Consider the following 89,978-nt stretch of genomic DNA (forward strand, 5'->3'; position numbering starts at 1 on the left):
TTAGATGGGCCGTTAGCTCAGTCGGTAGAGCAGTTGACTTTTAATCAATTGGTCGCTGGTTCGAATCCAGCACGGCCCACCATCATTTCCCATCGCTGAGATGGACAGTTTCCCAGGTCGTTTAGCTCAGCTGGGAGAGCACCTCCCTTACAAGGAGGGGGTCACTGGTTCGAGCCCAGTAACGACCACCATATTCCAGGCCATCGAGATGGTCACACAAAAAGGCCCGCACAAATGTGCGGGCCTTTTTGTTGTGGGCGCGCTTGAGCCCTCTGACGGTGATTGTGATTTGTTGATGGGTTTGTGGCCGGCTTCTGGTTATAATTTTGGCCTTTCCAAGCCCTGATGGAACAGTCGCAATGAGCAATGCACTGAGCAGTATCCCTCCCGCGGTTGAGATGGATTACCCCTTCCCGGCCAAACCCGTCCCCTTGAGCCAGGCCGAGAAGAGCCGCTTCATCGAGGAGATCAAGGCGCTGTTGATTGAGCGCAAGGCCGTGCTGATCGCCCACTACTACACGGATCCCGAGATCCAGGCCCTGGCCGAAGCCACCGGCGGTTTCGTCGGTGACTCCCTGGAGATGGCCCGTTTTGGCCGGGATCACGCAGCCCAGACCCTGATCGTGGCGGGGGTGCGTTTCATGGGGGAAACGTCCAAGATCCTGAGTCCCCACAAACAGGTGTTGATGCCGACCCTGAAGGCCGAGTGTTCCCTCGATCTGGGTTGCCCGATTGAGCAGTTCTCCGCCTTCTGCGATGCCCACCCGGATCATATCGTCGTCGTTTATGCCAACACCTCGGCTGCGGTCAAGGCACGGGCAGACTGGGTGGTGACTTCCAGCATTGCGCTCGAAATCGTCGAACATCTCGATAGCCAGGGCCACAAGATCATCTGGGGCCCGGACAGGCACCTGGGCGCCTATATCGAGAAGAAGACCGGTGCCCAGATGCTGCGCTGGCAAGGGCACTGCATCGTCCATGATGAGTTCAAGGCGAGCGCCCTGCGTGCCCTCAAGGCCCAGAACCCGGACGCGGCCGTGCTGGTGCACCCGGAGTCCCCGGCTTCGGTCATCGAGCTGGCCGATGCGGTGGGTTCCACCAGTCAGCTGATCAAGGCCGCTCGCGACTTGCCTCAGAAGAAACTGATCGTGGCGACCGATCGCGGCATCTTCTACAAGATGCAGCAGGCTTGTCCGGACAAGGAGATGGTCGAGGCACCGACCGGTGGCGATGGCGCGACCTGCCGCAGCTGTGCTCATTGCCCCTGGATGGCAATGAACGGCCTGGCGGCTATCAAGGATGCGCTCACCGATGGTGCCGAGCAGCATGAGATATTGGTCGATGAGGCCCTGCGCATCAAGGCATTGATCCCCCTCGATCGCATGTTGGACTTTGCCGCAGAGCTCAAGCTGAAGGTACAGGGTAACGCCTGACAGGCTGTCCATGAGGCTAACCAGCCGCCATGAAAGAGGGCACCCCAGGGTGCCCTCTTGCTATTGGCTGATCGTTAGCAAATCACGGTCGAGAAGCTGTGCTCTTCATCCGGTGCGACGGTCACGCCAGCATCGGCGGTGATGGCGGCTTAGACGCCGAGGTTGGAGTGATAGCCCCCATCGTCCGCTCTGGGTCAGATGATCACGGTGGAGAAGCTGTGCTCTTCATCCGGCCCGACGGTCACGCCAGCATCGGCCGTTATGGCGGCTTCGACGCAGAGCATGGTGCGGTAGCCGTCGTTGCTCATGTCGGCCATGGCGGTGGCCCCTTCCAGCCAAGGGGTCCAGACCACAACGCTGTCGTGGTTGCCGCTGACCACCTGAGTGGTGCGATCGCCATCCTGAACCCGGATCATGGCCTCGGGTTGGTGGTAGACCCGATCAATGGCCGCTGTGAGCGTCAGAGCGCCCTGTTGCTGCGCATCCTGGCCGGTCAGTTTGTCGGTGTAGGGTTCGCCGAGGCCTTGCACCTCGATGGCCTCAGGGGCGCTCACCTGCAAGTAGGTGTGCAGGGCGGCGTTATAGACGATGGGCGCCGACCCTGTGTTGCGGGTTGTCAGGACCAGGGAGAGCTCGCGGCCGACCAGTATATCCAGTTCCAGCTCGAAGGGGTGGGGCCAGAGTGCCTGTGTGGCATCGCTATCGGTCAGGGAGAGATGGACCAGGGTGCCATCTTCGTGATCGCTCACCCCATCCAGTGTCCAGAGGCTGGTACGGGCGAAGCCATGGGCTGGTTTGCCGTTGCCTACCCGGGCGGGGGAGGGGCCAAACCAGGGCCAGCAGACAGGTATGCCGCCACGGATAGGCTTGCTGCCATCCAGCACGGCCTTGTCGCTTAGCCAGAGGGATGCTGGCTCACCATGGCGTTGATAGCGCAACACATGGCCACCAAACAGGCTGATCTCGGCCTTGGCGACCCCATTGTCGATATAGAGCAGGGGCAGGCCGGACGAGTTGTTGACTAGCTGGCAGTTGGCAGTCAGGGGACGGAGGGATTGCATGGGAACTCCTTGAGGATCCGGCGATGATTCGACGATCCAACAACAGTGTGCAGATAACAAAAAAGGCGGCCAATGGCCGCCTTTTTACGCTACGTGATGGCGCATCCCAAATTACTTGGAGATGTGAGCGATCAGGTCCAGAACCTTGCTGGAGTAGCCCATTTCGTTGTCGTACCAGGATACAACTTTCACGAATTTGTCGTTCAGTGCGATACCGGCTTTGGCATCGAACACGGAAGTCTGACGCTCACCCAGGAAGTCGGTGGAAACCACTTGATCTTCGGTGTAGCCCAGCACGCCCTTCATGGAGCCTTCGGAGGCTGCTTTCATGGCTGCGCAGATTTCGGCGTAGGTGGCGGCTTTCTTCAGGTTAACGGTCAGGTCAACAACGGACACGTCCGGAGTAGGTACGCGGAACGCCATACCGGTCAGTTTGCCGTTCAGCTCCGGGATAACAACGCCAACAGCTTTGGCAGCACCGGTAGAGGACGGGATGATGTTCTGAGCCGCACCGCGGCCACCGCGCCAGTCTTTGGCAGACGGACCATCAACGGTCTTCTGGGTAGCAGTGGTAGCGTGGACAGTGGTCATCAGGCCGGATTCGATACCGAAGGTATCGTTCAGAACCTTGGCGATCGGGGCCAGGCAGTTGGTGGTGCAGGAAGCGTTGGAAACGATGTCCTGGCCAGCGTAGGTAGAGTCGTTAACACCCATGACGAACATAGGGGTAGCGTCTTTGGACGGGCCAGTCAGTACGACTTTCTTGGCACCGGCAGCGATGTGCTTACGTGCAGTGGCGTCGTCCAGGAACAGACCGGTAGCCTCGGCAACCACGTCAACACCGATGGCATCCCATTTCAGGTTGGCCGGGTCACGCTCAGCGGTAACACGCACGGTTTTACCGTTAACAACCAGGTTGCCGTCTTTGACTTCAACGGTGCCATTGAAACGGCCGTGAGTGGAGTCGTACTTCAGCATGTAAGCCATGTAGTCAACGTCGATCAGGTCGTTGATACCAACAACTTCGATGTCAGCGCGCTCAGCGGCCAGACGGAAAACGAAACGACCGATACGGCCAAAACCGTTAATACCTACTTTGATAGTCATAATTGGTTACCTAACTGTTCAGTAGTCAAAGAAAATTCCGTTTGTAAATTTACTAGAACTCACCGGTGAGTCAACCAACAATCTGCTCGAAATTGCGCTATATCATGAAAAACTGTGAAATTTATTTTCTGTTTATGTAACTGACTACCAGTTTTTGTCGAAAGAGATAACCCAAATAGTGCCTACTCTGTCACACAACCCCCGGGTCAGATGTGTGAAAATGGCGGCGGTTTGGCGTGGCCAAAGAGCCAGTTCGCCTGTAAGACCCATAAAAACTAAACAAAATAGTATAGACAGAATCCACAGCGGGAATTCTCAAACTATGACCACCCTGATAGAACAGCTGGCTGTCGCCAAAGGCATTGCCAGCGAGTATGTTGATGCCTGGGGCCAACCGGCCCAGGTATCCCAAGAGAGCAAGGCCGCCATGCTCGGCGCCATGGGTTACCGCGTCGATGACGACGCGACGCTCACCGCCCAATTGGAACAGGAGTACCGCCAGCACTGGTTGCGCGCCCTGGATCCCGTGATGGTGGTGCGTGAAGGCGAGCCCATCGTGCTGGAGTTGCGTCTGCCCATCGATTTTGTCAACGACACCCTCAGCTGGCAGCTGGCGCTGGAGCAGGGGGGCGCGTTGTCCGGTCAGCTCACCCCGGTCGAGGGCGAACTGGTCGGCGTCGCCGAATTTGAAGAGATGGAGTGCCAGGCCTATCGCGTGGCGTTGGCGGTGCAGCCCGAGCTCGGCTATCACCAGCTGACACTGCTGGAAGAGGGCAACGACGAGCCCCTGGCCAGCATGCGGCTCATCGTCGCGCCCAAGGCGTGCTATAAACAGGCGCCCATCGCCAACGGCCGCAAGGTGTGGGGGCCGAGCGTGCAGCTCTATTGCCTGCGCAGTCGCACCAACTGGGGCATTGGCGACTTCAGCGATCTGGGCTTGCTGGTCGAGCGCGTGGCTGGCTGGGGCGCACACTTCGTCGGTCTGAACCCCATTCATGCCCTCTATCCGGCCAATCCGGAGAGTGCCAGCCCCTATAGCCCCTCTTCCCGTCGCTGGTTGAACCTCATCTACATCGACGTGGAAGCCGTGCCTGAATTCCAGGCCAATGCGGCCCTCAAGGCCGAAGTCGCCTCATCCTCCTTCCAGCAGCAGCTCGCCTCGTTGCGCGCCAAGGAGTACGTGGACTACAGCGGCGTCACCGCCATCAAGCTGCCCATGCTGCGCCAGGTGTTCGATCAGAGCCCGTTGAGCGGCACCCGCCTCGCGGCCTTCGAATCCTTCGTCGCAGCCGGTGGTGACAGCCTGCAGCAGCAGGCGAGCTTCGACGCTATCCAGGCCAGCCTCTATGCAGAAGGTCAAAATGCCTGGGGCTGGCCAGTCTGGCCCGAGGCCTTGCAGGATTACCACAATGCGGAGGTCGCCAGCTGGGTGGCCACCCACAGCCAGGAGGTGAGATTCTACCTCTACCTGCAGTTCCTGGCCGATGAGCAGCTCGCCGCGGCCGATGCCAGGGCCAAGGCGGCCGGTATGGTGATGGGGATCTACCGGGATCTGGCGGTGGGGGTCTCCGAAGGCTCGACCGAGATCTGGGCCAACCGGGATCTCTACTGCCCGAAAGCCTCGGTCGGTGCGCCGCCCGATATCCTGGGGCCACTCGGCCAGAACTGGGGTCTGCCCCCCATGAATCCGAGCCAGCTCTTTGAAGCGGCCTATCAGCCCATGGTGGATATGTTCAGGGCCAACATGCGCTCGTGCGGCGCGCTGCGCATCGACCATGTCATGGCCTTGCTGCGGCTGTGGTGGGTACCGCCTGGTGCCTCTGCGGCCAAAGGGGCCTACATCTACTACCCGGTCGATGACCTGCTCGGCATACTGGCGCTGGAGTCCCACCGCAATCAGTGTCTGTTGATAGGGGAAGATCTGGGCACTGTGCCTGAGGGCATAGATGTGACCCTCAAAGAGAATGGCGTCCACTCCTACAAGGTGTTCTTCTTCGAGCGCTCCAAGGAGGATGGCGGCTATATCTCCCCGGCCCACTACACCGAGCAGGCGATGTCGGCCCTGACCACCCATGACATGCCGACCCTGAAGGGGTTCTGGCATTGTGACGATCTGGCGCTCGGCAAGGAGCTAGGACTCTACCCGGACGAGGCGGTACTCAAGACCCTGTATGCTGATCGCCACCAGGCCAAGCAGAGTATCCTCGACAGCCTGCATGGCCATGGGGTCATCTCCCCCAATGTCAGTCATGACGTCAACTGGGTTGGCATGAATACCGAGCTGAACCACGGCCTGCAGATCCACATGTCCCGTGGCAGCTGTGCCCTGTTCAGTACCCAGCTGGAAGATTGGCTGGAGATGGACAAACCGGTCAATGTGCCCGGTACCAGTTACGAATACCCGAACTGGCGTCGCAAGCTGTCGGCGGATCTGGAAGATCTGTTCGAGAGCGAGTCGCTCAAGGCGTTGGCGGCTCGTATGAGTCAGGCCCGCGATGAGGCCAGTCGTTGAGTCGTTTTCCCATGACTCGCTCACATCCGCTCGGGCCCCGGCCCGGGCGGATGCTCTGCTATGAAAGGATGTCCCTATGCTCGTTGAACGCTTGGCTGCGGCCCGTTGTGCCGATCCCTTCTCTCACTTAGGCCTCTGCGCGAATCCGGACGGACCCGGTCTGAGGTTGAGGGCCTGGTTGCCTGACGCCATCGAGGTCGGCGTCAAGGATCTCAAGTCGGGCAAGCTGGTCGCCACCCTGACTCCCAGTGACCCATCGGGTCTTTTTGAAACTGTTTTCACCCGCCGCAAACTCCCCTTTCCCTATCAGCTCATCGCCCGCTATGCCGATGCCAGCCACGACATCATCGATCCCTATCAGTGCCAGGATGCCGCCTGGAGCGGCCTGGCCGAACTGACCGCGGCCCCCGAGCATCTCTATCAGACCCTGGGGGCTCAGCTCACCACCATCACCCACCTCGGCCAGTCGATTGCCGGGGTGCGTTTCGCCGTCTATGCCCCGAGTGCCACCGCGGTGAGCCTCATCGGCGACTTCAACCTGTGGGATGGTCGTCGTCACCCCATGCAGCGCAGCCTGTGTGGTCACTGGGTGCTGTTCGTGCCCGGTATGCAGGCCGGGGCACGTTACAAGTTCGAGCTCAAGGATCTGGCGGGCAATCGGCTGCCCCACAAGAGCGATCCGGTCGGCTTCTACTGCGAGCAGTATCCGTCGTTCGCCTCGGTGGTCTACGACCATGAACAGTACCAGTGGCAAGATGGCGACTGGCAAGCCCGCTGTGGCGGTGACAAACGCGAGCAGGCACTTTCCATTTATGAGCTGCATGTGGGCTCCTGGAAGCGCCACCCCAATGGCGACAGCCTGAGTTGGTGCGAACTGGCGGTGGATCTGGTGGGCTACGTCACCGAGATGGGCTACACCCACATCGAACTGCTGCCCGTCTCCGAGCACCCGTTCAGCGGATCCTGGGGTTATCAGCCGGTGGGCATGTTCTCGCCGACCAGCCGCTTTGGCAGTGCCGATGACTTCAAATTCTTCGTCGATGCCTGCCATCAGGCGGGAATTGGCGTCATCCTGGATTGGGTGCCTGCCCACTTCCCGTCCGATGCCCATGGTCTGGCCTGCTTCGATGGCACTCCACTCTACGAGTACGAGGATCCGCGCCGGGGCTGGCACCCGGACTGGAACTCCTACATCTATGATTTTGGCCGGGACACGGTGCGCCAGTTCCTGGTGGCGAGCGCCCTCTACTGGCTCGACAAGTTCCACATCGATGGCCTGCGGGTCGATGCGGTCGCCTCCATGCTCTATCTGGACTATTCGCGCAATGCCGGGGAGTGGGTACCCAACGTCGATGGCGGCAACCACAACTACGAGGCGATCAGCCTGCTCAAGTGGTTCAACGAAGCTGTCTATGGTCAGTACCCCAACGCGGTGACCATTGCCGAGGAGTCCACCGCCTTCGCCGGTGTCTCCCGACCCACCTTCCTGGGCGGGTTGGGGTTTGGTTTCAAGTGGAATATGGGCTGGATGCACGACACCCTGAGCTACATGCAGAAGGAGCCGGTGCATCGCCGTTATCACCACAACGAGATGACCTTCGCCATGGTGTATCACTATGACGAGAACTTCATCCTGCCGCTCTCCCACGACGAGGTGGTGCACGGTAAACACTCCCTGCTCTACAAGATGCCGGGGGATGAGTGGCAGCAAGCCGCCAACCTGCGCGCCTACATGGGGTACATGTACGGTCATCCGGGTAAAAAGCTCAATTTCATGGGCACCGAAATCGCGCAGAGCAGCGAGTGGAATCATGATGCCCAGTTGCCCTGGCACCTGCTGCACTTCCCGAAACACGCGGGCCAGCAGGCGTTGATCCGCGATCTCAACCAGCTCTATCGCCAGGAAACTGCCCTCTTCGAGGCGGATCATGAGCGTCAGGGATTCCGCTGGCTGGATCATAACGATGCCGACAACAGCATCCTGGCCTGGCTGCGCGCCGACTTGAATGGCTGCGGATCCGTGCTGGTCGCCAGCAACTTTACCCCGGTACCGCGTCAACACTATCGACTCGGTGTGCCGGGCGCTGGCCGTTATCGGGTGCTGCTCAACACCGACAGCGAGCATTACTGGGGCAGCAACTATGATGTGGGTTTGGATTTTGTCGCCGAGTCGACCCCCTGGCAGGGCATGAGCCACTCCATCGAACTGGACTTGCCACCGCTTGCGACCTTGTTCATCAAACAGGAGTCTTGATGGTCAATATCGAGAAGGGAAGCGGCCAGCGCCTCGGGGCCTGGCTGGATGAGACGGGATGTCAGTTCTGCGTCTGGGCACCGCAAGCAGAGCGGGTCGAGCTCTGCCTCTATGACGAGCAGGAGCAGGAGACGGCTTGTCTGGTGTTGCCCGGGCAGCGTGGTCAGTACCGGTTCGGCCATGTCAGCGGCATAGGGGCGGGTCAGCGTTACGGCTATCGCCTCTATGGCGAACCTCAGGATGGCCTGCTGTTTGATGGCGACAAGCTGCTGATAGACCCCTATGCGCGTGGGCTCTCCCGCCCGCTGCGCTGGGATGCCGAGAGTTACGAGGGGGATAGCGCGGCCATGCAGGCCAAGTCGGTGGTGGTCCGGGATGATTTCGACTGGCAGGGGGTGACCAAGCCGACCATTAGCCCGGCGCAGACCCTGATTTATGAAGCCCACGTCAAGGGCTTCACCAAGCTGCACCCTGCCATCCCGGAGGCCGAACGGGGCACCTATCTGGGGCTCTGCCATCCCCTGATGCTGACCCACCTCAAGTCGCTCGGCATCAGTTCATTGCAACTGATGCCGGTGGCGGCCTTCATGGCCGAACCCAGGCTGGAGGATCTGGGGCTCACCAACTACTGGGGCTACAACCCGGTCGCCTTCTTTGCCCCCGAGCCGCGCTACGCCGTGCGGGACGCTGTGACCGAGTTCAAGACCATGGTGCGCGAGCTGCACCGGGCCGGGATAGAGGTGATCCTGGATGTGGTCTACAACCATACCGCCGAATCGGGGTTTGACGGGCCAGTGCTGTCGTTCAAGGGGCTGGATAACAGCGGCTATTACAGTTTCGAACCCGGCGCCCATGGCCCGGATTTCAACCGTTATGCCAATGTCACCGGCTGTGGCAACAGCGTGAATCTGGATCACCCCAACAGCCTGCGGCTGGTGCTCGATGCCCTGCGCTACTGGGTGACCGAGATGCAGGTGGATGGTTTTCGCTTCGATCTCGCGGTGACCCTGGGGCGGGAGGCGGGGGAGTTCGAACCCATGGGGGCCTTCTTCAAGGCGCTGCTGGCCGATCCCGTGCTCGCCGGGGTCAAGCTCATCGCAGAGCCCTGGGACATTGGCCCGTTCGGCTACCGACTCGGTCAGTTCCCGAGCCAGTGGCAGGAGATCAACGATCGCTACCGGGATACGGTGCGCGCCTTCTGGCGTGGAGATGGCGGCAAGATGGCGGATCTTGCCACCCGCTTGATGGGCTCGCGGGATCTCTTCCCCAAGAACTGGCGCTCGCCGCATACCAGCATCAACTACCTCTGCTACCACGATGGCTTCACCCTGGAGGATCTGGTCTCTTACAACCAGCGCCACAACCAGGCCAATGGCGAGGATAACCGGGACGGTCACGGCAACAACCTCTCCAGCAACCACGGGGTGGAGGGGCCGACTCTCGATCCCAGGATCAGCAGTCTGCGGCTCCAGCAGAAACGCAATCTGATCGCCACCTTGCTGCTCTCCCAGGGTACCCCGCACTTTCTCGGCGGTGATGAGATGGGGCGCAGTCAGCTCGGCAACAACAACGCCTACTGCCAGGACAACCAGATAAGCTGGGTCAATTGGCAATGGCGGCCGGAGGATGAGCGGCTGCTCGCGTTCACCCGGCAGATGGTAGCGCTGCGGGCCAGCTCCGAGGTCTTCTCCAACTTGCGGCTGTGTGACGACAGTTGGAATGGCGCCCAGGAGCACTGCCATCGCGTCGACTGGTATCACCCGGACGGTCATCCGCTCACGGATCAGGATTGGCAGGCGCCCATGGGCCAAGCCTTCGCCATGGACATTGGTTCTCTGGATGAGGAGGGGGAGCGTTGGCTGGTGCTGTTCAATGCCAGTGGTTATGACATCCAGTTCCGTCTGCCGCCCCCGGGGGAGGGGATGGAGTGGGTGCAGACCATAGACACGGCCACCAATGATGGCTTGCCCTTCCTGCCCGATGACATCAAGCGTCAGGTTGCCGTGGGCCGGGCTCACGCCCTCAAACTGCTGGAACGAGTCAGTCCGCCACTCGACCCTGTGGGTCATCATGCTCCCTGAATCCCGGTAGGTTGACCCTGGCAGATCAGCGGGATCAGCGGTTTTATCTGCCAAGGGGATCACAATCTCGCTTTTCCGGATATTTTGTGGGGTGGAGTCGGGGGCGTTGGCTGGTTATGCTGTGGCCCCTGTCTCACAGACCCTGCGCCGTGGAGGCAAGATTTGAGTGAAAATAACCCTGAAAACTGGCGCAACACCTTAAGCCCCGAGCAGTTCCATGTCTGCTGGGAGCGGGGCACTGAACAACCCTACAGCGGCGCCCTGCTGCACAACCGCAAGAGTGGTGAATACCTCTGCACCTGCTGCAAACAGGTGATCTTCCCCTCGAGTGCCAAGTTTGATGCCGGTTGTGGCTGGCCCTCGTTCGACAGAGCCCTCGACGGCAGGGTGGATTACCGCAACGATGGCAGCCACGGCATGAAGCGAGTCGAGATCAGCTGCGCCGGTTGCGGGTCTCACCTGGGACACGTCTTCCCGGATGGGCCAACCGAGACGGGGCAACGCTACTGCGTCAATAGTTTGAGCCTGGATTTTCAGGCCGACGAACCTTAGCAGGGCGTACAGACGAGAGATGAAAACGGTGACGCTGCCCGGCAGCGTCGCCGTTTTTTATGGGCGATGGAAAAGCCAGTCCCAGCGTCGGGCAGGCGCCGCTGTGGCGAGACGGACTCAGGCCAGCAGGCTGTTGTAACCGGACAGCAGGGGCTGGCAAGTAACACATCAGGCCAGCAGGCTGTTGTAACCGGACAGCAGGGGCTGGCAAGTAAGTCAGGCCAGCAGCCTGTTGTAACCGGACAGCAGGGGCAGGCAAGTAAGTCAGGCCAGCAGCCTGTTGTAACCGGACAGCAGGGGCAAGCAAGTAAGTCAGGCCAGCAGCAGGCTGCAGCCGAGCAGCAGGGCGGCCAGAGCCAGTATGGGCAGCTTCATCACCCGCAGCAGGAAGAGGCCGACTGCGGCCAGTGCGAGATCTCTCGGGGCCAGTATCGCGCTCTGCCAGATGGGTTGATAGAGGGCCGCCAGCAGCAGCCCCACCACGGCGGCGTTGATACCCGCGACGCCCCCCGCCAGCCGGGGCCTGGCCAGCAGTGCCTGCCAGCAGGGACTCAGGGCCCAGAGCAGCAGGAAGCCCGGCAGAAAGAGCGCCAGGGTCGCGAGCAGCGCGCCGAGCAGCGCCTGCTGTGGCAGCATCAAGGCCCCCAGATAGCTGGCCAGGGTAAACATGGGGCCGGGCACCAATTGCGCCAGGCTGTAACCGGTCAGGAACTGGCTGGGGCTCAAGGCCTGGCCCGCACTCTGCTCGAGCAGAGGCAGCACCACATGGCCACCACCGAACACCAGGCTGCCCGCCCGGAAGAAGTCGGCAACCAGGCGGCCCGGCTCTGAACTGGCCAACAAGGGCAATCCGAGGAAGAGCAGCGTGAACAGGATCAGGCTGGGCCAATGAGGTCCCTGCCAGGGGGTGGACTGGGGGGCGGCGACCTTGGCCAGACGGGCACAGAGCAGGGCCCCGGCCAGCATCATCAACAACTGGGTGAGGAGACCCGGCTGCCACCAGAGCGCGGCCGCCGTTGCCACCATGATCCCTTGAGTCAGGGCGCTTTTGCAGAACTGACGCGCCATGCTGAGCACGGCATCGGCGACCACCACCAGCGCCAGCAGCTTGAGGCCATGGAGGGCGGCGTCCAGCCAGAGATTTTTCGCAAGCTGACCCAGGCCCAGGGCGGCGAGGATCAGCAACAGGCAGGAGGGCAAGGTGAAGCCTACAAAGGCCGCCAGTGCGCCCCCCAGACCGGCTCTGTGGCGGCCGATGGCAAAGCCGAGTTGGCTGGAGGCCGGTCCCGGCAGCAGTTGGCACAGCGCCAGCTGTTGGGCGAACTCGGCCTGACTGAGCCAACCGAGCCGCTCGACGAAGGTGCGCTGGAAGTAGCCAATGTGAGCAGCCGGGCCGCCGAAGCTGGTGCAACCCAGCCAAAGAAACTGCAGAAAAACCCCTGTCATCCCTGAACTCGCATCCTGATAAAACCTGCATGATACAAGAGTTTCATGAATCGCAGATAACAAGGGCGCGGGCCCTAGCCCTGCAGATTCAGGCGCTTGCCGGCAGGTAGCAGGCACCAGCCAGCCAGCAGGCGATGGTCACTCTGTCGGCTGGCCCGGTTGCGGCAGATAGCAGCGTCCGGCCAGCCAGCAGGCGATGGTCACTCTGTCGGCTGGCCCGGTTGCGGCAGATAGCAGCGCCCGGCCAGCCAGCAGGCGATGGGGATTAGGTCGGCTGGCCCGGTTGCGGCAGATAGCAGCGCCCCGCCAGCCAGCAGGTGATGGTCACTCTGTCGGCTGGCCCGGCTGTGGCAGATAGCAGCGTCCCGCCAGCCAGCAGGCGATGGGGATTAGGTCGGCTGGCCCGGTTGCGGCAGATAGCAGCGCCCGGCCAGCCAGCAGGCGATGGCCTGGCGACTGGCATCGAAGTGGGGTTCGGGCAGCGCGCGGGGATCGCACCAGACCCAGCCCTCGCACTTGTCCGGCTCCAGCAGTTGCGCCTCCCCCTCCACCTCGGCCAGCAGGGTGACAGAGATGTAGTGCAGCCCGCTCTCGCGCCAGGTCTCCAGGTTGTTGGTGACGGCTATGACACTGGGGTGCGTGATGAGAAAACCTGTCTCCTCGGCGACCTCCCGGATGGCTGCCGACTCGAAGCTCTCGCCAAGCTCCAGGTGGCCGCCGGCGATGGACCAGTAGGGGGCGTGGCTCCCCTTGCGCTTGCCAAGCAGCACCTGGCCCTGATGGTTGACGAGGATGACACCGACCCCGACGCGGGGATAGGGAGTGGACATATGAGAGGCTCCTTGCTGTGGCTATGCAGGTGAACTGTTTGGTCAGGATGACAATGTTATCGAGCCCCGAGCCCCGAGCCCCGAGCCCCGAGCCCCGAGCCCCGAGCCCCGAGCCCGACGCGAGGATAGGGATTAGGCATAAGAAGAGCTCCTTGCTGAAACGGGATGGCACCATAAAAAACGGGCCCACCTTAGGACGGATGGGCCCGTTTCGCAAGTTGCCGGTGGATGAGCCCGAGGGCTCGGATCCTGCCGTTTCTCTCTCTGCCGATCAGGTGGCTATCGCGATATCACATCTGCCAGGCAGCTGGCTGTCAGTCCAGCTTGATCAGCATCTTGCCGGCGCTGTGCCCCTCGGCTGCTTGGCTGGCCGTCAGTCCAGCTTGATCAGCATCTTGCCGGCGCTGTGCCCCTCGGCTGCTTGGCTGGCCGTCAGCCCAGCTTGACCGGCCTCTTGCCGGCGCTATGCCCCTCGATTTGTGGCTGGTTGTCAGCCCAGCTTGACCAGCATCTTGCCGGTGTTGCGCCCCTCGGCAGGCAGCGGGTTGTCAGTCGAGCTTGACCAGCATCTTGCCGGTGTTGCGGCCCTCGAACAGCCCGATAAAGGCTTGCGGCATGCTGGCCAGCCCCTCGCTGATGGTCTCCTCGGCCTGCAGGGCGCCAGCCTCGAAGGCGGGGATCGCCTCGGCCAGGAAGTCCCCGTAGTGTTGCCAGTGATCGGAGACCAGCAGCCCCTGCATCAGGATGCGCTTGCGGATCATCTGGGCCAGGTTGCGCGGGCCGCTCCCTTGGCCATTGCTGTTGTACTGCTCGATGAGGCCGCACAGCACGATGCGTCCGTGCAGTGCCATGTTGTTGAGGGCCGCGTCCAGCATGGCGCCCCCCACGTTCTCGAAATAGACCTGAATGCCATCCGGAGCGAGGCGGGCCAGCTCGGCGTCGAGATCCGGCGTCTCCCGATAGTTGATCACCGCATCAGCGCCCAGGGTCTTGAGGTAGGCGACCTTGTCGGCGGAGCCGGTGGAGCCGATCACCCGGGCTCCGGCCCGCTTGGCAAGCTGCACCGCCATGGTGCCGACCGCGCCCGAGGCAGCTGAGACCAGCAGGGTCTCACCGGCCTGCAGGTGGGCGACCTTGTGCAAGCCCGCCCAGGCGGTCATGCCCGGCATGCCGAGGGCGCCGAGGAAGAGCTGGGACGGCAGCGCTGTGGCGGGCAACCGGGTCAGTTGATCCCCCTTGGCGACGAAGGTGTCTCGCCAGCCCAGCATGCTGCTCACCCGGTCACCCACCTTGAAATCGGGATGGCGCGACGCCTGCACGGTGCCGATGGCACCGCCGTCGAGGGCGCTGTTGAGGGCGAAGGGCGGCACATAGCTCTTGGCCAGGGACATGCGGCCCCGCATATAGGGATCCACCGATAGCCACTGGTTGCTGACCTGGACTTCGCCCTCTTGCAGAGGAGGCAGCAGGATCTCGGCCAGGGTGAAATCGGCCAGGTTCGGCAGGCCGGACGGGTAGCGCAGCAGTTGGATCTGGCGGCTGATCTGGTTCATTTGGTCTCCTCCAGCAGTTGGCCGTTGAGCAGCAGGCGAGTGGCGACATTGCCGCGCATGGCATTGGAGAAGGGGCAGGTCTGGTGCGCCTGACGCACTATCTGCTCGGCATGACTGCCAGTGAGTGTGACGTCCAGTTCGATGGCGAAGGTGAAGGTGCCGTCGGCGCGAGCCAGCAGATCGACCGTGGTGGCGACGGGAGCCGTGTCGAGCGGCGCTCCCAGGGCCTTGGCGACATGGAGCAGGGCATTGGAGAAGCAGGCGGCATAGCCGGCGGCCAGCAACTGCTCCGGGTTGTTGCCCTGGCCGTTGCCGCCGAGGGCGCTTGGCAGTGCCAGGGCCAGCTGCAGTGTGCCGTCCTGGGTGTGAACTTCACCGTTGCGGCCGGCCTGGGCCAGCGCCTGGGTGCGATAGAGGCTCTTCATAGTGGTGTCTCGCTTTCATTTGTGTGCAAAGTAAATTCAGGCTAATACCGCACCGGGCTTTTGACAACTACTTTGTGTGCAAAATATTTGGGTAGAGAGTAATGTCGGGTATACTGGCGGCATAGCCAGCGAGGTAGTGTCATGAGCGAATTGAAGAAGCAGGTCTGTTTTGCACTCTATAGCGCCTCCAATGCGGTGATGCGTGCATATCGCCCCCTGCTGGATCGGCTGGATCTCACCTACACCCAGTATCTGGTGATGCTCTCCCTCTGGGCCGAGGATGGCGTCAGTCTCAAACAGATTGGCCAGGATACCGGGCTGGATGCGGGCACCCTGACCCCCATCGTCAAGCGGTTGGAGAGCAAGGGCTGGCTCACCCGCAGCGTGTCGGCCGAGGATGAACGGCAAAAATGCGTGGTGCTGACCGAGGCGGGTCGCGCCTTGCAGGGCGAGGTGCGCGCCAGCTGCCTGGCCGACAACTTGCGCAATCAGGTGGACTTGAACGATGCTGAACTGACCCAGCTCAAGGGACTGTGCGATCGCATCTCGAGCCAGCTGGGACGCTAGTCAGATCAGACGATGAGGAGTTCAGGGATGATAAGGATAAGCAGATTGGCCCCCCTGCTGGGGCTCTTGCTGGTGGCCTGTGGCGGCACGGGTCAGCATAGCCGCCCTCTGGAGATAGATGATGCCGATGCCTGGCGCGCCATCTGCAAGGATGGTACCCGTGTCAAGGCGGTGCGTGAGGAGGGGATCTGTGACGATCACCATGGGCTGGCCATGTGGATGAATAAGCCAAGGGAGGCGGCCATGGCAGAGGAAGCCACCAAGTGAGGCGAGATCCCCATCACAAAATGACGTAACCGACCGCTTTGGTCGGTTTTTTTCGCGATCCTGTTAACAGTTTGCCCCATCGTTCATGGTGCGCTCACTTTTCTCTTCGCATACTGGCTCCATCAGTCCCACGTGAGGAGTACCAGAAATGCAACATTGGGTCGGACTCTCCATCCTATGGGGGCTAGCCAGTTTCGGAGTGCAGGCCGATTTCATCGAGAGCCGGGATCCGGTGGAGCCGCTGTGGCACGCCCAATCCGAGGTCGAGATGGAGGGCTACTTGATAGAATCTCTTGGGGAGAGGCGCTGGGTATTCGATACCGGTTCGGACAGCCTGCTGGTTGAGCTGCCCCAGGGGCAAGCCGCCCAGACGGATGAGCGATTGGTGCTCAGTGGCGCGCCCCGCCAGGCCGCCGAAGGCTGGCTGCTGCAAGTCGAGGATGTCACTGCGGCATCGAGCTGACCGGTCAAGGGGAGATCAATAGCGAAGAGGAGGCCCAGGCCTCCTCTTTTTCATGATGTTGCATCGTCATCAGCGGCTTGTCAGCCTCAGCCCAGGTGGTTCAGGGGCAGCGCCGTCTTCTGCTTGATGCGGCGCAGCACGAAGCTGGATCGTACCCCGGTCACCCCGGGAATGTGGGTCAGCTTGTCCAGCAGGAAGTGCTGATAGTGCTCCATGTCGCGCACCACCACCTTGAGCTGGTAATCCGCATCGTTGCCGGTGATGAGGTCGCACTCGAGCACTTCCGGCAGCGCCGAGATGGCGGTATCGAAGTTCTCGAATCGCTCAGGAGTGTGTCTGTCCATGGAGATGTGGATATAGGCGGTGAGAGTCAGCCCCAGCTGGCGGGCGTTTAGCAGTGTGACATGGGCATCGATCAGGCCCGCATCCTCCAGTGCCTTGACCCGTCGTGAGCAAGGGGAGGGGGAGAGGCCGACCAGCTCGGCCAGTTCCAGGTTGCTGATGCGACCATTCTCCTGCATCAATTCCAGAATATGACGGTCGATACGATCCAGTTTCAGCATACTTTGTCACCCTGTCGCAATGTTTTGTTGTCTTTGGCTAGATTAAGGGTGAGTCATTGCAAAAACAATCGAAAATAACCAACTCTTCGCAACCACTCACCCGGGGCCTCCGGGTAATATGAACTCATCAAACGGTGGTCAGGCAGTGGCAGCATCCAGCCCCTGCGGCGACGAGTTCAACCGGACTCCGAGCACCACAAGACGTCACGCCTCATCGGGCCATGACAGACAGATGCGGGCTTACCGGTCCGTAGCAAACAACAAAGCAGGCCTCCCGGCGCCTGCTTTGTTGTTTTTGGTCGCCTCGGGGCTGGCTCGGCTCAACGGCTTACTGCTCAGGGGCCGCAGTGTGAGCCGGGGGGCTGATGCGATAGAGGCAGCGGTGATCGCCGCTGAGCAGATATTGCTCCCGCTCGACCCGGGCCGGGGCCAGCAACTCGGCGAAGATGGCGAGTTCGCTGCGACAAAAACCCAGGCAACCCCGCGCCGCGACACAAATAGGGCAGTGACTCTCCCACAATAGCCAGCTGCCATCCTCCTCTTTGCTCGCCTCGGCCATATAGCCTTCCCGGGTCCGCAAGACCGCGAGCTCGACCACCCGCTCTGGCAAGGAGAGCCCGGCCAGCTGCGCCCGATAGCGTCCCAGTTGCTGCTGCTCACGCTCGGCAATCACCTTGTCCAGCCCGCTCTCCCCAAACAGCTGTTGCACCGTGTCAATCAGACGCAGGGTCAGCTCGCCATGGCCATCCGGGAAGCGCTGCCAGGCCTGTTCGGTCAACAGCCAGAGCCGGCTCGGCCGCCCCCGTCCCCGGGCTTCATCCCTGAAGGTCACCCAGCCGTCGTTCTCCATGGCATGCAGGTGCTGGCGGGCACCCATGGAGGTCATCTGCAACTGCTCGCCGAGGGCCGCAGCGCTCTGGGGGCCTTGGGTTTTTAACAGGTGAAGTATCTTGTCGGTGCTGGCGTTCATGGGTTACCCGCTGTTATCTGCAACGGCTTCTGAGGGCGGTCTTTTCCAGGCGTTGCTGCCTGAGTCGCTCATCTGCGCCGGTACTCATAGGGTCATTATGGGTAGAGTGATTTTTTAAATCAATAATTCACTTTACAAAACATGCCCTGCTCAGCAGTATAAATAAACTTATAACTTTACTTAATGGTGAGTGCGATGGAGAGCCGCAGAGACAAGGTGAGTCTGTGGGTGCTGGTGATGACGGTGACCCTGGCGGTGGCAGGCTTTAGCTTGCCCTCCCCGGTGTTGGCGCCCCTGATGCTGGATCCGGCGCAAGGCATGCTGGCCCCTGACGCCTCGGACTGGAGCCGCAAGGTGTGGCTGGGGGTCGTGATGGGGCTCTACCCCTTGTTCCAGTTGCTGGGGGCGCCTTTGCTGGGTCTATTGTCGGATCGCTATGGCCGCAAACCCATTCTGATGGTCTGTCTGGTCGGTGTCCTGGCGGGTTATGCCTTGATGGCACTGGGGATCGCCTGGCGATCCCTGCCGATCTTGCTGCTCAGCCGGGTGCTGGAAGGCTTCTTCAATGGTGATATCGCCATCGTGCAGGCGATGGCGGCGGACATGAGCACGACCAAGACCAAGGCTCGCAACTTCTCCATGATCAATATCGGCATGAATCTGGGTTGGGTGCTGGGTCCCATGATTGGGGGTTATGCCGCCGTCATCTCCGGGGATTACAGCGTGGCGGCCTGGTTGGCGGTGGCCATGACCGCGGCCAACTTGCTGCTCGCCCTCTGGTTATTGCCCAACCGGCCTCCACTGCCTGAGGCTGCCACGGCGCCGCGCCTGTCGAATCGCGCCCTGCTGCTCGCACCCGCCTTGTTGCCTTACTTCGCCTTGACCCTGATGAGCTATGGCGCAGTGCAACTCTACTTCAGTTACTTCAATGTCTGGTTGGTGGAAGAGCTGACCTGGGATCCGGCGCAACTGGCGCAAGGGGCCGTGCTGGTGAGCGTGCCGCTGATGTTGGGTTCCTGGCTGGGGGGCTGGCTCTCGCGACACTGGCGCGGCAGCTCCCTGGGGATCGTGGGTCATCTGCTGATGGCGGTGGGCATGTTGATGTTCATCCTGCCGAGTCAATGGTGGGGCTTGGCGCTCACCTTCATTCCCGCCGGTATCGGCATGAGCCTGGGGGAGTTGGCGACCTCGGTGGCCATCTCCAATCGCAGCTCGGCCGAACAGCAGGGCCAGGCCATGGGGCTCTACCGTGGTCTGGCGGTGAGCAGTGAAATTGTCGCCGTGGTGCTGGGCAGCCTGGTACTGCTGGCGGGCAATCAGTGGCCCTTCTATCTGGCGGCGGCCTGTTCTGTGCTCTGTGCGCTGGGTTTCTATGCTCTGCGTCGCCGGGCAAACAGGGACAGGCAGATCACAGAATGGGCCTCTCAGGCCTGATGGGGCTTGCATCCCGGGGGCGACTCTGGGAATTTATCCCCTCTTGTTTCGCCTGTTTGGAGGGAATATGACGCAGTACAGAGCCATAGCGCTCGATATGGATGGCACGCTGTTGACCCGGGATCACCAGATTTCGAGCGCGACCCGGCAGGCGCTGGCCGATGCGCGTGCCCAGGGCATCAAGGTGCTGCTGGTCACGGGCCGACACTTCATGACGGCGCGTCCCTTCCATCATGAGCTGGGGCTGGATACTCCCATCATCTGCAGCAACGGTGCTTATCTCTACGATCCGCTCGGGGATCGCATCCTGAGCGGGGATCCCCTTGCCAATGAGCCCCTGGCCACGTTGCTGGCCGCCATGGCAGAGGAGCAGGTCGAAGCCCTGGCTCACCTCTCTCAGGGGATTGGCCACCTGGGTTGCGAGCCTTATGTCACCCGGGTGCGCAGCTGGTCGGCCAGCGTGGAGGAGCAGCATAGAGTGCAGTTCCTGCCCCAGAGCAGTGCCCAATTGCTGGCCCAGCCCGAGGTGTGGAAGCTGGAGCTGTTCAGCCAGGAGCCCGCTCACCTGCATGATTTTGCCAGTCGGGTGATCGAAGGGTTGCCCTTCACCCAGGATTGGGCGGCGCCCTATGCGGTCGAACTGGTCAAGCCCGGTTGCAGCAAGGGCAACCGGCTGGCCCAGTGGGCGGCGGGGGAGGGGATCGCCATGAGCGAGGTGGTGGCCTTTGGCGACAACAACAACGACATCAGCATGTTCGAACAGGTAGGGCTGGCGGTCGCCATGGGCAACGCGGCGCCGCAGATCCAGGGGCTGGCTCACAAGGTCACCGCGGATCACAACGAGGATGGCATCGCCCTGGGCCTGGCGCGCTGGGTGCTTTAGTTGCGCCAGCTTGACCCTTGATAGCAAGAGGCCGATGCAGTGCATCGGCCTCTTCTCATGGGGCTGTGGCCAGAGCGCATCGGGCTCGGCGCCATGGGTGCTGCGAACTTACAGCTTGAACTCTATCACCCTTGGCGGATAGCGCAGCCGGCTGTATTCGTCGCGCAGGGCCCTGTCGCGACGTATGGCGCGCTCCCGTTGATAACGGTAGCTGTCACGCTGGGCACTGTCGTTCTCCTTGCGGATCAGTTGTTCCAGCTGATAGATGTCTTGCTCGTTTTGGGAGATGGCATTGGCCAGCTCATTGAGGCGGGCGGCCAGCTGATACTCCTGGTGGCCCCGTTCAAACTGGCGCAGGAAGGTCTCGTCATTGGGGCAGACCCCTCGGTACTCCTCCCCATCTCGTCCCTTGCGATAGGCCAGCTCGGGGATACAGTAAAGCTCGAGTCCCTTCTTATAACCCCGCTGCCACTCCCCCTGATCGACCTTGATGCCATATTCGCCACAGCTTGCGCCATAAGCCTTGCTCGCATCCGGTCCCTTGCCCTGCTCGCCATCGGCAAAGCCCTGGTTATACCAGCTCATGGCGGCGCACTCCTCCTGGGAGAGGCTGCTGCAGGCGCCCAGTAACAGGCAACAACCAACGACAAGCCCCTTGGCCAGTGTCTGTTTCATCATCCAAATGCTCCTTGCTGCGCCGCATTGCGGGCATGTCATCAGATGGCGCATTCTAGGAGCCGGCTCGTCCGGGGACAAGAGGGGGCTGGACGGTTTTCCAGGGCGGATCGGCCTGTGGGAGCGGACGCTGCGATGAGGTGGTCGGCAAACCTTTTCTTACCGGTCACATGGGGGTAAACTTGCGGCCACTTTTTAACAGCAGTGCAACAGCAACCATGAAAGTCCTGACCGTCGACTACCGGGCGCCAGACGCCGCCCAGCGCTTCACCGAATCCCTGCGTACCACCGGCTTCGGTGTGCTGACCAATCACCCTATCCCCAAGGAACTGGTGCAGGGTATTTACGACAACTGGTATCGCTTCTTCATGAGCGAACAGAAACAGGACTTTCTGTTTAACCGGGAGACTCAGGATGGCTACTTCCCGCCGTCGGTTTCCGAGGTGGCCAAAGGCCAAAGCCAGAAGGACATCAAGGAGTACTTCCACCTCTATCCCTGGGGCCAGATGCCCGAGGAGCTGAAGGCGCAAGCCATGGAGTACTACCAGCTGGCCAACAACCTGGCCGCCGAGTTGCTGGGGTGGGTCGAGCAGTACACGCCGGGTGAGATAGCCGCCAACTACAGCTGCCCGCTCTCCTCCATGATAGAAGAGAGCCATAAGACCCTGCTGCGGGTGCTGCACTATCCACCCTTCGATGGCACCGAAGCACCGGGCGCCATTCGCGCCGCTGCCCATGAAGATATCAACCTGCTCACCATCTTGCCCGCGTCCAATGAGCCGGGTCTGCAGGTGATGGGGTCCGATGGGGAGTGGATGGATGTGCCCTGCGACTTTGGCACCCTGATCATCAACATCGGTGACATGCTGCAGGAAGCGTCCGCCGGCTACTACCCCTCCACCACCCATCGTGTCATCAACCCGGCTGGCGGCAGCGCCAACAGGTCACGGATCTCTCTGCCGCTGTTCCTGCATCCGCGTCCGGATGTGGTGCTTTCAGAGCGCCACACGGCTCACAGTTATCTGATGGAGCGGTTGCGCGAGCTGGGCGTGATCTAAGCCTGCAGCCCCTGTCATGTCAGGTCAAAACCGGAGCAAATGTGCTCCGGTTTTTGTTTGTTAGCAGCAAAGCAATTAAATCTGAATTTTATTGGTGAAGTGTGCCAATAAATCGAATTTATACCAGTTTTTGTTGATTGTGATTGCGCAGCCCCTCCCTTACTCTGGCCGCCGCTTTTCGCCAGCGGCCCTGTGGGCCCTGGCCTCGACCCCGGAGTTCATATGCAGCAGTCCCAATGGTCATCCCGGCTGGGTTACATTCTCGCCGCCGCAGGTTCGGCGGTGGGCCTCGGCGCCATCTGGAAGTTTCCCTATGTCACAGCGGCCAACGGCGGTGGCGCCTTCCTGCTGGTGTTCCTGCTGTTCAGCTTCACCCTGGGGGTGGCCGTGCTGATGGGGGAGACCCTGCTCGGCAGCCGGAGTCGGCGCGGTGTGGTGGGTGCCTTGGCCAGCCTGCTCGGCAAGCGCTGGCGCTGGCTCGGGGTCATGGGCCTGCTCTGCAGCCTGCTCATCTTCTGCTTCTACAGCGTGGTGGGAGGCTGGACCCTGGGTTACACCGGCATGGCACTGGCCGGCAGCCTCAACAGTGGGGATGGCGCCGCGCTGACCGCCCGCTTCAATGACTATGTGGGGGATCCCGTCTGGCCACTGCTGACTCACTTGCTGTTTGCCGCGCTCACCTGGTGCTGCGTGCAGGGCGGGGTGCAAAAAGGGGTGGAGCGAACCTTGCGCTGGATGATGCCGAGCCTGTTGCTGATGATGATGCTGCTCGCCGTGGTGGGGCTGACCCTGCCCGGCGCCATGGATGGGGTACGCCACTTCCTGCTGCCGGATTTTAGCAAGCTCGGCATGAACGGGGTGCTCGACGCCCTGGGTCTGGCCTTCTTCTCCCTCTCCATCGGCCTTGGTATTCACACCACCTATGGCGCCTATCTGCCCGACAGTGAAGGGGTGGGGCGCTCCAGCCTCTGGGTGGTGCTGCTGGCGAGCCTGATTGCCGTGCTGGCCGGCTTGATGATCTTCCCGGTGCTGGCGGCGACTGGCATCGATCCTGCGGCGGGGCCGGGTCTCACCTTCATGACCATGCCTGCGGTGTTCCAGCAGCTGCCCTTCGGCCAGGGGCTGGCGACCGTCTTCTTCGCCTTGCTGGTGGTGGCGGCGCTCTCTTCGGCCATCTCGCTGCTTGAGCACCTGCAATGCTTTGTCAGCGAGAGCTGGGGCTGGAGCCGCCGCGCCAGCTGCACCCTGATAGTCGCCCTGGTGATGGTGGGTGGCATACCGGTCAGCCTCTCCTTCGGCCCCTGGTCCCAGATCACCCTCTTTGGCCGCAACATCTTCGAGTTGCTCGATTTTGTCACCTCCAACGTGCTGATGCCGCTGTTTGGCCTGGGGTTGACCCTGCTGCTTGGCTGGAAACTGGGGCGGCAAATCCTGCCCCGGGGGCTGACGCTCTCCTGGCAACGCTTGCTGCTCGGCTGCTGGCGCTGGCTCGCCCCCTTGCTGATCGGCGGCATCCTGATCCGCGGTCTGGTGTGAGGTGGCGCGTCAAGAGCGGGTTGAGCCAGTCGACGCGGCTGGGCGCCAATGGCCTGGTTAAGGGGTCGCCAGAGGAACGGCTGGTTTTGGGTAGCACGACTCGATCAAATACTGCTCAAATGGATGAAAGTATAATTTTCAACTAATTCAGTGCAAAAACACTGACTGGATCTGTCAACTTGCCTTGCCATGGTTTAGGCTGTCGCCTCGTTTTCTCGATGGTCTCTATCCCATGTCACTTCGTCTGGTTCGGTTTGGTCGATTTAGTCGCGCCGACTAAAGGGGTGAGCTTGCAGACATCAGTTAACCGGATTTCATTGCAAGGGTCGCCTCAGGGCGGCCCTTTTTGTTATTTGTCCATCATGGAGTCAATCATGTTGTCCTCAAGGGAGTTGGTATGAGCCAGGTGCAGTGGTCTTCTCGTCTCGGTCATGTGCTGGCCGCCGCCGGTACGGCGATAGGTCTCGGCGCTATCTGGAAGTTTCCGTATGTGACCGCCACCAATGGCGGCGGCGCCTTCCTGCTGCTGTTTCTGCTGTTCAGTTTCACCCTGGGGGTGGCCGTGCTGGTGGGGGAGACCCTGCTCGGCAGCCAGAGCCAGCGTGGGGTGCTCGGCGCCTTCAAGAAGCTGGTCGGGCCTAACTGGCGCTGGATGGGCTACATGGGCATCTTGTGCGGCTTTTGCATCTACAGCTTCTACAGCGTGGTGGGGGGCTGGACGGTCGGTTATGTGGGGCTGGCGGCCATGGGCCGCCTCAACCTGAGCGAGGGCGAGGCGCTGACGGCCCTGTTCAACGGTTATGTCAGCAATCCCTGGTGGCCGGCGCTGACCCACTTGGTGTTTGCGGGTCTCACCTGGTGGTTCGTGCAGGGCGGTATCCAGAAAGGGGTCGAGCGGGCGCTGCGCTGGATGATGCCGGCGCTGTTCATCATGATGTTGCTGCTGGTGGTGGTCGGCCTCTCTCTGCCCGGCTCCATGGCCGGGGTGCGCCAGCTGCTGCTGCCGGACTTCAGCAAGCTGAGCGGCGAGAGCGTGCTCGACGCCCTGGGGCTGGCGTTCTTCTCCCTCTCTATCGGACTCGGCGTGCATACCACTTATGGTGCCTATTTACCGAACAGTCAGGGCGTGCTGCGCTCCGGGGTCTGGGTGGTCACCCTGGCCAGCCTGATCTCGGTGCTGGCCGGTCTGATGATATTCCCGGCACTGGCGTCGACCGGCATCGATCCGAGCGCGGGCCCGGGCCTCACCTTTATGACCATGCCTGCGGTGTTCAACCAGCTGCCCTTTGGCCAGGGCCTGGCCCTGGTCTTCTTCCTGCTGTTGCTGGTGGCGGCGCTCTCCTCCTCCATCTCCATGCTGGAGCATCTGGTGCGGTTCACCTGCGAGGAGTGGGGCTGGTCGCGGCGCAGCGCCTGCCTGGTGCTGACCCTGATGATCATGGCGACCGGGGTGCCGGTCAGCCTCTCCTTCGGGATCTGGTCCGAGGCGACCCTGTTTGGCAAGACGCTGTTCGAGCTGCTCGACTACCTCACCTCCAACCTGATGATGCCGCTGTTTGGCCTGGTGCTGACCCTGCTGCTCGGCTGGCGACTGGGGGACAAGATGCTGCCCGACGGCGCCCATCCGCTGGCGCGGTTCGCGTTGCTCTGGTGCTGGCGGCTGGTCGCGCCACTGCTGATCGGCGGCATCTTGCTGCGTGGTCTGCTCTAGGGCTGGCCACTCGTGGTGAAAAAGGGTTGGCCGGTGGCCAACCCTTTTTTGATCCTCTGAGCGGCTGGTCGCGCCGCTGACCCCGGCGTTATTGCAGGCCGGGCCCCTTGACCGAGAAGGGGCAGTCACGCTGGTTGATGAGCCGCTCTCCCTGGCCGCTGGCTCCCTGCCAGCGCAGCGCGAGCTGGCCGAGCAGGCCCAGATGGCGCAGCTCAAATTCGTAATCCAGGCAAGGATTGCCGAGGGGGAGGGTCGTCACCCCGTGGGGCAGGCGGTAGTCGTAGCTCAGCCGTGGGCCATCTACCAGGGTTTGCCGCACCGGGATCAGGCCCTGGGGGCCTGCTGTCTGGGTCGTCAGCGCCTGGCGCAGAGTGAGCGGTGCATCTATCGCTTTTTGATAATGAAGGCTGTTCATGGCGGCGAGCTGCTCTTCCAGCCGTTGCAGTTCGTTATCCAGGCCACCGATGACCTGCTCCAGCTGTTGTTGGCGGGCGGGCATCGCGCAACCGGCCAGCAACAGGCTGATGAGCAAGAGGGGAATGCGGGTCACATGCATGGGCTCTCCGTCGAGCGCATCGTGCTGAACACCATCGACTCGCACGGAGGGCGATTGCCCGAAGGCAGGGTGCACAGCGGGTTGAACGGCCACTGACTATAGCAAGGAGTTTGCAGGGGGGGCAGCGCGCAGCAGCCCGGCGAGGCGATCCAGTCCCTCTGCCACCTTGGCATCGGTCGCTGGCTGACTCAGGCTCAGGCGTACCCCCTGAGGGGCCGCAAACTGACCGGCGGCAAAGTGCTCACCACTCGCGACCCCGACATCGAGGGCGTCGGCGGCCTGCGCAAACTCCTGGCTGCGCCAGGGTTCTGGCAGGGGGAGCCAGGCATGCATGGAGCCGGGCTGCCAGCACGCGCCCGGCAGCAGGTGGCGAAGCAGCTCGCCGCGTCGGGTCAGCACCCGGCGCTGCTGGGCGATGAGGGCCATCACCTGGCGTTCACTGACCAGCTTGCAGGCCAGTTCGATCAGCAGCGGGCTGACCATCCAGCTCGAGAGCCGCATCGCCTGGGCGAAGGCGGCACGCAGGGCGGGTGGTGCGAGCAGGAAGCCGACCCGCAACCCCCCGCAGGCAATCTTGGCCAGGCTGCCGAGGTAGATGACCCGCTCCGGCGCCAGGTTGACCAGGGGCGTCAGCGGTGTCTCGGGCAGCAGGCCGTTGACGTCATCCTCGATGATGAGCAGGTCGTGACGGCGGGCGAGGGCGATGATGGCCTCGCGCCGGGCCAGGCTCATGATGGCCGTGGTGGGATTTTGCAGGGTAGGGGTCAGGTAGAGCAGCTTGGCACGACGCTGGCGGCAGGCCGCCTCCAGCGCCTCGGGCAGCAGTCCCTCTTCGTCCATGGCGAGCCCCACCACCTGACTCTTGAGCTGGCGCGCGTTACCGAGCAGACCCGGGTAGCTGAGCCCCTCGCATAAAATGGTCTCACCCACACAGCCGGTGGCGAGCAGGGCCAGCATGATGCCGTGCTGGGCGCCGTGACTGAACAGCAGCCGCTCCTCGCTGCCCGCTATGCCCTGTTCCCCCAGCCAGTCGACGAACAGCTGGCGCTGATCCACCCGCCCCGCCTCCTTGTCATAGCCGAGCAGGCTATTGAGATCTCCCCCGGCCAGGGACTCGATCAAGGGACGGAAGATGGCGGCCCGATCGAGCTGGACCGGCAGGTTCTGCCACAGCTCGATGCGTCCCTCTTCCTCGTTGCGGATCACCCAGTCACTGGCGGCATCGTTGCCCTTGACCCAGGTGCCATGTCCCACCTTGGCCGCCAGCAGGCCACGCCGCTCCGCTTCGCCATAGGCGCGGGTGATGGTGCCAACGGTGACCCCCAGCCTGTCGGCCAGCGCCCGGTGGGTGGGCAGCCGGGTGTGGGGAGTCAGCTCACCGTTGCCGATGGCTTGTTCTATGGCCTTGACCAGCTTGAGGTAGAGGGGGCCTTCGAAGGTCGAGAGCTCGGGCGTCCAGATTGTCATGGTGACAATAAATCCATTGATCCATTTGTATGGTCAATATAGCGTGATATTCAGCCTTTTCACAACCCAGAAGCACACATTGTACCGATACAATGTGACAAGAAAGGAGTCACCTCATGACCATTGAATGGTATGCCACCCTGTTTGGCTTTGCCCTGCTCACCTGCGGCACCCCGGGGCCCAACAACTTGATGTTGACGGCATCCGGCGCCAACTTCGGGGTACGCCGCACCCTGCCACACCTGTTCGGTGTGGTAGTCGGCCAGCCGGTATTGCAGCTGGTGCTGGCGCTAGGCTTCTACCCGCTGTTCGAGCGCTGGCCCCTGCTCAAGCTGAGCCTGCAGGTGCTGGGCAGTCTCTATCTACTGTGGCTGGCCTGGCGCATCGCCGTGGCCGGAGCGCCCGGCGATCCGGCGAGGCGCGCCCGCCCGCTGACCCTGCTGGAAGGGCTGGGCTTCCAGTTCCTCAACCCCAAGGCCTGGATGATGGGCATCTCCGCCATCAGCTTGTTCAGCCTGCCGGGTAGCGACTACTGGCCGAGTATGTGGGGCATCATGTCAGTGTTCCCCATGGCGGGGCTGCCGGTCTGCTTTGCCTGGGTGCTGTTCGGTCATCAGCTCAGTCGCTGGATCAACTCGGACCGAGGCTGGCGCCGCCTCAATGGCAGCCTGGGGGCGCTCACCGCCCTGTGCGTGGTGATGCTCTGGTATTGATGGCTGCCTGATCAAGCATGCAAAGAAATGCATTGCCAGCCTTGTCGTCAGGGCAGAGGCTCTGCATATTAGAAGGCTTGCCCCATATCGGGTTGTTGGTATCAAAAGAGGTTGAGATGGATCTGAACTGGTTGTTGCCCCTGGCGGGTTTTGCATTGATCACTTGTGGTACGCCGGGTCCCAATAACATGCTGCTCACCAGTGCCGGGGCCGCTCAGGGATTTGGCCGCAGCGTGCCACTGCTGGTGGGGGTGGTGGGGGGCATCAATCTGATGATCCTGGCCACGGCCCTTGGCCTGGGGGTGTTATTTGAGCGGGTGCCGCTGCTTCACGAGGCGCTCAAGGTAGCTGGCTCCCTCTATCTGTTGTGGCTGGCCTACAAGGTGGCGACGGCCAATGGCCCCGCCGAGGGGAACCGGCCGCTGATCCCGGCCCATCAGGGCGCCCTGTTGCAACTGCTCAATCCCAAGGCCTGGATGATGGCGCTCTCCGCCATCAGCGGCTTCACCCTGGCGGGGGAGGCCTACTGGCCCTCGGCGTTCTGGGTACTGGGCATCTTCTTCCTGACCGGTCTCTACACAGGAGCATTTTGGGTACTGTTTGGTGCTCAGGTGCGCCGCTTCATTCACACGGCCCGCGGCTGGCGTCGTTTTAACCTTGGCATGGGGCTGGCGACCGCCGCCTGCGTGCTGATGATCTGGATCTAGGCTCTGAAAGCAATCTGTTTTGTTGCTGGCCCTGCGGGGCCTTTTTTGTCCGTATAACGCACCGCAACCCAGAGGGCGAGGCGGCGCGAGAGGAGAGACGAGCGAATGAAATGCATAGGTGTGTTAGGGGGCATGAGCTGGGAGTCGAGCCTCAGCTATTATCAGGCGCTCAATCGCGGCGTCAGGGGGCGGCTCGGGGGCCTGCATTCGGCGCGGGTGCTGCTCAACAGCGTCGACTTTGCCGAGATAGAGCGGTTGCAGCACGCCGGAGACTGGCCCGCCACCGCCCGGCTGCTCGGCAAGGCGGCCCAGAGTCTGCAAGCGGGCGGGGCCGACTGCCTGCTGATCGCCACCAATACCATGCACAAGGTGGCCGACGAGATAGCAGCCTCCGTGGATATCCCTCTGCTGCATATCGCCGATGCCACCGCCCTGCGGCTGATTGAAGATGGCATCGGCACAGTGGGACTGCTTGGCACCCGCTTCACCATGGAGCAGGATTTCTACAAGGGGCGCCTTCGGGACAAGTTTGGACTCAAGGTGCTGGTGCCAACGGTGGCGGCCCAGGCGAGGGTGCACCGCATCATCTATGAGGAGCTCTGTCTGGGTGAAATAAAAGAGGCATCCAGAGCTGACTATCTGGCCATCATCGGGGAGCTGGCGGCGGCGGGGGCCGAGGCGGTGATCCTGGGGTGTACCGAGATAGCCCTGCTGGTCGGCCCGGAGCACACCAGAGTGCCGCTCTACGACACGGCGGCTCTTCACGCCGAGGCCGCGGTGGCCTGGGCGCTGGACTCATCCTCCTGACGCTGGCGGCGGTGAGTTGGCTGCCCACCGACATTTCGATGAAAACTGTTATCAATTGACTCTCTTGTTAGCCTCCTTGCCCTTGTCTTGATGCCGGTCAGATCGCATATCACTCTTTGTGGCATAGTCCTCGGGGTAAAAGTGTGTAAAATTGCGCCCTGAATTTTGGCCGACTCTTTGGCCAGCCTCCCTCTCAAGTAAGGCGGAACCGGTGACAGAAGTAGACAGATTCGCAGACATTCGCCCCTATCATGATGACGAAGTTCCCGCGGCCATTGAGCGTCTCATCCAGGACGATGAGTTCATCGGTGCCATCGCCAAGTACCGTTTCGGCGCGCTGATGAACTGGTTCGGCTGGGCGCTGCGCCCGCTGATCCGTTACTTCCTGCGCAGCAAGTGGCGCCATGTCACCACAGTGCACCAGGTGCAGATGGGGGTGACTCGCTACATGAACCGCATGATAGGCAGCTCCACCAAGGGGGTGACCTTCTCCGGCATCGAGCACCTCAAGCAGGGGCAGGGCTATCTGTTTGTCTCCAACCACAGGGACATCGCCATGGATCCCGCCTTCGTCAACTGGGGGCTGCATACCCATGGCTTCGAGACGGTGCGCATCGCCATCGGTGACAACCTGCTGCGCAAACCCTGCGCCACCGAGCTGATGAAGCTCAACAAGAGCTTCATCGTCAAGCGCTCCGCCAAGGGGCCGCGAGAGATGATGAAGGTGCTGGGCGAGCTGTCGGCCTACATCGGTCAGTCGGTGCACGAGGGGCACTCCATCTGGATAGCCCAGCGGGAAGGGCGCGCCAAGAATGGGGATGACAAGACGGATCCTGCCATCCTCAAGATGTTCTACGTCGATGGCAAGAAGCAGAAGATCCCGTTCGCCGACTACATGCGCAGCCTCAACATAGTGCCGGTCAGCATCAGCTACGAGCTGGATCCCACCGACAAGGCCAAGGCGCGCGAGCTCTACGAGAAGTCCGTCAACGGCAGCTACGAAAAGGGCGAGTTTGAGGATATCGAGAGCATAGTGGCCGGTATCGTCGGCCAGAAGGGGCGGGTCCATGTCGCCTTTGGTGCGCCCATCACCGAGGGCTTCGAGGACCCGGATCAGCTGGCGGCGCTGATCGACAAGGCCATCTGGGGCAACTATCGCCTCTTCCCCGGCAATTACCTGGCGGCAGATGTGCCCAACAAGGCCAACACCCTGGAGCAGGCGGCATTCTTGACCCGCCAGTCCGAGGTGCCCGAGGAGCACAAGGCCATCTGGCGCGCCATGTACGCCAAGCCGGTCGAGAATGCCAGCAAGGTGCAATGAATCAGGCGGCACACTAAAAAAACGGGAGCTTAGGCTCCCGTTTTTGCGCCTGGTCAAAGTTGCTGGCAATCGAGTAGTGAATAATATTGTTTCAGCTGGTACGATCATCGGGTGAGTGAGCGAGTATCCCTTGGCAAGTCACGGGCGACTGTGCAACAGTGGTTCGGCGCCAACCGGATGACCTGACTCCTCTCGGTCTGCATGGATGGCAGACGGCGCTAGACAAGGACCTTTATCGGGTCCTTTTTCATTGGCAGGCAAAGATAGACAGCGAATACACCTAAGGATGCGCACCTCATGATCACCGGCAGTCTGGAAACGTTACAACGCACCCCCTTGCCCACCCCGCTGGCCCGCATCATGGCCGAGGTGGTGAAAGAGGTCGCGCACTGGTTGAATGCGCCCCTTGGCAAGACAGAAATCGATGGATTGCGGCTGTTTTGCCTGGTGAGCGAGGAGCTGACGGAGCCCGTCGCCGCGCGCCGAGGTGAGTTTCATGAACAGTATCTGGATATCCAGCTGCTGCTGCGTGGTGAGGAGTGGATCGGCGTCGGGCCTCATGCCTACGTCAATGATGGCGCCGATCACCCCCATCCCGATCTCTGGTTCGTCGATGACGAACAGACCAGTTATCTGGCGTTGCAGCCCGGCGACTTTGCCATCTTCTGGCCGGGAGAACTGCATCGCCCTCTCTGTACCCTGACCACCCCCGCCAAGGTGAAAAAGTTGGTGGTCAAGGTTCACAAGGATCTGCTGACAGCGTGCTAGTCAGCAGTGCGGGGGCCCAGGCTCTCGCCCACGGCGAGGCCGGTTCCGAAGAACGGTGGCTTGTCCCCCTTGAAGAGTCGATGAGTGCGCCAGGCACTCACTGCATTGAAAAATTGGGCGCACTTTCCTGCGGCCATAAGCCCCCGGCAGGGGAAATCCCATCCCTCGCGGATGACACGACACTGTCGGCGTAACGCCGGCTCACAGGAAGATGTAGACGATGAGCAAGTTGGTACTGATCCTTAACTGCGGTAGCTCTTCCCTGAAATTTGCCGTCATGGATGCCACAACAGGCGAGGACATGCTGTCCGGCCTGGCCGAATGCTTCAATCTGGATGATGCCCGTATCAAATGGAAACTCCACGGAGTCAAGGGTGAAGCCATGCTGGGGGCGGGTGCCGCTCACCAGGCGGCCCTCGACCACATAGTGGGCCAGATCCTGCCCCAGGATCCCTCTCTGGCCGAGCAGCTGGTGGCCATCGGCCATCGCATCGTGCACGGTGGCGAGCAGTTCTCCCGCTCGGTGCGCATCGATGATGCCGTCATCGCCGGTATCGAAGCCGCCATTCCGTTCGCGCCCCTGCACAACCCGGCTCACCTGATCGGCATTCGCGCCGCATTGAAGGTGTTCCCGGCGCTGGCCGAGAAGAACGTGGCCGTGTTCGACACCGCCTTCCACCAGACGCTGCCGCAAGAGGCCTATCTCTACGCGCTGCCCCATCACCTCTATCGCGAGCACGGCATCCGCCGCTACGGCGCCCACGGCACCTCTCACCGCTTCATTGCCGAAGAGAGTGCCAAGGCACTGGGCAAGCCGCTGTCCGAGCTCAACATCATCAACTGCCACCTCGGTAACGGCGCCTCCGTCTGTGCGGTATGCAACGGTGAGTCGGTTGATACCTCCATGGGGCTGACGCCGCTGGAAGGGCTGGCGATGGGGACCCGCAGTGGTGACATCGATCCCGCGGTGGTCTTCTTCATGCACGATCAGCTCGGTTACAGCGTGGACGAGATCAACCACGTCTTGACGAGAGAGTCCGGTCTGCTGGGCCTGACCGAAGCGAGCAGCGACTGCCGCTATGTCACCAGCAACTATGCCACCGACGCCGGCGCCAAGCGGGCGCTGGATGTGTTCACCTACCGGGTGGCCAAGTATGTCGGCGCCTATGCCGCCGCCATGGACGGTCGTCTCGATGCCCTGGTGTTCACCGGTGGTATCGGCGAGAACGCCGCCATGGTGCGCGAGATGGTGCTGGACCGTCTGGCCCTGTTCGGCTTCAAGGTAGATAAAGAAGCGAACAATGCCGCCGTGCTCGGTGGCGAGGGTCCCATCACGGCCGAAGGCAGCCGTCTGGCGCTGGTGATGCCTACCAATGAAGAGCTGGTCATTGCCCGTGACGCCCTGGCGCTGGTTGGCTGAGACTCTCTCTTTTCGACAGCAACGCCGGCCATGAGCCGGCGTTGCTGTTTAATTTGTCAGCCGATTTGACATATGTCGCCAGATCCGTAGTCTGACCGATTCACAGCAACCCTCCCCGCAGCATAGAGAGGATATGAAGGCATGAGAGAGTCACTATTTGCCTGGTTAAACTCACAAGGCATCACGACCACCGGGCCCATGGCACTGGCGCTGACGGTTGGTTTTATTCTGCTGACCTCTCTGCTGTTGCACCTGGTGTTGCACCGTTATGTGCTGGTGGTCCTGACCAAGCAGCTCGGCCGCTGGCTGCAAGTCTGGCTGCCGCCCCAGTTGCAGCAGAAGATGTTCGATCGCTTCGCGTTTGCCTTGCAGGGCGCCGTGCTGCTGGCCCAGGCCGAGATCTGGCTGGCGGGTTATATCGAGAGCCTGCACCTGATGGAGACGATCGCCCAGATCTGGATCCTGTTATTCCTGTTGCTAGGCAGCTTCTCGGTGCTCGACTGCATTTTGTTTATCAGCCGCCGCGCCCCGGTCGGCAAGACGCTGCCCCTGCGCGGCATCTTCCAGGGGGTCAAGCTGATGGGCAGCATCCTGGTCGGCATAGTGATGCTGGCCCTGCTGATGGGGAAATCGCCGGTTATCTTGTTCAGTGGCCTGGGCGCCATGACCGCCGTGCTGATGCTGGTGTTCAAGGACCCCATCCTCGGCCTGGTGGCCGGGATCCAGCTGTCGGCCAACAGCATGCTCAATGTCGGCGATTGGCTGCAGATGGACAAATACGGCGCCGATGGCGAGGTGATCGACATCGGGCTCACCACGGTCAAGGTCTCCAACTGGGACAAAACCATCACCACGATCCCGACCTATGCGCTCATCTCCGACTCGTTCAAAAACTGGCAAGGGATGACGGAAGCTGGCGGACGTCGCATCAAACGCTGCGTCAATATCGACATCACCAGCGTGCGTTTCCTCGAGCACGACGAGTTGCTCAAACTCAGTCATGCCAAGTTGCTTGCCCCCTATCTCAGCCGCAAGGAGCAGGAGCTGTCCCGCTACAACCAGCAGCTGGCCGGCGAACTGGCTACCCCGATCAATGGCCGTCATCTGACCAATCTGGGCACCTTCCGCGCCTATTTGCAGGCTTATCTCCAGGCTCACACCTCCATCCGCAAGGACATGACGTTGATGGTGCGTCAGTTGGCACCCACTCCCGATGGGGTGCCGCTCGAGATCTACTGCTTCACCTCGACCACGGCATGGGCCGAATATGAGGGGATCCAGGCCGACATCTTCGATCATCTGTTTGCGGTGATAGGGGAGTTTTATCTGCGCCTGCACCAGACGCCGACCGGTCATGATCTGAGGTCATTGCAGGGATCGGGCGTGGGCAGAAGCAGACTCGGTCAGAGCGCCTGATTATCCTGCCATTTGCCAGTTGAATTTTTAGCCGGACCGGAGAAGAATAGCGGGCCGTTTTTAGGCGGTCGGTGCGGCCGGAGCCCGCCGGAGCCAGTCATCATTACAGGACAATTATGAACAGCCTTCGCTTTACCCTGACCAGCCTGCTGCTTGGCCTGGCCGTGACCAGCCTGCCGGCCTGGGCCCTCGAGTACCCGCTGCCGGCGGCCAACAGCCGTCTGGTCGGTGAGAATGAGCAATATGTGGTGCCAGAAGGCAAGGGAACCCTGGAAGACATCGCCGCCAAGTATCAGCTTGGCCTGACCAACCTGATGGAAGCCAACCCCGGTGTGGATCCCTTCCTGCCACTGCCGGGTAGCACACTGACCATTCCCCATCAGCTGATCCTGCCCGATGCGCCCCGCGAGGGGATCGTCATCAACGTGGCCGAGATGCGTCTCTACTACTACCCCAAAGGCCAGAAGGTGGTGGAAGTGCTGCCGATCGGCATCGGCCAGCTCGGCACCGATACCCCGGAAAACTGGGTGACCAGCATACAGCGCAAGCGGGCCAATCCGACCTGGACTCCCACCGCCAAGGTGCACAAGGAGTATGCCGAGCGGGGTGAAACCCTGCCTGCGGTCTGGCCAGCTGGCCCGGACAACCCCATGGGACTCTACGCACTCTATATCGGCAACCTCTATGCCATTCATGGTACCAACGCCAACTTCGGCATAGGGCTGCGGGTCAGCCACGGCTGCGTGCGACTGCGCAATGACGATATCGAGTATCTGTTCAAGAAGATCCCGGTCGGCACGCGGGTCCAGTTCGTCAACCAGCCGGTCAAGGCCAGTGTCGAGCCCGATGGCACCCGCTATCTGGAAGTGCATCAGCCCCTGTCACGCACCGAGGAAGAGATGGCGTCCAAGGCACCGGCACCCTTGCCGATGACCCCGACGATTACCCGCTTCCTGGCCAATGCCGACAGCGATTCCCAGCGCGTCAAACAGGCGCTGGAACAGCGTAGCGGCATGCCGCAGGCCATCAGCCTCTAAGGCGTTGCCAAGCAGGATCCCTGGCAGACAGTGCTGCCGAGGATCCCGATGACCCTAGCCCCTGCCAATGCAGGGGCTTTTTGTTGTGATGATCAGCACAATGTCCGGATTTTAAACCGCTGATTAGGCAGTTAATTAGATGAAAAACGTTTTACAACTGTTTTTTATTTGTTAAAAACAGTTGAGAAGAGAGGATCGGCTGATTAAGCTAGGGCGTTTTTTAAAGGAGGGTTCGTCCATAGAACGCACCCCGGAGTCACACAAGGGAGTATTGCATGACAGCTAGCACACCTATGTTAATCACCTTTTTGGTGTACATATTGGGGATGGTGCTGATAGGTTTTATCGCCTATCGCGCCACCAAAAACTTCGATGACTACATCCTCGGTGGCCGTCGTATGGGGAGCTGGGTGACCGCGCTCTCCGCCGGCGCCTCCGACATGAGTGGCTGGCTCTTGATGGGACTGCCGGGAGCCGTCTACCTTGGCGGCATCTCCGAGGGCTGGATCGCCATCGGCCTCATCATAGGGGCTTACTTCAACTGGCGTCTGGTAGCGGGCCGTTTGCGAGTCCACACCGAGAAGAACAACAACGCCCTGACCCTGCCTGACTACTTCACCTACCGCTTCGAAGACAAGAGCCGGGTGCTGCGCATCCTCTCCGCCGTGGTGATCCTGCTGTTCTTCACCATCTACTGCGCCTCCGGTGTGGTCGCCGGTGCCCGCCTGTTCGAGAGCACCTTCGGCATTGATTACGATACCGCGCTCTGGATTGGCGCCGCTGCCACCATCACCTACACCTTCTTCGGTGGCTTCCTGGCGGTGAGCTGGACCGATACCGTCCAGGCGACCCTGATGATCTTCGCCCTGATCCTGACCCCGGTGTTCGTGCTGATCGCGGTGGGCGGTGTCGATACCGCCATGGTGGAGATCGCGGCCAAGAATGCCAGCCATCTCGACATGTTCAAGAACCTGGATGTGATCGCCATTATTTCCCTGATGGCCTGGGGCCTGGGTTACTTCGGTCAGCCCCACATTCTGGCCCGCTTCATGGCGGCCGGTTCCCATCAGACCATGGTCAATGCCCGTCGCATCAGCATGACCTGGATGGTGCTCTGCCTCGGCGGCGCGGTCGGTGTCGGCTTCTTCGGCCTCTCCTACTTCGCCAGCTTCCCCGAGCAGGCAGCCGGAGTGAGTGCCAACCCGGAGCGGGTCTTCATCGAGCTCTCCAAGATACTGTTCAACCCCTGGATTGCCGGTATCCTGCTCTCCGCCATACTGGCGGCGGTGATGAGTACCCTGAGCTGCCAGCTGCTGGTCTGCTCCAGCGCCATCACCGAAGATCTCTACAAGCCCTTCCTGCGCAAGAATGCCACTCAGGCTGAGCTGGTCTGGGTCGGTCGCTGCATGGTGCTGCTCATCGCCGTCATCGCCATCATGGTGGCCCGCAACCCGGAAAACCGGGTGCTGGGGCTGGTCAGCTACGCCTGGGCAGGCTTTGGTGCCGCCTTCGGCCCGCTGGTGCTCTTCTCCGTGCTCTGGGCGCGCATGACCCGCAACGGTGCCCTGGCGGGCATGCTGGTCGGTGCCATCACCGTCATCGTCTGGAAACAGTTCGGCTGGCTGGGTCTGTACGAAATCATCCCAGGCTTCGTCTTTGCCAGCATCGCCATCGTGCTGTTCAGTCTGCTGGACAAGGCGCCCTCCAAGGCCATGGTGGAGCGCTTCGATGAGGCCGAGCGGGAGTTCCAGGCCCCCATGCCTGATGCCATCCCGGTGAAATGACCTCAGTGACAGCCAACAAAAAGCCCCGCAACTGCGGGGCTTTTTCATGGCGGCGCGGGCCTATTGGCCGCTGACCCGGCACTGGCGGGCGGGTTGGTCATAGCGCTCCAGCCTGGCTTCGTTTCCCTTGGTCAGCAGCGTGAGATTCTGCCCCTCGTAACGGGCGCCGCTGGCGCTGGGGGCTTCAAAGGCGAGCACCTGCGACTGCTGCGCCCCCTCGCTCAGGTTGATCACGGCGGCGGGCCGCTTGGCCTCGTTGTAGAAGTAGGTCGAGAGCCGGATCTCGCCGTCGCACTGGTAGTCAACCTGCGTCGGCACCATCAGTTGGCCCCCCTTTATCTGCAACTCTGTGATGCGCAGCTGGTAGCTCTCCTCCACGCATTGGCGCGAGTCGTTCTCTTTCCAGCACTCGTTGCGCCCCTTGATCCAGCCGCGCTGCATCGCCTTCTCGGTCTTCTGCTGCTCGGCCGACAGCTTGGCCAGCGCCTTGGGATAGAGGGCGGCGAGTTCGTTATCCAGCGCCGCCAGCCCGGCATCCTGGCAGACAAGCTGCTCGGTGGTGCCGTGGGCCTTGGCGCAGTCAAAGGAAGGGGTAGCGGCACTGGCCAGCAGCGGCATCAAGGCGAGGGTGCCAAGCAACATCTTGTTCATCGAAAAGGCTCCAGCAAGAGGGGATTCCCACTTACTACAGCACAAGGGCGCCGGGCCGCCGAGGACTTTTTTACCCCAGGCTCCCTTGCCCGTCTCTCTGGGCCCCGCTTCCGACAACCCTAGTCACCAGGGCCCACAACAGGCAGGCTGCCGTGGCCTTCGTCTGCGCTTATGTGCGCCGCCGCGCCAGCCGCTGCGCATCCTGGCGGGCCGCGGCCGCCGCCCGGCCCAACCAGCGCTGTCGCTCCCGCTCGCTGGCGGTATGGACAGGCCCCAGATGCTGGCGATGAGTCAGCTTGATGCCGCACAGCCCCAGCACGGGCTTGTCGAGGGTGCGCTCGACCGGGGAACCCAGCCACCAGCGGTAGTACCAGAGCGGGCTGTCCATGGTGAGCAGCAGGCGCGCCGTCTTGCCCGCCAGCAGGCGATCCGGGTGCACCTTGCCCTCCTGATAGCGAAAGGCGAAGCCCGAGAGCAGCGTTCTGTCCAGCAAGCCCTTGAGCCGGGCCGGCAGGTGGCCCCACCAGAGGGGGGCGACGATCACCAGATGGTGGGCCTGCTTCAGGCTCTGTTGCAATGCCAGCAGATCGGGCTCGAGGGGCTGCGCCTCGTCATAGCCATGGTGCAGATCCGGCTCGAAGGCGAGCTCCCCCACGTGATGCAGGGTGACCTCTGCGCCGCCCTCCTCGGCGCTGCGGGCATACTCCCGGGCCAAGGCATGGCAGAGACTGTCGGGTTTGGGGTTGCCGTTGATGATAAGCAGTTTGGGTGTCATGGCGTGGCTCCTTGAAGTGAGCCCCCATTACACCCCTTGTCCCATGGGACAGAGTCAAGCCACCTTGTGCGCCCGTCCTGCAAGCCCTTGCTCAACCTGTGGGAGCGGCTCGCTCTGGCCGGGGGCGCCATAGCTGCAGGGGTGCTGCGCCAGCAGCGCGGCGCACTGGGTCAGGGATTGGTGTTGCCCTCGCAGCCTGGCCATCTCTGCCTCTATCTGCGCCAGCTTGCCCGCGATAAGCTGCTCCACCTTCTGCCAGGGAAACTCGGCGAGACTGGTGAGGCCCGCCAGCAAGGGAACCAGCTCGCTCAGCTTGCAGCCGAGCTGCTGAGCCTGGCGAATAAAGCCGACCCACTCCAGATCTTCGGCCCGGTAGACGCGATATTTGCCGCGCCGCCTGGGCTCGGGCAGCAACCCGAGCTGCTCGTAGAGACGGACTGCCTTGGGTGTGGTGCCCGCCAGCCGGGCAAATTCGCCGATATACATACTGCTGCTCGCAGAGGTGGTTTGAGTAGGAGCCCACTATAGGCCAGTGGCAGGGGGGAATGCATCCCCGCGGGGGAGGGGGGAGTTGGATTGATAGGGATTAGGGGGTGACAGGGGACACCCACCTTGTCAGGCAAGTCTGCTATCTAGATGGTGGGGGGCCAGATTACTGTTAACGCCAAGCGAAGGGGCGAAGTGCGCAGCACTTTGTCCCGCTTGCGCGTTTTGTTAGGCTTTTAGCTCGATACTTTAGCAAAGAACTCATCGAAAACTACCCGGCCTCTATCTAAGTTGTCATTGAAAATATCTAAGTAATCTTCTGGAGATATCTCCATTTCAAGTTCATTTCGCACTGCAAGGATTATCGGAGGTAACAAAGCAGATACCTCGAAAAAGTTATCCATGCACTTTTTAGTGAATGCAATATGCTCAGAACCTTGAAGCTCCCATAATTCCGCAATGGTGCTCGTATGCTTGTCGATTTGTTTTTTCTCAAAATCTACCTGTCTTTCGATGGCGCCCCATGTACCGCGGTCTTGGTTCCCTTGAAGGTTGAGGCTCTTCATTAATTCGATATATCGATCAATTTCTTGTTGGGCTTTGGCTTTTAGCCGCTCTACCTCTTCGATAGTTGCCTTTCGTTCTAAAAGTGTTGATCTTTCCAGCATTAAATCTAATGCCTTAGTTCCAATTGCGGCCATAAATATGGTTGTTGCACGGACTGTTTCTTTTTTTCCAACAATCTGGACTTTTGCCATTATTCCAGAATCATCAACCATGTTCTTGGTGATTTCTTCATTAGGTATGTTTAGATTTGAAAAGCTACTAATCATATTTTGGGTGCGTGTCACTGCCTCAGTAGCTTTGAGATATACCTCTTTCTTTATGGATTTCTCTCTTTCAATGCTCGCTAGCTTCAGCTGGTTATCGCTTCGTACCTCTTCGAGTATTTTTGCATAGCCAATTTTTACAGCCTCTACTTGGTCGGTAATTCCAGAAATATCTTCTTTAGTTGCAAGATTCTTAGCTTTCTCTGTCAGGTAAGAAGGGATGTAAGACTTTATAAAGAAGTAAATGATTCCGCCGCCGAGAACGGCGCCTATCCCAAGGCTTCCTAGTAGTGAAATCAATTCTTTAATTTCCGTAATATTCATAGTTATTGTGTGAGCCTAACAGTGATTAGATAGAAGGCGGTACTAACACATTAATACCGCCTTCTATCTAACTCCGCTTAACCCTGATTCAGGGCTCTATAAATGACATTTAAAATCAATGGCTTACCTTCCAGCCTCTGAAGCCGACTGTGTTCCCTTGACCTCTTCTTTTTGCACAACCATTACGACTGTATAGAAAAGCAGTGTGACGTTGGCATGGCAAACGCCGGCATGGCTACCGCACTGGATTTCAGCCTCCAGTGTGCTGCTTTTGACCAAGAGGTGAGGGTTGGCATGGCTCATGGGTGACTCCGACGAGGCGTATGTTGCCAATCGGATATGTTAGCGGGTATGGCGCTGAGGGGAAGGGCAGGGTGATGGATTTCTGGGCGGGATCAAAGAATGAGTCGCTATGGCAAGGGATGTGTCGGCGTAGCGGGTCTGTGAGAGGGGGCTATGCCCCCCTCATTGGGCTCATGGGGCGGTTTTGCTGACCTCCTTTAGCCAGCAGCTATAGCCGCTCGTGAGGGGGAAGGGCTGGTCGCCCTCCCTTACGCCAGTGCCAGTTGCTGGCGGGCGCGCCACAGCCGCTCGTGGAAGAAGAAGACCACGGTGTTGATGGCAGGTTCGATCAGTGCCATCACGCCGCCGGTGAGCAGCTCGCCGCTCAGCAGGTAGGCGACGGCGAAGGCCACCGAGAAGTGCACCAATGCGAAGCTGCTGGTCTTGGCATTCAGGCTGTGGCCCGGTTTGAATTTGTTCCAGGCCAGATCGTGGAAGTAGAAGGCGACCGTGTTGACGGCAGGCTCGATCAGGGCGATCAGACTGGCAGTCAGCAGCTCACCGGTCAGCAGGTAAGCCACGGTGAAGGCGACACCGAAGTGCAGGATGGCAAAGCTGATGGTTTTTTTCATGATGGTGTCTCCTCTGGCGATGAGTGCAGTATCACCCGGAATGACATCAAATGAAAACTATTCTCATCTATTGGCTGCATAGGAAAAACCTATCGACCGAGGCCACCAGATTGGGGCGTTGACTGGATCTATGGCGACGATAGAGTGTGCCTTTGCCATGAAAAAGGAGCTTTCATGACCATCAATGCCAACATTTATGTGCTGTTCATCTTGCTGCTGATGATCATCGTCGGCGTCGTGGCCTGGCGACTTGCCCGCCGCAAGAGTCGGCATCCTGTGCTTATCACCTTCCTGTGCGTGCTGCTCTGCCTTGCACCACCCTTCGCCCTGCTGGCGCTGCTCATTTTGGCGCTCTGGCGAGATATGCCCGTCCGGGCCTGAGTCGTCACCCCGGCAACGGCAGAAATAGAAAAGCCCCTTTCGGGGCTTTGTCATGCTTGCAGTCGGTGAGGACTCAATCCTCGGCCTTGTTGAGCCACTCCACCTTGTACTGGGCGCCGGCGCCCTGGGCCAGCTTGGCGCACAAGGGTTTCAAGAAGGCTTCTATCTGCTCGGCCAGCATCCAGGGGGGGCTGACGATCAGCATCCCTGAGCCATTCATGCCCCAGTCGCTGGTTTGACCGGCCACTTCCAGCTCGGCGACCAAGACGTTACCGAAGTTCTCCCGTTTGATGGCCCTGAGCATGTCGCGGGACTTGTCCGCCTCCTGACCCAGGATCGGATACCAGAGGGCATAGATGCCGGTGGCCCAGCGCTTCTGGGCCTTTTTCAGGGTATCGACCACGGCGAAGTAGTCTTCTTTCAGCTCATAGGGGGGATCGATCAGCACCAGGCCTCGGCGCGGAGTCGGTGGCAGCAGGGCGACCAGTCCCTCGAAACCGTCACGGTGGTGGACGGCGACGCGAGGGTCATAGCCCATGTTGGCGCGAAGATCCTCCACCTCGTTGTTGTGCAGCTCCATCAGGGCCAGCTTGTCCTGCTCGCGGATAAGGCGGCGCGACAGCTCGGGAGAGCCCGGATAGTAGTGCAGCTCAGAGCTGTTTCCTTCTTGAGCGGGGTTCATCTCTTCGATGACGCCGAGATAGGGGGCCATGGCCGCCCAGTCGCTTCGCTCTTCCCACAGCCGCCCTATGCCGTCGGCATACTCGGCCTTCTTCTGGGACCAGTCGCCGCGCAGATCGTACAGGCCACCACCGGCATGGGTATCGAGCACGATGAAGGGTTTCTCCTTCTTCTTGAGAGACTCGATGATCAGGGCCTGTACGGCATGTTTAAGGACGTCGGCATGATTGCCTGCGTGGAAGGCGTGGCGATAGCTCAGCATATTAGATCTCTCAATGGCCCCTGTTCGGCGCCCAATAAAGTCAGGTAGTTCATCAAATTGTGGCCAGGCTCCCGGCGTGGGGGCGAGGCGCGCAGGCATTGCAGCAGCACACCCTGCTGTAACTGTTCCAGCTCCAGTTCATGGGCCAGCATGGCCTGATACTCATCCTCATCCAGCCGCGCCTTGGCGCTTTGGCGCAGGGCGCGCCAGGGGGCGAGCACGGCTTCGGTCTGCATCAGCGCCGGTTGCAGATCGGTGAGATCCACGCTGAGCCCGGCAAGATCCAGCCAGTGCAGCAGCAGGGCCAGGTTGACGTTGCCCCCCTGGTTCTGCACGGTGAGCCAGTCCTGGCTGCGCTGGCCATAGACCTTGCCGCTCCAGTGCCAGAAGCGCAGCGGACTGGGCAGGCCGCTGCCGTCGCTCATCAGATCATTGCTCAAGGAAGGCTGACTCCATGGTTTCCAGCTCTTCGCTGAGCGCCATCCAGGCCATCTCCACCTCTTCCAGCTCCTCCTTGATGGGGCCCTGGGATTTGAGCAGCTCGGAGAGCCGTGCCTTGGCACTCTCTTCGTAGATGGCGGGATCGGCGAGTTGCTCCTCCACGGCGGCCAGCTTGTTCTGCAGTTTCTCCATGCTCGCCTCGAGCTTTTCCAGCTTCTGGCGCAGGGGGCGGGTCGCTTGCCGGAACTCCGCCTCACGCCGTTTCTGATCCTTGCGACCCAGGGCCGAGTTGGCGGTCACCACCCCATCGCCGGGCTTGGCATTGGCCTCTTTTTCCTGCTCGCCGAGCCACTTGTGGTAGTCGTCCAGATCGCCGTCGAACGCTTCGACCCGGCCGCCGTGCACCAGATAGAAGTCATCGGTGGTGGTACGCAGCAGGTGACGGTCGTGGGAGACCACCACCATGGCGCCTTCGAAGCCTTGCAGCGCCATGGTCAGGGCGTGGCGCATCTCCAAGTCCAGGTGGTTGGTCGGTTCATCGAGCAGCAGCAGGTTCGGCTTTTGCCAGGTGACCAGAGCCAGTACCAGTCGGGCCTTCTCGCCACCGGAGAAGGGGGCCACCTTGTCCAGGGCCTTGTCGCCATGGAAGCCGAAGCTGCCCAGATAGTTGCGCAGCTCCTGCTCTGTCTTGTCCGGGGCGAGGCGAACCAGGTGATCGAGGGGGGTGTCGTCCAGACGCAGGGTCTCGAGCTGATGCTGGGCGAAGTAGCCGATGCTGACCCCGGCGCTCACTTCGAGCTTGCCGGACAGCGGCGGATTGGAGCCCGACAGCATCTTGATGAAGGTCGATTTACCGGCGCCGTTGCGCCCCAGCAGGCCGATGCGCGAGCCGGGTACCAGGTTGAGTTTGATTTTCTCGAGGATCACCTTGTCGCCATAACCGGCGCTGAGGTTCTCCATGACGATGAGCGGAGTCGGCAGGGCCGAGGGCTCGCGAAATTCGAAGCTGAATTCGGAATCGGCGTGAGCGGGCAGTATCTTCTCCATCCGCTCCATGGCCTTGAGGCGACTCTGGGCCTGGCGGGCCTTGGAGGCCTTGTAGCGGAATCTGTCCACATACTCCTGCATGTGGGACATCTCCCGCTGCTGCTTCTCATACATGGATTGCTGCTGGGCCAGCTGCTCGGCGCGCTGCAACTCGAAGTCGGAGTAGCCGCCGGTGTATTCGTTCAGGCGACCATTCTCGATGTGGATGATGCGATTGATGACCGAATCGAGAAAATCCCGGTCGTGGGAAATGAGCACCAGCGTGCCCTGATAGCCCTTGAGCCACTTCTCCAGCCAGATGACGGCATCCAAGTCCAGGTGGTTGGTCGGTTCATCGAGCAAGAGCAGATCCGAGCGGCACAGCAGGGCCTGGGCGAGGTTCAGGCGCATGCGCCAGCCACCGGAGAAGCTGCGCACCGGCGAGCCGAGCTGTTCATCGCTAAAGCCCAGGCCGTGCAGCAACTCGGCGGCGCGGGCGCGGATGCTGTAGGCGCCTATGGTGTCGAGCCTGCCGTGCAGCTCGGCCACCAGCAGACCGTCGTCATCCTGCTCGGCCTTGGCGAGCTGGGCTTCGAGGGCGCGAAACTCTTTGTCGCCGTCGATCACATAGTCGAGGGCCGAGCAGTCCAGCGCCGGGGTCTCCTGGGCGACACCGGCTATCTGCCAGCCGACCGGCAGCGAGAAGCTGCCGCTGTCTATGGTGAGTTCACCGCGGATCAGGGCGAAGAAGGTGGATTTGCCACAGCCGTTCTTGCCCACCAGGCCCACTTTGTGGCCCGGATGTATGGTGGCGGAGGCGTTGTCCAGCAGCTTGCGGCCGCCGCGGATCAGTTCGATTTGACTGGCAACTATCATGGGTGGGATCTGCTTGCTCGAGAATGAAGAATAAAACCGGTGCAGATATTACCATGACAGGGATCTGCGCGTGCGGGAACCGGGATAAAACTGACGGGATGTTACGTGAAATGAGGGGGATTTGCACTTGAGCCGACTGGTGCGCAGCCGATAAAGATGTCATAAAAGGGGAGCCTGGGCAGCCTTGCCCCTGGCCCCGCTGTCGGGACAGGTATCCCGACCCTGGATAAGGAGTCTGCCATGCAGGTTGAAACCATAATGACGACCCGGGTCGTGACCGTTGAGATGGACGACCGCCTGAGCGTCATCAAGGAGATCTTCGAGCAGGCCAATTTTCGCCATTTGTTGGTCATCGAAGAGGGACAGATGATCGGCATCATCTCCGATCGGGATCTGCTTCAGGCACTGAGCCCCTATCTGGACTCTGCCGCGGAGCAGAGCCGCGATACCGAGACCCTCAATCGCCGCGCCCACCAGATCATGACCCGGGATCCGGTCACTGTCTCCTCCCACCAGACCCTGGCCTATGCGGCCCGGCTGATGCTGGACAAGAAGGTCTCCTGCCTGCCGGTGCTGGATCAGGGGCAACTGGTCGGGGTGCTGAGCTGGAAGGATCTGCTCAAGGCCGCGCTCGAGGGTGGCAGCCTCTAGCGCTGTCGCCACTGGCCAACTGGGCACTGGCTCAACAGTCAGCATGACAAAGGGCTCCGTGGAGCCCTTTTTATTGTCTTGTCATTTATCCCGGCGATCAGGGCAGGGGCTCGACCAGCAAGATGTGGGAGTCTGTGCCCACCACCTTGACCCGGCTACCCGCGGCCAGGTTGCTGGCGCAGCGCACCGTCCAGACGGTGTCATCCAGATGCACCCGGCTCATCCCCTGGCTGACATCATCGAGCAGCGTCAGCTCCCGCCCCATGTAGCTCTGCATCCGTTCGTTGATGGGGGCGGCCGCATCGTGGCTCGAGCGGTCGCGCTTGTGCTGCCAGCGCCACCAGGCCCAGGTGGTGATCAGGGATTGCAGGGCGAACAGCAGCAGTTGCCATTGCCAGCCGAAGGGCCAGAGCAGCAGCAACAGACCGACCTCAAGCGCGGCTATGCCTGTCCAGAGCAGGAAGCCGACCGAACCCAGCACCTCGATGGCGAGCAGCGCGAAGCCAAGCCCCAGCCAGTGCCAATGGGTCAGGCCTGCCAGCAGTTCGATCATTTTTTCTCGCCCTTGTTGAACAGCTCTGCCATGCCGGCTATCGAGCCTATCAGGCTGCCCGCTTCCAGCGGCATCATGATGATCTTGCTGTTGGGGCCTTCACCGATCCGGGCCAGGGCCTCGGTATATTTCTGGGCGACGAAGTAGTTGACCGCCTGCATGTCCCCCTCGGCGATAGCCCGGGAGACCATCTGGGTTGCCTTGGCTTCGGCCTCTGCGGCCCGTTCCCGCGCCTCGGCGGCGAGGAAGGCGGCCTGGCGTTCCCCCTCGGCCTTGAGGATCTGGGACTGCTTCTCCCCCTCGGCCTTCAATATCTTGGACTGACGCACCCCTTCGGCTTCAAGCACCTCGGCCCGTTTCTGGCGTTCTGCCTTCATCTGGGCATTCATGGCTTCGACCAGTGCCATGGGGGGACGCACATCCTTGATCTCTATCCGGGTCACCTTGATGCCCCAGGGGGCGGTGGCGGCATCCATGGTGCGCAGCAGTTTCTCGTTGATGGTGTCGCGCTGGGAGAGCATCTCGTCCAGCTCCATGGCACCGAGCACGGTCCGCATATTGGTCATGGTGAGATTGCGGATGGCGCTGGTGAGATCGTTGACCTCATAGGCTGCCTTACGGGCATCGACGACCTGCACGAAGCTGATGGCGTCTATGGTGACGTTGGCGTTATCCCGGGAGATGACCTCCTGGGCGGCGATGTCGAGCACCTGTTCCATCATGATGATCTTGTGGCCGACGCGGTCCACATAGGGGATCAGCAGATTGAGGCCGGGGGAGAGGGTGCGGGTGTAACGGCCGAAGCGTTCCACGGTCCAGTTGAAGCCTTGGGGCACTATCTTGATGCCAGCCCCCAGGGTCGCTATCACCAAGAAGACAAAAATCCCTAGGACTATCAGTGACTCATTCATTATCAGCTCCTTATGAAACACAGTGCGCTAGCCTATGCCTTCGCCTGAAACACCACAAGCTTAGGTTTATTCTGACTCGCCCAGCTGTCGTTTTAATTACCAAAACGTCTTAAAAAGCATTTTTTATTATTTTGAGGGATAAGTAAGCCTGCCTATAGTCCCCTGAGTTAAGCAGTATTGAGGGATGCGTCGAGATGGATTACTTACCTATGTTTGCCAAGTTGGAAGGCCGCCCGGTACTGCTGGTGGGTGGGGGCGAGGTGGCCCTGCGCAAGGCGCGCCTGCTGCTGGCTGCGGGTGCCAGAGTGACGCTGGTTTCCCCTCTTCTCGCCACTGAATTTGATGAACTGGCGGGCCGTTTCAACCATCTGCCAGTGCGGTTTGAGCCCGCCCATCTTGCGGGGCAACTGCTGGTGGTGGCCGCCACCGACGATAACGAGGTCAACGGCCTCGTCTATGAGAGCGCCACCGAGCTGGGTCTGTTCGTCAATGTGGTCGATGACCCCGCCCGCTCCAGCTTCATCTTCCCCTCCATCATCGACAGGTCTCCCATCATGGTGGCCGTCTCCAGCGGCGGTAAGGCCCCGGTGCTGGTGCGTCTGTTGCGCGAGCGGCTCGAGAGCCTGCTGCCCCACCATCTGGGTGGCTTGGCCGAGCTCTCTGGCCGAGTGCGTGAGCGTGCCAAGCAGCTGCTTGGGTCACTCTCGGATCGCCGCCGCTTCTGGGAGCGGGCCTTCGCCTCCAATGCCCTGGCGGGGCTTATCGAGAAGCAGGATTGGCAAAGTGCCGAGGCTTGGCTCAATGAGGGGCTGGACAAGGCGCAGCGGGAGCTGGGCGAGGTGGTGCTGGTCGGTGCCGGCCCCGGCGATCCTGGCTTGCTGACCCTCAAGGGCTTGCAGCAGATCCAGCAGGCGGAAGTGGTGCTCTACGACCAGCTGGTCTCCCCCGAGATCCTGGATCTGGTGCGCCGTGACGCCACCCTGATCTCGGTGGGCAAGAAGGCGGGGGATCACAGCGTGCCCCAGGACGAGACCAATCGCCTGCTGGTGCAATACGCCAAGGCGGGCAACCGGGTGGTGCGGCTCAAGGGGGGCGATCCCTTCATGTTTGGTCGCGGCGGTGAGGAGCTGGAGGTGCTGGCAGACGAGGGGATCCCCTTCTCCGTGGTGCCCGGCATCACGGCGGCGGCAGGCGCCACCGCCTATGCGGGCATACCGCTCACTCACCGCGACCATGCCCAGAGCGCCGTCTTCATCACCGGTCACTGCCAGAAAGCGGGCCAGGAACCCGACTGGCAGCAGCTCGCGGCCACCAACCAGACCCTGGTGATTTACATGGGGCTGATGCGCTCCGAACACATTCAGCAGCAGCTGATTGACCATGGCCGCAAGGCTCAGACGCCGATCGCCATCATAGAGCGCGGCACCCAGGCCCGGCAGAAGGTGTTGACCGGCACCCTGGGGGAGTTGGCCAGCTTGGCTCAGCGGGCGGCAAGCCCCTCCCTCATCGTCATCGGCGAGGTGGTGTCACTGCGCGACCGACTCGCCTGGTTTGGCGAGAAAAGTGGCGAGAAAAGTGGTGAGAAAAGCGCAGAGACAAACGCTGAGCCAAGTGGCAACGACCTGAAACTGGTCAGCCTGGCCTGACCCTGACAGATCCGATTTGATTTGCCGGTGAGGCGCGAGCCTTATCGAACTGAACCCGAACCGCGCTCTGACCAAGCGCGTTAGCCAGACCAGAGGACCCGACATGGACCGTGAAAGATTGACTCATTTGCAGCAACTGGAAGCCGAGAGCATCCATATCATCCGCGAGGTGGCTGCCGAATTTGAAAACCCGGTGATGATGTACTCCATCGGCAAGGACTCCTCCGTCATGCTACACCTGGCTCGCAAGGCCTTCTACCCGGGCAAGATCCCTTTCCCGCTGCTGCACGTGGACACCAACTGGAAGTTCAAGGAGATGATCAAATTCCGGGACGAGACCGCCAAGAAGTACGGGCTGGATCTCATCGTCCACAAGAACCCGGATGGCCTGGCCATGGACATCAACCCCTTCGTGCACGGCAGCGGCAAACACACCGACATCATGAAGACCGAGGGGCTCAAGCAGGCGCTCAACAAGTACGGTTTCGATGCCGCCTTCGGTGGCGCCCGCCGGGACGAGGAGAAGTCCCGGGCCAAGGAGCGGGTCTACTCCTTCCGTGACAAGTCCCACCGCTGGGATCCGAAAAACCAGCGCCCGGAGCTGTGGCGCGTCTACAACAGCCAGGTCAACAAGGGGGAGAGCATCCGGGTCTTCCCGCTCTCCAACTGGACCGAGCTCGATATCTGGCAATACATCTATCTCGAGAACATCGACATAGTGCCGCTCTACTTTGCCGCCATGCGCCCCGTGGTGGAGCGCAGTGGCATCAAGATCATGGTGGATGACGAGCGCATGCCCATAGGCCCGGATGACGAGGTGAAGCAGGAGCTGGTGCGCTTCCGCACCCTGGGTTGCTACCCGCTGACCGGTGCCATCGAGTCCGATGCAACCACCTTGCCGGAGATCATCGAGGAGATGCTGCTCACCACCTCGAGCGAGCGGCAGGGACGATTGATTGACCACGATCAGGCCGGCTCCATGGAGCAGAAGAAGCGTCAGGGATATTTCTAAGGAATCGCATCATGAACAACCATATTCAGACCGCCATCAGCGAACAGGGCATTGAAGCCTACTTGCACGCCCAGCAACACAAGAGCCTGCTGCGCTTTCTCACCTGCGGCAGCGTGGACGACGGCAAGAGTACCCTCATCGGTCGCCTGCTGCATGACTCCCAGCAGATCTATGAAGATCAGCTCAAAGCCCTGGAGTCCGACAGCCAGAAGCTCGGCACCACAGGCGAGAAGCTGGACCTGGCGCTGCTGGTGGATGGTTTGCAGGCCGAGCGCGAGCAGGGCATCACCATAGACGTCGCCTATCGCTATTTCTCGACCGCCAAGCGCAAGTTCATCATCTCGGATACCCCGGGCCACGAGCAGTACACCCGCAACATGGCGACCGGTGCTTCCACCTGCGATCTGGCCATCATCCTGATCGACGCCCGCAAGGGGGTGCTGGATCAGACCCGTCGCCACAGCTTTATCGCCAGCCTGCTCGGCATCAAGCAGTTCGTGGTCGCGGTCAACAAGATGGATCTGGTGGAGTTCAGCCAGGAGGTGTTCGATCGCATCAGTAGCGATTACCGCGAATTCGCCAAGAAACTCGCTGTGGATTCTATTCAGCTAGTGCCGGTCTCCGCCCTGGACGGGGACAACGTGGTCAATGCGAGCGACAAGCTGGCCTGGTATCAGGGCGAGACCCTGCTCTCCTTGCTGGAGAGCGTCGAGGTGGAGCGCGAGCTGGAACGCCATCCGGTGCGCCTGCCGGTGCAGTATGTCAGCCGTCCCAACCTCGATTTTCGCGGCTTCGCGGGTACCCTGGCCTCCGGCATCCTGCGAGTCGGCGACACCTTGGCGGTGTTGCCATCCGGCAAGCAGAGCACTGTGAAGCGCATCGTCACCTTCGATGGCGATCTGGAATATGCCCTGCCGGGTCAGGCCATCACAGTCACCTTTGCCGATGAAATAGACATCAGCCGCGGCGACTTGCTGGTGGATGCCGCGAGGCAGCCCCGGGTGACCCAGAACGTGCTGGCCCACATCGTCTGGATGGGGGAAGAGTCCCTGCAGCCGGGCCGGGTCTACGACATCAAGCTGGCCACCAAGAAGACTCGGGGTCAGGTCGAGGTCGTGCGCCACCGCATCGAGATCAACAAGCTCGACGAGCTGGCGGCTTCCGAGCTCAAGCTCAACGAAATCGGCCTGTGCGAGCTGAGCCTGACCGACCCGGTTGCCTTTGATCCCTACACGGATATCCGCGACACCGGCAGTTTCATCCTCATTGACCGGTTGACCAACGTCACCGTCGGGGCAGGCATGATAGTGGAAGGGCTGGCCGCAAAAGCGGTGGCCGGCCAGTACAGCGAGTTTGAAGTTGAATTCAATGCCCTGGTACGCAAGCACTTCCCGCACTGGCAGGCGCTGACCATCGCCAACGGCAAGGAGTAAGTCCATGACCTGGCAACAATCCCTGGTGCTGGGTCTGCTGGCTGCCCTCATTGTCCTGTTGATCCAGGGTAAACTCCGCCCGGCGCTGCTCTTCTCGGGCGCCGTGCTCATTACCTATCTGAGCGGGCTGGCGGACATCAACGCCGTGGTGGCGGGTTACACCAACAGTGCCTTGCTGACCCTGGTGTTGCTGCTGCTGGTGTCGCTCGCGGTGGAGAAGACCCGGGTCATGAGCTGGTTCGCCAATCTGGTGGGCACGGGGTCGTTCAACAAGGTGCTGGTGAAGCTGTGGTTCTCCACGGCTTTCCTGTCGGCCTTCGTCAACAACACGGCGGTGGTGGCCTCCATGCTGGGGGCGGTCAAACGCAATCCCAACCATGCACCCTCCCGCTTGCTGCTGCCGATGTGCTTCGCGGCGACCTTCGGTGGCGTACTGACCCTGATCGGCACCTCCACCAACCTGATCGTCAACAGCTTCCTCATCAAGATGGGGGCCGAGCCCCTTGGCATGTTCGACTTCTTTATGGTGGGAGCGGGGACCCTGCTGACCGGCCTTATCGCCGTGCTGCTGTTTGCCCGCTATCTGCCGGAGCAGGATACCGAGATGAGCCGGGAATCTGGCTATTTTCTCGAGGCCAAGGTGGGCGCAGGCTCGCCCCTGGCCGGGCGCAGCGTCAAGGAGAATGGGCTGCGCAGCCTGAAAAGCCTCTATCTGGCCGAAATCATTCGCGGGGATCAGGTGATCTGCCCGGTGCAGCCGGAGCACGAGCTGCACGAAGGGGACATGTTGCTGTTTTGCGGCGACGTGGAGAGCGTCGGCGTGTTGCAAGAGCTCAAGGGGCTGGAACTCTATGGCCAGCACCGGCTCAACGGCCAGCATCTGGTGGAGGTGATCGTCAGTCACAGCTCGCGGCTGGTGGGGCAGTCCATCAAGGATGCGGAGTTTCGCACCCACTTCGATGCGGTGGTGCTGGCGGTACGCCGGGGCGAGACTCAGCTCACCGGCGGTCTGGGCCAGATTGAATTGCATGCCGGCGATACCCTGCTGCTGGCCCCCGGCCCCAAGTTTGCCAGCAACAAGTCCCTCTCCCGGGAGTTTGTGGTGGTGAGCGGACTGGAAGCCTCCACCCGGCTCGATGGCAAGCGCAGCGCCGCCGTGGTGCTGGGCTTTCTCGGGGTGCTGGCGCTGTCGGTGCTGGATCTAGTGCCCCTGTTCAAGGGACTGTTGCTGATGCTGGTGGCGCTGCTGTTCACCCGTATCCTGACCCTGGACGAGATCCGCCGCCGCTTTCCTCTCGACATCTGGTTGGTGGTGGGGGGCGCGCTCGCCATCGCCGATCAGCTGGAGAGCAGTGGTCTGGCCAAGTTGATTGCCGACGCCTTGATGGGGGAGTTCAATGGTGCCAGCCCCATCATCGCCTTTATCGGCATCTACTTCTTCACCCTGGTGCTGACCGAGTTGATGAGCAACAACGCCGCCGCTGCCCTGGCCTTCCCCATGGGCTATCAGCTGGCGCTCAGCATGGATGTTTCCACCATGCCGTTCATCCTGGCGGTGCTGTTTGGTGCCAGCTCCAGCTTTATATTGCCCTATGGCTATCAGACCAATCTGATGGTCTATGCGGCGGGCAACTACAAGATGCCGGACTACCTCAAGCTGGCCCTGCCGGTCTCCCTGGCCTACAGCATCGGGGTGATCATCATGGTGCCCCTGCTGTTTCCGTTTTGATGGGGGCGGGTGATACCGGCAGGATCATGGGAAGCGATGCAAGGCATTGAGATGCGCAGCAGTAGCCGCCCATTGATGGGCAGAGGCTTGGTTGCGGGAAGTCAGAAGAGTTTCAGCGTGGCAGCGTCAATGCCAAACAAGGAGTTTTAGATGAGCAATATCGTGTGGCACGACCATGCCGTCAGCAAGCAGAGCCGCTCTGAATTGAAGGGGCAAAAGCCGCAAGTCATCTGGTTTACCGGCCTGTCCGGGGCGGGAAAATCCACCCTGGCGGGGGCCCTGGAACAGGCGCTGGCGGCCGAGGGCAAGCACACCTATCTGCTGGATGGGGACAATGTGCGCCACGGCCTGTGTGGGGATCTTGGTTTCGATGATGCCGCCCGTCAGGAGAATATCCGCCGGGTCGGCGAGGTGGCGAAACTGATGGTGGATGCGGGCCTGATCGTGCTCACCGCCTTTATCTCGCCGTTCCGGGCCGAGCGGGCGCTGGTGCGCAATCTGCTCGGCGCGGACGAGTTTGTCGAGGTATTTGTCGATGCGCCGCTTAGTGTGTGTGAAGAGCGCGATCCCAAGGGGCTCTACAAGAAGGCGCGGGCCGGGGAAATTCGCAACTTCACCGGTATCGACTCCGCCTACGAGGCCCCCGAGCAGCCGGAAATCCATCTGCTGAACGCCGGTAAGCCGGTGGAAGTGCTGGTGGATGAGCTGTTGACAGCCTTGCGGCAGCGGGGGTTGATCGACTGATGTCGATTGTTGGTACCGTGCGTAAATAAACAAGGGGCAATTGCCCCTTTGTTTATTTCCTGCCAACCATTCCCCGTGTCTCTGTCGTCATTTATCCGCGGAGCGTTTTCGAGACCGTAGGGTGCAATAAGCTCAGCGCATTGCACCGCGAACCTTGCGGTTGCCTCTCTGCCGAGAAAGTTCGATGCGGCTACCATACCTTCGCCGCCGGGATCTCGCTGACGTTGGCCATGTAGCACGGGCCGAGTCGTTTGGCTTCAAAGGAAATCATTTTGTTGTAGGGTGGATTTCATTTGAGGCAATGGAACTCAGATGTCAAAGCATGCAGCCAAGGTTGGTAACATCGGCACTGACCATGAAGGATTTCATCCAACAGCTATTACGGCAGGCTCGCCAGATGTCTTGATCGACGGCATCCCCGCCGCCAGGGTCGGCGATCCACTAGCTCCTCACGACAAGCCTAATCACCCACCACACCCACGCAAGATCTCATCCGGCTCATCAACTGTGCTCGTCAATGGCAAGCCCTTGGCCATCACCGGTGGCTCAGTCGATTGTGGTGGGATAATCATTGGGTCTGGTACGGTTGTTGTGGGGGACATGGCTCCACCTCCTTCTACATTCATCCCCATCATCCCCCCTTCTCCGGTGTTTGATGAAATGATCAAGCTTGTCTCCGAAGAAGGCACACCATTATCGAACACGTCTTACTTTGTTGAACTACCTGGTGGGGAGACAATGCAAGGTTTTACCGATCTTAACGGTTGTGTTCCACGCATCAAGACAGAGAAAGAGGATGTCTTGCGTACATATTTTGGTGTTGTTGCTTTAGAAAGGTGGAAGCAATGAGTGATATGACGAACTATGTATATAAGAAGCCAATTAATACAAATGAAGAGTCTGGCTCGGTTCATGAAGTAACATCAACATGGATGCCAGCAAGGGCGTTCTTTTTTTCTGTTGTTGAGTCTATTGGGAAAGAAGGGTTTCTCGTCAGAAAACTTTACAGCTCTATTGATGACCCATTCCTGCAGCAGAAAAATCTTCCAAAATATCAAGCGTTGATGGAGGTATTCCCTGAGCGGTATGGGCTGAATCCGAAGAATATTAATTCAAGTGTTACTGTCGCTGAGCATGTTATGGGAAATAACATGTCTAAATATAGTTCGACTAGTGTACTGTTCCCTGGTGGTTCGCCGAGATTTAATGGAAAATCTATATTTATAGATATTCATAAGGCTCTGCAGTCAGGTACGACGATAGTACAAACAAGTGAAATAATTAGTGAGTTGGAAAAATATAAAAACTTATATCCAAAGCAAACAAAGCGAATAGATAAAATTTCAGGCTACGTGCAGAATATTGACAAAGAAGCATTGCTAGTGGGAAAAGTACCGGCCAAAGCAGTGTTTAATGAGAGTTCGCTGGCTATCACTCAAAAAATGGTGCAAGCGGGACGAGTTGTTAAGGTCTTTGGATTCGCTTTCACGGCATATGACTTGGGAAAAGCCTCAAAAACTTCGGTAGAACTCGGTAGTGTTAAGCCCATTTCAGCTGAGGTGGTCCGGCAAGCCGGTGGATGGGGTGGGGCAATCGCTGGGGCTAAGGTTGGCGCGGTCACAGGGGCGGCTCTTGGGATCGAGACTGGTCCTGGTGCCATCATAACTGGCCTGGTTGGCGGTATTGTCGCTGGTGCGGCAGGGTACTACGGTGCAGACTGGATAGCAGATCATATTTATGAAGATTAAATTGATGAGTATTCTGAACAATCTACTAGGGAAACAGCGATCCGCAGAACCGTTGGACATGAAAGGTATTTTCAGCGGCTCAGGTTTTTCTGAGGCACCACTTCATGCTTACAAAGGGTATCCGACTCCACTACCGCCAGATGCGGTGATTGAAGCATATCTTGTACGTTTCCTTGTATCGGAAGAGAACCTGAGTCGCCTTTTCCTGATGTTCGAGAAGGCAGGTTATGTGGTCAATCCGGGGCAGCATACCCAAGTCATGGAGAGATCGCAGGAGCCGATTGGTAAAAAGGTAATGCTTTTTTTACACCCCTCATTTTCGGGAACTGTTGTCTCGTGTGCAAGTGATGACCTCGATGTGCTTGAAGCACTCCAGCAGACCAGGCTAGATCCGCCTCTCCCGGCAGACTCATTCCCATGGATTGATCCCGAAGGTTTGGGATCCCTGCAGGGCGACATCGAATATTGGTGGATGCATCTTTGGTTGCCATTTTGGGTGTCATTGAACCAAGAAGAGCAATTAGCCTTGGATCTTGAACCAGAATGGCGTGAATTCATCGAGAATCATCAACCATAGTCCCCCCATAACTGCTGGCTCTCGCCTTTTCCATTTTTACGCTTTGCGCACTATCCCTGAATATACAGATATTGGGGCAGTCACCATTTTAAGTGGGGTGCAGCGGGGGAAGGCCCGCTTGGCGAGGTCTAGGGCCAGCAGCAGAGTCGCCAATGGCTGAAGGACGGGCGAAATCTCGTCAGGAACAATGCTTTCGCATCCTGTGCGGCGCAGCCACAGCAAGCGACGAGGCGCTTGGGTGAGATCTTAAGAGGGGGCATCAGCCCCCTTCGTTTTCCTGGGTCGGGGCTGTGGTGACGCTCACCTCCATGGTGAGCCCCTGACCGAGCACGGCTTTCAGATCTTGCAGGTACTCTTCCAGCGGCAACTCCTGCAACAGCTGGGCGAGTTCGTTGCCCACTGGCGTCAGACGGTAGTAGAGCAGGGTGATGTTGCTCTGCTTGTGTTGCAGGCGCCAGCACTGATTGCCAAATGCCAGCTCGACCCCGTCGGCAGGCAGGGGGCCGGATTCCAGTTCGCCCCTGTGCAACAGGCCGAGTTCAAAGAGCTGCAACAGGTCGCCATAGGGGAGCCGGTATTTGCCAAGGCCAAGGCGAGTTACCTTGGCGCGGGTGAGCAGGCTGGCGCCCTAGCTTCGACCTTAACCACATATTCATATCGCCGACGACCTCTTTACGCAGGCTTTTCCCGTCACTGTTTTTCAATCCATGATCCAGTGCTTCGTAACGTCGATAATCAATATTGCTCTTCCCGAGCTCTTTAAGGCGCTGCATCATTTCATCTGTTTTCTGAGGTGATACCGAGGTATCCATTCCACCCTGCACGATCAGCAAAGGAGAATTTACTTTTTTAAGGGTATCCAGCTGATCGATGGAGAGCATCTGTTGCCACCAATGATAACCATGCCCGCTCACATCAAGTTCAAATGGTTTGCTGTTAAGAACATGCTCGGCAAATCCTTTAAAACCGTCGATCTCTTTGCTCGCCGCTTCGGGGTTTTTATGCTTTGCAGCGATGCTGTATGAGACGTCATCGATAAACCAGCGGCCACCGCCATTAAAGGCGATGGTGGCATCGATATAGTCAATATCTGCGCTCACCAGGTTGGCGATAACCGCACCTTCACTGCCGCCCAAGAGGACAAACGTCTTGTATTGACCGTCTTTTCGAACGGTATCTAACACAACCTGGATATCCGCTACCCGTTGCGCAGGGCTGTCCTTTTCAAGGTACTGAGCAGGGCAATCCTTGCGTGCTGGATCGGTACTGTATGTTAACCCTTTATCAATACCATACTTTTCGACTAGCAGAATATCTGCTTCTGGCCAGACATCTTTATAGTCAGCAAGTATGGAATCGATGTTCAGCACACTGTTGCAATCTGAACCTTGCAGAATCAATAGTACGGTATCTGATTTATGTGAATGTTGGGCCAAGTAATAAGATATATAAGAGCCATCATCTCTGCTCGCAGCAAGAGTCATGATATCTTTTGCACCAACTGAACATGTTAAAAAGAGAAAAAATAAAGATATCACTCGGATTTTAATTTTTACCCCTAACAGTGATGAGATGAAAGACATTACTTATCCGATAACCTGACCGTTTCAATAATTTTTATCGCTTTTATAGCTGAGGTCTCAAAACTCATACTCTCTGGTATCAGGCTCTATTCGTGTAGCCACCCGTTTATCTGTTTCATCGGCAAAGCTACCGCCCCTGAATTCCAGCCTCCAGTCTGCTGCTTTTTACCTGCGATGTTGCGCTGGCCTGGCTCATGGCTGACCCCAATGAGACGATTGCCGAACGGATATGTTACCGAACGAGGCTGGGTAGGAAAGTGGAAGTGGGCTGTTTTCTGAGCAAGATCAATAAATTAATAAACATTGGGTGGGGATGGGGCGTCGCAACAGCGACCGCGCATCAGCGCAGGGGGGAAATCAGGAGCTGTTGCCAATTTGAGCTACACAGCGGGGGAAGGCCTGCTTGGCGAGGTCTAGGGCCAGCAAGCCGTGGCTCGCCAATGGCTGAAGGACGGCGAAACCTCGTCAGGGACAACGCTTTCGCATCCTGTGCGGCGCAGCCACAGCAAGCGACGAGGCGCTTGGTCGAGATCTTAAGAGGGGGCATCAGCCCCCTTCGTTTTCCTGGGTCGGGGCTGTGGTGAGGCTCACCTCCATGGTGAGCCCCTGACCGAGCACGGTTTTCAGATCCTGCAGGTACTCTTCCAGCGGCAACTCCTGCAACAGCTGGGCCAGTTCGTTGCCCACCGGCGTCAGACGGTAGTAGAGCAGGGTGATGTTGGCCTGCTTGCGTTGCAGGCGCCACTGCTGATTGCCAAACGCCAGCTCGACCCCGTCGGCAGGCAGGGGGCCGGATTCCAGTTCGCCCCTGTGCAACAGGCCGAGTTCAAAGAGCTGCAACAGGGCGCCATAGGGGAGCCGGTATTTGCCAAGGCCAAGGCGGGTTACCTTGGCGCGGGTGAGCAGGCTGGCGCCCTTGTGCAGGCCCAGCAGCAGACGCTGTTCGTCACTGCCCGCATAGTGGCAGGAGAGCGCGCAGACTCGCTGAAACAGCATGGCTTCGCGCTGGGTCATCTCCTTAAGGGTGGCCAGGGCGCGGATCGAGAAGCGGCCCGGTGTGGCGACCTCGATGGCGAAGATGCGACCCCACAACTGCTGCATGGGCACCATGCTGATATCTTCGGCCAGTTGCAGGAAGCGGGTCAGCCAGTCGCTGTCCATCTCGCCGCCGGCGGCGCTCTCCTCGCAGTGGCGGGACGCCATCACCATGATGGCTTCCAGGTTGCGCTGGCGTGCCGCCTGATCCGCGAGTTGGCGAAAGCTGGCCCTCTGCTCGAAGGTGCTGTCGGTGTTGCGGGTCAGCATGCCGTCTATGCCGCGGCTGCGGGCCAGACGCAGGGTCTGTTCCTGGCTGCTGAGGATGGCACTCTCTTTCTTGGGTGGGGGCAGATCGGCCATGGCGGCTCCATGCACAAGGGGACTGGGGTCAGATGTTACTCTAGTTGGCCCGACCGGTAATACCCCCGTGCGGCAGGTTGGGACTCAGTAAGCAGAACGGCCCCGAGGGGCCGTTCTGCGAGTACCTGAATGACGGCGACCGAAGCCGCCGCGACTACTCCTCGTAGACGGCAACCTCGACCGCTTCCATGCTGTAGCCGGTGTTGGCCATATCCTGACTGGTGCTCACCGTCTTGATCTTGCCCTTGACCCAGATGGCATCCCAGAGATCATCCACGGGGGCGCCTTTGGGGTAGCTGACATAGACCACCTGATTGGTGGGCGGGGGCGGCACATGAATACAGGCGCCAAAATAGGGCACCAGCAGGAAGGCGGTGACCTTCTTGGCATCCCCCTCCAGTGGCACCACGAAGCCGGGCAGGCGGATCTCCTGACCATCCAGCGCCTTGTTGACCTCCCCGACCGGCTGCGGCACCGAGCTCATGTCGCCATCATGGGGCACGGGAGGGGGTGGCAGCACGCTCTGGCCCGGCGGCAGCAGGGCATCCCAATCCAGGGTCTTGAACGGTTCGGCGGCCTGGGTTGGCAGCACCAGCAGGCCCGCCAACAGCACCATGAGTCTCAACATCATCTTCTGTCCTTCTCGATTCTTCACACGCGAATACTCATGCCGTCGCTCAGGCTGTAGCGATAGGCGCGGGCGGCAGGCAGCAGGCCGATGATCACTCCCGCCAGCCAGACCAGCCCCAGCAGTTGCCACTCATAGGCGCTTGGCAGTGCCAGGCCAAGTTGCAGGCCATAGTGGCTGAGCAGCCAGGGCGAGGCAAGCCCCTGGCCCAGATAGAGGGCGGCGACACCAAGCACTATGCCTAAGCTGGTCAGGGCCATGGCCTCCATGGTCAGCAGGGTAAACAGGTGCCCCGGGCCTGCGCCAAGGGATCTCAGTATGGCGAGCTCGCGGCGCCGTTCGTTGAGCCCGGCCAGCAAGGTAGTGAGCATGCCGATGAGCCCGGCAACCACCACGAAGGCGGCGATGACGGAGAGCGCTGTCTCGGCCACGCTCATCATGGCCCACAGCTCCTGCAGGGCTGCCCCAGGCAGGATCGCCATCAGCGGCTCGCTCGGGTAGGTGTTGATGGCGCGCTGCAGCTGGAATGCCAGGATGCGGTTGCTCAGCCCCACCATGAAGGCGGTGATGGTCTTGGGGGTGAGATCCTGCTCCAGCGCCTGATCGGCGGTGACATTCTTGCTGTGACGACCCGTGTCCCAGCCCAGATGGATCGCCTCTATGCCCGCCAGCGGCACATGCACTGTGCGATCGATGGGGGTGCCCGTCGGCGCCAGTATGCCCACGACGGTGAAGGGCAGGTTGTCATGCTGGCTGAACGAGGTATTGCCGGCGCCATGGGCGATGACGATGGACTGGCCTATGTGGTAGCCGAGCTTGGCCGCCACCTGGGCGCCGAGCACGGCCTCGAACGGAGTCTGGAAGGGGCGCCCCTCCCGCATCACCAGGGCTTGCTGGCGACCGTATTTGAGGTGCTTAAAGTAGTCGCCATTGGTGCCCAATACCCGGAACCCTTTGTGGGAGTCGCCGAGGGAGAGGGGGATGGTCCAGGCGATGCCGGGCCTGTCCTTGATGGCCTGGTAGGAGTCCCAGCCGACATTATTGGTGGGATTGCCGATCCGAAATACCGAGTAGAGCAGCAGGTTAACCTGGCCGGAGCGGGCGCCGACGATGAGATCCGTGCCCGAAACGGTATTGGCGAAGCTCTCGCGAGCCTGCATCCGCACCCGTTCCACGCCAAGCAGCAGGGTGACGCTGATGGCGACCGCCAGCAGGGTGAGACCGGCAGTCAGCCGCCGAGCCCAGAGACTTTGCAGGGCAAGTTTTAGCATGAGGCCCTCCGATTGAGCTGATGCAGATCTTCCACTCGGGGAAACAGGGGTTCGAGATGGGGATCGTGACTGACGAAGATGAGGGTGCTGCCCTGCTTGTCGCACTCCTCGAATAACAGGCGGATGAAGGCGGCCCTGTTGTCGGTATCGAGCGCCGAGGTGGGTTCGTCGGCGATCACCAGCTGGGGTGAGCCGATCAGGGCGCGAGCGGCGGCAACCCGCTGCTGCTGGCCGATGCTCAGGGCATGGACAGGTCGCGTCAGGGCATCGCCGGGCAATTGCAGTTCACCGAGCAGGCGACGCGCCTCTTGTTCGGGCGAACCCTGGAGTCTGGCGCGCTTCTGTGGCGAGAAAGTGAGTGCGGTGGTGACATTGTCCAGCACGCTCAAAAAAGGCAACAAATTGAATTGTTGGAAGATATAACCCAAATGGTCGGCGCGGAAGCGATCCCGCACCCGACCTGAGAGCTGGGCCAATGGCTGGCCCAGCACCTCGAGTCTGCCCTGGTTGGCTATCTGGATCCCCGCCAGCAGGCCAAGCAGGGTCGATTTTCCCGAACCTGAGGGGCCCTTGATGAAGACAAGCTCTCCCTGTTCTATCCGTAGAGAGGGCAGTTCGAGTACGGCATCCTGACCCGGCCAGGCGAATGCGAGATCTTTGATCTCAACCACGGCAGTCGTCATGGGATCACCAGTTCACTGTGTTGGCGGTAGGAGTCAGCTCGGCGGCGGTCTGGCCGCTGGGCAAGATGCCCTGCACCGTCAGCTTGCTGAGGCTGGGATATACCGAGAACAGCTTGGCGGTCAGGCCGCTGAGTTGATCCAGGGCTGTGCAGTTGTAGGTATAGATGGCGCCGAGATCGGCATGGCCATCGTGCTCATGAGCGGCGTCATGGTCGTGGTTTGCATGATCCTCGTCGTGGGCGGCGTCATGGTCATGCCCTTCATGATCCTCTTCCGGTTGGGGTGCCTTGATCTCCTGATGCGCCAACTGGCACGCGGCCGCCGGGGCTATGCCAAACAGGGTCTCCGGCTGCTTGAGCTGGGCGAGGGCCTTGGCATATTGCGCCTTCTCCTCGGCCGTGGTGGCGGCGTGCTCAAAACCGACCAGGTCGGCGGCCGGGGCTTGCAGCTCAATCATCAGCTGATTGCCATCGACGACAAAATTGAGCAGGCCGTGGCCATGTTCATGGGCGCCATGGCTGTGGCTCTCTTCATGTTCGTGATTGGCCTGGGCGCCAAAGGTGGCCAGCGCCAGCAACAAAGTTACAGCTTTCATTATTCATCCTTTAAAACAATAAGATAAGAGGGTTATGGCTTAACAGAAAAAGGATGAGGGTGGGCCGCGAATGGGCTGGGTTGGTGCCGATGGCAGGCTGGGGTTGAGGATGGGAAGGGGAGTGTACTCGGTGCAGGGGGGCGATGGGATGACTGCGAGCGGGCTGGTGGGTATGGCAAGTTTACCATCCAGGTGCAGGGCGCAGATCAGGCAGTGGTGACTGTGATTCGGCAGGTCGGCTTCGAGCGGGTGCTGGGCGAGGGCGGGTTGTAGCCACAACCAGCTAAACAGCAGTATCCAGACTCTAATGGTAACGCGACCCATAAACCCTTGATAAGGGGCCCAAGGGGCCCCGTCTGATTCAGAGATGGGACTTGATAAGCTCCATCACTGTGGTGATCTCATTGGCAGTGAGCTGGCCATCTTTGGCAAACAGCACCTTGCCCTCTTTATCCAGCAGCACGATGGCTGAGCTTTCCGGTGTCAGCTCCCAGGCGTTGCGAGCCATGCCCTTGCTGTCCAGCACCATGGCCGACCAGGGGAACTCCTTCTTGCTATCCTCGGCACTGCTCTTCACAAAGCCGGAGGTGCCCCAGATGGCATCATTGCTATTGATGATGGTCACTGTCTGGTAGCTGTCATGGGGCAGTCTGGCCTTCTTGATCGCCTCTATCATGGGGGCGTTCAGCTCCTTGGCGCTGGAACGACCCGCGATGTGCTGGATCAGGAACACCTTGCCAGCCAGCTGTTTGCTCTGCCAGGGCCGATAGACGATGTCCTGGCCGCTGACCAGCAGTTCACCCTGCTCGGCGATCTGCACCAGAGGGACTGGGGTCGCCTCTTTGAGGTTATGAGCCAGGGCCAGGGTCGGCAGCAGCGCCAGAGTAAGCACGAGATGTTTCATCCGGATGACACTCCTTTGTTATGTTATAACGATTTTATGGCTGAGGAAATGGGTTCTCCTCATCCTAAACTGATCGGATCTGTTTAAAAAGTGTTAAATAATAGAAGGGTTAGCGCTGTGAGCCCTGAGGACACACCAGAGTCATGATAGCGGCGGGATTCATCCAGACTGGTTGGATCTCTTGCTCAGTAGAGTGGTTCGCTGACGAGTGGAATACGTGCCATCGCCATCTGCTGCACCATCATGGGGGAGCCGGTGAGCAGCACATGTTTCTGGTTGTTGATGACCACCACATCCCCCGGCAGGCCACTGTCTGCCGTGATGGCGAGCCACGCGGGGGAGACGCTGCCGATGCTGGTATCGGGATAGATGATGCTGAGCATGAATTGAGGGGCCAACTCGGTGAGCAGGCTGGCCATCAGCAGCGCCTTCTCATCGCTGTCGGCCTGGTTGCCCTTGAGTGCCTGCAGGGGAGGATTGAAGTGATCCATCTGCTCTGATGGGCTGGGGATAACGTTGAGCCACTCCTGAATGAGTCTGACTGAGGCGGCAAGATCCGGTGCGGCAAACTGATTCGCCAGGGGCTTGAGCGAATCCTTGAAATGGTAAAACAGCTGGGAGTAATTGGGCCTCACACAGGGCAGTTTGATGTTGGCGGGATGGACACAGGGCAGCACCATCATCTTCTCGAAGGCATCTTCCTGATATTGTTCATAAGCTTGCCAGAATTCCCGCGATTCAGGGCTGTTATCCCGGGTTGTGAAGGCCTGTTCCAGGCTGAGGAACTTGGTGGCCGTGTCGGGGCTATTTTGGTTGATCTGGCTGAGGCTGTTGTAGAGCCTGGGGCTGATATAGGCGTACAGGGTTTCTATGGGATGATTGAGGGAAGCATCGAGCAGCACCATCTCGTGCTGGCTCTTTGCCAGGGCCTTGTCATCGGTTTGCAGCTGGAAATGTTGCTGCTTGCCGTCGGCGGATTGCCACTGCCAGTCGAGTTTGACCTCTCCCGCGTGCAAGGAGCCAGCCAGCATCATGCAAGGTACCAGCTTTGGTATGGATTTCATCATGATGCACCCCGTCGGTTGACCCTGATTAACAACTAGGTGACTTGATACGTTTTTGAGCTATGTTCGGGGAAGTTTTAGGATGAACTTTTGCTAACAGTTTGATTGAGTTTTAAATTTAATTGCGAAAATAAGTCACAAGGGAAACTGTCATGAGCCGATTATGGGGATTGTTATGGTTGTGCAGCCTGCCGCTCTGGGCCGGTCAGATAATCATCACCAAGGGCGATGAGAAGATAGATGCGTTTGCTCTGCGCGATCAGCTGGCTCGGGAGCACGAGTGGCAGGAGTGGTTGCGCTATCAGGAGGCGCTGAAATGGCTGGAGGTGTTACCGGTCAACTGTGAACTATCTCGTCAGCATGGGGGCGGTTATCGTTGTGGGGATGACTACTATCGCGCCTATCACCAGAACGGGCGTGATCTCTATATCAAGGGCGATCCTCAAGAGAGGGGGGCTGGTGCTGGCCAGAGGGGAAAGACCCCCTTAATCGACAAGCCACAGGGATGAGTCACTGACCAGCCAGAGCAATCCCCGTCATGAAGGCGGATAGCACCAGTGTTGTGCTGAACGGATATCGCCAAACAAAAAGGCGCCCGCTGGGCGCCTTTTTCGTGCATAAGCTGCGTGATTCGCGACTTATTGAGCGGCGTAACGCTCGGCAGAGGTGACGATCTCGGCTTCGGCGGCGGCTTTGTCGCCCCAACCTTCAACCTTGACCCATTTACCGGCTTCCAGCTCTTTGTAGCGCTCGAAGAAGTGCTGGATCTGGGCTTTCAGCAGCTCGGGCAGGTCGTTCACATCCTTGATGTGATCGTACTGCTTGGTCAGCTTGGAGTGCGGTACGGCAACAATCTTGGCATCTTCGCCAGACTCGTCGGTCATCTTCAGCACGCCAACCGGGCGGCAACGGATCACGGAGCCAGCCAGCAGCGGGTAAGGAGTCGGAACCAGCACATCGACCGGATCCCCATCCAGGGACAGGGTCGCGTTCACGTAGCCGTAGTTGCACGGGTAGAACATGGGGGTGGACATGAAGCGGTCAACGAAGATGGCACCGCTGTCCTTGTCGACTTCGTATTTGATCGGATCGGCGTTCTGGGGGATCTCGATGACAACATAGATATCTTCGGGCAGGCTCTTGCCGGCCGGTACCAGGTTCAGGCTCATGAGGGTTCCTTCAATGATATTCGAGTCAAGTTTGCAGGCCGATATTATAGCGATGTCCCGTCAAATGACCATATATGCGCGCCATTGCGGCCAGTTTGACCGGTTGGGGACCCGATTCCCCACTCATGCATCCCCGGCAGGGGACCGCTGAGCGCACATTTCGCAGCCAGAATCGCCATTTTTCACCTTGGGTGCTCGGGCTTGTCGCACTATCTGCGCCTGCCTCTGCCAAATTGGTGTCATCTTGCTAGAATGCTCGCTCTCTCTACTGGAACGGGAAGCGGTATGCACATTCACATCCTCGGTATCTGCGGCACCTTCATGGGTGGCGTGGCTGTACTGGCCAAGCAGCTGGGTTATAGGGTCACGGGTTCCGATGCGAACGTCTATCCCCCCATGAGCACCCAGCTCGAGCAGCAGGGCATAGAGCTGACCGAGGGCTATGATCCGTCCCAGCTCGAACCCGCCCCGGATCTGGTGGTGATAGGCAACGCCATGAGCCGCGGCAACCCTTGCGTGGAGTATGTGCTCAACCGCAATCTGCCCTATATCTCAGGCCCCCAGTGGTTGTTGGAGCATGTGTTGCAGGACCGCTGGGTACTGGCCGTCGCTGGTACCCATGGCAAGACCACCACCGCCAGCATGCTGGCCTGGGTGCTGGAATATGCCAAGCTCGAGCCCGGCTTTCTCATCGGCGGTGTGCCCGGTAACTTCCCGGTTTCGGCTCGTCTGGGCTCGGCTCCCTTCTTCGTCATCGAAGCGGACGAGTACGACAGTGCCTTCTTCGACAAGCGCTCCAAGTTTGTTCACTACCGGCCGCGTACCCTGATCATGAACAACCTGGAGTTTGACCACGCCGACATCTTTGCGGATCTTGCCGCGATCCAGCGCCAGTTCCATCACTTGATGCGTATGGTGCCCGGTAACGGCCGCGTCCTCTTCCCCCAGGCCGATGCCAACCTGACGGCGGTACGCGACATGGGCTGCTGGAGCGAAGTGGAGCTGGTGGGTCAGGACGACGCCAAGTGGCGAGCGGTCAAACTAGCGGCAGATGGTTCCGTGTTCGAGGTCTGGCTCGATGGCGTCAAGCAGGGCGAAGTGCACTGGGAGTGTATCGGTGATCACAACGTCAACAACGGCCTGATGGCCATCGCCGCCGCCCGCCATGCGGGGGTCGTGGTCGAGCACGGCATTGCCGCCCTCTGCCAGTTCAAATCCCCCAAGCGGCGGATGGAGTTGAAGGGCATGGTCGCGGGTATCAGCGTCTATGATGACTTCGCCCATCACCCGACCGCGATCGCCACTACCCTGGGGGGGCTGCGCGCCAAGGTAGGCAAGGCGCGCATCCTGGCGGTGCTGGAGCCGCGATCCAATACCATGAAACTCGGTGTCCACAAGCAGGAGCTGGCGGCCTGTTTCGAGGGGGCGGATGAGGTGCTCTTCTTCCAGCCAGCCAATATCGGCTGGGATCTGGGGGAGGTGACGGCCCACATGCAGGTGCCGGCCCGGGTGTTTGACCAGATCGATACACTGCTCGATGCCTTGCTGGACATGAGCCAGAGCGGTGATCATATCCTCATCATGAGCAACGGCGGATTCGGCGGCATTCACGACAAGTTGCTGGCCCGCCTCCATGCGCGGCAGGCTCAAGCATGAAGCGCATCACCCTGGCCCTGACCGGCGCCTCCGGTGCCCCTTATGCTTTGCGCCTGCTCGAGTGTCTGGTGAAGGCTGACTATCAGGTGTTTGTGCTGGCATCCTCGGCGGCGCGGGTGGTGCTCAAGACGGAGCAGGGCACCGATTGGCCCGCCTCTCCCCAGGCACTCTCCCTCAAGCTGTGCAGCGACTTCGGTGCCAAAGAGGGGCAGATTGTCGCCTGCGGCAAGGATGAGTGGTTCTCTCCTGTGGCATCCGGTTCGGCGGCCCCCAAGCAGATGGTGATCTGCCCCTGCTCCATGGGCACCGTCTCGGCCATTGCCCATGGGGCGTCCGACAGCCTGCTGGAGCGGGCGGCGGACGTGGTGATCAAGGAGCGGGGCCAGCTGATACTGGTGCCCCGCGAGACCCCTTTCTCCGCCATCCATCTGGAGAACATGTTGAGCCTTGCCCGCCTCGGAGTGACCATAATGCCCGCCGCACCGGGGTTCTATCATGAGCCGAAAAGCATCGAGGATCTGGTGGACTTCATGGTGGCGCGCATTTTGGACCATCTGGGCATTGAACATACCCTGACCGCCCGCTGGGGTTACGGTAATCCGTGAATATCCGATGAGAGGCGCTGCGGCTTGCCCCTCGATGATCTGAATGTTCACCACAACAAAACGGCGCCCAGGGCGCCGTTTTTTCGTAGTGAGTCGTGCTCAGGACTGAAGGGGCGCCGTCACGTACTTGAACAGAAACTCAGTCACCTCGTCGCGCACCGGGCGTTGGGGCGAGTTGATCATCTGCATCATGACGTAACCAAAACCGGTCAGGGAGCGGGCCAGATCCTGGGCGCTCAGCACGCTCTGGATTTCCCCTTTATCCATGGCGGTCTGCAGCACAGGGGTGATGCGCTCCAGTGCCTTGTCGAGCAGCAGGGCATAACGGGGCCAGACTTCTTCCCGTACCGAGGAGCTCCACTCCAGCCAGATGTTGGCGTGATCCGGCCTGTCATAGGCCGCATCCACGAACAGCTGCACATGACTGTGAATGCAGTCACGCACCGGGCGATTGCCCGCATAGGCCTGTTCCAGCATCTGGTGCACGAACTGCTCTATCTCGGTGAGCACCTCATCCACGAGTTCTTCACGGGTGTTGAAATAGTTGAAAACGGTGGCAACTGACACCTTGGCTTGTTCTGCTATCTCGGCATGACCCGCACGGCCAATGCCGCGACGGGAGAATACCTCAATGGCACATTCCATGAGTTGAGTACGACGGGCCTCCGGTGAAAGCCGGGTTCTCCGTCTGATTTCTGCGCGTGGTTCCATGATTTTTTCATCTAATAGTTATTGATTATGGTGTTTATAGTATGGTCACCGATAATGCCCGAGGGCCTGCTAACTCTAACAATTAAAATAAGCCGATAAAAGCATCACGTATGCCTGACGCCTCCCGCCCTGGGTGGTAGAATCAAGGGTTTTGTAATCAATGAATGGTCAGCCATGGCTGACCACTATGGAGTATGTGATGAAACACAACGTCGAGGTGATGATTTCCGAGGCCGAAGTGGCCGCCCGGATTGCCAAGCTGGGTGAAGAGATCACCGCCCGTTATCAAGGTTCGGATGAGGTGGTCATGATTGGCCTGCTGCGTGGTTCCTGCGTCTTCTTGGCGGATCTCTGCCGTCAGTGCGAACTGCCCATCACCCTGGATTTCATGACCGCATCCAGCTACGGCTCCGGCATGCACAGCACCCGTGACGTGCGTATCCTCAAAGACCTGGATGATGACATCAAGGGCAAGGACATCGTCATCGTCGAAGACATCATCGATACCGGCTACACCCTGAACAAGGTGCGCGAAATTCTCTCCCTGCGCGAGCCCAAGTCCCTGGCCATCTGCACCCTGCTGGACAAACCGTCCCGCCGTGAGGTGCACGTACCGGTAGACTGGATCGGCTTCTCTATTCCTGACGAATTCGTGGTAGGCTGCGGCATCGATTACGCCCAGAAGTATCGTAACTTGCCTTTCATCGGCAAGGTGGTACCGCAGGAGTGATGTAGCCACATTGCTCATGCCAGCAGGCGGCCTCGGCCGCCTTTTCTGTCTCATAGATTCGAGGTGGCGATGGGCCATCAGGGGTTGTCATGAACGCACTGGAAATCAGCGGACTGAAAAAGACCTATCAGGGGGGCGTCGAAGCCCTTAAAGGCATCGATCTGACCGTCAAACAGGGGGACTTCTTCGCACTGCTCGGCCCGAACGGGGCGGGCAAGTCCACCACCATCGGCGTGATCAGCTCCCTGGTCAACAAGAGCGCCGGCAAGGTGAAGGTATTTGGCCACGACATAGACAGCAGTCTGGAGATGGCCAAGGCTCAGCTCGGCCTGGTGCCCCAGGAGTTCAACTTCAGCCAGTTCGAGAAGGTGAGCCAGATTGTCACCCACCAGGCCGGTTTCTACGGGGTGCCCAGGGCCGAGGCCAAGGTGCGCGCCGAGAAATACCTGCGTCAGCTCGACTTGTGGGACAAGCGTGACATGGCCGCCCGTACCCTCTCCGGCGGCATGAAGCGCCGGTTGATGATAGCCCGCGCCCTGATGCATGAACCCAAGCTGCTGATCCTGGATGAGCCGACCGCCGGGGTGGATATCGAGATCCGCCGCTCCATGTGGCAGTTCCTCAAGCAGCTCAACGAGCAGGGCGTCACCATCATTCTCACGACTCACTATCTGGAAGAGGCCGAGATGCTGTGCCGCAATATCGGCATCATCGACAAGGGCCGCCTCATCGAAAATACCAGCATGAAAAACCTGCTCGGCAAGCTGGGACGGGAGACCTTCCTGCTGGATCTGGTGCCAGGCAGCCAGGTACCGGACTTACCCGAGTTCAATGGTCGCATGCAGGATGAGCACACCCTGGAGGTGGAGCTGGAAAAGAGCCAGTCCCTCAACAGTCTGTTCAGTCAGCTCTCCGCCCAAGGAGTAGAGGTGCTGAGCATGCGCAACAAGGCAAACCGGCTGGAAGAGCTGTTCGTCAATTTGGTAGAAGAGGGCCGCAAAGCATGAGTTTCAAGAACGATTGCATTCCCTTGGTTGCAGAGGGTTATAAGAGCATGACTTTCAAGAACAATCACATCGCCTTGATCGTAGAAGAGGGTCGTAGAGCATGAATCCCATGACCTATTACATCGCCTTCAAGAGCATTCTGGCCAAGGAAGTGAGCCGTTTTACCCGGATCTGGATCCAGACCCTGGTGCCGCCAGCCATCACCATGAGCCTCTATTTTGTCATCTTTGGCAATCTGATCGGCTCGCGGATCGGCGACATGGGTGGCTTCAGCTACATGGAGTTCATCGTGCCCGGCCTCATCATGATGTCGGTCATCACCAACTCCTACTCCAACGTCGCCTCCTCTTTCTACAGCGCCAAGTTCCAGCGCAACGTGGAAGAGTTGCTGGTGGCGCCGGTGCCGAACTACATCATCATCGCCGGCTATGTGGGCGGCGGTGTGGCCCGCGGTCTCTGTGTCGGTCTCATCGTCACCCTGGTGTCGCTGTTCTTCGTGCCGCTGCAGGTCCACCACCTGTTCAGCGTCTGCTTCACCGTGCTGCTGACCTCGATCCTGTTCTCCCTGGGGGGGCTGATCAACGCCGTGTTCGCGAAGTCGTTCGATGACATCAGCATCATCCCGACCTTCATCCTGACGCCGCTCACCTATCTGGGGGGCGTTTTCTACTCCATCAGCCTGCTGCCGCCCTTCTGGCAGGGGGTCTCCCAGGTGAATCCGATCATCTACATGGTGAACGCCTTCCGTTACGGCTTCCTCGGCATCTCCGACGTGCCGCTCGGCACCGCCTATCTCATCATTATCGCCTTCATCGTCGCCCTCTACGGGCTGGCCTGGTGGCTCATCTCCCGCGGTACGGGTCTGCGCCACTGAGGCGCGGTTCCTGGCAACAAAAAGGCGCCCTCGGGCGCCTTTTTCATCTGCGAGAGCTCAGCCTAGGAGGGCTGGGGCGTCATAGTCCGCCGGCTCGTCACTGTAGATGCAGACATTCCACTTGGCCGCCAGGCCATCCTCGGCGAGGCAGTAGCGCTCGAAGAAGGCCTTGATCTCGGCGCGCTGGCAGTGGGCTTCGAAGCTGGCGTTATCGCGCCAGATCTCGTTGAAGGCGATGGGAAAGCTCTCCCCCTCGGCGAAGGGGCTGGCCAGCTGGCGGGTGACAATGTATTGCAGGCAGCCATCTTCGCGCAGGGTATTGGGTTCGAGCCCCTGCAGCACCGCAAACAGCGCTTGCTCCTGGCCGGGCTTGGGCAGGAACTGGGCGATGCAATAGACCTTCTTGGACATGGGGTTCTCCTGATCAGGGGTGAGTGAGGGGGACGACGCAGTTGTCGATGAGGCGAGCCTTGCCCAGATACGCAGCCATCAGGATCACCAGTTGCTGGCTGGTATCGGTCGCAGGCTCGAGGGTATCGGCATCGACGATGTCGATGGCATCGGTACGAAAACCGGCTGCGTCGAGGCGGGCACTGGCGGTGGCGATGAGGGCGGCCAGATCCCGGTTTCCCTGGGCAATCTGCTCGGCTATCCAGTGCATGGTGCATGCAAGCTCGGGGGCCAGAGCGCGCTGCTCGGCACTGAGATAGCCGTTGCGCGATGAGAGAGCCAGGCCATCCTCGGCCCGAACCGTCGGTACCCCGATTATCTCGATGGGCATGGCCATGTCGCTCACCATCTTGCGAATGAGCGCCAGTTGCTGGTAATCCTTCTGGCCGAAACAGGCCACGTCCGGCTGAACCAGATTGAACAGCTTGGTCACCACAGTGCTGACCCCGCGAAAATGACCCGGGCGCAGCGCCCCTTCCAGCAGGGAAGAGATGCCGGGCACCTCGACGAAGGTCTGGCTGGCGAGCCCCTGGGGGTACATGATCTCCGGCGTCGGCGTGAACACCATGTCCACACCGGCAGTTTCCAGCGCGGCGCAGTCCTGCTCCAGGGTGCGGGGATAGTTGGCGAGATCCTCGGCCTTGTCGAACTGCATGGGGTTGACGAAGATGCTGACCACGACTTTTTCGCCATGGTTGCGGGCCTTATCGACCAGGGTGAGATGACCCTGGTGCAGGTTGCCCATGGTGGGGACGAATGCAATGGCCAACCCTTCGCGGCGCCACTGGCTTATCTGGTCACGGAGAATGGCGGGATTGTTAACAACCAACATCGACGGTTTACCCTCAGATGAATCAAAGAGATAGATGCTAAATCAGCTAGGCATGGATGCGGAAACGGAGGCCAGGGCCCCCGTTGTCATCATGCGACCCGGATCAGTTGAAGCAGTGCTCGGGGCCGGGGAAACTGCCGTCGCTGACCTGCTGGATATAGAGGCGCACGGCGGCGTGCAAATCGCCGGTCTCGGCCAGGAAGTTCTTGGTGAACTTGGGCACATAGCCGGAGGTGATGCCAAAGGCATCGTGCATCACCAGGATCTGGCCATCGGTCGAGGGGCCTGCCCCTATGCCGATCACCGGGATGCGCAACGCCTTGGTGATGCGCTCTGCCAGGGCAACAGGAACGCACTCCAGTACCAGCAACTGGATGCCCGCCGCTTGCAGTTCGAGTGCCTGGCGATAGATCTCCTGGGCATGGAACTCATCGCGCCCCTGCACCTTGAAGCCACCAAACACATGCACCGACTGGGGGGTGAGGCCGAGGTGTCCGCACACAGGCACGCCATTGCGGGTCAGGTGGCGGATGCTGTCACACAACCAGTCGCCCCCTTCCATTTTGACCATGCGTGCACCGGCGGCCATCAGCCGGGCGGCGTTGGCATAGGTCTGTTCCGGGGTGGCATAACTCATGAATGGCATGTCGGCCACCACCAGCGCCTTCTCGGTGCCGCGGGCGACACTGCGGGTGTGATAGACCATGTCATCCATGGTCACGCCCAGGGTGTCAGTGCCCCCTTGCAGTACCATGCCAAGGGAGTCACCGATGAGCAGCACATGGGCGCCCTCGTCGTCGAACAACTTGGCGAAACTGGCATCATAGGCGGTGATGGCGGTAAATTTCTGGCCGTCCTGCTTCATCTTCAGCAGGCTGGCGGTGGTGATATTGCTCACTTGGATGGCTCCTACAGGCTCGCAGCCGACGCTATGATGGCGAGATCATTGCGGGGGCAGCGGGCAACCAGGTCTTTGAGCGGGGTGCCGCAAGGCAGCACCAGAGCGGGCGCAATCTCGAACAGGGGCAGCAGTACGAACTCCCGCTCCTTCATGCCGTAGTGGGGGACGGTCAGGCGCTCGCTCTGCAGGCACTCTGCCCCATAGAGCAGCAGATCCAGATCCAGACTTCTGGGCCCCCATCTCTCGTCTTTGCGCACACGTCCTTGTTCCAACTCGATTCTTTGCAACTGATCCAGCAAGGCCAGGGGCGCGAGCCGGGTCGTCAGTCTGACCACGGCATTGACGTAGTCAGGCTGATCCGCAGGGCCCATGGGGCGGCTGCTGTAAAAAGAGGAGGCTTGTTGCAGCGCAGATCCAGGCAAGGCCGCCAGCGCCACCACGGCGCGGCGAGCCTGGCCTAGCGGGTCGGCCAGATTGGAGCCGATGGCAACGAAGACCTCCTGGGTCATCATTCGGCCGCTTTGGGCTTGCGACGACGGGGGCGACGACGGTTGCGGCTGTTGCTGCTGCGTTTCTCGCCTTCACCCTGGGGTTTGTCCGCTTGCGGCCTGTCACCGCCACGGGTCGCTTCCCGTTGCAGCTGCGGGCGCACATCCGGATTGGACTCCACATAGCGCTCCCACCAGCCGGCGAGCTCGCCCAGGCCACGCTCAACCCGGTTGCGCAGCAACAGGAAGTCGAAGGCGGCGCGGAACTTGGGATGCTCCATGGCACGCTCGGGGTGGCGGCCCTGACGGCGGGTCAGGCGCTGCTGCAGGGCCCAGATGTCGCGCACATCCGTGGTGAAGCGACGGGGCACGGCAATGATGCGCACCTGGGCGTCGAGCACCTCGTTGATGGCCAGCATGAAGGCATCATGCCAGGGCAGGCCGCTCTCGTTTTCCAGCACGCGGGCACGGGCCTCGACACTGCCCCACAGCAGGGCGGCGTACAGGAAGGCGGGAGTGACCCGCTTCTCTTCGCGCACCCGGGTGTCGGTGTCAGTCAGGGCATGCTCGATGAACTGCTCGAACGGCGAGTTGCCGTGCGGGGTGAACAGGGTGGCGACCTGGGGGAACAGCTGCTGGAACAGGCCATATTCACGGAGCAGCTTGTAGGTCGCCAGGCCGTCGCCTGCCAAGAACAGCTTGAGGGTCTCCTCAAACAGCCGGGCGGCCGGGATATCTTGCAGCAGCGATGCCAGCTCCTTGATGGGGGCGGCACTGCGCGGACTGATGTGCATATCCAGCTTGGCGGCGAAACGCACGGCGCGCAGCATGCGCACCGGGTCTTCCCGGTAGCGGGTCTCGGGGTCGCCGATCAGCTCCAGCTTGCGCTCGGCCAGATCATCGATGCCGCCCTCGAAGTCGTGCAGGGTGAAATCCTTGGCACTGTAATAGAGGGCGTTGACGGTGAAGTCGCGACGCTCGGCATCCTCTTCGATGGTGCCGTAGACGTTGTCGCGCAGCAGCATGCCTTCATCGCTCTGGGCGGAGACATGGCGGCTGTTGTTGACCTGATGGTGATGGCCACGGAAGGTGGCGACCTCGATCACGTCGCGTCCGAAGACGATGTGGGCCAGACGGAAGCGGCGGCCGATCAGGCGGCAGTTGCTAAACAGCGCCTTGATCTGTTCCGGGGTCGCGTTGGTGGCGATGTCGAAATCCTTTGGCGTCCTCCCAAGCAGAATATCCCGGACACCCCCGCCGACCAGGTAGGCGTCATAGCCGCCCTTGTTCAGGCGATAGAGAACCTTGAGGGCATTCTCACTGATCTCTTTGCGCGAGATGGGGTGCTGGTCACGGCTCAGCGTGCGTCTTGGTCCGGCACTCCGCTGGGTGGCAGTGTGGACAGGCTCTTGAGTCGTCATCGACTCGTCGCCTTCTTCCTTGCCGAGCACCTTGCGGCAAAAGTTTGCGATCTGGGAAAAAATGGTACACCTCTTCATGACTTCAAATTGACGGGAGGCCAAAAAATAGCGGCCTATCATAGCTCAGCCTTGACCAAATGAAAAACCATGTGGTCGGGGGCTAGCAGCCCGGTGCCGGTTGCGGCTGTTTGGGCACCCTGTCCAGCCGCCAGTGAGCGATGGCCCACTGGATTATCTCAGTGATGGAACAGGCTGCCAGCTCATCTGGTGGCCCTTGGCCGAGAAAGTGCAACGCCTGCAGCAGAGTGGGGCGTACCTCGGTCAGGCTCAGGGCTGGCGCATGGTTCTGCTTGGAGAGCTTGTTGCCATCGGCCAACACCGCCAGGGGCAGATGAACCCAGGCGGGAGGCTCACTGCCCAGCGCTCTGTGGAGCGCCACCTGGCGCACCGTTGGCTCGAGCAAGTCGGCCCCACGCACTATCTCGGTAATACCCGCATCCATGTCATCGACCACCACCGCCAGATTGTAGGCATAGAGACCATCGCGGCGGTGGATGATGAAATCCTCCTCCGCCAGGGCCGGGGTCACTGTGATGGCGCCGAGCAGGCCATCCTCAAAGCCGTATACCGGATGACGCTGGCGGAGCCGGGCGGCGCAGCCCGCAGGGGTCAGCCCCAATGTGCGGCAGTGGCCATTGTAGAGGCCGCCGCTGGCTGCTATCTCGCGTCGGGTGCAGCGGCACCAGTAGAGATCTCCCGCCTGGTAGAGCGCGGCGATGACCTCATCATAGCGAGCATGACGCCGACTCTGATATACCACTTCCCCATCCCAGTGCAGGCCATAGGCCTCCAGGGCGTGCAGGATCAGGCTCGTTGCCCCGGCCATCTCCCGCGGTGGATCGATGTCTTCGATGCGCAGCAGCCAGCGTCCCCCCCGGGAACGAGCCTGCAGCACGCTGCCCAGGGCCGCAATCAGGGAGCCAAAGTGCAGCGGACCGGACGGGGAGGGGGCAAAGCGTCCCACATAAGGGGAGGGCGTAGGGCTGTTCAGGGGCATGACGGCAGAGACGAGATGGACATGGAAGCGCCATTCTCGCCCTGGGCCCGCCAAAGCTCAATAAAAAAGGGAGCTGAGTGCTCCCTTTTCTACCAATTCGGGGGAATGGCCCCGAGTGGTTCAAATGGCGGATTAACCGGCCATCTGTTTCTCTTTGATCTCGGCCAGCGTCTTGCAGTCCACACAGAGATCGGCGGTGGGACGTGCTTCGAGGCGGCGGATGCCGATCTCGATGCCGCAATGTTCGCAATAACCGAAGTCATCGTCGTCCAGCAGCAGCAAGGTCTTCTCGATCTTCTTGATCAGCTTGCGCTCACGGTCGCGAGTACGCAGTTCGAGGGCAAATTCCTCTTCCTGTGCTGCGCGGTCCACGGGATCCGGGAAGTTGGCTGCCTCGTCCTTCATGTGATCAACTGTGCGGTCGACTTCCTGCATCAATTGATTGCGCCAGGCTCCCAGGATTTTGCGGAAATGAGCCTTTTGTTGGTCATTCATGTACTCCTCACCGGGTTTTTCCTGGTAAGGCGCAACTCCCGCAACGGCCAGGGGGCCCAGAGATTTCCTGATTTCGCCTGTTGGCATGCCCTGTCTCCTATTTAGCACCTAATGGTGCCATCCATAAATTGAGGGCGACATCTATAGCAGAAGGGTAACGGCTAGGCAAACAAGCAGTGCCAAATATGTTATCCAATCCCACTTTTATCAGCCGCAGTCGGGTCGCATGAGCAGGATTCAAACGGGATGAATCCTTGTGGCTCCATGCGCTGCACCCCAAGATGGGGGCGATAGCATAATATTTCAACCCCTGCCAGCTGTGCCTGTTCAATAAGCTGACTATAGTGCGGATCTATGTGGGCTGCTGCTGCAACGCTGGCAATACCGGAGTGCAACACCATAAATAGCAGCACTGCCCTGTGTCCTGCCGCCCTCATGGCGATTAATTCACGCAAATGCTTGGCGCCGCGCGCCGTGACCGCATCGGGAAAATACCCCATGCCAGCACCCGCTCGCTCATCGAGCAGGGTGACCGATTTTACCTCGACGTAACAATCTGCCTTGGCGGCATCTTGCAGCAAGAAATCGATCCGGCTGTTCTCTTCGCCATATTTCACCTCGGGTCTGAGGGTGTCATAGCCCGAGAGGGGAGAAATGGCGCCCCCTTCGATCAGCTCCCGCGCTATCTGATTAGCCCGTACCGTGTTGACGCAGATGAAGTGGCCCGCCGGACTCTGGGCGATTTCCCAGCTGTGGGGGAGCTTGCGTTTGGGGTTGCTTGATGTGGAGTACCAGACCCGGGTGCCGGGATCGGCGCAGCCGGTCATGGCGCCGGTATTGGCGCAGTGGATGGTGAGTTCGCTGCCATCATCGAGCTGGATGTCGGTGAGAAAGCGCTTGTAGCGGCGCAGCAGCAGGCCCGATTGCAGGGGCGGGTTAAATTCCATCAGTGGTTTTCACTCTCGGTGTCAGGGGCCAGCAGGCCAGGGGCTGGTAGCTAACCCCTTGCTCAGTGCTGACCGATTGATAGAGGCAGAACCTTGTGGCCTGCAAGAGAAAGGCGGGGGCCGGGGTGGCGGCAGGTGCCTCGCTCGCCTTGCGCGACATTGTGATATGGGGGGTATACCCCTGTTCACCATTACCCAGACCGATACGTTCACCATGGCGACGCAGCGCCCGTGCCAGCACGGTCAGTTCGTTGGGCCAGGCGCCAGGGCCGACCCAGGCGGCCTTGGCGCGCCCGAACCAGCCGGTACGATCCAGGGTGATGCTCAGGGGCGGGCAGTGTTGACGTTCGGCCATGGCCAGCAAGTGGGCGCATTGCTGCTCATCGGCCTCGCCGAGGAAGGCCAGGGTCAGGTGCAGATTGGCCTGTGGCACGGCCTGGCCGGGCCAGGGACGCCCGTCACGCCAGGTGATGAGCCGGGGTGCCAGTTCATCCAGGGGCAGGGCAAAGAAGAGTCGGGACATGCATTTGGGTTTCACGCTGATGCCAGGGCCCCATTCTATGGCAGAATAGGCGGCGTTTTTAAGCCAGTTACAGAAGGTTTTCGTCGCTTTGTCTCAACTCCCCATCGTTTCAGTGTTGCCCGCGCTCTTTGCCGCCCTTGGCGAGCACAACAGCGTGATACTGCAGGCCCCTCCCGGTGCGGGCAAGTCGGCCCTGTTGCCCCTGGAGCTGGTGCGCCAGGATCGGCTGCCCGGGCGCATCATCATGCTCGAACCCAGGCGCCTGGCTGCGCGCAACATCGCCAGTTTCCTCGCCGCCCAGCTCGGCGAGCAGGTTGGTGAGCGTATCGGCCTGCGGGTGCGGGGAGAGAGCCGGGTCAGCAAGCAGACCCGGTTGGAGATAGTGACCGAGGGGGTATTGACGCGCATGTTGCAGCAGGATCCCGAGCTGACGGGGATCTCGCTGGTCATCTTCGATGAGTTCCACGAGCGCAGTCTGCATGCCGACACCGCCCTGGCGTTTGCCATCGAGAGTCAGCAAGGGCTCAGGGAGGATCTCAAGCTGCTGGTGATGTCGGCCACCCTGGATGGGTTGGCACTGGAGACCCTGCTGCCGGATGCCCCTGTCATTCGCTCTGAGGGACGGGGTTTTCCCATCGAGTATCACTACCGACCCATCAGCCGTCAGCAGTGGCTGGCACCCCAGGTTGGCACCGTGGTGCTGGAAGCCCTGGCGACCCATCCCGGCAGCGCCCTGGTGTTCCTGCCGGGACAGGGGGAGATAGAGCGACTGGCGCTCTGGCTCGCCGAGAGGGTGCCAGATGGGGTGCGTCTTGCCCCCCTCTATGGTCGGCTCGATATGGCGGCGCAGCAGGCGGCGATTGCCCCGGCCCCGGCTGGTCAGCGCAAGCTGGTGCTCACCACCAATGTGGCCGAGACCTCCCTGACCATAGAGGGTATCCAGATGGTCATCGACAGCGGACTGGAGCGGCGCGCCTCCTTCGACCTGAGAAGTGGCGTCACCCGCCTCGAGACCCGCCAGATAGCCAAGGCATCGGCCACCCAGCGGGCGGGCCGGGCCGGCCGGCTCGGCCCCGGGATCTGCTACCGACTGTGGAGCAGCGAAGGGCAGGAGCGTCTCCCCGAGCAGAGCCCCCCGGACATCTTGACCCAGGAGCTGACCGGTTTGCTGCTGGATGCGGCCCAGTGGGGAGCCAGGGTCGAAGCCCTGCCGCTGCTGGATGTGCCGCAGCCTTCGGCATTGGCGGCAGCCCAGCGGTTGCTGGAGACCCTGGGCGCACTCAAACCGGGTGAGCAACAGCTCACCCCGGCAGGGCGCGCCATGGCCGCCCTGGGCTGCCATCCTCGTCTGGCTCGGATGCTGCTCGCCGCCAAGGCATTGGCGGCGGATGGTCTGTCAGGGATTGTCGCCGATGCGGTATATCTGGTAGCGCTGCTGGAGGAAGATCTGCGAGGATCCGAACGCCTGTCCGTACTGTTCGCGCGCCGCCAGGGGGGACTGAGATCCCAGGCCGAGCGCTGGTTCAAGCGACTGGAGCTGAGGTCCGCCAGCGCCCAGGGCCAATGGCTGGGTCTGCTCTGCGCCCTGGCCTGGCCGGATCGCATCGGTAAATTGCGATCCGGCAGTCGCTATCAATTAAGTGGTGGCCTGAGCTGCGATCTGGTCGAGGGACACTCCTGCCAGGGGCAAGCGGCGCTCGTTGCCGTCGAGCTGGGTCAGAACGAGCGGGGCAGTCGTATTTTCATTGCCGAGCCGGTCAATCTGGATGAGCTGGCGCGCCAACTGCCCGAGCTGGTCTCGACCCGGGACTGGTTCGACTGGGATGAGCGTGAGGAGCGGGTGCGAGCCGAGCGGCAACAGGTGATCGGTGAGCTGGTACTCGGCCAGCGACCGCTGACCGAGCTGTCCGATGAGCAGAAGGGGCGCTGCCTGCTGCAGGGGATCCGGCGCAAGGGGCTGCATGTATTGCCCTGGAATGAGGCGAGTGAAGGCCTGCTGGCCCGGCTGCGCTGCGCCGCCGACTGGTTGCCCGAAGCGGGTTGGCCCGCGATGGACGAGGCCAGTTTGCTGGCCGGGCTGGAGCTGTGGTTGCTGCCAGCCCTCAATGGTATGACGCGGCTTGAGCAACTCAAGAAATTGGATTTGAACGATATTTTACGTCAGGCTCTGCCCTGGCCCCTGCCCAAGCGATTGGATGATGCGCTACCCAGCCACTTCACCGCCCCGACCGGCAGCCGGGTGCGCATTCGCTATGAGCCGGGTCAGGCGCCCGTCATACCGGTGCGGATCCAGGAGATGTTTGGCCAGGCCAGCACGCCCCGGGTCGCCGAGGGGCGGGTAACCCTGGTGGTGGAACTGCTCTCCCCGGCGCGTCGCCCACTGCAGATCACCGCCGATCTGGCGGCGTTCTGGGTGGGTTCCTATGGGGAGGTGAAGAAAGAGATGAAGGGCCGTTACCCGCGCCATTACTGGCCGGATAACCCGCTGGAGGCGATGCCGACCAGCGTCACCAAGAAGCGAATGCAGCAGTAGCCCCTCCGATGAGAGAGGAGGCTGGTAACACAATCTCAACGCGGCCCGCCCAGCGGGCCTGTGACAGACAGGCGCCATACCCCGGATGTGAGGGCTGGTGATAAGAAGAATGAGGATTCATGGCAACCCAAAAACGCAAGCGTAGCCCGAAGAAGGCCGCGCCCAAAAGCACCCTGTGGCGCACCCTGTTCTGGCTGGGAGTCAAACTCTCGCTGGTGGCCGCCGCCTTCCTGGTGGTGTTTGGCATCTATCTGGACACCAAGGTGCGCGATCGCTTCGATGGCGAGAAGTGGCAACTGCCGGTCATGGTCTATAGCCGTCCCCTGGAGCTCTACCCGGGGCAGCGACTCTCCCGTGATCAGATGATGCGCGAGCTCAAGATGCTGAGTTACAAGCCGGTGCGCCAACCTCACTCCCCTGGTGAATATCGGGTGGATGGCAGCAGCATAGAGCTGGTGCGTCGTCCGTTTGACTTCTATGACGGTGCCGACAAGGCCCGGGCCATGCGGCTCACCTTCAACGGACCGCGCCTGGACAAGATCCAGTCCATGGAGAATCAGCGTCAGCTAGGTTATGCCCAGATGGACCCCGTATTGCTGGACAGACTCAATCCCGAGGGGCGCGAGGATCGCCTGCTGGTGCGGATTGCCGAGGTGCCGGACAGCCTGCTGGTGACGCTGCTGACCACAGAGGATCGCGACTTCTATCAGCATGGCGGCGTCAGCCCGGTGGCCATCATGCGCGCCATGGCGGCGAACGTGCTGGCCGGGCGCACTGTGCAGGGGGGCAGTACCCTCACCCAGCAGCTCGCCAAGAACTTCTTCCTGACCCGGGAGCGCAGCCTGTGGCGTAAGTTGCAAGAGGCTTACATGGCGGTGCTCATCGACTATCGCTACAGCAAGGATGAGATCCTGGAGGCCTATCTCAACGAGGTCTACCTCGGTCAGAACTTCTCGCAAGGGGTCTATGGCTTCGGGCTCGCCTCCTATTTCTACTTTGGCGTGCCGGTCAACGAGCTGGAGATAGATCAGGTTGCCCTGCTGGTCGGTCTGGTGAAAGGGCCCTCCTATTATGATCCCTGGCGTTACCCGGAGCGGGCCAAGACGCGCCGGGATCTGGTGCTCAAGCTGCTCAGCGAGCACGGCAGCCTGACCCAGGCGGAATTCGAGCTGGCCAGCAAGCAGCCGCTCGGCATCATCACCCGGGGCAAGATGAGTTATGGCCGTACCCCGGCCTTCATGAATCTGCTCAAGCGCGAGGTGCAGACCCGCTTTGGTGCCGACTTGCTCAGCCAGTCCGGTCTCAAGATCTTCACCAGCCTGGATCCTATCGCCCAGCACGCCGCCGAGCAGTCGGTGGAGTCGGGTCTGACCCAGATAGAGAAGCAGCGTGGCAAGAAGCGGCTGGAGGCCGCCATGGTGGTTTCCGACTGGCACAAGGGCGAAGTGGTTGCCCTGGTGGGCGGGCGAGATCCCCGTTTTGCCGGCTTCAACCGGGCGATCGATGCCCGTCGCCAGATAGGATCCCTGGTCAAGCCTGCGGTCTACCTCACCGGTCTCTCCAATGGCCTGACCCTGGGGACGCCGCTCAAGGATCAGCCGATCCGCATTCGTGGCCAGGATGGCCAACTGTGGACGCCGCAAAACTATGACCGCAAATTCCGCCAGAGCGTGCCGCTGATGGAGGCGCTGGCCCACTCCCTCAACGTCCCGACCGTCAATCTGGGGTTGCAGGTGGGGCTGGACAAGGTGGTCGACACCTTGCACAAGCTTGGCGTCGAGCAGGAGATCCAGCCCTATCCCTCCCTGGTGCTGGGGGCGGTGGCTCTCTCCCCTCTGGAGGTGAACCAGATGTATCTGCCGATCGCCAACCAGGGCATGACCCAGCCGTTATCGGCTATCCGGGCCGTGGTCGGGGGCGATGGCAAACTGATCTATCAGCATGGCCAGAGCGCCAAACGGGTTGCGGATCAGTATGCCAGCTGGCTGACGCTGTTCGCCATGACCAAGACGGTCAGCGAGGGCACGGCGCGCTCCCTGAGTGCGCGTTTCCCGGGTATCGTCATGGCGGGCAAGACGGGGACCACCAACGAGCTGCGTGACTCCTGGTTTGCTGGCATGGACAACAGTGAACTGGTCAGCATCTGGGTCGGCCGCGATGACAACACCTCGGCTGGCCTGACCGGTTCGAGCGGCGCACTCCAGCTGTTCAGCGGCTATCTGAACCAGCGTGGTGTCAACAGCCTGACCCTCAATATGCCCAAAGGGGTGAGCTGGGCCAGCTTCGCCCGTACCAGCGGCACCCGGGTATCTGCCAACTGTCCCGGCAGCTTGCAGGTGCCAGCTAAAACGGCTGGCCTGCCTCCCCCCGCCAGCTGTGGCGGCGGCAACCCGGCCAATGCCCTGGATCAGTGGTTCAGCGGTTTCTTCAACTAACCTGTGATGGGCTGCAATGGCAGCCCATTTTTTTCGGAGTGCTCATGACATCTGCCCTGCTTGGCGGTATCCATCATCTGGCCATCATCGCCAGTGACTATCAGGTTTCCCGGCGTTTCTATCATGAGATCCTGGGGTTGCCCATCATCGCGGAGACCCTGCGGGAGGCGCGCCAATCCTGGAAGCTGGATCTGGCATTGCCGGATGGCAGCCAGATTGAGCTGTTCAGTTTCCCGGCGCCGCCAGCCAGACCGAACCGCCCCGAGGCATGCGGCCTGCGCCATCTGGCGTTCAGGGTGGCGGCGCTCGATCCCGTCATCGCCCATCTGGAGCAGCACGGGGTGGCCGTGGAGCCGGTGCGGGTGGACGAGCTGACCGGCAGTCGCTTCACCTTCTTCGCAGACCCCGATGGCCTGCCCCTCGAACTGGTTGAACCGCGCTGACAATGCAATGAGCCTTGAGCCAATGCTTGGGGCGAATGGGCGAGGGACCCCCACACTGGAGTAACAATGGTGCCGTAGCTCGGGAGGAGCGGATGATGAGATGGACATCAAGAGATGGAGTGGGTGCCTTGTTGCTGCTTCTGCTGAGCGGCGCTGCCTGCGCCGAGCCTGACTGGGCGCTACAGCGGGAGCAGGGGGGCGTCACGCTCTGGAGCCGCCCCAATCCACCGGGCCCCTTCCTGGCATTCAAGCTGGACATGCAGGTTCAAGCCAGACCCGTGGCGTTGCTGGCGGTGCTCCGTGACACGGCGCGCCACACACTCTGGTTGCCGGGCAGTCGCGAGGTGCGGCTGCTTGCTCAGCCCAGTCCGGAGGAGGATCTGGTCTACACCCGATTGGCGGCGCCCTGGCCTGCCGAGGACAGAGAGCTCATCACCCGTTCCCGACTGAGCTGGTTGTCCGGGTGCGGCTTCACCCTGCGGGTATGGGCCGAACCCGATGCTCTGCCGCCGAACAAGGGGCTGATGCGGATCCGCGCCAGCCATGGGGTGTGGCGGGCCGAATCGCTCAAGCAGGGAGAGAGTCGAATTAGTCTCGAAACTTACACCCATCCCGGTGGCAATTTGCCGGGCTGGGTGGTCAACCGGGTTGCCGCCCAGGCCGCCTTTGACAGTTTCACGGCGATCAAGGGGTTGATGGAGGCAGGTCGTTCGCCTGTGCCCACTGACATTGGGCCCTGCTCGAACTGATGGGGATCACGTCCAGATGAGTCAGAGATTGAAAAGCGAGTCGGCATAGACCGACTCGCTTTGGGTTTAGCGCTCATCGGTGACATTGGTCGTCGCGAAATGACCAGGGCTAAGCCGATGAGACGAGGGACGGGCCCCCGACAACAAGTAATAGCAGAGCCGTTCGGATTCTTCTCTGCATTATGTTCCCCAAGGAAAGGGGAATGGCCTCTCTGCTAGGGGTCGTGGCGGCGCGCCTCATGGCGTTGGACAAAGCGCCTGCCGTCAGAGGTTTCATGGGGGGGAGAGGGACGCTGGCTGGCCTGAACCAGGGCCGCTTCGGCGCGAGCACCGAGAAAGACATACAAGCCAAGGCCCACCAGTAGCCCCACCGCGCAGACCATCACGCCCACCGCAGGCCAGAGCAGTTCTGTCTGGCCGAGGGAGCCCTTGAACAGCAGCAAGAGCCCCTCGATGGAGACGGCGATCAAGATGGCGGCAATGAAGCGGGTGATGGTGCGGCGAATGGCGCTGTGGCGAAAGATGTCCTTATGGAGCAGCACCTCCTCCTCCAAGATGGTTTTACCCAGATCGAATACCGCCAGGGCCAGGGTCAGGAAGATGATGGCGCTGAAGGCCCCAAGCCGGTTGCTGCTCTCGCCGCAGGCGAGCAGGTAGAGCTCATGCAATCCATGCCAGATCAGGCTGGCGACGATGAGAAACAGCGCCAGGCTCAGCAATACATAGACTCCCTTGAACCATGGCGTGAGTTTGCGGCGCTGTTTGTCCCCCATCAACCAGGCGATCAGCTCCTGCAAGCTAAGGGTGATGAGGATGCCTTCCCCCTGTACGTGCAGGTGCAACTCCCCCTGTGCGGTGGGGTAGGGAGGGAAAATGGCAATGGGGCCGCTCTGCGGCCGGGTGCTCAGCACGAAGGGGTAGCGTGCCAGCGCCTTGTCCGAATGCTGGATCAAGCCCAGCAACAGCAGGCGCAGTTCGGGCTCGTACTCCTGATAGCGGCGGATGAGATCGATAGGGCTCATGTTAGCCATGGGGACCTCCAGGGTGATGCCGAATGGATGGCGCATATTGCCAGCTAGTCTTGCAAGTTATGGGCCCAGACTGACGGGTAGAAATGACCCCCTGGTGGCAGTTTGATGATGAAATCGTGAGGCAACTTGGGGCAAGGGGCGGCTTTGGCACCAGATTGGTGCGAAGAGGGCAGGCGCAGGGCCGGGGATGTGCTGCTTGGGTCTTGGGCCATCAAAGAGAAAGGGGCCCGGTGGGCCCCTTGCATCATGTGGCCGGATTTATGCCTGCGCCAGCTTGGCGAAGCTGCGATCCGCCGCCGCCAACGTGTGTGCTATCTCCTGCTCACCGTGAGCCATGGAGAGGAAGCCAGCCTCATAGGCGCTGGGCGCCAGATAGACGCCCTCATCCAGCATGAGGTGATAGAAGCGCTTGAAGCGGGCCATGTCGCAGCGGGTCACCTGTTCAAAACGGCTGATCTCGGTCTCTTCGGTGAAGAAGAAACCGAACATGCCGCCGACATAGGTGATGGCGAGGGGGATACCGTGTTTGGCCGCTGCGGCTTTGAGGCCCTCGGCGACGGCGGCTGTCTTCTCTGCCAGCTGCTGATGCAGGCCAGGGGCTTGCAGCAGATCCAGCATGGCGAGACCGGCGGCCATGGCAACCGGGTTGCCAGACAGGGTGCCAGCCTGGTAGACAGGGCCGGTCGGTGCTATGTGCTGCATCACCTTCTTCTTGCCACCGAAGGCGCCCACCGGCATACCCGCGCCGATGATCTTGCCAAGGGTGGTCAGGTCCGGATCTATGCCGTAGTGGGCCTGGGCACCGCCGAGGGCGACACGGAACCCTGTCATCACCTCATCGAGGATCAGCAAGGCGCCAAACTCGTTACAGATGGCGCGCAGCCCCTGCAGGAAACCGGGCAGGGGCGGAATGCAGTTCATGTTGCCCGCCACTGGCTCCACGATGATGCAGGCAATCTCGCTGCCGTACTGGTTGAAGGCTTCGCGAACCGAGTCCAGATCGTTGAACACGCAGGTGAGGGTGTGCTTGGCGAAATCGGCAGGGACGCCCGGGCTGTTGGGTTGGCCCAGGGTGAGGGCGCCGGAACCGGCCTTGACCAGCAGAGAGTCGGCGTGCCCGTGGTAGCAACCTTCGAACTTCACAATCTTGTCGCGGCCGGTATAGCCACGGGCCAGACGGATGGCGCTCATGGTCGCTTCGGTGCCGGAGTTGACCATGCGCACCTGCTCCATGGAGGGCACCAGCTCGCGTACCTTCTGGGCCATCAGCACTTCAATCTCGGTGGGCGCGCCGTAGCTGAGCCCCTTCTCGACGGCCTTGATGACCGCAGCCTTGATGGTCGGATGATTGTGGCCGAGCAGCATGGGGCCCCAGGAACCTATGTAGTCGACATAGGATTGACCATCCACGTCATAGAGATAGGCACCGTCGGCGCGTTCGATAAAACGGGGGGTGCCGCCTACGCCGTTGAAGGCGCGCACCGGTGAATTGACGCCGCCCGGGATGGTTTGGCAGGCCTGTTCAAACAGCTGATCTGATTTTGACATGGATCATCCTTAATGGGATTTTGACCGTCACTGAGGGGGGGGAGGCGGATCCAGACTCGGCAGTCTGCCCTTGGCAAGGTATGCTCATGACTCTCGTACCCGGCGCACTTGGCGGCCCAGTGACATTTAAACGGGCCGACTATAGCAGAAAGCCCCATTGGTGGGCAGCAGCCCCGGGTTTCATCTAACGGCTGACGATGGTTTCTCTCATGGCACAAGACACTCATTCTGCGGCGGGTTCGGCAGGGGCATCTTCCCATAGCTGGATGGTGCGACGACTCATTCAACAAGACAAGATGCCGCTCTGGGTACTCTTGCTGGCGGCCGTGGTCGGCATATTGGCCGGATTGGTGTGTGGCCTGTTCGAAAGCGGTGTGAATTGGGTGGTCATGCAGCGCGGCACCTTTCTGGCCGATCGCCCCTGGTGGCAACTGTTGTTCATGGGGTTTGGCATCAGCGCGCTGCTTGGCATGGTGGGTTACTTCCTGACCCATGCCTTCGCCCCCGAAGCGGGCGGATCCGGCATTCCCGAGATAGAGGGGGCCATGGACGATCTGCGCCCCGTGCGCTGGTGGCGAGTGCTGCCGGTCAAGTTTTTCGGCGGCATCTGTACCCTGAGTTCCGGCATGGTGCTTGGCCGCGAAGGTCCCTCGGTACAGATCGGGGGCAACCTCGGCAAGATGGTGGCCGACATCTTCCGCCTCCCCAAGGAGCATGGTCACGCCTTGCTGGCCGCAGGTGCCGCAGGTGGACTGGCGGCCGCCTTCAATGCGCCGCTGGCCGGCATACTCTTCGTGATGGAAGAGATGCGCCCCCAGTTTCGCTACTCCTTTCTTGCCATCAAGGCGGTCAGCATCTCGGCCGTGATGGCGACCCTGACCCTGCAAAACATGAAGGGGCAGCACCCTGTCATCGCCCTGCCGCACTATGATGCGCCGGATCTGAAGGCACTCTGGTTGTTTCTCTTCATGGGGGCGGCGTTTGGGGTGCTGGGTTTCGTGTTCAACAAGCTGGTACTGGCCTGCCAGGATGGCTATCTGGCCCTGCATCAAAACAAGCGCCATCGTTTCGTGGCGATCGGCATGCTGGTAGCGGGTACCTTCGGGGTGCTGGCGATTTTCGTGCCATCGGTCACGGGGGGCGGCACAGAGCTTATCCCTCATCTGCTGTCAGGGGACTATGCCATGGCCACCCTGTTTCTCATCTTCTCGGTGCGATTGGTGGCAACCCTGATCTGCTTCTGCTCAGGGGCTCCTGGGGGGGTGTTTGCACCGACCCTGGCTCTAGGGACTCTCTTTGGCCTGGTATTTGGCTATATCTTCCACGCCGCCTTCCCCGAGCTAGGCATAGAACCAGGGGCCTTCGCCATCGCTGGCATGGGGGCACTATTCGCCGCGACCGTGCGAGCCCCCGTGACGGGGATAGTGTTGGTTACCGAGATGACCGACAACTATCAGCTCATCCTGCCGATGATGATCACCACCATAGGGGCGACGATAGTGGCTCAGTGGTTGGGCGGCCGCCCCATCTATTCACAAATTCTGGAGCGGACCTTGCGTCTGGCGGCACGACAACGCCGTGGTGAAAACAGTGCGGCGGCCTGAATATCTCTATATATAGTCAGAACATGAATCAACTGGGCGAGGTGGTGCGCGCATGAAACAGAAATGGATACTGCTCGCCGTCTTGGCTCTGGGAGCGCTGGCGGGATACGTTGTTGGCAATCGTCAGGAGCTGGCTCAGGGCAGCTTGCTCGAGGTACAGCAACAGACCCTGGCACGTCAGGCCGAGGCCATTGGCAAACTCGAATCTGAACTTGGGGTCAAGCAGACCCAGATTGCCACTCAGCAAGCGGCTTTTGAACAGTTGCAGCAACAGCTCAAGTCCCAGGAGGCACAATCTCAGGAGTTGAAACGCCAGCTCGCCTTCTTTGAGCGGATCATGCGCCCTGAAGGGGAGCAGAGTGGTGTGGTCATCGACAATCTTACGGTACAGGAGAGCAGCGTTCCAAACCGTTATCACTATCGACTGGCGCTGACTCAGCCAGCCAAACAGCGCGAGCTGTTTCGCGGCCAGGTACAGATCCGGGTTGAAGGAAGCCAGAATGACAAACCGAAGATCCTGAACGGACGGGATCTGCAGATGAAGGCCGGCGCGGGCCGCTACTCCTTGCGCTACTTCCAGCTTCTGGAGGGCGATTGGCAACTGCCGGATGGGTTTGTGCCCGACCGGATCCGGGTCACCATCTCCAAGGAGGGGCGTCAGCCTGCACAGGAGCTGTTGGTTGAATGGAACGAGGTCCTGAAACCCATGTTGGCGCCTCCGACTGAGCTGGCGCCGTCCGCCACATCCGGGTAGCCTAGCTTGGTGAATACTTGAACTAAATGGTCGGGTATTAGATAATTTCGCAGTTCCAATGGTTGTGAGGTCAGTGATGAGTGCAGTAGCAGAGGCCCAGTTGCCAATCCAGATGACGGATGCGGCAGCAAACAAGGTGAAGACCCTGATCACCGAAGAAGAGAATCCCGAGCTCAAGCTGCGGGTGTATATCACGGGCGGTGGCTGCTCCGGTTTCCAGTATGGGTTTACCTTCGATGAGAAGATCAATGATGGCGATACCGTGGTTGAGAAGAGCGGTGTCACTATGGTGATCGATCCCATGAGCCTGCAATACCTGGTCGGCGGCAGCGTCGATTACAGCGAAGGTCTGGAAGGTTCTCGCTTCCTGGTGACCAACCCTAACGCCACCACCACTTGTGGTTGCGGCTCCAGTTTCTCTATATAAGCATTAAGCATGATGATAAGGGCCCTCAAGGGCCCTTTTCTATTGCGGCTCTTCAATAGAGGGGAAAACTTAAGGAGGAGTAAGAAGGAGTAGCGCTGTAGCGCTCTCTCGACAATGATGGTCACAGCCCCAACAATGGTGCTCTATTGACACCCAGTGGCGTAAATGCAGACACTGATAGGTGATGATTTAAACGATTTTAGGCTTTATCAAAAAAACATGTAAATTATGCTTGTCATCACAGATTGGCCCCCTATAATGCGACCCCATCAGCACGGCGCAGTGCGCGGCTGGTTCGGCTTGCAAAGCAATCCGGTGAGGGTTATAGTTTCAGACCCTGCTCTTTAACAATTTGAATCAAGCAATCTGTGTGGGCACTCACAGCATCGAGCATCAAAATTAATTTTTGATTTTCAATGTCTGGTGAAGTGACC

88 protein-coding genes, 2 tRNA genes and 1 pseudogene are annotated in these 89,978 nt (G+C 60.4%); 47 read left to right on the forward strand and 44 right to left on the reverse strand.

Translation table 11 applies throughout. The features are described from left to right. The first annotated feature begins 6 nt into the window (after positions 1-6). The 3 genes from M2367_RS17705 to nadA all read left to right on the forward strand — a co-directional run bounded on the left by M2367_RS17705 (position 7) and on the right by nadA (position 1,433). Positions 7-82: transfer RNA gene (locus M2367_RS17705), tRNA-Lys, on the forward strand. 33 nt (positions 83-115) lie between these two features. Next, positions 116-191, forward strand: a tRNA-Val gene (locus M2367_RS17710). A gap of 168 nt (positions 192-359) precedes the next feature. Continuing rightward, entirely contained in the window at positions 360-1,433 is a 1,074-nt protein-coding gene (nadA, locus tag M2367_RS17715; RefSeq protein ID WP_259237505.1) for a quinolinate synthase NadA, read from the forward strand. Positions 1,434-1,627: 194 nt separating this feature from the next. On the opposite strand, the gene M2367_RS17725 is transcribed toward nadA, so the two are convergent. Both M2367_RS17725 and gap read right to left on the reverse strand, forming a co-directional pair. Continuing rightward, on the reverse strand, positions 1,628-2,494 hold the full coding sequence (locus tag M2367_RS17725; RefSeq protein ID WP_259237506.1) for a D-hexose-6-phosphate mutarotase: 867 nt from the start codon (positions 2,492-2,494) through the stop codon (positions 1,628-1,630). Between the two features lie 111 nt (positions 2,495-2,605). Further along, positions 2,606-3,601, reverse strand: a complete 996-nt coding sequence (gene gap / locus M2367_RS17730; protein ID WP_033129683.1) for a type I glyceraldehyde-3-phosphate dehydrogenase — start codon at positions 3,599-3,601, stop codon at positions 2,606-2,608. A gap of 322 nt (positions 3,602-3,923) precedes the next feature. On the opposite strand from gap, the gene malQ reads away from it, so the two are divergent. From malQ to msrB, 4 genes are all read left to right on the forward strand, one after another. Then, positions 3,924-6,113 (forward strand): 4-alpha-glucanotransferase, encoded by a 2,190-nt coding sequence (gene malQ, locus M2367_RS17735; RefSeq protein ID WP_259237510.1) that lies wholly within the window; start codon positions 3,924-3,926, stop codon positions 6,111-6,113. 76 nt (positions 6,114-6,189) lie between these two features. Next, positions 6,190-8,367 carry a 1,4-alpha-glucan branching protein GlgB gene (gene glgB / locus M2367_RS17740; protein WP_259237512.1) on the forward strand — a complete coding sequence of 726 codons (2,178 nt, stop codon included), beginning with the start codon at positions 6,190-6,192 and terminating at the stop codon, positions 8,365-8,367. Then, the gene (glgX, locus tag M2367_RS17745; RefSeq protein WP_310504085.1) at positions 8,367-10,448 is read left to right on the forward strand and encodes a glycogen debranching protein GlgX; all 2,082 of its coding nucleotides are present in this window, start codon (positions 8,367-8,369) and stop codon (positions 10,446-10,448) included. Before glgB ends, glgX begins: the two co-directional genes overlap by 1 nt. A 162-nt stretch (positions 10,449-10,610) precedes the next feature. Beyond that, positions 10,611-11,000: a peptide-methionine (R)-S-oxide reductase MsrB gene (gene msrB / locus M2367_RS17750; protein WP_042041164.1), complete on the forward strand. Its 390-nt coding sequence runs from the start codon at positions 10,611-10,613 to the stop codon at positions 10,998-11,000. Positions 11,001-11,312: 312 nt separating this feature from the next. Here the strand turns inward: msrB and chrA are convergent, their stop codons facing one another. The 4 genes from chrA to M2367_RS17770 form a co-directional block, all read right to left on the reverse strand. Further along, positions 11,313-12,446, reverse strand: a complete 1,134-nt coding sequence (gene chrA, locus M2367_RS17755) for a chromate efflux transporter (protein ID WP_259237516.1) — start codon at positions 12,444-12,446, stop codon at positions 11,313-11,315. Positions 12,447-12,835: 389 nt separating this feature from the next. Continuing rightward, positions 12,836-13,276 (reverse strand): NUDIX hydrolase, encoded by a 441-nt coding sequence (locus M2367_RS17760; RefSeq protein WP_259237518.1) that lies wholly within the window; start codon positions 13,274-13,276, stop codon positions 12,836-12,838. 548 nt (positions 13,277-13,824) lie between these two features. After that, complete coding sequence (locus M2367_RS17765) at positions 13,825-14,829, reverse strand: NADP-dependent oxidoreductase (protein ID WP_259237520.1); 1,005 nt, start codon at positions 14,827-14,829, stop codon at positions 13,825-13,827. After that, the gene (locus M2367_RS17770; RefSeq protein ID WP_042041159.1) at positions 14,826-15,254 is read right to left on the reverse strand and encodes an organic hydroperoxide resistance protein; all 429 of its coding nucleotides are present in this window, start codon (positions 15,252-15,254) and stop codon (positions 14,826-14,828) included. Before M2367_RS17770 ends, M2367_RS17765 begins: the two co-directional genes overlap by 4 nt. Before the next feature lie 141 nt (positions 15,255-15,395). On the opposite strand from M2367_RS17770, the gene M2367_RS17775 reads away from it, so the two are divergent. From M2367_RS17775 to M2367_RS17785, 3 genes are all read left to right on the forward strand, one after another. Next, entirely contained in the window at positions 15,396-15,821 is a 426-nt protein-coding gene (locus M2367_RS17775; RefSeq protein ID WP_042041158.1) for a MarR family winged helix-turn-helix transcriptional regulator, read from the forward strand. 36 nt (positions 15,822-15,857) lie between these two features. Then, complete coding sequence (locus M2367_RS17780) at positions 15,858-16,088, forward strand: hypothetical protein (protein WP_396021389.1); 231 nt, start codon at positions 15,858-15,860, stop codon at positions 16,086-16,088. Between the two features lie 148 nt (positions 16,089-16,236). Then, positions 16,237-16,551 (forward strand): hypothetical protein, encoded by a 315-nt coding sequence (locus M2367_RS17785; RefSeq protein ID WP_042041156.1) that lies wholly within the window; start codon positions 16,237-16,239, stop codon positions 16,549-16,551. A gap of 86 nt (positions 16,552-16,637) precedes the next feature. Here M2367_RS17785 and M2367_RS17790 read toward each other — a convergent pair whose 3' ends face one another. Both M2367_RS17790 and M2367_RS17795 read right to left on the reverse strand, forming a co-directional pair. After that, positions 16,638-17,114 carry an Lrp/AsnC family transcriptional regulator gene (locus tag M2367_RS17790; RefSeq protein WP_005904753.1) on the reverse strand — a complete coding sequence of 159 codons (477 nt, stop codon included), beginning with the start codon at positions 17,112-17,114 and terminating at the stop codon, positions 16,638-16,640. Positions 17,115-17,442: 328 nt separating this feature from the next. Continuing rightward, positions 17,443-18,084 (reverse strand): metalloregulator ArsR/SmtB family transcription factor, encoded by a 642-nt coding sequence (locus M2367_RS17795; RefSeq protein WP_042041155.1) that lies wholly within the window; start codon positions 18,082-18,084, stop codon positions 17,443-17,445. 195 nt (positions 18,085-18,279) lie between these two features. On the opposite strand from M2367_RS17795, the gene M2367_RS17800 reads away from it, so the two are divergent. Both M2367_RS17800 and M2367_RS17805 read left to right on the forward strand, forming a co-directional pair. Continuing rightward, a complete protein-coding gene (locus M2367_RS17800; RefSeq protein ID WP_224432065.1) occupies positions 18,280-19,518 on the forward strand; it encodes an MFS transporter in 1,239 nt (412 codons plus the stop codon). Positions 19,519-19,585: 67 nt separating this feature from the next. Next, positions 19,586-20,401, forward strand: a complete 816-nt coding sequence (locus M2367_RS17805) for a Cof-type HAD-IIB family hydrolase (protein WP_224432066.1) — start codon at positions 19,586-19,588, stop codon at positions 20,399-20,401. Between the two features lie 108 nt (positions 20,402-20,509). On the opposite strand, the gene M2367_RS17810 is transcribed toward M2367_RS17805, so the two are convergent. Then, positions 20,510-21,079, reverse strand: coding sequence for a DUF2799 domain-containing protein (locus M2367_RS17810; protein WP_042041152.1), 570 nt, complete (start codon positions 21,077-21,079; stop codon positions 20,510-20,512). 215 nt (positions 21,080-21,294) lie between these two features. Here M2367_RS17810 and M2367_RS17815 point away from each other — a divergent pair, with 215 nt between their 5' ends. The 3 genes from M2367_RS17815 to M2367_RS17825 all read left to right on the forward strand — a co-directional run bounded on the left by M2367_RS17815 (position 21,295) and on the right by M2367_RS17825 (position 25,381). Continuing rightward, positions 21,295-22,134, forward strand: a complete 840-nt coding sequence (locus M2367_RS17815) for an isopenicillin N synthase family oxygenase (RefSeq protein ID WP_042041151.1) — start codon at positions 21,295-21,297, stop codon at positions 22,132-22,134. A gap of 222 nt (positions 22,135-22,356) precedes the next feature. Further along, complete coding sequence (locus tag M2367_RS17820; RefSeq protein ID WP_224432067.1) at positions 22,357-23,670, forward strand: sodium-dependent transporter; 1,314 nt, start codon at positions 22,357-22,359, stop codon at positions 23,668-23,670. Between the two features lie 397 nt (positions 23,671-24,067). After that, a complete protein-coding gene (locus M2367_RS17825) occupies positions 24,068-25,381 on the forward strand; it encodes a sodium-dependent transporter (RefSeq protein WP_042041149.1) in 1,314 nt (437 codons plus the stop codon). Positions 25,382-25,469: 88 nt separating this feature from the next. Here M2367_RS17825 and M2367_RS17830 read toward each other — a convergent pair whose 3' ends face one another. Both M2367_RS17830 and M2367_RS17835 read right to left on the reverse strand, forming a co-directional pair. After that, positions 25,470-25,937: a hypothetical protein gene (locus M2367_RS17830; protein WP_042041147.1), complete on the reverse strand. Its 468-nt coding sequence runs from the start codon at positions 25,935-25,937 to the stop codon at positions 25,470-25,472. Between the two features lie 96 nt (positions 25,938-26,033). Further along, on the reverse strand, positions 26,034-27,404 hold the full coding sequence (locus tag M2367_RS17835) for a PLP-dependent aminotransferase family protein (protein WP_259237534.1): 1,371 nt from the start codon (positions 27,402-27,404) through the stop codon (positions 26,034-26,036). A 116-nt stretch (positions 27,405-27,520) separates the two neighbouring features. Here M2367_RS17835 and M2367_RS17840 point away from each other — a divergent pair, with 116 nt between their 5' ends. The 9 genes from M2367_RS17840 (at position 27,521) to putP (ending at position 37,377) form a co-directional block, all read left to right on the forward strand. Further along, positions 27,521-28,117 (forward strand): LysE family translocator, encoded by a 597-nt coding sequence (locus M2367_RS17840; RefSeq protein WP_259237536.1) that lies wholly within the window; start codon positions 27,521-27,523, stop codon positions 28,115-28,117. 116 nt (positions 28,118-28,233) lie between these two features. After that, the gene (locus M2367_RS17845; RefSeq protein WP_259237538.1) at positions 28,234-28,824 is read left to right on the forward strand and encodes a LysE family translocator; all 591 of its coding nucleotides are present in this window, start codon (positions 28,234-28,236) and stop codon (positions 28,822-28,824) included. A 105-nt stretch (positions 28,825-28,929) separates the two neighbouring features. After that, a complete protein-coding gene (locus tag M2367_RS17850; RefSeq protein WP_259237540.1) occupies positions 28,930-29,631 on the forward strand; it encodes an aspartate/glutamate racemase family protein in 702 nt (233 codons plus the stop codon). A gap of 211 nt (positions 29,632-29,842) precedes the next feature. Further along, positions 29,843-30,952 (forward strand): 1-acyl-sn-glycerol-3-phosphate acyltransferase, encoded by a 1,110-nt coding sequence (locus M2367_RS17855; RefSeq protein WP_042041141.1) that lies wholly within the window; start codon positions 29,843-29,845, stop codon positions 30,950-30,952. A 297-nt stretch (positions 30,953-31,249) separates the two neighbouring features. Beyond that, the gene (locus M2367_RS17860) at positions 31,250-31,720 is read left to right on the forward strand and encodes a YhcH/YjgK/YiaL family protein (protein ID WP_042041140.1); all 471 of its coding nucleotides are present in this window, start codon (positions 31,250-31,252) and stop codon (positions 31,718-31,720) included. Between the two features lie 220 nt (positions 31,721-31,940). Further along, positions 31,941-33,140: an acetate kinase gene (locus M2367_RS17865; RefSeq protein ID WP_259237542.1), complete on the forward strand. Its 1,200-nt coding sequence runs from the start codon at positions 31,941-31,943 to the stop codon at positions 33,138-33,140. A 141-nt stretch (positions 33,141-33,281) separates the two neighbouring features. Next, positions 33,282-34,556, forward strand: a complete 1,275-nt coding sequence (locus M2367_RS17870; RefSeq protein ID WP_259237543.1) for a mechanosensitive ion channel family protein — start codon at positions 33,282-33,284, stop codon at positions 34,554-34,556. A gap of 116 nt (positions 34,557-34,672) precedes the next feature. Next, the gene (locus M2367_RS17875) at positions 34,673-35,593 is read left to right on the forward strand and encodes a L,D-transpeptidase family protein (protein ID WP_042041136.1); all 921 of its coding nucleotides are present in this window, start codon (positions 34,673-34,675) and stop codon (positions 35,591-35,593) included. Between the two features lie 275 nt (positions 35,594-35,868). Then, complete coding sequence (gene putP, locus M2367_RS17880) at positions 35,869-37,377, forward strand: sodium/proline symporter PutP (protein ID WP_259237545.1); 1,509 nt, start codon at positions 35,869-35,871, stop codon at positions 37,375-37,377. A gap of 60 nt (positions 37,378-37,437) precedes the next feature. Here putP and M2367_RS17885 read toward each other — a convergent pair whose 3' ends face one another. The 6 genes from M2367_RS17885 to M2367_RS17910 form a co-directional block, all read right to left on the reverse strand. Beyond that, positions 37,438-38,028, reverse strand: a complete 591-nt coding sequence (locus M2367_RS17885) for an MliC family protein (protein WP_259237548.1) — start codon at positions 38,026-38,028, stop codon at positions 37,438-37,440. Between the two features lie 169 nt (positions 38,029-38,197). Continuing rightward, a complete protein-coding gene (locus tag M2367_RS17890) occupies positions 38,198-38,803 on the reverse strand; it encodes an NAD(P)H-dependent oxidoreductase (protein ID WP_042041133.1) in 606 nt (201 codons plus the stop codon). A 54-nt stretch (positions 38,804-38,857) separates the two neighbouring features. Then, a complete protein-coding gene (locus M2367_RS17895; RefSeq protein ID WP_259237552.1) occupies positions 38,858-39,289 on the reverse strand; it encodes a MerR family transcriptional regulator in 432 nt (143 codons plus the stop codon). Between the two features lie 236 nt (positions 39,290-39,525). After that, a complete protein-coding gene (locus M2367_RS17900) occupies positions 39,526-40,443 on the reverse strand; it encodes a hypothetical protein (protein ID WP_259237554.1) in 918 nt (305 codons plus the stop codon). Between the two features lie 123 nt (positions 40,444-40,566). Then, positions 40,567-40,746 (reverse strand): hypothetical protein, encoded by a 180-nt coding sequence (locus tag M2367_RS17905; RefSeq protein WP_259237556.1) that lies wholly within the window; start codon positions 40,744-40,746, stop codon positions 40,567-40,569. A 248-nt stretch (positions 40,747-40,994) separates the two neighbouring features. Beyond that, positions 40,995-41,357 carry a DUF2061 domain-containing protein gene (locus M2367_RS17910; protein WP_042041126.1) on the reverse strand — a complete coding sequence of 121 codons (363 nt, stop codon included), beginning with the start codon at positions 41,355-41,357 and terminating at the stop codon, positions 40,995-40,997. Positions 41,358-41,531: 174 nt separating this feature from the next. Here M2367_RS17910 and M2367_RS17915 point away from each other — a divergent pair, with 174 nt between their 5' ends. Next, positions 41,532-41,738, forward strand: coding sequence for a hypothetical protein (locus tag M2367_RS17915; protein WP_224432083.1), 207 nt, complete (start codon positions 41,532-41,534; stop codon positions 41,736-41,738). Positions 41,739-41,811: 73 nt separating this feature from the next. Here the strand turns inward: M2367_RS17915 and M2367_RS17920 are convergent, their stop codons facing one another. Genes M2367_RS17920 through M2367_RS17930 form a run of 3 tightly spaced genes read right to left on the reverse strand, consistent with a single transcriptional unit; the run spans position 41,812 to position 45,024 of the window. Next, positions 41,812-42,681: a 23S rRNA (adenine(2030)-N(6))-methyltransferase RlmJ gene (locus tag M2367_RS17920; protein ID WP_259237558.1), complete on the reverse strand. Its 870-nt coding sequence runs from the start codon at positions 42,679-42,681 to the stop codon at positions 41,812-41,814. Beyond that, on the reverse strand, positions 42,675-43,106 hold the full coding sequence (locus M2367_RS17925) for a DUF2390 domain-containing protein (protein WP_259237626.1): 432 nt from the start codon (positions 43,104-43,106) through the stop codon (positions 42,675-42,677). The genes M2367_RS17920 and M2367_RS17925 overlap by 7 nt, the downstream gene beginning before the upstream one ends. Positions 43,107-43,110: 4 nt before the next feature. After that, entirely contained in the window at positions 43,111-45,024 is a 1,914-nt protein-coding gene (locus M2367_RS17930; RefSeq protein WP_042041123.1) for an ABC transporter ATP-binding protein, read from the reverse strand. Between the two features lie 240 nt (positions 45,025-45,264). Here M2367_RS17930 and M2367_RS17935 point away from each other — a divergent pair, with 240 nt between their 5' ends. After that, positions 45,265-45,675: a CBS domain-containing protein gene (locus M2367_RS17935; RefSeq protein WP_042041122.1), complete on the forward strand. Its 411-nt coding sequence runs from the start codon at positions 45,265-45,267 to the stop codon at positions 45,673-45,675. 97 nt (positions 45,676-45,772) lie between these two features. On the opposite strand, the gene M2367_RS17940 is transcribed toward M2367_RS17935, so the two are convergent. Further along, positions 45,773-46,228 carry an NfeD family protein gene (locus M2367_RS17940; protein WP_259237563.1) on the reverse strand — a complete coding sequence of 152 codons (456 nt, stop codon included), beginning with the start codon at positions 46,226-46,228 and terminating at the stop codon, positions 45,773-45,775. Next, positions 46,225-47,139 carry an SPFH domain-containing protein gene (locus M2367_RS17945; protein ID WP_042041119.1) on the reverse strand — a complete coding sequence of 305 codons (915 nt, stop codon included), beginning with the start codon at positions 47,137-47,139 and terminating at the stop codon, positions 46,225-46,227. The genes M2367_RS17940 and M2367_RS17945 overlap by 4 nt, the downstream gene beginning before the upstream one ends. A 194-nt stretch (positions 47,140-47,333) precedes the next feature. Between M2367_RS17945 and cysG the strand changes: the two genes are divergently transcribed. The 8 genes from cysG (at position 47,334) to M2367_RS17985 (ending at position 56,028) form a co-directional block, all read left to right on the forward strand. After that, complete coding sequence (cysG, locus tag M2367_RS17950) at positions 47,334-48,785, forward strand: siroheme synthase CysG (RefSeq protein WP_259237568.1); 1,452 nt, start codon at positions 47,334-47,336, stop codon at positions 48,783-48,785. 67 nt (positions 48,786-48,852) lie between these two features. Next, complete coding sequence (gene cysD / locus M2367_RS17955) at positions 48,853-49,797, forward strand: sulfate adenylyltransferase subunit CysD (RefSeq protein WP_224432938.1); 945 nt, start codon at positions 48,853-48,855, stop codon at positions 49,795-49,797. A gap of 11 nt (positions 49,798-49,808) precedes the next feature. Then, positions 49,809-51,230: a sulfate adenylyltransferase subunit CysN gene (cysN, locus tag M2367_RS17960; RefSeq protein ID WP_259237570.1), complete on the forward strand. Its 1,422-nt coding sequence runs from the start codon at positions 49,809-49,811 to the stop codon at positions 51,228-51,230. A gap of 4 nt (positions 51,231-51,234) precedes the next feature. After that, complete coding sequence (locus M2367_RS17965) at positions 51,235-52,959, forward strand: SLC13 family permease (RefSeq protein ID WP_259237572.1); 1,725 nt, start codon at positions 51,235-51,237, stop codon at positions 52,957-52,959. A 150-nt stretch (positions 52,960-53,109) separates the two neighbouring features. After that, a complete protein-coding gene (gene cysC / locus M2367_RS17970) occupies positions 53,110-53,703 on the forward strand; it encodes an adenylyl-sulfate kinase (protein WP_259237574.1) in 594 nt (197 codons plus the stop codon). A gap of 312 nt (positions 53,704-54,015) precedes the next feature. Further along, positions 54,016-54,552, forward strand: coding sequence for a type VI secretion system PAAR protein (locus tag M2367_RS17975; protein ID WP_259237575.1), 537 nt, complete (start codon positions 54,016-54,018; stop codon positions 54,550-54,552). Next, on the forward strand, positions 54,549-55,451 hold the full coding sequence (locus M2367_RS17980; protein WP_259237577.1) for a glycine zipper family protein: 903 nt from the start codon (positions 54,549-54,551) through the stop codon (positions 55,449-55,451). The genes M2367_RS17975 and M2367_RS17980 overlap by 4 nt, the downstream gene beginning before the upstream one ends. Continuing rightward, positions 55,441-56,028, forward strand: a complete 588-nt coding sequence (locus tag M2367_RS17985) for a hypothetical protein (RefSeq protein WP_259237579.1) — start codon at positions 55,441-55,443, stop codon at positions 56,026-56,028. Before M2367_RS17980 ends, M2367_RS17985 begins: the two co-directional genes overlap by 11 nt. A gap of 259 nt (positions 56,029-56,287) precedes the next feature. Here M2367_RS17985 and M2367_RS17990 read toward each other — a convergent pair. The 9 genes and pseudogenes from M2367_RS17990 to M2367_RS18030 form a co-directional block, all read right to left on the reverse strand. Continuing rightward, positions 56,288-56,656, reverse strand: a pseudogene (locus M2367_RS17990) (DUF2806 domain-containing protein); the annotation flags it as partial. After that, entirely contained in the window at positions 56,568-57,611 is a 1,044-nt protein-coding gene (locus M2367_RS17995; protein ID WP_259237583.1) for a S9 family peptidase, read from the reverse strand. The gene M2367_RS17995 and the pseudogene M2367_RS17990, both read right to left, overlap by 89 nt. A 546-nt stretch (positions 57,612-58,157) precedes the next feature. Further along, complete coding sequence (locus tag M2367_RS18000) at positions 58,158-59,009, reverse strand: TIGR03899 family protein (RefSeq protein ID WP_259237585.1); 852 nt, start codon at positions 59,007-59,009, stop codon at positions 58,158-58,160. 154 nt (positions 59,010-59,163) lie between these two features. Next, complete coding sequence (locus M2367_RS18005) at positions 59,164-59,637, reverse strand: DUF3299 domain-containing protein (RefSeq protein ID WP_404972885.1); 474 nt, start codon at positions 59,635-59,637, stop codon at positions 59,164-59,166. 23 nt (positions 59,638-59,660) lie between these two features. Next, the gene (locus tag M2367_RS18010) at positions 59,661-60,908 is read right to left on the reverse strand and encodes an FtsX-like permease family protein (RefSeq protein WP_259237590.1); all 1,248 of its coding nucleotides are present in this window, start codon (positions 60,906-60,908) and stop codon (positions 59,661-59,663) included. Beyond that, complete coding sequence (locus M2367_RS18015; RefSeq protein WP_259237591.1) at positions 60,902-61,591, reverse strand: ABC transporter ATP-binding protein; 690 nt, start codon at positions 61,589-61,591, stop codon at positions 60,902-60,904. Before M2367_RS18015 ends, M2367_RS18010 begins: the two co-directional genes overlap by 7 nt. Before the next feature lie 4 nt (positions 61,592-61,595). Further along, the gene (locus M2367_RS18020) at positions 61,596-62,186 is read right to left on the reverse strand and encodes a DUF2796 domain-containing protein (protein WP_259237593.1); all 591 of its coding nucleotides are present in this window, start codon (positions 62,184-62,186) and stop codon (positions 61,596-61,598) included. Positions 62,187-62,547: 361 nt separating this feature from the next. Continuing rightward, positions 62,548-63,090 carry a YtfJ family protein gene (locus tag M2367_RS18025; RefSeq protein WP_042041107.1) on the reverse strand — a complete coding sequence of 181 codons (543 nt, stop codon included), beginning with the start codon at positions 63,088-63,090 and terminating at the stop codon, positions 62,548-62,550. Positions 63,091-63,275: 185 nt separating this feature from the next. Beyond that, positions 63,276-64,154: a hypothetical protein gene (locus M2367_RS18030; RefSeq protein ID WP_259270260.1), complete on the reverse strand. Its 879-nt coding sequence runs from the start codon at positions 64,152-64,154 to the stop codon at positions 63,276-63,278. 152 nt (positions 64,155-64,306) lie between these two features. Here M2367_RS18030 and M2367_RS18035 point away from each other — a divergent pair, with 152 nt between their 5' ends. Continuing rightward, a complete protein-coding gene (locus M2367_RS18035) occupies positions 64,307-64,663 on the forward strand; it encodes a hypothetical protein (protein ID WP_259237596.1) in 357 nt (118 codons plus the stop codon). 129 nt (positions 64,664-64,792) lie between these two features. Here M2367_RS18035 and ppa read toward each other — a convergent pair whose 3' ends face one another. Further along, a complete protein-coding gene (ppa, locus tag M2367_RS18040; protein ID WP_042041105.1) occupies positions 64,793-65,323 on the reverse strand; it encodes an inorganic diphosphatase in 531 nt (176 codons plus the stop codon). 285 nt (positions 65,324-65,608) lie between these two features. On the opposite strand from ppa, the gene mpl reads away from it, so the two are divergent. Both mpl and M2367_RS18050 read left to right on the forward strand, forming a co-directional pair. Next, the gene (gene mpl / locus M2367_RS18045; protein ID WP_259237597.1) at positions 65,609-66,979 is read left to right on the forward strand and encodes a UDP-N-acetylmuramate:L-alanyl-gamma-D-glutamyl-meso-diaminopimelate ligase; all 1,371 of its coding nucleotides are present in this window, start codon (positions 65,609-65,611) and stop codon (positions 66,977-66,979) included. Next, positions 66,976-67,584 (forward strand): flavin prenyltransferase UbiX, encoded by a 609-nt coding sequence (locus tag M2367_RS18050; RefSeq protein ID WP_259237598.1) that lies wholly within the window; start codon positions 66,976-66,978, stop codon positions 67,582-67,584. Before mpl ends, M2367_RS18050 begins: the two co-directional genes overlap by 4 nt. A 99-nt stretch (positions 67,585-67,683) precedes the next feature. On the opposite strand, the gene M2367_RS18055 is transcribed toward M2367_RS18050, so the two are convergent. Next, entirely contained in the window at positions 67,684-68,295 is a 612-nt protein-coding gene (locus M2367_RS18055; protein WP_310504090.1) for a TetR/AcrR family transcriptional regulator, read from the reverse strand. 199 nt (positions 68,296-68,494) lie between these two features. Between M2367_RS18055 and hpt the strand changes: the two genes are divergently transcribed. The 3 genes from hpt (at position 68,495) to M2367_RS18070 (ending at position 70,906) form a co-directional block, all read left to right on the forward strand. Then, positions 68,495-69,025: a hypoxanthine phosphoribosyltransferase gene (gene hpt / locus M2367_RS18060; protein WP_005897830.1), complete on the forward strand. Its 531-nt coding sequence runs from the start codon at positions 68,495-68,497 to the stop codon at positions 69,023-69,025. 89 nt (positions 69,026-69,114) lie between these two features. Next, positions 69,115-70,032, forward strand: a complete 918-nt coding sequence (locus tag M2367_RS18065; RefSeq protein ID WP_042041100.1) for an ABC transporter ATP-binding protein — start codon at positions 69,115-69,117, stop codon at positions 70,030-70,032. 100 nt (positions 70,033-70,132) lie between these two features. Next, on the forward strand, positions 70,133-70,906 hold the full coding sequence (locus M2367_RS18070; RefSeq protein WP_042041099.1) for an ABC transporter permease: 774 nt from the start codon (positions 70,133-70,135) through the stop codon (positions 70,904-70,906). Positions 70,907-70,963: 57 nt separating this feature from the next. On the opposite strand, the gene M2367_RS18075 is transcribed toward M2367_RS18070, so the two are convergent. The 9 genes from M2367_RS18075 to thpR form a co-directional block, all read right to left on the reverse strand. Further along, positions 70,964-71,317, reverse strand: coding sequence for a putative quinol monooxygenase (locus M2367_RS18075; RefSeq protein WP_259237606.1), 354 nt, complete (start codon positions 71,315-71,317; stop codon positions 70,964-70,966). 13 nt (positions 71,318-71,330) lie between these two features. Next, on the reverse strand, positions 71,331-72,188 hold the full coding sequence (gene panC / locus M2367_RS18080; protein WP_259237607.1) for a pantoate--beta-alanine ligase: 858 nt from the start codon (positions 72,186-72,188) through the stop codon (positions 71,331-71,333). 103 nt (positions 72,189-72,291) lie between these two features. After that, positions 72,292-73,086 (reverse strand): 3-methyl-2-oxobutanoate hydroxymethyltransferase, encoded by a 795-nt coding sequence (gene panB, locus M2367_RS18085; RefSeq protein ID WP_042041096.1) that lies wholly within the window; start codon positions 73,084-73,086, stop codon positions 72,292-72,294. 11 nt (positions 73,087-73,097) lie between these two features. Then, positions 73,098-73,598: a 2-amino-4-hydroxy-6-hydroxymethyldihydropteridine diphosphokinase gene (folK, locus tag M2367_RS18090; protein ID WP_224432939.1), complete on the reverse strand. Its 501-nt coding sequence runs from the start codon at positions 73,596-73,598 to the stop codon at positions 73,098-73,100. Further along, positions 73,598-75,076, reverse strand: coding sequence for a polynucleotide adenylyltransferase PcnB (gene pcnB, locus M2367_RS18095; protein ID WP_042041175.1), 1,479 nt, complete (start codon positions 75,074-75,076; stop codon positions 73,598-73,600). The genes folK and pcnB overlap by 1 nt, the downstream gene beginning before the upstream one ends. A gap of 82 nt (positions 75,077-75,158) precedes the next feature. Beyond that, the gene (gluQRS, locus tag M2367_RS18100) at positions 75,159-76,055 is read right to left on the reverse strand and encodes a tRNA glutamyl-Q(34) synthetase GluQRS (RefSeq protein WP_259237609.1); all 897 of its coding nucleotides are present in this window, start codon (positions 76,053-76,055) and stop codon (positions 75,159-75,161) included. A 132-nt stretch (positions 76,056-76,187) separates the two neighbouring features. Further along, complete coding sequence (gene dksA, locus M2367_RS18105) at positions 76,188-76,637, reverse strand: RNA polymerase-binding protein DksA (protein ID WP_005897845.1); 450 nt, start codon at positions 76,635-76,637, stop codon at positions 76,188-76,190. A gap of 101 nt (positions 76,638-76,738) precedes the next feature. After that, positions 76,739-77,497, reverse strand: coding sequence for a DNA/RNA nuclease SfsA (sfsA, locus tag M2367_RS18110; RefSeq protein WP_259237612.1), 759 nt, complete (start codon positions 77,495-77,497; stop codon positions 76,739-76,741). Next, positions 77,487-78,020, reverse strand: a complete 534-nt coding sequence (gene thpR / locus M2367_RS18115; RefSeq protein WP_259237629.1) for an RNA 2',3'-cyclic phosphodiesterase — start codon at positions 78,018-78,020, stop codon at positions 77,487-77,489. The genes sfsA and thpR overlap by 11 nt, the downstream gene beginning before the upstream one ends. Before the next feature lie 88 nt (positions 78,021-78,108). Here thpR and hrpB point away from each other — a divergent pair, with 88 nt between their 5' ends. The 4 genes from hrpB (at position 78,109) to M2367_RS18135 (ending at position 84,180) form a co-directional block, all read left to right on the forward strand. After that, entirely contained in the window at positions 78,109-80,553 is a 2,445-nt protein-coding gene (gene hrpB, locus M2367_RS18120) for an ATP-dependent helicase HrpB (RefSeq protein WP_259237614.1), read from the forward strand. A gap of 119 nt (positions 80,554-80,672) precedes the next feature. Further along, positions 80,673-82,988: a penicillin-binding protein 1B gene (gene mrcB, locus M2367_RS18125; protein ID WP_259237615.1), complete on the forward strand. Its 2,316-nt coding sequence runs from the start codon at positions 80,673-80,675 to the stop codon at positions 82,986-82,988. 44 nt (positions 82,989-83,032) lie between these two features. Next, positions 83,033-83,431 carry a VOC family protein gene (locus tag M2367_RS18130; RefSeq protein WP_224432106.1) on the forward strand — a complete coding sequence of 133 codons (399 nt, stop codon included), beginning with the start codon at positions 83,033-83,035 and terminating at the stop codon, positions 83,429-83,431. A 119-nt stretch (positions 83,432-83,550) separates the two neighbouring features. After that, positions 83,551-84,180 carry an START domain-containing protein gene (locus tag M2367_RS18135; RefSeq protein ID WP_310504091.1) on the forward strand — a complete coding sequence of 210 codons (630 nt, stop codon included), beginning with the start codon at positions 83,551-83,553 and terminating at the stop codon, positions 84,178-84,180. A gap of 215 nt (positions 84,181-84,395) precedes the next feature. On the opposite strand, the gene M2367_RS18140 is transcribed toward M2367_RS18135, so the two are convergent. Both M2367_RS18140 and hemL read right to left on the reverse strand, forming a co-directional pair. After that, the gene (locus M2367_RS18140) at positions 84,396-85,211 is read right to left on the reverse strand and encodes a hypothetical protein (protein ID WP_224432108.1); all 816 of its coding nucleotides are present in this window, start codon (positions 85,209-85,211) and stop codon (positions 84,396-84,398) included. A gap of 258 nt (positions 85,212-85,469) precedes the next feature. Continuing rightward, positions 85,470-86,759, reverse strand: a complete 1,290-nt coding sequence (gene hemL / locus M2367_RS18145; RefSeq protein WP_259237622.1) for a glutamate-1-semialdehyde 2,1-aminomutase — start codon at positions 86,757-86,759, stop codon at positions 85,470-85,472. A 209-nt stretch (positions 86,760-86,968) separates the two neighbouring features. Between hemL and clcA the strand changes: the two genes are divergently transcribed. The 3 genes from clcA (at position 86,969) to erpA (ending at position 89,544) form a co-directional block, all read left to right on the forward strand. After that, the gene (gene clcA, locus M2367_RS18150; protein WP_224432110.1) at positions 86,969-88,363 is read left to right on the forward strand and encodes a H(+)/Cl(-) exchange transporter ClcA; all 1,395 of its coding nucleotides are present in this window, start codon (positions 86,969-86,971) and stop codon (positions 88,361-88,363) included. Positions 88,364-88,415: 52 nt separating this feature from the next. Further along, the gene (locus tag M2367_RS18155; RefSeq protein ID WP_224432111.1) at positions 88,416-89,117 is read left to right on the forward strand and encodes a DUF6776 family protein; all 702 of its coding nucleotides are present in this window, start codon (positions 88,416-88,418) and stop codon (positions 89,115-89,117) included. Between the two features lie 76 nt (positions 89,118-89,193). Continuing rightward, entirely contained in the window at positions 89,194-89,544 is a 351-nt protein-coding gene (gene erpA, locus M2367_RS18160; RefSeq protein WP_042041083.1) for an iron-sulfur cluster insertion protein ErpA, read from the forward strand. The last annotated feature ends 434 nt before the right edge of the window (positions 89,545-89,978 follow it).

This window comes from Aeromonas sp. BIGb0445 (assembly GCF_024809075.1).
Lineage (GTDB): Bacteria > Pseudomonadota > Gammaproteobacteria > Enterobacterales > Aeromonadaceae > Aeromonas > Aeromonas rivuli.

Bases quoted from the DNA above. Each gene is read 5' to 3' on its own strand.
- nadA (WP_259237505.1), top strand. From the start codon at position 360: ATGAGCAATGCACTGAGCAGTATCCCTCCCGCGGTTGAGATGGATTAC.
- M2367_RS17725 (WP_259237506.1), bottom strand. From the start codon at position 2,494: ATGCAATCCCTCCGTCCCCTGACTGCCAACTGCCAGCTAGTCAACAAC.
- gap (WP_033129683.1), bottom strand. From the start codon at position 3,601: ATGACTATCAAAGTAGGTATTAACGGTTTTGGCCGTATCGGTCGTTTC.
- malQ (WP_259237510.1), top strand. From the start codon at position 3,924: ATGACCACCCTGATAGAACAGCTGGCTGTCGCCAAAGGCATTGCCAGC.
- glgB (WP_259237512.1), top strand. From the start codon at position 6,190: ATGCTCGTTGAACGCTTGGCTGCGGCCCGTTGTGCCGATCCCTTCTCT.
- glgX (WP_310504085.1), top strand. From the start codon at position 8,367: ATGGTCAATATCGAGAAGGGAAGCGGCCAGCGCCTCGGGGCCTGGCTG.
- chrA (WP_259237516.1), bottom strand. From the start codon at position 12,446: ATGACAGGGGTTTTTCTGCAGTTTCTTTGGCTGGGTTGCACCAGCTTC.
- M2367_RS17760 (WP_259237518.1), bottom strand. From the start codon at position 13,276: ATGTCCACTCCCTATCCCCGCGTCGGGGTCGGTGTCATCCTCGTCAAC.
- M2367_RS17765 (WP_259237520.1), bottom strand. From the start codon at position 14,829: ATGAACCAGATCAGCCGCCAGATCCAACTGCTGCGCTACCCGTCCGGC.
- M2367_RS17770 (WP_042041159.1), bottom strand. From the start codon at position 15,254: ATGAAGAGCCTCTATCGCACCCAGGCGCTGGCCCAGGCCGGCCGCAAC.
- M2367_RS17775 (WP_042041158.1), top strand. From the start codon at position 15,396: ATGAGCGAATTGAAGAAGCAGGTCTGTTTTGCACTCTATAGCGCCTCC.
- M2367_RS17785 (WP_042041156.1), top strand. From the start codon at position 16,237: ATGCAACATTGGGTCGGACTCTCCATCCTATGGGGGCTAGCCAGTTTC.
- M2367_RS17790 (WP_005904753.1), bottom strand. From the start codon at position 17,114: ATGCTGAAACTGGATCGTATCGACCGTCATATTCTGGAATTGATGCAG.
- M2367_RS17795 (WP_042041155.1), bottom strand. From the start codon at position 18,084: ATGAACGCCAGCACCGACAAGATACTTCACCTGTTAAAAACCCAAGGC.
- M2367_RS17800 (WP_224432065.1), top strand. From the start codon at position 18,280: ATGGAGAGCCGCAGAGACAAGGTGAGTCTGTGGGTGCTGGTGATGACG.
- M2367_RS17805 (WP_224432066.1), top strand. From the start codon at position 19,586: ATGACGCAGTACAGAGCCATAGCGCTCGATATGGATGGCACGCTGTTG.
- M2367_RS17810 (WP_042041152.1), bottom strand. From the start codon at position 21,079: ATGATGAAACAGACACTGGCCAAGGGGCTTGTCGTTGGTTGTTGCCTG.
- M2367_RS17815 (WP_042041151.1), top strand. From the start codon at position 21,295: ATGAAAGTCCTGACCGTCGACTACCGGGCGCCAGACGCCGCCCAGCGC.
- M2367_RS17820 (WP_224432067.1), top strand. From the start codon at position 22,357: ATGCAGCAGTCCCAATGGTCATCCCGGCTGGGTTACATTCTCGCCGCC.
- M2367_RS17825 (WP_042041149.1), top strand. From the start codon at position 24,068: ATGAGCCAGGTGCAGTGGTCTTCTCGTCTCGGTCATGTGCTGGCCGCC.
- M2367_RS17830 (WP_042041147.1), bottom strand. From the start codon at position 25,937: ATGCATGTGACCCGCATTCCCCTCTTGCTCATCAGCCTGTTGCTGGCC.
- M2367_RS17835 (WP_259237534.1), bottom strand. From the start codon at position 27,404: ATGACAATCTGGACGCCCGAGCTCTCGACCTTCGAAGGCCCCCTCTAC.
- M2367_RS17840 (WP_259237536.1), top strand. From the start codon at position 27,521: ATGACCATTGAATGGTATGCCACCCTGTTTGGCTTTGCCCTGCTCACC.
- M2367_RS17845 (WP_259237538.1), top strand. From the start codon at position 28,234: ATGGATCTGAACTGGTTGTTGCCCCTGGCGGGTTTTGCATTGATCACT.
- M2367_RS17850 (WP_259237540.1), top strand. From the start codon at position 28,930: ATGAAATGCATAGGTGTGTTAGGGGGCATGAGCTGGGAGTCGAGCCTC.
- M2367_RS17860 (WP_042041140.1), top strand. From the start codon at position 31,250: ATGATCACCGGCAGTCTGGAAACGTTACAACGCACCCCCTTGCCCACC.
- M2367_RS17865 (WP_259237542.1), top strand. From the start codon at position 31,941: ATGAGCAAGTTGGTACTGATCCTTAACTGCGGTAGCTCTTCCCTGAAA.
- M2367_RS17870 (WP_259237543.1), top strand. From the start codon at position 33,282: ATGAGAGAGTCACTATTTGCCTGGTTAAACTCACAAGGCATCACGACC.
- M2367_RS17875 (WP_042041136.1), top strand. From the start codon at position 34,673: ATGAACAGCCTTCGCTTTACCCTGACCAGCCTGCTGCTTGGCCTGGCC.
- putP (WP_259237545.1), top strand. From the start codon at position 35,869: ATGACAGCTAGCACACCTATGTTAATCACCTTTTTGGTGTACATATTG.
- M2367_RS17885 (WP_259237548.1), bottom strand. From the start codon at position 38,028: ATGAACAAGATGTTGCTTGGCACCCTCGCCTTGATGCCGCTGCTGGCC.
- M2367_RS17890 (WP_042041133.1), bottom strand. From the start codon at position 38,803: ATGACACCCAAACTGCTTATCATCAACGGCAACCCCAAACCCGACAGT.
- M2367_RS17895 (WP_259237552.1), bottom strand. From the start codon at position 39,289: ATGTATATCGGCGAATTTGCCCGGCTGGCGGGCACCACACCCAAGGCA.
- M2367_RS17900 (WP_259237554.1), bottom strand. From the start codon at position 40,443: ATGAATATTACGGAAATTAAAGAATTGATTTCACTACTAGGAAGCCTT.
- M2367_RS17905 (WP_259237556.1), bottom strand. From the start codon at position 40,746: ATGAGCCATGCCAACCCTCACCTCTTGGTCAAAAGCAGCACACTGGAG.
- M2367_RS17910 (WP_042041126.1), bottom strand. From the start codon at position 41,357: ATGAAAAAAACCATCAGCTTTGCCATCCTGCACTTCGGTGTCGCCTTC.
- M2367_RS17915 (WP_224432083.1), top strand. From the start codon at position 41,532: ATGACCATCAATGCCAACATTTATGTGCTGTTCATCTTGCTGCTGATG.
- M2367_RS17920 (WP_259237558.1), bottom strand. From the start codon at position 42,681: ATGCTGAGCTATCGCCACGCCTTCCACGCAGGCAATCATGCCGACGTC.
- M2367_RS17925 (WP_259237626.1), bottom strand. From the start codon at position 43,106: ATGAGCGACGGCAGCGGCCTGCCCAGTCCGCTGCGCTTCTGGCACTGG.
- M2367_RS17930 (WP_042041123.1), bottom strand. From the start codon at position 45,024: ATGATAGTTGCCAGTCAAATCGAACTGATCCGCGGCGGCCGCAAGCTG.
- M2367_RS17935 (WP_042041122.1), top strand. From the start codon at position 45,265: ATGCAGGTTGAAACCATAATGACGACCCGGGTCGTGACCGTTGAGATG.
- M2367_RS17940 (WP_259237563.1), bottom strand. From the start codon at position 46,228: ATGATCGAACTGCTGGCAGGCCTGACCCATTGGCACTGGCTGGGGCTT.
- M2367_RS17945 (WP_042041119.1), bottom strand. From the start codon at position 47,139: ATGAATGAGTCACTGATAGTCCTAGGGATTTTTGTCTTCTTGGTGATA.
- cysG (WP_259237568.1), top strand. From the start codon at position 47,334: ATGGATTACTTACCTATGTTTGCCAAGTTGGAAGGCCGCCCGGTACTG.
- cysN (WP_259237570.1), top strand. From the start codon at position 49,809: ATGAACAACCATATTCAGACCGCCATCAGCGAACAGGGCATTGAAGCC.
- M2367_RS17965 (WP_259237572.1), top strand. From the start codon at position 51,235: ATGACCTGGCAACAATCCCTGGTGCTGGGTCTGCTGGCTGCCCTCATT.
- cysC (WP_259237574.1), top strand. From the start codon at position 53,110: ATGAGCAATATCGTGTGGCACGACCATGCCGTCAGCAAGCAGAGCCGC.
- M2367_RS17975 (WP_259237575.1), top strand. From the start codon at position 54,016: ATGTCAAAGCATGCAGCCAAGGTTGGTAACATCGGCACTGACCATGAA.
- M2367_RS17980 (WP_259237577.1), top strand. From the start codon at position 54,549: ATGAGTGATATGACGAACTATGTATATAAGAAGCCAATTAATACAAAT.
- M2367_RS17985 (WP_259237579.1), top strand. From the start codon at position 55,441: ATGAAGATTAAATTGATGAGTATTCTGAACAATCTACTAGGGAAACAG.
- M2367_RS17995 (WP_259237583.1), bottom strand. From the start codon at position 57,611: ATGTCTTTCATCTCATCACTGTTAGGGGTAAAAATTAAAATCCGAGTG.
- M2367_RS18000 (WP_259237585.1), bottom strand. From the start codon at position 59,009: ATGGCCGATCTGCCCCCACCCAAGAAAGAGAGTGCCATCCTCAGCAGC.
- M2367_RS18005 (WP_404972885.1), bottom strand. From the start codon at position 59,637: ATGTTGAGACTCATGGTGCTGTTGGCGGGCCTGCTGGTGCTGCCAACC.
- M2367_RS18010 (WP_259237590.1), bottom strand. From the start codon at position 60,908: ATGCTAAAACTTGCCCTGCAAAGTCTCTGGGCTCGGCGGCTGACTGCC.
- M2367_RS18015 (WP_259237591.1), bottom strand. From the start codon at position 61,591: ATGACGACTGCCGTGGTTGAGATCAAAGATCTCGCATTCGCCTGGCCG.
- M2367_RS18020 (WP_259237593.1), bottom strand. From the start codon at position 62,186: ATGAAAGCTGTAACTTTGTTGCTGGCGCTGGCCACCTTTGGCGCCCAG.
- M2367_RS18025 (WP_042041107.1), bottom strand. From the start codon at position 63,090: ATGAAACATCTCGTGCTTACTCTGGCGCTGCTGCCGACCCTGGCCCTG.
- M2367_RS18030 (WP_259270260.1), bottom strand. From the start codon at position 64,154: ATGAAATCCATACCAAAGCTGGTACCTTGCATGATGCTGGCTGGCTCC.
- M2367_RS18035 (WP_259237596.1), top strand. From the start codon at position 64,307: ATGAGCCGATTATGGGGATTGTTATGGTTGTGCAGCCTGCCGCTCTGG.
- ppa (WP_042041105.1), bottom strand. From the start codon at position 65,323: ATGAGCCTGAACCTGGTACCGGCCGGCAAGAGCCTGCCCGAAGATATC.
- mpl (WP_259237597.1), top strand. From the start codon at position 65,609: ATGCACATTCACATCCTCGGTATCTGCGGCACCTTCATGGGTGGCGTG.
- M2367_RS18050 (WP_259237598.1), top strand. From the start codon at position 66,976: ATGAAGCGCATCACCCTGGCCCTGACCGGCGCCTCCGGTGCCCCTTAT.
- M2367_RS18055 (WP_310504090.1), bottom strand. From the start codon at position 68,295: ATGGAACCACGCGCAGAAATCAGACGGAGAACCCGGCTTTCACCGGAG.
- hpt (WP_005897830.1), top strand. From the start codon at position 68,495: ATGAAACACAACGTCGAGGTGATGATTTCCGAGGCCGAAGTGGCCGCC.
- M2367_RS18065 (WP_042041100.1), top strand. From the start codon at position 69,115: ATGAACGCACTGGAAATCAGCGGACTGAAAAAGACCTATCAGGGGGGC.
- M2367_RS18070 (WP_042041099.1), top strand. From the start codon at position 70,133: ATGAATCCCATGACCTATTACATCGCCTTCAAGAGCATTCTGGCCAAG.
- M2367_RS18075 (WP_259237606.1), bottom strand. From the start codon at position 71,317: ATGTCCAAGAAGGTCTATTGCATCGCCCAGTTCCTGCCCAAGCCCGGC.
- panC (WP_259237607.1), bottom strand. From the start codon at position 72,188: ATGTTGGTTGTTAACAATCCCGCCATTCTCCGTGACCAGATAAGCCAG.
- folK (WP_224432939.1), bottom strand. From the start codon at position 73,598: ATGACCCAGGAGGTCTTCGTTGCCATCGGCTCCAATCTGGCCGACCCG.
- pcnB (WP_042041175.1), bottom strand. From the start codon at position 75,076: ATGAAGAGGTGTACCATTTTTTCCCAGATCGCAAACTTTTGCCGCAAG.
- gluQRS (WP_259237609.1), bottom strand. From the start codon at position 76,055: ATGCCCCTGAACAGCCCTACGCCCTCCCCTTATGTGGGACGCTTTGCC.
- dksA (WP_005897845.1), bottom strand. From the start codon at position 76,637: ATGCCAACAGGCGAAATCAGGAAATCTCTGGGCCCCCTGGCCGTTGCG.
- sfsA (WP_259237612.1), bottom strand. From the start codon at position 77,497: ATGGAATTTAACCCGCCCCTGCAATCGGGCCTGCTGCTGCGCCGCTAC.
- thpR (WP_259237629.1), bottom strand. From the start codon at position 78,020: ATGTCCCGACTCTTCTTTGCCCTGCCCCTGGATGAACTGGCACCCCGG.
- mrcB (WP_259237615.1), top strand. From the start codon at position 80,673: ATGGCAACCCAAAAACGCAAGCGTAGCCCGAAGAAGGCCGCGCCCAAA.
- M2367_RS18130 (WP_224432106.1), top strand. From the start codon at position 83,033: ATGACATCTGCCCTGCTTGGCGGTATCCATCATCTGGCCATCATCGCC.
- M2367_RS18140 (WP_224432108.1), bottom strand. From the start codon at position 85,211: ATGGCTAACATGAGCCCTATCGATCTCATCCGCCGCTATCAGGAGTAC.
- hemL (WP_259237622.1), bottom strand. From the start codon at position 86,759: ATGTCAAAATCAGATCAGCTGTTTGAACAGGCCTGCCAAACCATCCCG.
- clcA (WP_224432110.1), top strand. From the start codon at position 86,969: ATGGCACAAGACACTCATTCTGCGGCGGGTTCGGCAGGGGCATCTTCC.
- M2367_RS18155 (WP_224432111.1), top strand. From the start codon at position 88,416: ATGAAACAGAAATGGATACTGCTCGCCGTCTTGGCTCTGGGAGCGCTG.
- erpA (WP_042041083.1), top strand. From the start codon at position 89,194: ATGAGTGCAGTAGCAGAGGCCCAGTTGCCAATCCAGATGACGGATGCG.